General features: G+C 38.1%; 102 protein-coding genes, 16 tRNA genes, 3 rRNA genes and 1 riboswitch (2 of these 122 running past the window's edge). Of the genes, 69 read left to right on the top strand and 52 right to left on the bottom strand.

Annotation, left to right across the window (positions count from 1 at the left end):
* Nucleotides 1–34 carry the final stretch of a metal ABC transporter solute-binding protein gene (locus FGL89_RS05190; RefSeq protein WP_014975009.1) on the top strand. The gene continues 848 nt to the left of window position 1, outside the view, so the window shows 34 of its 882 coding nt (coding positions 849–882); its start codon lies off the left edge, out of view; it ends in the stop codon at nucleotides 32–34.
* Between the two features lie 127 nt (nucleotides 35–161).
* A complete protein-coding gene (locus FGL89_RS05185) occupies nucleotides 162–1,022 on the top strand; it encodes an aldo/keto reductase (protein ID WP_014975010.1) in 861 nt (286 codons plus the stop codon).
* Nucleotides 1,023–1,104: 82 nt separating this feature from the next.
* Here FGL89_RS05185 and FGL89_RS05180 read toward each other — a convergent pair whose 3' ends face one another.
* Genes FGL89_RS05180 through FGL89_RS05160 form a run of 5 tightly spaced genes read right to left on the bottom strand, consistent with a single transcriptional unit; the run spans nucleotide 1,105 to nucleotide 4,968 of the window.
* The gene (locus FGL89_RS05180; RefSeq protein WP_014975011.1) at nucleotides 1,105–1,872 is read right to left on the bottom strand and encodes a DUF2705 family protein; all 768 of its coding nucleotides are present in this window, start codon (nucleotides 1,870–1,872) and stop codon (nucleotides 1,105–1,107) included.
* Nucleotides 1,873–1,875: 3 nt separating this feature from the next.
* Nucleotides 1,876–2,781, bottom strand: coding sequence for an ABC transporter ATP-binding protein (locus FGL89_RS05175; RefSeq protein ID WP_014975012.1), 906 nt, complete (start codon nucleotides 2,779–2,781; stop codon nucleotides 1,876–1,878).
* Nucleotides 2,782–2,810: 29 nt separating this feature from the next.
* Nucleotides 2,811–3,677, bottom strand: coding sequence for a hypothetical protein (locus FGL89_RS05170; RefSeq protein WP_147000487.1), 867 nt, complete (start codon nucleotides 3,675–3,677; stop codon nucleotides 2,811–2,813).
* Nucleotides 3,674–4,579, bottom strand: a complete 906-nt coding sequence (locus tag FGL89_RS05165; RefSeq protein ID WP_014975014.1) for an ATP-binding cassette domain-containing protein — start codon at nucleotides 4,577–4,579, stop codon at nucleotides 3,674–3,676. The genes FGL89_RS05170 and FGL89_RS05165 overlap by 4 nt, the downstream gene beginning before the upstream one ends.
* Nucleotides 4,576–4,968: a GntR family transcriptional regulator gene (locus FGL89_RS05160; RefSeq protein WP_014975015.1), complete on the bottom strand. Its 393-nt coding sequence runs from the start codon at nucleotides 4,966–4,968 to the stop codon at nucleotides 4,576–4,578. Before FGL89_RS05160 ends, FGL89_RS05165 begins: the two co-directional genes overlap by 4 nt.
* Nucleotides 4,969–5,273: 305 nt before the next feature.
* Here FGL89_RS05160 and FGL89_RS05155 point away from each other — a divergent pair, with 305 nt between their 5' ends.
* The gene (locus tag FGL89_RS05155; protein ID WP_014975016.1) at nucleotides 5,274–5,834 is read left to right on the top strand and encodes an ECF transporter S component; all 561 of its coding nucleotides are present in this window, start codon (nucleotides 5,274–5,276) and stop codon (nucleotides 5,832–5,834) included.
* A gap of 362 nt (nucleotides 5,835–6,196) precedes the next feature.
* Here FGL89_RS05155 and FGL89_RS05150 read toward each other — a convergent pair whose 3' ends face one another.
* A complete protein-coding gene (locus tag FGL89_RS05150; RefSeq protein WP_147000442.1) occupies nucleotides 6,197–7,258 on the bottom strand; it encodes a BMP family lipoprotein in 1,062 nt (353 codons plus the stop codon).
* Between the two features lie 347 nt (nucleotides 7,259–7,605).
* Here FGL89_RS05150 and FGL89_RS05145 point away from each other — a divergent pair, with 347 nt between their 5' ends.
* The gene (locus FGL89_RS05145) at nucleotides 7,606–8,145 is read left to right on the top strand and encodes a YagU family protein (protein WP_014975018.1); all 540 of its coding nucleotides are present in this window, start codon (nucleotides 7,606–7,608) and stop codon (nucleotides 8,143–8,145) included.
* Nucleotides 8,146–8,215: 70 nt separating this feature from the next.
* The gene (locus FGL89_RS05140) at nucleotides 8,216–9,121 is read left to right on the top strand and encodes an alpha/beta hydrolase (protein WP_014975019.1); all 906 of its coding nucleotides are present in this window, start codon (nucleotides 8,216–8,218) and stop codon (nucleotides 9,119–9,121) included.
* Nucleotides 9,122–9,135: 14 nt separating this feature from the next.
* Here FGL89_RS05140 and FGL89_RS05135 read toward each other — a convergent pair whose 3' ends face one another.
* The 4 genes from FGL89_RS05135 to FGL89_RS05120 form a co-directional block, all read right to left on the bottom strand.
* Entirely contained in the window at nucleotides 9,136–9,942 is an 807-nt protein-coding gene (locus FGL89_RS05135) for a Cof-type HAD-IIB family hydrolase (protein ID WP_014975020.1), read from the bottom strand.
* A gap of 93 nt (nucleotides 9,943–10,035) precedes the next feature.
* Entirely contained in the window at nucleotides 10,036–11,892 is a 1,857-nt protein-coding gene (locus FGL89_RS05130; RefSeq protein ID WP_014975021.1) for an FAD/NAD(P)-binding protein, read from the bottom strand.
* A gap of 108 nt (nucleotides 11,893–12,000) precedes the next feature.
* Nucleotides 12,001–12,705: a LytR/AlgR family response regulator transcription factor gene (locus FGL89_RS05125; protein WP_014975022.1), complete on the bottom strand. Its 705-nt coding sequence runs from the start codon at nucleotides 12,703–12,705 to the stop codon at nucleotides 12,001–12,003.
* 15 nt (nucleotides 12,706–12,720) lie between these two features.
* On the bottom strand, nucleotides 12,721–14,019 hold the full coding sequence (locus FGL89_RS05120) for a GHKL domain-containing protein (RefSeq protein ID WP_014975023.1): 1,299 nt from the start codon (nucleotides 14,017–14,019) through the stop codon (nucleotides 12,721–12,723).
* A gap of 581 nt (nucleotides 14,020–14,600) precedes the next feature.
* Between FGL89_RS05120 and FGL89_RS05115 the strand changes: the two genes are divergently transcribed.
* Entirely contained in the window at nucleotides 14,601–15,824 is a 1,224-nt protein-coding gene (locus FGL89_RS05115) for a NupC/NupG family nucleoside CNT transporter (protein ID WP_014975024.1), read from the top strand.
* A gap of 29 nt (nucleotides 15,825–15,853) precedes the next feature.
* Nucleotides 15,854–16,786, top strand: coding sequence for a ribonucleoside hydrolase RihC (rihC, locus tag FGL89_RS05110; protein ID WP_014975025.1), 933 nt, complete (start codon nucleotides 15,854–15,856; stop codon nucleotides 16,784–16,786).
* Nucleotides 16,787–16,945: 159 nt separating this feature from the next.
* Here the strand turns inward: rihC and FGL89_RS05105 are convergent, their stop codons facing one another.
* Nucleotides 16,946–17,623, bottom strand: a complete 678-nt coding sequence (locus tag FGL89_RS05105; RefSeq protein WP_014975026.1) for a CPBP family intramembrane glutamic endopeptidase — start codon at nucleotides 17,621–17,623, stop codon at nucleotides 16,946–16,948.
* Nucleotides 17,624–18,598: 975 nt separating this feature from the next.
* On the opposite strand from FGL89_RS05105, the gene FGL89_RS05095 reads away from it, so the two are divergent.
* Both FGL89_RS05095 and FGL89_RS08810 read left to right on the top strand, forming a co-directional pair.
* Nucleotides 18,599–19,668, top strand: a protein-coding gene (locus FGL89_RS05095) for an IS3-like element IS1163 family transposase (RefSeq protein WP_105451717.1) whose coding sequence is annotated in 2 segments (ribosomal slippage) — nucleotides 18,599–18,827 and nucleotides 18,827–19,668 — 1,071 coding nt in all. Because the reading frame shifts where the segments join, the coding sequence is not laid out codon by codon here.
* A gap of 267 nt (nucleotides 19,669–19,935) precedes the next feature.
* Nucleotides 19,936–20,013: a hypothetical protein gene (locus FGL89_RS08810; protein ID WP_420844350.1), complete on the top strand. Its 78-nt coding sequence runs from the start codon at nucleotides 19,936–19,938 to the stop codon at nucleotides 20,011–20,013.
* Nucleotides 20,014–20,368: 355 nt separating this feature from the next.
* Here the strand turns inward: FGL89_RS08810 and FGL89_RS05085 are convergent, their stop codons facing one another.
* The 8 genes from FGL89_RS05085 to FGL89_RS05050 are packed head-to-tail and all read right to left on the bottom strand — an operon-like array spanning nucleotide 20,369 to nucleotide 27,719.
* Nucleotides 20,369–21,598 carry an MFS transporter gene (locus tag FGL89_RS05085; protein ID WP_014975052.1) on the bottom strand — a complete coding sequence of 410 codons (1,230 nt, stop codon included), beginning with the start codon at nucleotides 21,596–21,598 and terminating at the stop codon, nucleotides 20,369–20,371.
* Nucleotides 21,598–22,371 (bottom strand): amino acid ABC transporter ATP-binding protein, encoded by a 774-nt coding sequence (locus FGL89_RS05080; RefSeq protein ID WP_014975053.1) that lies wholly within the window; start codon nucleotides 22,369–22,371, stop codon nucleotides 21,598–21,600. The genes FGL89_RS05085 and FGL89_RS05080 overlap by 1 nt, the downstream gene beginning before the upstream one ends.
* A gap of 10 nt (nucleotides 22,372–22,381) precedes the next feature.
* The gene (locus FGL89_RS05075; protein WP_014975054.1) at nucleotides 22,382–23,353 is read right to left on the bottom strand and encodes an NAD(P)-dependent oxidoreductase; all 972 of its coding nucleotides are present in this window, start codon (nucleotides 23,351–23,353) and stop codon (nucleotides 22,382–22,384) included.
* 18 nt (nucleotides 23,354–23,371) lie between these two features.
* Nucleotides 23,372–24,607: an aminotransferase-like domain-containing protein gene (locus FGL89_RS05070; RefSeq protein WP_014975055.1), complete on the bottom strand. Its 1,236-nt coding sequence runs from the start codon at nucleotides 24,605–24,607 to the stop codon at nucleotides 23,372–23,374.
* Nucleotides 24,608–24,634: 27 nt separating this feature from the next.
* A complete protein-coding gene (locus tag FGL89_RS05065; RefSeq protein ID WP_014975056.1) occupies nucleotides 24,635–25,372 on the bottom strand; it encodes an amino acid ABC transporter ATP-binding protein in 738 nt (245 codons plus the stop codon).
* 2 nt (nucleotides 25,373–25,374) lie between these two features.
* On the bottom strand, nucleotides 25,375–26,079 hold the full coding sequence (locus FGL89_RS05060) for an amino acid ABC transporter permease (protein WP_014975057.1): 705 nt from the start codon (nucleotides 26,077–26,079) through the stop codon (nucleotides 25,375–25,377).
* Nucleotides 26,080–26,091: 12 nt separating this feature from the next.
* Nucleotides 26,092–26,919 carry a transporter substrate-binding domain-containing protein gene (locus tag FGL89_RS05055; RefSeq protein WP_135197942.1) on the bottom strand — a complete coding sequence of 276 codons (828 nt, stop codon included), beginning with the start codon at nucleotides 26,917–26,919 and terminating at the stop codon, nucleotides 26,092–26,094.
* A gap of 53 nt (nucleotides 26,920–26,972) precedes the next feature.
* Nucleotides 26,973–27,719: an amino acid ABC transporter permease gene (locus tag FGL89_RS05050; RefSeq protein ID WP_014975059.1), complete on the bottom strand. Its 747-nt coding sequence runs from the start codon at nucleotides 27,717–27,719 to the stop codon at nucleotides 26,973–26,975.
* Between the two features lie 406 nt (nucleotides 27,720–28,125).
* Here FGL89_RS05050 and FGL89_RS05045 point away from each other — a divergent pair, with 406 nt between their 5' ends.
* A complete protein-coding gene (locus FGL89_RS05045) occupies nucleotides 28,126–29,562 on the top strand; it encodes a glutamate--cysteine ligase (protein ID WP_014975060.1) in 1,437 nt (478 codons plus the stop codon).
* Nucleotides 29,563–29,677: 115 nt separating this feature from the next.
* Here FGL89_RS05045 and FGL89_RS05040 read toward each other — a convergent pair whose 3' ends face one another.
* From FGL89_RS05040 to FGL89_RS04960, 17 genes are all read right to left on the bottom strand, one after another.
* Entirely contained in the window at nucleotides 29,678–30,508 is an 831-nt protein-coding gene (locus tag FGL89_RS05040; protein WP_014975061.1) for a CHAP domain-containing protein, read from the bottom strand.
* A 199-nt stretch (nucleotides 30,509–30,707) separates the two neighbouring features.
* Nucleotides 30,708–30,956, bottom strand: a complete 249-nt coding sequence (locus FGL89_RS05035; protein ID WP_014975062.1) for a GlsB/YeaQ/YmgE family stress response membrane protein — start codon at nucleotides 30,954–30,956, stop codon at nucleotides 30,708–30,710.
* A 125-nt stretch (nucleotides 30,957–31,081) separates the two neighbouring features.
* On the bottom strand, nucleotides 31,082–31,765 hold the full coding sequence (gene rpiA / locus FGL89_RS05030; RefSeq protein WP_014975063.1) for a ribose-5-phosphate isomerase RpiA: 684 nt from the start codon (nucleotides 31,763–31,765) through the stop codon (nucleotides 31,082–31,084).
* Complete coding sequence (rbsK, locus tag FGL89_RS05025) at nucleotides 31,762–32,709, bottom strand: ribokinase (RefSeq protein WP_014975064.1); 948 nt, start codon at nucleotides 32,707–32,709, stop codon at nucleotides 31,762–31,764. Before rbsK ends, rpiA begins: the two co-directional genes overlap by 4 nt.
* Before the next feature lie 43 nt (nucleotides 32,710–32,752).
* Nucleotides 32,753–33,709, bottom strand: coding sequence for a D-ribose ABC transporter substrate-binding protein (locus FGL89_RS05020; RefSeq protein WP_014975065.1), 957 nt, complete (start codon nucleotides 33,707–33,709; stop codon nucleotides 32,753–32,755).
* 17 nt (nucleotides 33,710–33,726) lie between these two features.
* Entirely contained in the window at nucleotides 33,727–34,713 is a 987-nt protein-coding gene (locus tag FGL89_RS05015) for an ABC transporter permease (RefSeq protein WP_014975066.1), read from the bottom strand.
* Nucleotides 34,710–36,200 (bottom strand): sugar ABC transporter ATP-binding protein, encoded by a 1,491-nt coding sequence (locus FGL89_RS05010; RefSeq protein ID WP_014975067.1) that lies wholly within the window; start codon nucleotides 36,198–36,200, stop codon nucleotides 34,710–34,712. The genes FGL89_RS05015 and FGL89_RS05010 overlap by 4 nt, the downstream gene beginning before the upstream one ends.
* A gap of 26 nt (nucleotides 36,201–36,226) precedes the next feature.
* Nucleotides 36,227–36,625, bottom strand: a complete 399-nt coding sequence (rbsD, locus tag FGL89_RS05005) for a D-ribose pyranase (protein WP_014975068.1) — start codon at nucleotides 36,623–36,625, stop codon at nucleotides 36,227–36,229.
* 220 nt (nucleotides 36,626–36,845) lie between these two features.
* On the bottom strand, nucleotides 36,846–37,835 hold the full coding sequence (gene rbsR, locus FGL89_RS05000; RefSeq protein WP_041773248.1) for a ribose utilization transcriptional repressor RbsR: 990 nt from the start codon (nucleotides 37,833–37,835) through the stop codon (nucleotides 36,846–36,848).
* A gap of 137 nt (nucleotides 37,836–37,972) precedes the next feature.
* A complete protein-coding gene (locus FGL89_RS04995; RefSeq protein ID WP_014975070.1) occupies nucleotides 37,973–38,542 on the bottom strand; it encodes a xanthine phosphoribosyltransferase in 570 nt (189 codons plus the stop codon).
* A gap of 63 nt (nucleotides 38,543–38,605) precedes the next feature.
* Complete coding sequence (locus tag FGL89_RS04990) at nucleotides 38,606–39,529, bottom strand: magnesium transporter CorA family protein (RefSeq protein ID WP_014975071.1); 924 nt, start codon at nucleotides 39,527–39,529, stop codon at nucleotides 38,606–38,608.
* Complete coding sequence (locus tag FGL89_RS04985; RefSeq protein WP_014975072.1) at nucleotides 39,513–39,971, bottom strand: GNAT family N-acetyltransferase; 459 nt, start codon at nucleotides 39,969–39,971, stop codon at nucleotides 39,513–39,515. Before FGL89_RS04985 ends, FGL89_RS04990 begins: the two co-directional genes overlap by 17 nt.
* A 377-nt stretch (nucleotides 39,972–40,348) precedes the next feature.
* On the bottom strand, nucleotides 40,349–41,188 hold the full coding sequence (locus FGL89_RS04980; protein WP_014975073.1) for a membrane protein insertase YidC: 840 nt from the start codon (nucleotides 41,186–41,188) through the stop codon (nucleotides 40,349–40,351).
* A gap of 3 nt (nucleotides 41,189–41,191) precedes the next feature.
* Nucleotides 41,192–41,539: a ribonuclease P protein component gene (rnpA, locus tag FGL89_RS04975; protein WP_014975074.1), complete on the bottom strand. Its 348-nt coding sequence runs from the start codon at nucleotides 41,537–41,539 to the stop codon at nucleotides 41,192–41,194.
* A gap of 95 nt (nucleotides 41,540–41,634) precedes the next feature.
* Nucleotides 41,635–41,769, bottom strand: a complete 135-nt coding sequence (gene rpmH / locus FGL89_RS04970; protein ID WP_002816117.1) for a 50S ribosomal protein L34 — start codon at nucleotides 41,767–41,769, stop codon at nucleotides 41,635–41,637.
* A 192-nt stretch (nucleotides 41,770–41,961) separates the two neighbouring features.
* Nucleotides 41,962–42,681 carry a YebC/PmpR family DNA-binding transcriptional regulator gene (locus FGL89_RS04965; protein WP_014975075.1) on the bottom strand — a complete coding sequence of 240 codons (720 nt, stop codon included), beginning with the start codon at nucleotides 42,679–42,681 and terminating at the stop codon, nucleotides 41,962–41,964.
* A gap of 69 nt (nucleotides 42,682–42,750) precedes the next feature.
* On the bottom strand, nucleotides 42,751–43,284 hold the full coding sequence (locus tag FGL89_RS04960) for an rRNA large subunit pseudouridine synthase E (RefSeq protein WP_014975076.1): 534 nt from the start codon (nucleotides 43,282–43,284) through the stop codon (nucleotides 42,751–42,753).
* A 499-nt stretch (nucleotides 43,285–43,783) separates the two neighbouring features.
* On the opposite strand from FGL89_RS04960, the gene dnaA reads away from it, so the two are divergent.
* From dnaA to gyrA, 6 genes are all read left to right on the top strand, one after another.
* Nucleotides 43,784–45,130 (top strand): chromosomal replication initiator protein DnaA, encoded by a 1,347-nt coding sequence (dnaA, locus tag FGL89_RS04955; RefSeq protein ID WP_014973539.1) that lies wholly within the window; start codon nucleotides 43,784–43,786, stop codon nucleotides 45,128–45,130.
* A 193-nt stretch (nucleotides 45,131–45,323) separates the two neighbouring features.
* Nucleotides 45,324–46,457, top strand: a complete 1,134-nt coding sequence (gene dnaN / locus FGL89_RS04950) for a DNA polymerase III subunit beta (protein WP_014973540.1) — start codon at nucleotides 45,324–45,326, stop codon at nucleotides 46,455–46,457.
* A 157-nt stretch (nucleotides 46,458–46,614) separates the two neighbouring features.
* A complete protein-coding gene (gene yaaA, locus FGL89_RS04945) occupies nucleotides 46,615–47,070 on the top strand; it encodes a S4 domain-containing protein YaaA (RefSeq protein ID WP_014973541.1) in 456 nt (151 codons plus the stop codon).
* The gene (gene recF / locus FGL89_RS04940; protein ID WP_014973542.1) at nucleotides 47,052–48,182 is read left to right on the top strand and encodes a DNA replication/repair protein RecF; all 1,131 of its coding nucleotides are present in this window, start codon (nucleotides 47,052–47,054) and stop codon (nucleotides 48,180–48,182) included. Before yaaA ends, recF begins: the two co-directional genes overlap by 19 nt.
* A 64-nt stretch (nucleotides 48,183–48,246) precedes the next feature.
* Nucleotides 48,247–50,256 carry a DNA topoisomerase (ATP-hydrolyzing) subunit B gene (gene gyrB, locus FGL89_RS04935; RefSeq protein WP_014973543.1) on the top strand — a complete coding sequence of 670 codons (2,010 nt, stop codon included), beginning with the start codon at nucleotides 48,247–48,249 and terminating at the stop codon, nucleotides 50,254–50,256.
* Nucleotides 50,257–50,347: 91 nt separating this feature from the next.
* Complete coding sequence (gyrA, locus tag FGL89_RS04930; protein WP_014973544.1) at nucleotides 50,348–52,906, top strand: DNA gyrase subunit A; 2,559 nt, start codon at nucleotides 50,348–50,350, stop codon at nucleotides 52,904–52,906.
* A gap of 191 nt (nucleotides 52,907–53,097) precedes the next feature.
* Here gyrA and FGL89_RS04925 read toward each other — a convergent pair whose 3' ends face one another.
* The 5 genes from FGL89_RS04925 to FGL89_RS04905 form a co-directional block, all read right to left on the bottom strand.
* The gene (locus FGL89_RS04925) at nucleotides 53,098–53,349 is read right to left on the bottom strand and encodes a PspC domain-containing protein (protein WP_147000441.1); all 252 of its coding nucleotides are present in this window, start codon (nucleotides 53,347–53,349) and stop codon (nucleotides 53,098–53,100) included.
* 32 nt (nucleotides 53,350–53,381) lie between these two features.
* Entirely contained in the window at nucleotides 53,382–54,719 is a 1,338-nt protein-coding gene (locus tag FGL89_RS04920) for a DUF4097 family beta strand repeat-containing protein (RefSeq protein ID WP_014973546.1), read from the bottom strand.
* Nucleotides 54,716–55,066, bottom strand: coding sequence for a PadR family transcriptional regulator (locus FGL89_RS04915; protein WP_014973547.1), 351 nt, complete (start codon nucleotides 55,064–55,066; stop codon nucleotides 54,716–54,718). Before FGL89_RS04915 ends, FGL89_RS04920 begins: the two co-directional genes overlap by 4 nt.
* 254 nt (nucleotides 55,067–55,320) lie before the next feature.
* A complete protein-coding gene (locus tag FGL89_RS04910; protein WP_014973548.1) occupies nucleotides 55,321–56,058 on the bottom strand; it encodes a helix-turn-helix domain-containing protein in 738 nt (245 codons plus the stop codon).
* Between the two features lie 436 nt (nucleotides 56,059–56,494).
* Nucleotides 56,495–57,109: a TetR/AcrR family transcriptional regulator gene (locus tag FGL89_RS04905; protein WP_014973549.1), complete on the bottom strand. Its 615-nt coding sequence runs from the start codon at nucleotides 57,107–57,109 to the stop codon at nucleotides 56,495–56,497.
* 126 nt (nucleotides 57,110–57,235) lie between these two features.
* On the opposite strand from FGL89_RS04905, the gene FGL89_RS04900 reads away from it, so the two are divergent.
* The 4 genes from FGL89_RS04900 to FGL89_RS04885 all read left to right on the top strand — a co-directional run bounded on the left by FGL89_RS04900 (nucleotide 57,236) and on the right by FGL89_RS04885 (nucleotide 62,197).
* Entirely contained in the window at nucleotides 57,236–59,986 is a 2,751-nt protein-coding gene (locus tag FGL89_RS04900) for a YhgE/Pip domain-containing protein (RefSeq protein WP_014973550.1), read from the top strand.
* A gap of 175 nt (nucleotides 59,987–60,161) precedes the next feature.
* A complete protein-coding gene (locus FGL89_RS04895; RefSeq protein WP_014973551.1) occupies nucleotides 60,162–61,370 on the top strand; it encodes an MFS transporter in 1,209 nt (402 codons plus the stop codon).
* A 31-nt stretch (nucleotides 61,371–61,401) separates the two neighbouring features.
* Nucleotides 61,402–61,806, top strand: a complete 405-nt coding sequence (locus FGL89_RS04890; protein ID WP_014973552.1) for a GtrA family protein — start codon at nucleotides 61,402–61,404, stop codon at nucleotides 61,804–61,806.
* Between the two features lie 127 nt (nucleotides 61,807–61,933).
* Complete coding sequence (locus FGL89_RS04885) at nucleotides 61,934–62,197, top strand: bacteriocin immunity family protein (protein WP_014973553.1); 264 nt, start codon at nucleotides 61,934–61,936, stop codon at nucleotides 62,195–62,197.
* A gap of 108 nt (nucleotides 62,198–62,305) precedes the next feature.
* Here FGL89_RS04885 and FGL89_RS04880 read toward each other — a convergent pair whose 3' ends face one another.
* Nucleotides 62,306–62,983 carry a DUF975 family protein gene (locus tag FGL89_RS04880; protein ID WP_243129491.1) on the bottom strand — a complete coding sequence of 226 codons (678 nt, stop codon included), beginning with the start codon at nucleotides 62,981–62,983 and terminating at the stop codon, nucleotides 62,306–62,308.
* A gap of 471 nt (nucleotides 62,984–63,454) precedes the next feature.
* On the opposite strand from FGL89_RS04880, the gene tyrS reads away from it, so the two are divergent.
* From tyrS to asp3, 6 genes are all read left to right on the top strand, one after another.
* Entirely contained in the window at nucleotides 63,455–64,702 is a 1,248-nt protein-coding gene (gene tyrS / locus FGL89_RS04875) for a tyrosine--tRNA ligase (protein ID WP_014973555.1), read from the top strand.
* Nucleotides 64,703–64,762: 60 nt separating this feature from the next.
* Nucleotides 64,763–65,752 carry a D-2-hydroxyacid dehydrogenase gene (locus tag FGL89_RS04870; RefSeq protein WP_014973556.1) on the top strand — a complete coding sequence of 330 codons (990 nt, stop codon included), beginning with the start codon at nucleotides 64,763–64,765 and terminating at the stop codon, nucleotides 65,750–65,752.
* A gap of 8 nt (nucleotides 65,753–65,760) precedes the next feature.
* Entirely contained in the window at nucleotides 65,761–66,624 is an 864-nt protein-coding gene (locus FGL89_RS04865) for an NAD(P)-dependent oxidoreductase (RefSeq protein ID WP_014973557.1), read from the top strand.
* Between the two features lie 180 nt (nucleotides 66,625–66,804).
* Complete coding sequence (gene asp1 / locus FGL89_RS04860; protein ID WP_014973558.1) at nucleotides 66,805–68,298, top strand: accessory Sec system protein Asp1; 1,494 nt, start codon at nucleotides 66,805–66,807, stop codon at nucleotides 68,296–68,298.
* Nucleotides 68,299–69,825 carry an accessory Sec system protein Asp2 gene (gene asp2 / locus FGL89_RS04855; RefSeq protein WP_014973559.1) on the top strand — a complete coding sequence of 509 codons (1,527 nt, stop codon included), beginning with the start codon at nucleotides 68,299–68,301 and terminating at the stop codon, nucleotides 69,823–69,825. It begins immediately after the preceding gene.
* A gap of 5 nt (nucleotides 69,826–69,830) precedes the next feature.
* Nucleotides 69,831–70,868 carry an accessory Sec system protein Asp3 gene (asp3, locus tag FGL89_RS04850; protein WP_014973560.1) on the top strand — a complete coding sequence of 346 codons (1,038 nt, stop codon included), beginning with the start codon at nucleotides 69,831–69,833 and terminating at the stop codon, nucleotides 70,866–70,868.
* Here the strand turns inward: asp3 and FGL89_RS04845 are convergent.
* Entirely contained in the window at nucleotides 70,865–71,233 is a 369-nt protein-coding gene (locus tag FGL89_RS04845) for a PaaI family thioesterase (RefSeq protein WP_014973561.1), read from the bottom strand. The two genes, asp3 and FGL89_RS04845, sit on opposite strands and share 4 nt — an antisense overlap.
* A gap of 37 nt (nucleotides 71,234–71,270) precedes the next feature.
* Here FGL89_RS04845 and menB point away from each other — a divergent pair, with 37 nt between their 5' ends.
* From menB to FGL89_RS04730, 23 genes are all read left to right on the top strand, one after another.
* Nucleotides 71,271–72,104 carry a 1,4-dihydroxy-2-naphthoyl-CoA synthase gene (gene menB, locus FGL89_RS04840; protein WP_014973562.1) on the top strand — a complete coding sequence of 278 codons (834 nt, stop codon included), beginning with the start codon at nucleotides 71,271–71,273 and terminating at the stop codon, nucleotides 72,102–72,104.
* Between the two features lie 101 nt (nucleotides 72,105–72,205).
* Complete coding sequence (locus FGL89_RS04835; protein ID WP_014973563.1) at nucleotides 72,206–72,994, top strand: carbon-nitrogen family hydrolase; 789 nt, start codon at nucleotides 72,206–72,208, stop codon at nucleotides 72,992–72,994.
* 8 nt (nucleotides 72,995–73,002) lie between these two features.
* Nucleotides 73,003–74,184: a pyridoxal phosphate-dependent aminotransferase gene (locus FGL89_RS04830; RefSeq protein WP_014973564.1), complete on the top strand. Its 1,182-nt coding sequence runs from the start codon at nucleotides 73,003–73,005 to the stop codon at nucleotides 74,182–74,184.
* Between the two features lie 537 nt (nucleotides 74,185–74,721).
* Nucleotides 74,722–76,271, top strand: a 16S ribosomal RNA gene (locus FGL89_RS04825).
* Nucleotides 76,272–76,385: 114 nt separating this feature from the next.
* Nucleotides 76,386–76,458, top strand: a tRNA-Ala gene (locus FGL89_RS04820).
* Nucleotides 76,459–76,643: 185 nt separating this feature from the next.
* A 23S ribosomal RNA gene (locus tag FGL89_RS04815) occupies nucleotides 76,644–79,558 on the top strand.
* A gap of 97 nt (nucleotides 79,559–79,655) precedes the next feature.
* Nucleotides 79,656–79,772: ribosomal RNA gene (gene rrf, locus FGL89_RS04810) — 5S ribosomal RNA — on the top strand.
* Together the 16S, 23S and 5S rRNA genes with 16 tRNA genes alongside form the textbook arrangement of a ribosomal RNA operon.
* 52 nt (nucleotides 79,773–79,824) lie before the next feature.
* Nucleotides 79,825–79,913: transfer RNA gene (locus FGL89_RS04805), tRNA-Ser, on the top strand.
* Nucleotides 79,914–79,917: 4 nt separating this feature from the next.
* Nucleotides 79,918–79,990 (top strand) — tRNA-Val (locus tag FGL89_RS04800).
* A 39-nt stretch (nucleotides 79,991–80,029) separates the two neighbouring features.
* Nucleotides 80,030–80,102, top strand: a tRNA-Thr gene (locus FGL89_RS04795).
* Between the two features lie 8 nt (nucleotides 80,103–80,110).
* Nucleotides 80,111–80,182 (top strand) — tRNA-Gly (locus FGL89_RS04790).
* Between the two features lie 5 nt (nucleotides 80,183–80,187).
* Nucleotides 80,188–80,271: transfer RNA gene (locus tag FGL89_RS04785), tRNA-Leu, on the top strand.
* 5 nt (nucleotides 80,272–80,276) lie between these two features.
* Nucleotides 80,277–80,350: transfer RNA gene (locus tag FGL89_RS04780), tRNA-Arg, on the top strand.
* Nucleotides 80,351–80,415: 65 nt separating this feature from the next.
* Nucleotides 80,416–80,489 (top strand) — tRNA-Pro (locus tag FGL89_RS04775).
* Between the two features lie 27 nt (nucleotides 80,490–80,516).
* Nucleotides 80,517–80,590: transfer RNA gene (locus tag FGL89_RS04770), tRNA-Met, on the top strand.
* A gap of 13 nt (nucleotides 80,591–80,603) precedes the next feature.
* Nucleotides 80,604–80,677 (top strand) — tRNA-Ile (locus FGL89_RS04765).
* A gap of 25 nt (nucleotides 80,678–80,702) precedes the next feature.
* Nucleotides 80,703–80,792, top strand: a tRNA-Ser gene (locus tag FGL89_RS04760).
* A 26-nt stretch (nucleotides 80,793–80,818) separates the two neighbouring features.
* Nucleotides 80,819–80,892: transfer RNA gene (locus FGL89_RS04755), tRNA-Met, on the top strand.
* Nucleotides 80,893–80,894: 2 nt separating this feature from the next.
* Nucleotides 80,895–80,968: transfer RNA gene (locus tag FGL89_RS04750), tRNA-Asp, on the top strand.
* A gap of 23 nt (nucleotides 80,969–80,991) precedes the next feature.
* Nucleotides 80,992–81,064 (top strand) — tRNA-Phe (locus FGL89_RS04745).
* 32 nt (nucleotides 81,065–81,096) lie between these two features.
* Nucleotides 81,097–81,167: transfer RNA gene (locus FGL89_RS04740), tRNA-Gly, on the top strand.
* A 23-nt stretch (nucleotides 81,168–81,190) separates the two neighbouring features.
* Nucleotides 81,191–81,264 (top strand) — tRNA-Ile (locus tag FGL89_RS04735).
* Nucleotides 81,265–81,603: 339 nt separating this feature from the next.
* On the top strand, nucleotides 81,604–82,797 hold the full coding sequence (locus tag FGL89_RS04730) for an MFS transporter (RefSeq protein WP_014973565.1): 1,194 nt from the start codon (nucleotides 81,604–81,606) through the stop codon (nucleotides 82,795–82,797).
* A 77-nt stretch (nucleotides 82,798–82,874) separates the two neighbouring features.
* On the opposite strand, the gene FGL89_RS04725 is transcribed toward FGL89_RS04730, so the two are convergent.
* Nucleotides 82,875–83,648 (bottom strand): TIGR01457 family HAD-type hydrolase, encoded by a 774-nt coding sequence (locus FGL89_RS04725; RefSeq protein WP_014973566.1) that lies wholly within the window; start codon nucleotides 83,646–83,648, stop codon nucleotides 82,875–82,877.
* Nucleotides 83,649–83,920: 272 nt separating this feature from the next.
* Between FGL89_RS04725 and FGL89_RS04720 the strand changes: the two genes are divergently transcribed.
* Nucleotides 83,921–84,349 (top strand): hypothetical protein, encoded by a 429-nt coding sequence (locus tag FGL89_RS04720; protein ID WP_147000439.1) that lies wholly within the window; start codon nucleotides 83,921–83,923, stop codon nucleotides 84,347–84,349.
* Complete coding sequence (locus tag FGL89_RS04715; RefSeq protein WP_014973568.1) at nucleotides 84,349–85,140, top strand: DUF6681 family protein; 792 nt, start codon at nucleotides 84,349–84,351, stop codon at nucleotides 85,138–85,140. Before FGL89_RS04720 ends, FGL89_RS04715 begins: the two co-directional genes overlap by 1 nt.
* A 62-nt stretch (nucleotides 85,141–85,202) precedes the next feature.
* Here FGL89_RS04715 and FGL89_RS04710 read toward each other — a convergent pair whose 3' ends face one another.
* Complete coding sequence (locus tag FGL89_RS04710; protein WP_014973569.1) at nucleotides 85,203–85,643, bottom strand: GNAT family N-acetyltransferase; 441 nt, start codon at nucleotides 85,641–85,643, stop codon at nucleotides 85,203–85,205.
* A gap of 49 nt (nucleotides 85,644–85,692) precedes the next feature.
* Here FGL89_RS04710 and FGL89_RS04705 point away from each other — a divergent pair, with 49 nt between their 5' ends.
* The 4 genes from FGL89_RS04705 to FGL89_RS04690 all read left to right on the top strand — a co-directional run bounded on the left by FGL89_RS04705 (nucleotide 85,693) and on the right by FGL89_RS04690 (nucleotide 90,486).
* Complete coding sequence (locus tag FGL89_RS04705; protein WP_014973570.1) at nucleotides 85,693–87,903, top strand: LTA synthase family protein; 2,211 nt, start codon at nucleotides 85,693–85,695, stop codon at nucleotides 87,901–87,903.
* Nucleotides 87,904–88,003: 100 nt separating this feature from the next.
* The gene (locus FGL89_RS04700; RefSeq protein ID WP_014973571.1) at nucleotides 88,004–89,065 is read left to right on the top strand and encodes a glycosyltransferase; all 1,062 of its coding nucleotides are present in this window, start codon (nucleotides 88,004–88,006) and stop codon (nucleotides 89,063–89,065) included.
* A 45-nt stretch (nucleotides 89,066–89,110) separates the two neighbouring features.
* Entirely contained in the window at nucleotides 89,111–89,569 is a 459-nt protein-coding gene (locus FGL89_RS04695; RefSeq protein ID WP_014973572.1) for a MerR family transcriptional regulator, read from the top strand.
* Nucleotides 89,569–90,486, top strand: coding sequence for an RluA family pseudouridine synthase (locus FGL89_RS04690; protein WP_014973573.1), 918 nt, complete (start codon nucleotides 89,569–89,571; stop codon nucleotides 90,484–90,486). The genes FGL89_RS04695 and FGL89_RS04690 overlap by 1 nt, the downstream gene beginning before the upstream one ends.
* A gap of 64 nt (nucleotides 90,487–90,550) precedes the next feature.
* Here the strand turns inward: FGL89_RS04690 and FGL89_RS04685 are convergent, their stop codons facing one another.
* From FGL89_RS04685 to FGL89_RS04675, 3 genes are all read right to left on the bottom strand, one after another.
* Nucleotides 90,551–91,279 carry an MIP/aquaporin family protein gene (locus FGL89_RS04685; protein WP_014973574.1) on the bottom strand — a complete coding sequence of 243 codons (729 nt, stop codon included), beginning with the start codon at nucleotides 91,277–91,279 and terminating at the stop codon, nucleotides 90,551–90,553.
* A 139-nt stretch (nucleotides 91,280–91,418) separates the two neighbouring features.
* Nucleotides 91,419–93,479, bottom strand: a complete 2,061-nt coding sequence (locus FGL89_RS04680; protein WP_014973575.1) for a copper-translocating P-type ATPase — start codon at nucleotides 93,477–93,479, stop codon at nucleotides 91,419–91,421.
* Nucleotides 93,469–93,909, bottom strand: a complete 441-nt coding sequence (locus FGL89_RS04675) for a CopY/TcrY family copper transport repressor (protein WP_014973576.1) — start codon at nucleotides 93,907–93,909, stop codon at nucleotides 93,469–93,471. Before FGL89_RS04675 ends, FGL89_RS04680 begins: the two co-directional genes overlap by 11 nt.
* Before the next feature lie 89 nt (nucleotides 93,910–93,998).
* On the opposite strand from FGL89_RS04675, the gene FGL89_RS04670 reads away from it, so the two are divergent.
* The 4 genes from FGL89_RS04670 to FGL89_RS04655 all read left to right on the top strand — a co-directional run bounded on the left by FGL89_RS04670 (nucleotide 93,999) and on the right by FGL89_RS04655 (nucleotide 97,552).
* The gene (locus tag FGL89_RS04670; RefSeq protein ID WP_014973577.1) at nucleotides 93,999–95,438 is read left to right on the top strand and encodes an o-succinylbenzoate--CoA ligase; all 1,440 of its coding nucleotides are present in this window, start codon (nucleotides 93,999–94,001) and stop codon (nucleotides 95,436–95,438) included.
* Nucleotides 95,439–95,486: 48 nt separating this feature from the next.
* The gene (ubiE, locus tag FGL89_RS04665; RefSeq protein WP_014973578.1) at nucleotides 95,487–96,197 is read left to right on the top strand and encodes a bifunctional demethylmenaquinone methyltransferase/2-methoxy-6-polyprenyl-1,4-benzoquinol methylase UbiE; all 711 of its coding nucleotides are present in this window, start codon (nucleotides 95,487–95,489) and stop codon (nucleotides 96,195–96,197) included.
* A gap of 67 nt (nucleotides 96,198–96,264) precedes the next feature.
* Nucleotides 96,265–96,369: riboswitch (THF riboswitch) on the top strand.
* A gap of 43 nt (nucleotides 96,370–96,412) precedes the next feature.
* Nucleotides 96,413–96,991: a folate family ECF transporter S component gene (locus tag FGL89_RS04660; RefSeq protein WP_014973579.1), complete on the top strand. Its 579-nt coding sequence runs from the start codon at nucleotides 96,413–96,415 to the stop codon at nucleotides 96,989–96,991.
* A gap of 84 nt (nucleotides 96,992–97,075) precedes the next feature.
* Nucleotides 97,076–97,552, top strand: coding sequence for a DUF805 domain-containing protein (locus FGL89_RS04655; protein WP_014973580.1), 477 nt, complete (start codon nucleotides 97,076–97,078; stop codon nucleotides 97,550–97,552).
* A 53-nt stretch (nucleotides 97,553–97,605) separates the two neighbouring features.
* On the opposite strand, the gene FGL89_RS04650 is transcribed toward FGL89_RS04655, so the two are convergent.
* Together FGL89_RS04650 and FGL89_RS08625 are read right to left on the bottom strand one after the other, a co-directional pair.
* Nucleotides 97,606–98,289, bottom strand: a complete 684-nt coding sequence (locus tag FGL89_RS04650) for a DUF6198 family protein (RefSeq protein WP_014973581.1) — start codon at nucleotides 98,287–98,289, stop codon at nucleotides 97,606–97,608.
* A gap of 191 nt (nucleotides 98,290–98,480) precedes the next feature.
* The gene (locus FGL89_RS08625; RefSeq protein WP_167317321.1) at nucleotides 98,481–98,657 is read right to left on the bottom strand and encodes a hypothetical protein; all 177 of its coding nucleotides are present in this window, start codon (nucleotides 98,655–98,657) and stop codon (nucleotides 98,481–98,483) included.
* A gap of 311 nt (nucleotides 98,658–98,968) precedes the next feature.
* On the opposite strand from FGL89_RS08625, the gene adhE reads away from it, so the two are divergent.
* The 4 genes from adhE to FGL89_RS04630 all read left to right on the top strand — a co-directional run bounded on the left by adhE (nucleotide 98,969) and on the right by FGL89_RS04630 (nucleotide 106,271).
* Nucleotides 98,969–101,671, top strand: a complete 2,703-nt coding sequence (adhE, locus tag FGL89_RS04645; protein WP_014973582.1) for a bifunctional acetaldehyde-CoA/alcohol dehydrogenase — start codon at nucleotides 98,969–98,971, stop codon at nucleotides 101,669–101,671.
* A 114-nt stretch (nucleotides 101,672–101,785) separates the two neighbouring features.
* A complete protein-coding gene (locus tag FGL89_RS04640) occupies nucleotides 101,786–104,200 on the top strand; it encodes a YhgE/Pip domain-containing protein (protein ID WP_014973583.1) in 2,415 nt (804 codons plus the stop codon).
* A gap of 76 nt (nucleotides 104,201–104,276) precedes the next feature.
* Complete coding sequence (locus FGL89_RS04635; RefSeq protein WP_014973584.1) at nucleotides 104,277–104,777, top strand: Rrf2 family transcriptional regulator; 501 nt, start codon at nucleotides 104,277–104,279, stop codon at nucleotides 104,775–104,777.
* A 210-nt stretch (nucleotides 104,778–104,987) separates the two neighbouring features.
* On the top strand, nucleotides 104,988–106,271 hold the full coding sequence (locus FGL89_RS04630; RefSeq protein WP_014973585.1) for a chloride channel protein: 1,284 nt from the start codon (nucleotides 104,988–104,990) through the stop codon (nucleotides 106,269–106,271).
* 101 nt (nucleotides 106,272–106,372) lie between these two features.
* On the opposite strand, the gene FGL89_RS04625 is transcribed toward FGL89_RS04630, so the two are convergent.
* Nucleotides 106,373–106,705: a VOC family protein gene (locus tag FGL89_RS04625; protein ID WP_014973586.1), complete on the bottom strand. Its 333-nt coding sequence runs from the start codon at nucleotides 106,703–106,705 to the stop codon at nucleotides 106,373–106,375.
* A gap of 192 nt (nucleotides 106,706–106,897) precedes the next feature.
* Between FGL89_RS04625 and FGL89_RS04620 the strand changes: the two genes are divergently transcribed.
* From FGL89_RS04620 to FGL89_RS04595, 6 genes are all read left to right on the top strand, one after another.
* The gene (locus FGL89_RS04620) at nucleotides 106,898–108,454 is read left to right on the top strand and encodes an ABC-F family ATP-binding cassette domain-containing protein (RefSeq protein WP_147000437.1); all 1,557 of its coding nucleotides are present in this window, start codon (nucleotides 106,898–106,900) and stop codon (nucleotides 108,452–108,454) included.
* Nucleotides 108,455–108,457: 3 nt separating this feature from the next.
* Entirely contained in the window at nucleotides 108,458–108,913 is a 456-nt protein-coding gene (locus tag FGL89_RS04615; RefSeq protein WP_014973588.1) for a DUF6314 family protein, read from the top strand.
* A 151-nt stretch (nucleotides 108,914–109,064) separates the two neighbouring features.
* Nucleotides 109,065–110,786 carry a glycoside hydrolase family 13 protein gene (locus FGL89_RS04610; RefSeq protein ID WP_014973589.1) on the top strand — a complete coding sequence of 574 codons (1,722 nt, stop codon included), beginning with the start codon at nucleotides 109,065–109,067 and terminating at the stop codon, nucleotides 110,784–110,786.
* A 4-nt stretch (nucleotides 110,787–110,790) separates the two neighbouring features.
* Nucleotides 110,791–112,191 carry a glycoside-pentoside-hexuronide (GPH):cation symporter gene (locus tag FGL89_RS04605; RefSeq protein WP_014973590.1) on the top strand — a complete coding sequence of 467 codons (1,401 nt, stop codon included), beginning with the start codon at nucleotides 110,791–110,793 and terminating at the stop codon, nucleotides 112,189–112,191.
* 27 nt (nucleotides 112,192–112,218) lie between these two features.
* Complete coding sequence (locus FGL89_RS04600; protein ID WP_014973591.1) at nucleotides 112,219–112,461, top strand: hypothetical protein; 243 nt, start codon at nucleotides 112,219–112,221, stop codon at nucleotides 112,459–112,461.
* A gap of 75 nt (nucleotides 112,462–112,536) precedes the next feature.
* On the top strand, nucleotides 112,537–113,523 hold the full coding sequence (locus FGL89_RS04595) for a LacI family DNA-binding transcriptional regulator (protein ID WP_014973592.1): 987 nt from the start codon (nucleotides 112,537–112,539) through the stop codon (nucleotides 113,521–113,523).
* Between the two features lie 225 nt (nucleotides 113,524–113,748).
* Here FGL89_RS04595 and FGL89_RS04590 read toward each other — a convergent pair whose 3' ends face one another.
* A protein-coding gene (locus FGL89_RS04590) for a mucin-binding protein (RefSeq protein WP_147000486.1) crosses the window boundary here: on the bottom strand, nucleotides 113,749–115,343 show its 3' portion. 2,140 nt of this gene lie beyond the right edge of the window; 1,595 of the gene's 3,735 nt are visible here — the last part of the coding sequence; its start codon lies beyond the right edge, outside the window — the gene reads right to left on this strand; its stop codon occupies nucleotides 113,749–113,751.

The raw sequence follows: 115,343 nt of genomic DNA, 5'->3' as shown, positions 1-115,343 counted from the left end.
AGAACTCAAGCAAGTTCAAAAAGCGGTTCAGTAATATTTAGTGTGAGCACCAGACAAAAATTAAACTTTCAAAAGTGATATACTAATCCCAAGAGTAAGATATCAGTGCAACAATTTCTTACTCGATACAATTTGTTTAATCTTATTTGGAGGTACAATTTATGTCTTTAACAGACACTTACACACTCAACAATGGTGTTAAAATTCCAGTTATTGGTTTTGGAACTTGGCAATCTGCTGATGGTGATGTTGCTTATCAGGCAGTCAAGTGGGCACTAGAAGCAGGTTATCGACATATCGATACGGCAGCAATATACGGCAACGAGCAGTCCGTTGGTCGTGCCATTAAAGATTCTGGTATTGCGCGTGAAGATTTATTTATTACAACTAAATTATGGAACGACTCTCACAGCTATGATGCAACCAACAAAGCGCTAGAGACGTCATTAAATAAACTCGGTATTGACTATGTTGATCTTTACTTGATTCACTGGCCAAATCCGCATGACGTTCGTCAAAAGGATGAAGAGGCTTGGCAGGCGGCTAATGCTGACACATGGCGTGCCTTTGAAGCAGCTTACCAGGCAGGTAAAGCCAAAGCAATTGGTGTTTCTAATTTCCAGATTCATCATCTAGAAGCCTTAGCAAAAACACAAAAAATTGCGCCCATGGTTAACCAAAACTTTCTTAACCCTTCAGACGGTCAAGCTGAATTGGTAGCTTACAATACAGCACATGGCATGTTGAACGAAGCCTATTCACCACTAGGCACAGGTAAGTTAATCAATTTGCCACAAGTCAATGCTTTATCTGAAAAATACGGCAAATCTGTCCCACAAATTTTAATTCGCTGGTCCTTGGAAAAAGGTTTCTTGCCTCTACCAAAATCAACGCATAAAGAATTTATCGAAGCTAATGCTAACGTATTCGACTTTTCACTAACAACAGAGGAAGTTGATCAGCTTGATAAACTATCTGGTGTAAATGATGTGCATACCGATGCAGACAAAATACAATTTTAACCATGTTTCACGTGAAACATATTAACTAAAAAAGCACTCAGAAAGCTTAGTAACTTTCTGAGTGCTTTTTGGATCATTGTAATTAAACTGAGCGCTTCTTGAAAATAAGATATGCAATACCATATAAAAGTACAATGTATACTAGATAAGCAATAATGACTTCATTAGAAGACAGTTTGATCATCTCTTTAATGGCTGATGAACTTATACTACCATACATATTCATACCCAAGTAGACGTTGAATGGATTCCATTTCAATATTGGTGCTGATTGGATCAAAACAGCTGAAATACTACTAATAATGGGTGTCCCGATTGTCATAACAACGCCCATGCCAATGGCAGCGCCTGAACTTTTAACCAAGTTAGTCACTAACAATACCAACCCAGCCACAAAGATCATACCCGCAAGTATATTAAATACTTGCATGCCCATCATTTGCCAACCGTTACCAGCATAACCTGCCTTATCAGCAAAATTAAACTTCGGTACAAAAATTATTTTACTGATCATCGTACCAATAAATGCAGCTACAATCAACATGATATAGATGCTAAAATTCAAAACTAACTTACTGGCAAATACCATGCCACGACTAAACCGCCGTGATAATAATGGTCTAATTGTTCCAAAGGCAAACTCTTGTGAAACTGTAAGTGCCGTGATAATGATACCAGCCATATAAATGTAAATAGCACCTTGACCAAAAGCTAAGATTGTATCACCATTACGTTGAGACTTAAACACACCCATTATAATTAATGGAAATAGAAAACTTATGACCAACCATATAGCTAAGCGATTCTGTTTAAAAACCTTATAATATTCTTGTTTCATCAAAGTCAACATAACTTATTCCCCCTTATCGTCACTAGCTAATACATCAAGTAATGACTTTTCCAAATTCCCAGTTACAGTGTTAAGTGATTGAATTTGAATATCTGCACCATTGATTGCTGTGATAACTTGCTGTAAATTTTCTGCGCCAGATACTTGTACATGTCCCTCATCAAGCGTAGCATCCCAGCCATTGCTTTTTGACAATTGAACCGCCGCATCATTATTGGAAGTTGCTAATGTCCAGCGTACTTTATCATGGCTGAAAAATTCAGTCATTGTGGCAGTCTCAATAATTTTACCATGGTTAATAATAACAACGTCATCAACTAATTTTTGTAACTCATCAAGTAAATGACTTGAAATTAAGAATGCCACACCTTCATCAGCCAAACTACGAATTAATCCACGTAAATCATGCACAGATTGTGGATCCAATCCATTCATTGGTTCATCCAAAATAACTAATTTTGGATTACGAATCAACGCAATAGCAATGCCCAATCGTTGTTTCATTCCCAATGAAAAGTTTTTAGCCTTTCTCTTGCCAAAGTTGTCACCATCAATTTGTGTCTTTTGCATGAGCTCTTTAAAATCAGCCGGTTGTTTTGTATCCATGGCATATAGCTTAAGATGTTCTAAAGCTGTTAAATTAGGATAAATTGATGGGTATTCAATTAAATTCCCCATTCTGTCTAACGCTTGATGGTTATTGAAAGTGACTGATTGCCCATCAAAATTGATACTACCTGATGAGTAGCTCATTAATCCTGTTACTGCTCGCATTGTTGTGGATTTTCCAGCACCGTTAGGCCCGATTAAGCCCACAATATGACCAGCATTAACAGTAAAGCTAATGTTGTCCATCGCCTTCTTCTTACCAAAATTTTTATCAATATTTTTAACTTCTAATAAAGCCATTGCTTTCACCCCTTTTTCTTACTCTTCAATTACTTATCCCAGGTTAATTTAAACGTTGGTTTAAAGACAAATGCAAATGTAATCACCGCCATAATAGCTGGTATAATCATATTTTTAAATATGATGCCAGAATTAATGGGTGATCGTGTCTCCAACATCAATGTAAGATACATTGACACAAATACAAAAATGATAACTGGCCATCTCAGGTGACGAATTCTAACTGCTTCATCAACTGTGTCCACGCTAATCTTTGTTGATAAATAGCCACCTATCATAAATATAATGATTGCACCAGCCAGTATGATTAAATTGGCTGATAAAATTTGTAAATTATCATTATGCTCAAATAGTTTAACACCGAATATATTGTCAATCTTTTCAAACTGTGTAACTGGTGATATTGGAACAATTAGCATAAAGATAGCCCCAGTTATTTTCATCCAGATAGGACCAAATAATGTGTAGACAAAAGCCATTATACTTGCTATAAAGAAAAATTGCACACCATCTGTCGCATCACTACTAATAATATCAATCATCTTTTTAGGTTCTGTTAACAAAGTTAACACAATGTCCATTAGCGAAGATATCAAGATAGGCGCCACAATTAATAATATCACACGTGTTAGGAAGAGCTGCAGACGAGAAATGTTTTGTGTGAATAGCCAAGTGTCTAAATGTTTTAACTGGTCATTTAATACCGATGTTGCACCAACAAAAATCCAAATGCCAAAAACAACTGGTCCAAATTGTTCGCTAAAATGTTTCATTGTAATATTTTTCCACAATAAATTGGAAGTGACAGACACTACTGCCAACAAAACACCTAATGCTAATGCCAAAATAAACTGATTCTTTTTGATGGTTGTATATAAACGTATTGCTTGCTTCATGCCTCCTCCTCCAACTCTTGCTGCCATGCGTGTGCCTCTTTAGCAAAACTTGCGCGGAAAATGTCTTCACTACTAATCGGTAATTCTTCTACAAACTTAAAATCTGGACCTGCAAGCTTGATTCCGATAGCTTCTACAAAATCATTAAAAACAATAGTCACAATATGACCAGTTTGTGCAATGATTGTCCCACTACCACGTAAAAACTCTGGTAATTTATCGCCGACAAAAGCCAACTGATATTTCTTAATATTCTTATTACCTTCAATTGAAAAAGTACGGTCAATCGTTTGATTTTTCAATAGTAAAATACGATCAACTAATGTATCTAACTCCACTAGATTATGCGATGCAATCAGCACTGTGGTATTATGTTCGATGACCTGATTGACTATCATTTGCTTAACTTGATCTCTAATCAGCACGTCTAATCCATCTAGTGGTTCATCTAACAGAATATATGGCGCTCGACTCGCAAAACTCACAATAATCATAAATAACGCACGCATGCCCTTGGAATAATTTCGAATCCGTTTGCCATTATTTAAGTCAAAGCGCGTAATTTCTAAATCATACCAATCTTCATCAAAATCTTTATAAGCTATTTTCAAAATTTCTTTGATTTTTTGAGGTGAATAATATTTCAACCAATTATCTGGCATATCAACATAAAACAACTGATCATGTAAAGTAGTCGTATTGATATAATCCAACTCATTCAAGCCAATGCGACCAAAATCAGGTAATAACTCACCAGCAATTGTACCAAATAATGTTGTTTTCCCGGCACCATTACGGCCGACTAAACCAACAATTTCTCCCTCATTTAATTCAAAATTAATATTATGTAATACCGTTTTATTTTGAATTTTTTTAGAAATATTTTCAATTACAAGTGTCATGCGTTCTCCCTCGCAGGCTTTTTAGTGGAAGTACCATAAGCTTCAGCAATCCAGTCATTTAATTGCTGAGCGGAAATGGCGGCTCGTTTAGCTTCGATCACAACTTCCCCAAGCTGCTCACGTAGTTCTTCAATCAGGCGTTGGTCTGCTACTTGATCATCATTAGCACTCACAAACGTCCCTTTGCCCGTTACTGTCTCAATAACATGCTGTACTTCCAATGCCTTGTAGGCTTTAGCCACAGTATTTGGATTTAATCCCTCAATTAAAGCCATCTCTCTGACAGACGGTAACTTTTCTCCCTTAATTAGCACACCATCAGCAACCTGTGCCTTAATGCGCCACATTAATTGCTCGTACAATGGTTGATTCCGTTGAATTTGTGCCATTCATGTACTTCCTTTTTAAATTTTTGCTAGTTGCTTAGCCAAGTAACCAATACGACCAACAAATGTTAACTGTGTTTCATTAATTCCCCCTGTTACTACAGTGTCCCCTTCATAAGTAGACACTGTACTACGTGTACTATATTACGTGGTACAGATAATATTGTCAATAAAATGCCCGAATTTATTATATTTTTATATAAGAATTGCCAATTTATTTTAGTTTGTAAGTTTTTCTTTGCAAACATAATTACAATATTATGATAAAATAAATCTAATTATTAATTTAGGAAATCACGAGGCAAACTATGAAAGAAGATCGTGTGACGTTAACAATTGTTTTGGTTGCTTTTTTTGCAGCTATTACTTTTGTGGCTACAAGTATTCAAGTACCAATGCCATCATTAATTGGTAAGCCCTTTGTTCACCTCGGCAACGCTGCAGCCTTACTCTCTGTCTTATTATTAGGTTATAAACGCGGTGCTTTGGCCGGTGGGATGGGGTTAGCAATTTTTGATTTGACACATAATTATGTATTAGATGCACCTTATTACTTTTTTGAAGTGTTTGTTGTTGGTGGTGCGGCTATTCTTGTTGCCCGTACACTCCGATATCAGCGTAACCGACAAACCGTCAACCTTGTACTCATTATTTTCAGTGCAATCATTACTAAATTTATCACCTCAACATTGCATAATTTCGTGATGGCACTTGTTAAAGGATTAACTGTGCAACCAGCAATTGCTGCAACAATTACCTCAATCATCCCGACAATTGTTAATTGCATCATCACAATGATTGTCGTATTAATTGTTTTCCCTATATTAGACCATCAACTTCATGGTAAACTCATGATGTCATATAATTAGTAGCACGAGTAAAAGCAAAAAGCGCCGACAATAACTGTCAGCGCTTTTTGCTTTTAAATAAACGAAACCCCATATCAACTAAATAATACGGGGGAAAGAAAATATATTTGAGAATGAGAAGATAGGGAGAGAGAATGAGATGAGAAAATTTCTTATATTATTTAACGAGGTTTCGTTGTTTGATAAGTTAAGTATTCTTATCAATACATATATGATAACGAGTCAACATTAAACACACCTTAAATATGATTATATTTATTATTCACACAATCAATCTAAAACATCAAATTAAAAATCATCTAAAAACACGCTATTTTGACATATTTGTCTGTCAAAATAGCGTGTTTTTCCAAAATGATTAATTATTTGATAGCACTCAACTTTGTTGGTACGGTAATCTTACCATCCAAAATTTGTTGCTTGGCTTTTTGTGTTGCTTGCCATGCGGATTCTGACATTGAATCACGAGCAATATCAACACCTTGTTCTTTTAGACCGTAGGTAACTGTTTTACCACCAGGAAATTGATTATCTTTTCCTTGTTTAGCGACACGCTCAATGGCATTATCAACACGCTTAATTGCAGAGGCTAAAGTGAAGTTAGCTTTTTTGCCATCTTTAGTTGTGTAGTTCCCGTCTTGCTTTTGGTCCATATCAACACCGACAACCCAAACTTTTTTATCTGCTGTTGTGTTTTGATTCTCGGCCTTTGCTTCAGCAAAGACACCATTTCCTGTGGCACCTGCTGCCTGGAATATCACATCAACGCCACTAGCATACATTGCTGCGGCAATTGTTTTACCTTTAGCGGCATCAGTAAATGTATTCGCATATTGTGATACAAAAGTTGCTTTAGGATTTGTTGCCAAGACCCCGGCTTTAAATCCAGCTTCAAATTGTTCAATCACTTCACCTTTAACACCACCGACAAACCCAATTTTCCCAGTCTTTGAAGATTCAGCGGCGGCGACACCTGCCAAATATGATGACTGTTCCGAATGGAACATAATCGAAGCCGCATTTTTATAAGGTACTTGCGCCTCAACCATGGCAAATTGCGTATTAGGATTAGCCTTAGCCACCTGCTTCATTGCTGGGCCACCCATGAATGAAATACCAACTACTAACTTATACTGCGCTTTAACTGCTTGCTGTAAATTAGATTTAATTTCTGAACCATCATTGGAAACCAAGTAAGAAAAACCATTCTCCCCTTGTTTCATATGATTCTTCTCGCCAAATCGCTTAATACCAGCCCATGCAGACTGGTTAAATGACTTGTCATCAACACCACCAGTACTTGTAACCAATGCTACTGAGTAATTATCACTTTTGCTTGAACCTGAATTCATAGCAATAGTTACTCCGATACCAATAACAGCCGCAGCACCAATAATGGTACCAATCAATGTTGAACGTTTCATAATTATTATCCTCCGACCACCCGTCTCTCTGTACGGTATGGAAATTTGTCGATTAGTTATAAAGCACATTGACATTAATAATACCAGCTATGATTAACCAAAGCAAGGCCCTCCCTACTACTGTTAATATTATTTTCACAATATAAATTTTATTCCATTTTTAATACTTTCATAAAATATTGGAAATGGCTGTTTAACCAACATTATTAACGAAATATAAAATATTTTTCTAGTTGTTTGACAATTCACAAATAAACGTTTATACTAACTAATTGTAATAGATTAAATTGCTGTTAACTATTATGGTTATCACAATTTAATTTCTTTAATGGAGAAGGGAAGTTCTTATGTTAACATTAGAAAAGCCACAAGCAGGCTTGAAAGAAATCATCATCAAAAGCATCTGGTATGGTATTATTGCTGGCATGATATCTGGGATGGTTAAAATTGGTTGGGAAGCCATATTTCCACCACGTACGATTGCACGTAATTTAATTAACCCACCACAGCACATGGCACAACAAATTGGTATTCCAGACCATTTGATTCAATCATTTGTGTATTACTCAACAGATCAAAAAGTATTCTGGTTCACTCTTGTATTGCATTTCTCATTTGCAATTGCATTTTCAGTACTGTATGTTTTCGTCTCACAGTATTGGAAGCAAATTGGTTTGTGGCAAGGTGCTGCTTATGGTCTTGTGCTTTGGGTTGTATGGCATGTCATTTTGATGCCTGCATTTGGTACAGTTCCAGCACCATGGAACCAACCATTTAGCGAACACTTCTCAGAATTCTTTGGACATGCTGTTTGGGGCTGGGCAATTGCTGCAACAGTTTACTACTTGATTGCCAAAGACAAAAAAGGTCATTTAACAAATCTCTAATCATACTTACAAAAAAGCATCCTTTTGGGGTGCTTTTTTGTATAATAATATGTAGAGGTATATTTATATTATGCTATTTAAAGACAAACCCGACACTTTTGTACCTGCCACCATCCCTTCTACGGCTAGGCAACGTTACTTAAATATTGCATATGCTTTCGATGAGCACCATACTTTAGATATCTATTTACCAACAGGCGAAACAACTTTCCCAGTAATCCTTGATATTTATGGTGGTGGTCTCCTACGTGGCCGAAAATCATCCGTCAAGCTTAATCCCAGCCTCCGATTTTTAGCTGATGGTTTCGCAGTAATTAGTCTAAACTACCGATTGAACACACCCGCCAAAAATTATTTTCCAAATCAAATTGCTGATATTCGCGTTGCCCTTGATTTTCTCAGACAGCATGCTAATGGTTATCAGCTTGACATGAATAACGTCACACTAATCGGTGAATCTAGTGGTGCTCAACTAGCAGCGTTATCGGCTGCCAGCTTTTCAGCTCAAGTTTCGTTAGGTACTCCGCAAACTGATAATTCTTTCCCGATAATTAACAGTATTATTGGTTTATACGGTCCATATCAAGTTGATCAATTTCAAGAACAATTTTTGAAGCTCAATATCACACCGAAGTTTCAGGAAACTGGACAGGCAAATGCTTTTGAAGCGATTATGTTGAACAACACCCCACCAAAATTGGCACCTGATTTAGTCATTCAAGCTAATCCAGCAACATATTTTACCTCAAAAATGCCACCACTAATGTTAATTGCTGGTACTAAAGATTCTGTTGTGCCTTATTTACAAAGTGTCTCATTAGCTGAAGCGTACTACAAAACAACAGGTAAACACGCCATCACACACTGGGTTTCTGGTGGTGGTCATGGTCCAAAAGATTATGATACTGATGTCATTTACCAGAAAAAATTAAGTTTTATACGTCGACACAAAAAAACAACACCAATCACTAAGTGATTGGTGTTGTTTTTTTAAATAATATCTAAAATTGTTTTTAGTACACCAGCATGGTTATTATCTATTTCAATATGGTTAAAATCACCTTGTAGCGTTGCGTTGGGCATAACATATGGATGCCCAACACTACTTAACATTTCAAGATCATTACCGCCATCCCCAAAAGCCGCAACATTTGCCATATCAATACCTAAATGATCAGCCAACTTCTTGAGTCCGACGGCTTTATTCACTGTTGCTGGTACAATATCAATTGCTCCAGTTCCGGTCTCAGTAACATGTATCGCATGATCCAAAGTTAATTTCGCTGCCTCATAAAATTTAGTTTCATTAAAGTGCTCCCAATTCATAGTGACCTTCAAAATTGGCGCTTTAATTTCTGAAACATCATCAAATATTTTAATATGCTGAAAAAAGCGAGCCTTGTATGCCGTCATTGTACCTGAATACTGTCGCGGAACATAGGCTGTATCATCTGTTGAATAAACCAGACCTCGGTCCGGCTTCACTGGAAAATCTATTAATAATTGCTGTACTTGTCTTAATATTGCAGCAGAAATTGTGCGTTCATAAATCACTTCACCCGCCGACGTCAAAACGCGTGCGCCATTATTATTGACAAAGGCTAGACCTGAATCTAAAAAGTTCGCTAATAATACGTTAATCCGTTCTTGATGGACCCCTGTAGTTATCACAAATGGTATATTTTTAATTTTAAGTTTTTGTAACACAGACTTAAACAGCACTTCATCAAAGGTTTTATCATCTCTCAAAAAAGTGCCATCTAAGTCAGTTGCAATTAACTGAATGTCTGCTGTCATGTTCTACCTATCAATCATTTTTACCACAAAACGACCTAGCGTTCTGTTATTAGTTTAACATGATAAAATATCAAACGTTATCTTTTTATGGAACTATGCATGCGCTAAAATACGTTCTGCTATCCAAGCACCTTCCCGCAAAATGATGGTATTCACACCAGGTCTTGGAATCACTGTGCTAAACCATTTTAGTCCCTCCAGCGGAATACCATAAATATATAAATTATTTACTAGTTCCCCATCACGATTAATCACTTCAAATGTTTGATGATCAACATTGGCAGCATCTAGTTTGTAGGTTGACCCATTACGACGTGTCCGTACTGGTTGTACCAAAATACCATTATCACGCAAATGTACAATCAGCGGGTTACGTGCGACAGCGATACTTGTTGTCCCCAAACGTGCCTCAATTAGGGCATTACCTTTAAACTCTTGATGGCGCCTATCACGGGCAACAAAAGCACCATTTTCTGTTGTAACTTTAATGCCTGGTGCTGTCACTTCAAAAATACCAGCTTTCATCAAAGCATATAGTTCTTCTGTACGTTCTAATGATGGCCCAACAGACACGAGTGAATCAAATGGTTTAAAACGGCTCAAAAACTTCTCATAATCATCTGCTGAAAAGTAATCATGTTCCACCACATGTCGTACCCAATTACGTAGATCACGTAAAATATCGAACGTTCCTGCCAATGGTGCCAGTTTATTACCAAGACGTGCATCATCAATAGTTGCCTTCAAATAGTCAAGAAACCATGTCTTATAATCTGCATCAGCATCTAGTTGGCGTGATGGATGACAAATATCCTCAACATCAAATATTGGATAATCTGTTAAACCAAATGATCTTGCCGTTTCAATTAAATCAGCACTTGTTAGCAAAGCCTGCTTTAATGCTTCAGTTTGATTATATGTCAAGGTCTGTTGATCGCTACTTAGAATATTATAAATATATTTATAAGTTAATTCTTTAATCATCAGTTTTTCAAAATCATCATAAGCCATATAACCGCCACCCTTAGCGCGTAATGCATCCAAAGCGGGCAATGTTAAAAATGTTGGTTGATATAATTCACTTGTTGATTTTTGATTCACACCGCGGGCACGTAATGGCAAGCCACCACGCGATCCAGCAATGACATGTGGCTCATTACCTGACGCTTGATACACTAATTTCCCATCATCAGCACGCACAAATTGACCACCTCTGCCAATTGAAAAATAAGCAAGATAATCAAAAAAACTCAGTCCGAGCCCCCGCATAATAATTGTATCTTTGTCACTAAACTTTGATAAATCTGCTTCAGCGGGATGAGTTGGGCCCACATACTGTAAGCCATGTTGCGTGGCAAAATTATCGAACTGCCTTTCTTCTTCAGTTAACTCGACATCAGAATGACCTAAAGCCATTACAACATGGTCAGCTAACATTTGTGTGCCATCAGTTAAATTCAATTCGAACTTTGTGCCAATTTTTTTTAGGTTGTTTACCGCTTGTTGCGTAAAGGTAAGCGTATGATTACTACGCACACGACTTTTTAACCAATTAAAATACCAAGCAGCATAAACGCCAAGCATACCCCGCGATGAAAAATCACCAGGTTGTGTCAAATAACGTAATTCATCACTATATCGTCTATCATATTCTGAATGACTCGCTAAGAATGCTTGTGCTTCGGTTTCAATCCATTGTCGCATGTTCGGTCCCGGAAATGGTGTGCCACCATTCTCAATTGAGTCATCATTAAATAAGGTCACCTGATCAATCACGGTGTTCATCAAAAAAAGTTTGTTGTTAACAATAAATGGATCCCAAACACGACCACCTATAGTATATGGATCATAAATTTGAACATCGAGTTGTGTCTTGTCATCCGCCAAATTAATAAGGCGCTCGGCAATAGCGAGTCCTCTTGGTCCAGCACCAATAATCGCAACTTGCATATATTTTCTCCCGGGTGCATAATTATGAACACCTATTCTAATTCTAAACTATTTACAATTATAATAGTTTTCAATGAGGTTTTCAAAAACCATTTTTGACGATACATTTCATATTGCTAGTAGCACTTTTAACATTTTAAGATACTTTCTCGAGCAGGGCAAGGTAACTTGATGTTTTAATGTAACTGTATGCGCCTTAGTATCTAAAGATTCGATCATGTCCCGATTGATAATATATGCTGCATGAATTCTAATTAACTTGGGATGTATTTCAGCTAGTGTTTTAACAGTACCACGAATTTGAATTGTTTGTTGAGAACAATATATCGTTAATAAGTGGCTATTTGCACCATTATGCGCAATATAAATCATGTCTTCTAATGCAATGTTCTCTCCAGTTGGTAGTAAAACCATTTCAAGTTGCTTTGTCTCATGATTATTATTGAAATATTGCTTAGCAGCATCCTGCAGTGCTGATTCAATACGTTGCACAAATTGTTGTTCGGGTAACGACTTATCTATAAAATCAATTGCGCCAATATGGTATTCATAGCTGGTAGCAACCATTTCGGAATGTGTCGTGACTACAATAATTGGCGATAAGGTATCAACTCGACGAATCGCTTTGGCAACATTAAAACCGGCTTCAGTCACTGTCTTAATTTCTAAATCTAATAAAATAGTCTTAGGCTGTTCATCTGCCATTAATGCCGCCAAAAAGGCCGTTGGGTTATCGAATATACGACATGTATCGATAATATTTCGGATGCGTTTTTGCTGTATTAATGTGTCTTCTAACAAATAATAATGCATCTTGTTCCTCTTTTTCTAAAACAACAATTTTTGTGTAAATATTTCTGAATTAACTGTTGTTGTCAATGATATATGATCATGTTGCGCAATATATTGATTAACAAAATATAATCCAAAACCACTATGATCAGATTTTGAAGAATATCCCATCGTCGCAATGTTCTCAACATTAATATGACCCATATAACTATTCCTGATGACAATCTGTTTAGAATCAATGAATAAAATGGTAACTACCTTTTTTTCCGATGGCACTGCCGCCTCGATTGCATTATCTATTAAAATGTTAAACAGTCGATAAAAATTCAGGTCATTTTCAAATCTTGAAACTTGAAATGGTTGATTTATCTCAACGCTGAAGTTAACACCGAGATCCTTAGCATATTGATATTTAACTAAAATAGCACTTTTTAAATTATTATCTACTATTAGATGCAAATGCAAGTCACGCGTCTCTGCCAAACCAGTTTCACTAGTTTTAATAACCGAATAATAGGTGGTCTTGATATCGCTCAAGTTACCGAGTTGAATACCATATTCTAAACTGGATACAATATTTTTATAATCATGTTTAAATGATAGGTACTCTGCATAGTGCGATTCAAGTGTGTGTGTATAATTATGCGTTGCCTCAAGTTCATCGCCATGTTGCTTGAGTTTGCTCAATAGCATCTCTCGATAGCTTAATCCAGCAGGTAATATTACCAGTATCACTACCACAACTAACAAGAAAAAATCTAACCAGATTGAACCAAAGAATGCGTCTGTTGCAAATAAATACGCACAAAAATCGTTAATAATACGCAGACACAAACTAATCCAAAGCAGTCCTTTAAGTAGCTTAGGATGCCCTAATAAGAACGCCTCAGTCAGCCATTGATACTTAAATTTTCTGACTATAATGGCTACACCAAGGGAAAAAACGTTCGCCAAAAAATCTAAACTAACTTCAATCACTGGTTCGACATCAAAAAATGCTACCACTGTTTTTTCTAAATTCGGTATCCAATAAGCAAAAAAACTACTAACAATCGCATAGAGGAGGATTATTGATTGATTACTAGCAAGGCGCTGTTGTCTTCCCAAAATATAAAGTATTGCGATCGCAGAAGTTGAGCTAAAAATTGCCCGCAGTATCGCCGAATCAAAACCATTACCTATAATATTAACAACGTATAATAATGGCAATACCCTCACTAAAATACGCCAAGAATAATGTCGCTGACTTAGGAAAGTACTAAACCAAGTCAACATAACAACACCCTCAAACAACGGCCAAGTCACGCTATTTAAAATATTTAAGATTTGAAACATATGAAGGGCTCTCCGTAGTCTGCTCTTTAAAAACAACTGCATGAATTAATAAAAATGTGCCCCAATATAGTCAGGCCTGCCCAATGGTTACAATAAAAAATCGTTCCAATCAGGGCCGATTGGAGCGAATTTCTTAACTGTTTAGCTGAATTGCTATTTATCTTTTTATATAATAAAGTAATTTTATACAAAAATCAACTTTGATTTCATTATATTATACTAAAAATATGCTTTAAAATTAGTGGCATTTTTAGACAATTTAGATACCTTAATATCATAATAAAATTACCCGGCAACTCTCTTAAACAAACTGTCTCATGCTTATTAGTGTTCCAATCATAAAAACTCCGGAATCATTTCGAAATTTAATAACAAGACATCATGTTTTTAGATAACGTTACAGTTATAATGATATTAGAAGTTAACAAAAGTGATATTGTCAATTAACCTGTTATGTCAACTTTATAAAGCTACCTGAAAATTTAGTTTGGAAGCGCTTTCAAGACTAAATAAACTATGTTATACTGGTTTCGGTTAAACGTTTTACTTCATTATATTTACTTTCACAGGAGGAAAAAACAATGTTTTTATTTGCTAATGTATTTGGTATCTTTGTTTTCATTGCCATTGCTGCTTTGTTTTCACGAGATAAAAAGAATATTCAATGGCGATCTGTTGGCATTGTATTAATCATTGAGATAGCCTTAGCTTGGTTTTTTACACAATTCAAGGCAGGGCAAATTGCGGTTCAATCTGCATCTGACGCCTTCAATTGGTTGGTTTCCGTTGCATCAGAAGGTATTGCATTTGCTTTACCTGAATGGTTAACATCAAACAACGGTGGTCCCAATTTTGTGACATCAGCTTTACTACCGATTTTACTCGTTGTCCCACTATTTGATATTTTGACATATATTGGGATATTACCTTGGTTTATTAAATGGGTTGGTAAAGGTCTTGCTTTCATTACTGGACAACCAAAATTTGAAGCCTTCTTTTCTATTGAAATGATGTTTCTGGGTAACACTGAGGTGCTAGCTGTTTCAAAGTCACAATTAGACAGCATGTCGGCAAAGCGTAATTTGACATTAGCCATGATGTCAATGAGCTGTGTCACATCAGCAATTATCGGATCATATACACAAATGGTACCCGGAAAATATGTTTTAACAGCTATCCCACTTAACATCTTAGGTGCCATTATCATTACCTCCATCTTAAACCCTAATAAAGTTGCCTCAAAAGATGATGTCATTGTTACTATCCATGAAAAAGGTACTAAAAAGGAACCATTCTTCTCATTTTTGGGGGATTCTATTCTTGGTGCCGGTAAATTAATCTTAATTATCACTGCAACCGTTATTGCTTTCGTTTCGTTAGCAGCCCTAATTAACCAACTATTTAGTTTAACCGGGTTGTATTGGTTAACACTTGAAAATATCTTTGGTGTGATCATGTTCCCGTTTGCTTGGTTGTTAGGCTTCAACGTCGACGATGCTTTCAAGTTAGCGCAATTCATGGGCACCAAGTTGGTTACAAATGAATTCGTAGTTATGGGTCAAGTGTCAAAATCAATCATGGCTAGTAAGGGTTTGTTCGCCAACGAACATGCACGGATTGTCCTAACTGTCTTCTTAACAAGTTTTGCTAATTTTGGCACGCTTGGTATGATTATTGGTGCATTTAAGGGATTAGTTGACAAAGAAAAGAACGATTATATTAGCTCCCACGTGCCATACATGCTATTATCAGGTATCTTAGTTTCATTGTTATCAGCAGCAACTGCTGGTCTGTTCGTATGGTAAACAAGGCAATAATTTAGAAAGGACTCGAAATGACACCTATTATTTTAGATATGGACCCAGGCATAGATGACGCTGTGGCATTGTCAATTGCACTCACGAATCCAGCAATTGATATTAAATTACTGACAAGTGTTGCCGGTAACGTTTCTGTAGATAAAACCACAATTAATCTTTTAAAACTCACAACATTTTTTAAGCAAACCCAGGTACCTGTAGCACGTGGTGCCGCATCACCACTGCAAAAAGAATTCGTTGATGCCTCATATATTCATGGCGTATCAGGCATGCCTGGCTATGAATTTCCAACTGTCACGACACAAGCTTTAACCATCGATGCAGTCAGCGCCATGGCAAAAGTATTGTCAGAAGCGCCTGAACCAATGACAATTGTCGCTACTGGTTCTTATACAAATATCGCTTTGTTAATCCAAAAACACCCCGATCTATTAAACAAAATAAAACAATTTGTTTTGATGGGTGGCTCATTATCTGGTGGAAATGTCTCATCAGTAGCAGAATTTAATATTTTCACTGATCCAGATGCTGCTAAAATTGTCTTCAAAAGTGGTGTGCCCATTGTGATGATCGGCTTAGATGTGACCTTAAAAGCTTTGCTATCTCTCCATACCATTGATGCTGTTGCCAGCCTTGGCGAAGCAGGAAAAATGTTACATCAACTCATGACCGCCTATGGTGACAGTGAACCCGGTGGCAAACCAATGCATGATGTTAACACCATTTGTTATTTATTAAAACCAGAATTTTATACAATAAAAGATTATTGGGTTGACATTATTACAGAAGGTCCAGCAGCTGGGGCCACGATTGCCGATACACAAAACCGCTGGTCAGATGGTAAAATCAATGCCAAAGTGGCAGTTGATATTGACACGGAAACTTTTGAAAAGTGGTTCATTGAACAAATACCAGTGATGAACCAGTATCTAGAAAGCACAGTATAAAATGGCATAAAAAAAACTGTTGATTTGAAAAAACAACAGTTTTTTTGCTACCTCAATAAACTCAGATTGTATAATTTTGACGTGCTTACTTCTCATTTCTTCCATAATTAAAAAATCGTAAAAATATGGGAATGTCAGCCAGCGAATTTAAGTAAAAATTTATGACAACAATGCTACTAAATTATGTAGACTATGGAACATGATCGAATACTGCAACTTTTTAGTCACAACTCTAACAATCATCAATACACCACCAGCCGTTAAGTAATTTGTCCACTGTTCCAATGTCGATGGTGAATGTACCAACGCAAACATCAGTGTTGGCCACAATATTTGAACAATTCTCCCAAGCGGTTTGGCCTCTTCAAACATAATGCCACGAAAATACACTTCTTCAACAATTGGCCCAATCACAACAATATTAAAACTAAATAATAACAGTGTCCACCAATTCGTTAAATGATTGAATATAGTATCAATGGCATGTTGATTACTGCCCGTTAACGGATTATGCTCAAATAGCGCAGGTAACCCAAAAGTTAGAAACAGCCATGTTATAACAAATATAATGACGGACATGCCAACTTTTTTACTATTCAGACGTTCAAAAACAACATCCGCTTGCTTCACTAAATAACGATATCCAAAATAAGCAACTAATCCACCGCCAATGATATTCAATACTAACCGTATCCAAGTATATTGATTTAAATTACCTGTAAAAAGAAAAACATCTGGTATGAGTAGAATCATATAAATTAATATTGTGACTAAAATGAGTTCAAAGAATTGCCTTACTTTTTTGAAAATAGATAATATAATATTTTTTAATGACATAATTTTAGTTTCCTTTTACGCAATATATTTAATTCCAAATTTGTTTTTAACATATTAAAATATCAGTGATATCTCTTATTTAACAGTACCAAAGTATGATTTATGCTAAGTGTTGTAGCGTCTTAATAACCAGCGTTAAAATATTTAAGTCTAAATTCATTTTTTTATTTCTCTATTATTATATTTGCTGTAAAATAGCATGCCACTACCAATTGAAAGTAACGCGTATAGAAAGTAACTGAAATTACTCATATTTGAACAAAAATGATTAACTATTGCTCCAATTGTCAAAAAATAAATCATGACAATCCCTAATGCTTTTTTGTTTATACCTTTTACCATTTTTATATCCTTCTACAATTTAATCTGAATAACTGTACCTGATTCAGTTTCCAACTAAAAACTATAAATCACACTTTACTTACTCCTGATTTATAGTTTATCAAATTGTAACCCCTAATTTTTCGCATATGGATCACTTATTTTTGCTTAAATATGTTAGTGACTTTTATTACTTGTTGTGGTAATAATTAGTTACACAAAAAATTGTTATTAATAACGATACTGACGACAATGATAACAAATATCAAAACTAGGAGACTCAGTGACGGTTGCAGAACAGACATGGACAGGATGAGTATAGTAGTAACAAATCTACAAGATCAATTTATTTAATCAAAACGCTATGTAAACACTCAATCGACCTTTATTTTTTATCAATACTCACAAAATAAAACCTCATCATGGTTATCCATTCACTAAACTCATGTACTTATTATTAATATATCTAATTTATTGGTAACACGTGTTCAGTATATTACTTCCCATCATATGATACATTGGTCCATAACCTGTCAGTAAAATTGATCAAAATATTAAAATCAGAGTAACACAACGTGCTCCTATCCTAGTATTTGGTACATAAATTTCTGAACAGTTGTGCCATAATTAATAAAACAAGATAGGAGCATTCCAATGAAACGATATCAAGATGATTTTAAAGCCAGCATTGTGAAGATGCATCGTGAAGAGAAAAGATCTATTCGCTCGCTTTCCGAGGAATACGGTGTTTCTCCAGCCGCAATTCATAACTGGGTTAAAGACGCTAAATCAGTTGAGCTAGAAGACGGTACTGAAGTAACGTCCAAAGAATTCAAACAACTTCAAAAGGAAAATCAGCGATTAAAGGAGGAACTTGAAATTTTAAAAGCTGCGGCGGTGTTACTGGGAAAGCATTAGGACGAATTAATTGCCTTGTCTTCATAGAAGATCAGTTATTACGACACCGCTTATCAATTATTCTTTCGGCACTGAAATTACCGCGCAGCACCTATTACCATTGGAAAAGATATCAACCTAGTCAACACGAACGTGTTGATAATCAGCTCAAAGAAAAAATTAAATTGATTTGGGAAAATAATTATCGTGCCTATGGTTATCCACGAATAACGATGGTGCTTCGCAAGTCAGGCATCTGTGTTGGGTCAAAACGAATTTTACGATTAATGAGGGAAATGGAGATTCACTCTTTAATGAATCGGCGATTTAAAAAACCTGGCACTCATGTGGATCATTCGCAACGCCCCAATTTAATCAAGCACCAGCCCAATGCAAGGATATGGCGTGCTGACATTACTTATTTGGAATTACGTCCAGGAACCTGGGTTTATCTCAGTTCTATTTACGAACCAAAGGTTCATCAAGTTCTTGCTTTCAAGATTGGTCGTCAGATGGAGGCGACGTTAGTTGTAGAAACGATTAATCAGGCGCTTGAATGTCATCAAAAGCCACAATATTTTCACTCTGACATGGGTTCACAGTACACCAGCAACGAAGTTGAAACTTTACTTGAACGGCATCAGATTAGCCACTCATACTCAAAACAAGGTTATCCTTATGATAATGGGCCAATTGAAGCTTTTCACTCATTGTTGAAGAGAGAGTTTGCCTTTCAAACAACTTTTTCCAATTTTGAGGACTTGGTAATCCGAACCTCAAATTACATCAGTTGGTTTAATTCCGACAGAATTAGAACGAGTGTTTAGAAAAAGATGTGCCATTTATTGACATAGGAGCATATGAAATTATAAAATATATAAATGATCCTTGTACCCTACATGTTTTTGACCGCATACGCTCTTATTATTTTTTAAAATAATTATACAATTAGAGTCAAAATAATTAATCTATCCATGATGTTTCAAATCATTATTAATAGTTACTATCTAGACTTAAATATCTAAAAAATTGAGAATTATCAAATTATTTTAAAGTACTGGCAAGAAATACAAAATAACACTAAATATCACAGTGTGTTTAGTTATAAAAACTTTAGTCCTTCGTCAGACGATAATTTAGCACACTCCCATATTGTAAATTGTTGCGTATGAACCATGAAACGCTCATCAACATATAGCTCACAAATATATACCAGGGTACTTAAATAAGATAGGATATCAAGAAAATATGTCTGTTAATCTTTCCGCATTTTCAATCATAGAGATTACTGAAATAACGATCATAATTAAATAATATCAATAGTGCCAATATTGTAGCAGATAGTCTAATAGAAGTCTTATTTTAATCAACCATGGCCTAGGATGCCCAGATAATTCAAACATTTTGAAGAGGAAAGATAAAGTTGCATGAATGTCATGGAATGCCAAACCCAAGCAAATCAACAGTAAAAAGTCTCAACATTATTATATCTAATAATGTTGAGGCTTTTTACTACCATATCAACTTCTAACGCAACAGCTGACGATGTGCCAAAACAAGTCCTAACGTAGCTAAAACAACTATCGTTGTGCAGAGATACATCCCCTGAAAACCAATTAAGCTCACAACAATTCCCCACACCAAAGCACCTAAACCATATGCCACGTCTGTCCCAGATGAAAAAATAGCTGTTGCACGTCCACGCTGTTCTGAAGTCACATCACGTAAAACAACCGCGTTCATCAATGGCATTAACAAGGCAAAACCAAACCCATCTAGTGCCCCAGCTAACAATAATAGTTCAATCGTGTCACCAAAAGCAATACATATGTAAGCTAAGGCAATCATGATGATTCCAGCTAAAATCAACACAAAAGATTTGAAATATAAATACATCCTACCAAACCAAATTCTAGCTAATGCACCTATAACGGCCTGCGCAGTAAAACTCAAACCAACAATAGCTGGCGATAAGTTTTTTTGCTCACCGAATTGAATCAAAAATGCTGCCACAGCAGCATTTGCAAAAGAAACAACAAAAATTAACAAACTAGGCACCCAAATACTTTGTAATCGGATCAATGCCTTAAACCCGGTTCTGACTTGTGTTGTTTCCTGAACTTGCGTATCACTATCATAGCTATCTTTGATGAATAAAGTGAGTAGAAATGCTAGGCTAACAAGTAATAAACTAAAATAAAAAAGCGACTGAAAACCTAAATTTTCAACAATCATTAACCCAATTGCTGGCCCAATTGCCGCTGGTAAAGTTTGTGAAATACTGAAATATCCTAGTCCAATCGACAGCTTTTCTTTTGGTATTTTATCAGCCACCAATGTCGCTACTGCAGTTGATTGCGTCCCATTACCTAAGCCTTGCACCGCACGTAATATAATTAAACTCACAATGGTGCTCACAAAAATCAACGTTGAAAAATCAATGACTAATATGCCTAGTCCAATCAACACAAGTTGCTTGCGCCCGTAACTATCAATTAACTTGCCAACAGGTATCCGCGCAGCTAACGCTGCCAATCCCCAAATACCAACAACTAGTCCTGACATTACAGCATTCCCACCTAATCGTGTGACATATAGAGGTAAAGTTCCCATCTGCGTTGTCACAGCTGTCATAACCAAAAAGTTAATGACCATTAGCAACACCATATCCTTAGAAAAAAGCTGTTTTTCATGACTTTCTGCTAATATTTTCTCCGTGCCAGTTGATTTACTAACACGTCCTTGCTTAAATTGCATCATACTTCTACCAGTTCAACATCATCAAAATTTTTACCAGATAAACGTGCCAAAAACTTCTTTGTCCGCTCATCTTGTGGGGTATTAAATATAGCTTGTGGCGTCCCTTCTTCAACCACTATCCCGCCTTCCATGTAGAGCACACGATCTGCTACTTCGTAAGCAAATTGCATTTCATGTGTGACAACAATCATGGTATGACCCTCTTGTGCCAATTCTTTCATAGCAGATAGAACTTCACCAACCAACTCTGGATCTAATGCACTAGTTGGTTCATCAAATAATAACAATTCCGGTTTCATAGCCATGGCACGAGCAATCCCTGCACGCTGTTGTTGGCCTCCAGATAATTGGACTGGATAGTAATCGGCACGATCAGATAGACCCACTTTTTCTAACATGGCTAACCCAATGTTAGAGGCTTCATCACGAGGTTTCTTTTTTACGCGAACTAATCCTTCTATTACATTCTGCAATACCGTCATATTATTGAACAGGGCATGTCCTTGAAAAACCATTGCCGTTTTCAAAATCAGATCACGCGTGTTACGCCGATCTTTTTGCGTGAAATCCTTGGTCACATCGTTAATTTTAATTTGACCTTTATCAGCTTGTTCCAAGGTGTTCAAACATCTTAAAAAGGTGGTTTTACCCGAACCTGACGGTCCTAGAATAACAATTACCTCACCCTTATGAACCGTAAGATCAATACCCTTTAAAATTTCTTTTTGATAAAAAGATTTATGCACGTCCTTAATTTCAATAAAACTCATGGCTAGCCTCCTAGTTCAAAACTATGTTTTCTGACTCGCCGTTCGTCACAATATCACGTGCATTGTCTAAAGCAGTAATTGCGATATCACGTACGGCTGCTTGTGTAAAATAAGCAATGTGTGGCGTTACCAAGACATTATCAAATGCCATAAGTGCTTGATAATATGGATTATCTGTTACCTCAAAGAATTCTTCATCCTCCAAAGCATCAAGTGCCACCCCTTTGAATTTTCCTTGCTGAAGATGCTTGATTAATGCCTTTGTATCAATGATACTACCACGTGCCGTATTGACTAACATGGCCTCTTGTTTCATCAAATCTAAATTGTCGAAGTCAAACAAATGGTGTGTTTGTTCATTAAGTGGCACATGGATACTAATCACATCACTGACTGTTAATAATGTTTTAAAATCAACACTTTCAATGCCTAACTGTTCGAGTTCTGGTTTGCTTGTACGTGAATTAATCAGTACGCGAGCCCCCATGTATTTTAATGTTTTCGCAACTAAGCTGCCTAATCGCCCTGCACCATATATACCAATGGTTAAATCAGTCAATTCTTGTCCAATAAAATCTTTTCTGTGAGTTGTCGCCTGTTTATGTAAATAAATTGGCATATGACGTAACAACATAATGATTGACATAACGGTAAAGTGCGCCACTGATTCAGGTGAATAGTTAGGGACATTAGTAATACTGAGCTGGTATTTTTCAGCAAAAGTAAAATTAATATTATCATAACCTGTTGATTTAACTGAAATTTGTCTCATCCCATTTTGAGCCAACTGAGCATACAACTTTTCATCGGTTAGAAAAGCTTCCCCTGGATAAAACACAACAGCATCATAATCACGTGTTAATTCAATATTGTTAGAATCAATTGCTACCGACAGTGTTTTGACAGTTATGTTATTGTTTTTAGCCCAATCATTAATGAAGCTTTTTTCTATATCTGCTACATTATAGAAAAGTATTTTCATATGCACTTTCTCCCTACCTCAAAATACCATTTGCTGTTTTATTTTAGCGACTGTTGCGGCTTGCGCAATACGTTTAATACCAGTTTCAATTTCTTCTACCGATGGTAGTGTGAAATTCAATCTAAAATAACGTTCATAACCCTGACCAGCTGCACTCATAATATTTCCAGGAATGACACCCACATGGTGCTGATCTAATGCATCATAGAATGTACTAGGATCAATATCATCGTTGAGCTTAACAGAAATGAAGTAACCACCGTCAGGTACAACAAAAGTCATATTTTGTGTGGCATAGTCCCGTAATGCGCCAACCATTGCATCTGCCTTCACCTTGTATAATTGGCGTAAATAATCAATATGTTCGTTAAAATCATAATCATCCATTAATTGACTAGCAAGATACTGCCAGTACAAGTTAGCAAACGAATCTGCCACCTGCTTGACCAATACTAATTTATCAAATACTGATTTTGGTGCTAATAAGTAACCTAACCGTGAACCAGGCGCTAAAATTTTTGAAAAAGAACCCGCATAAATCACATTGCCTGTTGTGTCCAATGACTTAATTTTAGGAATTGATTCGATTTCTGAATAAAGTAAATCACCATATGGATCATCTTCATAAATCATAATCTGATGTTTCTGACAAATATCATAAACTTCTTGTCGCTTCTCAAAAGACATTGATGTCCCAATTGGATTTTGAAAAGTTGGAATCAAATAAAGTAGCTTAATATGATGTGCCGTGTCAGCAGCTAATGTTGCTTCTAACGCCCCAGTATCAATGCAACCGCTAACCATATCAAATGGTAATCCCTGTGCGTGACCACCATAAGACTTAATTGAATTGACAGCCCCAATAAATGTTTGTTCTTCGGTGAGTACTGTATCACCCTCATTAACAAATATTTTAAATACCAAATCCATCCCCTGAGTTGATCCAGAGGTAATCAAGACATCATTAGCCATAACATCTAAATCTTGATATTGATGTAACCGTGCTTTAATTTGCTCTCGGAGTTTTGGAATACCTTCAGTTTCTCCATATTGCATAAATTCAACAGCATGTTGACGATAAATTTTATCAGAAAGCCTGGCTAACTTTTCGATTGGGAAAGCCTCATTACTCGGATAACCATAGGTTAATTTAATATAATCGTCGGCCCTTTGAACATGCTTAGCTTGTTCACGTAAAGGGTTGGGGATCAAACTAGACACACGTGATGCAAACTGATAACGCAATTCTGACATATAGCAAATCTCCTTCTAAATAATCAATCAATGTACAGTAAAACGGTTCAAAAATGATTTGGTACGCGCTTCTTGTGGGGTCTCGAATATCTGTTGTGGGGTGCCTTCTTCAACAATGACCCCATCAGCCATGAAAATAACACGATTACTCACCTCATAAGCAAACTGCATTTCATGTGTCACGACAATCATGGCAACACCAGCGTCTTTGACTGCTTTCATAACTTTAAGCACTTCGCCAACTAATTCTGGATCAAGCGCTGCGGTTGGTTCATCGAATAATAATACTGTCGGATGAACCGCTAAAGCACGGGCAATCCCTATCCGCTGCTTTTGACCACCAGAAAGTTGCGAGGGGTAATAATCACCGTGATCTGGCAAACCAATAACTGCTAGTAACTCTTCTGCACGTGCTGCGGCTTGCTGAGTACTATACCCATGGACAATGACCATCGGCTCCATGATATTTTGTTTTGCTGTTTTATTTAAGAATAAGGCATAATTCTGAAAAACCATGCCCATGCTCCGACGCAACTGTAAAACATCATTTGCACTCGCTTGTCCAAAAATCACTTCGTGATCATTAACCGTAATAGAACCTGAATCCGCTTCTTCTAAAAAATTCAAGCACCGTAGAAAAGTTGTTTTTCCTGAACCTGAAGGTCCTAAAATTGTAACCACTTCTCCCTCCTTGAGGGATAAACTGACGCCTTTAATAACTTCATTGTCGTTAAAACTTTTGTGAACATTTTTGACTTCAATCATGATCAAGACCTCTTTATTTTCTTATCCATACGTAATTCTAGGAAGACAGCGCCACGCTCAATCACAATGGTCATCATCCAATAAATCAGGGCTGCAGCGATGTAAGCTTCAAAATACTTATAATTTGAACTGGCAGTTTGTGTAGCTGCCGAAAAAAGTTCAACAACTGATACTAACGATGCAATAGCCGTCCCTTTAATTAAATTAATAAGCATATTAATGATCATGGGTAATGCCACAGGCATCGTCTGGGGTATCAAAACACGACGAATCGTTTGCATTTTAGTCATACCTAGGGAACGCGCAGCATCAAATTGTACTTGCTTAACTGATTCAAATGCCCCTCGGAATGCTTCACTCAATCCAACTGTAGCCATTAAAGATAAACCAATAATAGCTAAAACACTCATTGGTAAATCACCATATCGTATATGCCAACCAACCGCTTTAGCAAAACGGTTAAAATTTTGAGATGTTATCAAAAAGATAATTAAGAATATTAAGATGAGCGGGACACCCTTCAATATCGTAATCATAATTGATAACAGTTGTGACAACCCAGGTATTTTATAATACCTGACCAGTGCCACAACTAAGCCTAATGCACCACCAATAATCAAGCTGACCACTGCCATGTATATTGTGACTGGTACGTAACGAATAATTTGGCCCATAACTTGAAATATAAATCCAATATCAAAGTTCATCTGAAACCTCCATTAATCTTTAGGTACATAGTCACCCTTAAGCCATTGATTACTTAACTTTTTAAGTGTACCATCTTCTTTCATCTCTGCCATTGCCTTGTTAACAGCCTTAACGAACTTAGGATCTGCTTTTTTATTAAACATTGGGTAAGCATTAGAATGGTTAACTGACTTACCATAAACCAAATTTGTTTTAAATTGACGATTTAATAAATCAATCGAGTATTTAGGTGCAGGGTACACATTAAATTGTTCTGAATTTAATCCTTGTGCGACCTGTTCCATCGTATAAGTACCACGAACAACAGAGTATGCATTAGCATTTTTCTTTAAATAAGCATCAGTTAAAGTCGCTTGGTTAGTTGAATTAGTGACATATAACTTTTTACCCTTAGCATCGGCAAAAGAATCCAATACACCGGTAGATTTTTTAGTAGCTAACAACGTATCCCAAACTGTATAACCAACTGTTCCAAATTTAAAATTCTCCTTACGTTCAGCATTCTGTTCAATCTGATACATAGCAATCGTTGTCTTACCACTTTTTAAATTAGTAATCATTGTTGGAAAATCCGACAATGTCAGCTTAAATTTATACTGTGGCAATTTTTTATCAATTGCTTGAAGTAGTGCAATATCCATACCAGCGGGTTTACCATCTTTATCCAAGTAGGCAAAGGGCTGTCCATCATTTCCAGAACCAACCTTAATTGTTTCTACCTTAGAAGATGATTCACTACTTTGCCCTGTGTTATGTAAAAACATAACGGCAATAATAGCAACAATAACAACCCCTAGGCCAATCCATAATCCCTTACTACTTCGTGTTTTACTTTGCATAATCGTTCTCCTATGATAAATTTCTTCCCAAACATAATTAACGTGTGTCTTGTTTAACTTGTTTTTGGTGTCTCAATAACAGGTATAACAGGGTTAGTAGCTACAATTGGCATCTGACGAGAGGAATAATTACTCCGTTTCTCAATCCAACGGAACAGTCTTTCAAGAATGAAGCTTAAGATGACAAATATAATCATGGCACTTAGGTAAGCTTCGACGGTATGAAATGTTGCTGTTCCCAATGCCTTAGCTTTACCCACAACATCAAGTACGCCAATTGTGAATGCCAGTGATGTATCTTGCAGTAAGGATATGACCATTGTTGCAAAACTAGGCATGGCAATAATCACTGCTTGAGGGAAAATAATTTTAAAATACATTTGCCTCTTGGTATAGCCTGAAGTTAAAGCAGCTTCACGTTGTGTTGCGGGGACACTTTCTAATGCTGCACGAATAATTTCTGATAAAAACGCTGCCATATTTAATCCATAAGTAATAAATAGATATACCAGTGCATTGACACCGTCCGTATCAATACCAACATAACCTAAGAAAAGTGGTAAGCCGTAGTAAACTAAAAACATTTGTATCAAAATGGGTGTCCCACGAATAAATGAAGTAAAGACTGCCGCTATTTGCTTAAAAACTGGTGTATCTTCCATTCTGACATATGCAATTCCAGCACCAACAATCACACCAATTATTGTTGATACTAGTGTTAGTAGTAGTGTTACCGGCAAAGCCGATAATACATCAGGGAAGTATTGCCAGATAAGGTGTGGTTGAAAAAAATTATTCATAAAACGCCTCCTACTGTTCCGATGAAGATATTATGATAAATGACTAATCAATTCTAATTTTACTAATGATGTTTATATAGCCATTAACTGGTTAAATAACAATACAACAATCAAAACATCAACTAGAGATTAAAAATAATCATACACGTAATAAACTAAATAAACAATATTTTTGTTAAATTTGTTCACATTGCACAATTACAATAGTCGGCACTTGGTCAGCTTTTTAAGAAATGATCACCATCATGATTGCCATGTCAGAACCAGTTAATTACTGTTTTTAGTGTTTCACGTGGAACATCTTGCAAATAAATACTTTCAAAATAAAGAAATAATAAGCTGATATTCTACCAATTTTTTTCAGAATACGGTAAAATATAGAAAAAGATTTGAGTGAGGAAAAGCCATGACAGATCAACTCATGAATCCAACCAACCACATGCTATATGACGGGCTTTTTGGTCTGGAAATTGAAGAACACCGTGTCAACCGCAATAGTCACTCACTCTCTCAACATCCTCATCCAACGACACTTGGTGACCGCAGAACACAACCATACTTCCAAACTGATTTTTCTGAAAGCCAAGAAGAAGTTGTTACTGCACCAAAGCCATCGTCAAAAGAGGCATTGCAACACTTACACGAATTACAGCGTATGCTATCTGACGAGTTAGCTGATGATGAGATTATTTGGCCATTATCGATGCCACCACACCTGACATCATCTGATATTAAATTTTTACAAACACATTTTGAACGTTCATGGTATCAACAATATCGCAACAAATTATTTGAACGTTACGGTAACTATCAACATATTCTAACAGGTGTCCACGTTAATTTTTCACCTAGTGAGGATTTGATACAATTCTTTGCTAAACAACATCCCAAACTGCCTTATGCCACAGCTAAAAATTATCTATTTTTCCAAATTGTCCAACAAGTCGCAAATTATCGGTGGCTCATAACCTATTTATTTGGTGCATCACCACTAACCGAAAATAGCAATGATGATATTTCAACACATTACGATAACTGGCATCCCGTTCGTTCCTGGCGTTCAAGCCACCATGGTTTTGCTAATTTACCAGAAATCAACGTTGATTATACGAATTTTGAAACTTATATCCAACAAATTCAACAGTATATTCAGAACGGTGATTTCTATGACCAAAGTGAATTTTATGGGCCAGTACGACTAAAAGGCGCTGATAACCTCTCAGATATTGTCAAAAATGGTGCTGCGTATATTGAATTTAGAATGTTTGATATCGATCCATTCACTCAAGATGGTATTTCACAAACAGCTTTAAGCTTCCTACATTTACTCATCATAGATGCTATTATAAATCCTAATCAATGGCCACATATTGATGGCGGCGCCGCTAATTTTAATCATGTGGTGGCGACACAAACACCTAGCGAGACATTGCCTGAATTTGCACAAGTTTTTGCACAAACACTATTCCTGCGCTTAGAAAAAATTGTAGCTCATGCACCGGAAACACAAAAATCAGATTTTCAAAAAGCTTTATCGTTTGCTAAATCAGCAGTAACTACCCCCGACAAAACGCTTGCTGCTAAACTAGCAACTTTTATCAACAATCGCTCTCTCGTTGATTTTGCTCTCAAACAAGGAAAAGTTCTGTCATCGGAACGTCGTCAAGAATCTATTGATGAGATTTTTGCTAGCATACCTGAACAACTAAGAAATACTTACATTCAAGCACATAAATTAGGCTTTAAAACAATGCTTGATTTAAAAAGCACTTCATTACATTTAACTTATGGGGATAGAACTTGGACTGTTACCCAACCCGTCGATTTATCCGAATACATTTAATCACCATGGCTTAACCGACTCCTACTGCGGTAGCAAAAAAAGCATTTTCAGATACAATTGTCATCTTGTCTGAAAATGCTTTTTTATGTAAAATTTTGAGCCAATTGGCAAACAATTATGCAACAGTGGCTTGGCGTATATCTAACCATGTTTCATAGGACCCAATTTTAACTTTAATACCGTTAGAAGCAGGATCTACTGCTAGTACTTTGTATCTGCCGTTGACTTTAAAATATTCACCAACAGCTAAAACCTGATTTCCTGATTTAGCACCTGAAGATGTTGTTTCATCTAATGGTACAGCATCAATTAAGTTCAATGTCGTTGATTTACCACCAGATAGGCGGTCGCTCGCCACACTATTTTTTACTGAATTAACCATATTAACTTGGTATACGCCAGTAAACTTCACTGTTGTACCCACCTTAATTGTTGTGTTATTTGTGTGCGGTTTCGGTGTCGTATTCGCAGTGACCGCATTGTTCGTGGATAAATCTTTAAAATGGATATAACCTGACACATCTCGCTTATTAATTGTACGTTGGTGATAATTATGATTGTAATTATAATTATATTCCTCAATAACAACGTTGTCCCCTTTGACATCCGCTACCCAAGCCACATGTCCTGCAGCAAACCACGCCACACTTCCAATTTTTGGTGTTGCATTTACCTGATACCCTTTAGCACGAGCTTGTGCACCCCAACTCACTGCGCTACCAAAACCGATGGGCAATTCAAATTTATTAATTGCATGTAGACGCCAGGCCACAAATGAGACGCATTCACGATTATACATCGTCCAATTATCTACCAATGTATCCGGTGCCGCCTTTTTCAACTGTGCCGGATAATCATCCCCAATTACTGCCGCATTAACTGTATTCACAACTAATCCACTAACTAGGCTAACCGTCAATAAACTTGTTACTAATTTATTCTTCATATCCTAAATCCTTTTGTGTGATAAATCATCATACGTCAAAAGACTAGCATAATCTTATTGTGAAGCACGGCACTATTTTGCTATCGTATATGATTTAATTCACATAGCAGTTTAGCCATATCTCAATGAAAAACACAGTAGTCCCGATTTTAAGATCGATACTACTGTGTTTTCAATTCATATTGTTTTTTATTTTCAATTAGGTGCGTTGTTTGCCAACAATCCAAGATACAATAACAACTAGTATCACCGCACCAATAATAGATGGAATCAAAGCCATACCGGCAAGCGATGGCCCCCAAGATCCCAAAAGGCTTTCTCCAAGCCATGAACCAATAAGACCAGCAATAATATTACTAATCCACCCCATTGCTGCACCCCTACTGGTAATTGCGCCAGCAACAGCACCGATAATAGCGCCAACAATTAATGTCCATAATAGTCCCATAATAATTCTCCTTTCAGTAACCTATTACATGAAAAATATTATTACATTTTCATTATATCATTTTCCTCTTTCTTTTTCTAATTGCAGGTCAACCTTGTTAGCTTATTGATCTCATGCCGCAAAATTTATTTAAGTTGCGTTTGTCTTTCCTTGAGGGTAACCGAGTCACCTCCGATAATGATGATATCGACAATATCGACAAACAGACCATGCTCAACGATACCAACCTGATTTTCAAGGTAATCTGCTAAAGTTTGGGGATTGATAATATCTCCTAAATGTAAATCAATAATATAATGACCACTATCTGTTATGATTGGCTGATGATTTTGATCAACTCGGAGTACTGGATTAAAATCATTAGCCTCAAATTTACGTAGTAATCTGCCACTACCATAAGGGATGACTTCTACCGGTAAGGGGAAAGTGCCTAGCGTATCATGTACTTTACTATCATCTACAATCCAAATGTTCTTGTTAGAATTTTTGGCTACAATTTTTTCCATTAACAGTGCCGCACCTCCTCCCTTGATACCATTCATGTAAGTATCAACTTCATCAGCACCATCAATCGTCACATCAATATGATCTACATCATCAATATCAGTAACTTTAATACCTAACTGTTGGCATATTACTGTGGTTTTTTTTGATGTTGTTACTCCCAGAATGTTGATCTTACTTGCCGCAATTGCTTGTAATAAATACAACACAGTTGTGCCAGTTCCTAAACCAACGACCATGCCATCTTCAATATATCTCAGCGCTGCGTTGGCAGCTCGCTTTTTCTTATTATCTTGTACTGTCATTGCGAAACCTCGTAATCTACCAGAGAAACTAGTCCCTGATCAACTTCTGATCGGTATGGAATAGATGTAATTGCACCAGCTTTACTAACTGCTAAAGCACTTGCCTTAGAGCTACGTCGCAAGACATCACGCAAATTTGACATATCTTCTTGTAAATAGGCTACTAACGTACCAATGAAGGTATCTCCAGCAGCCGTGGTATCAACAACAGCTACTTTAAATATAGGCAACACACCTTTATTTTCTGCGGCATGATAATAGACACCTTTGTCACCTAAAGTGATAATGACATTTTTCAATCCTTTATGACGTAATTCTGGATCAATTGTTTCCTCTATCACCGCAATGTCTGTACTTGGTGTACTACCAACCAAAGCCGCTGCTTCTGATTCATTTGGCACAATAATGTCAGTATAGTTAATCAATTCATCGCTTAAATGACTGGTAACTGGCGCCGGATTTAGAACGGTGATTGCCCCATTATTTTTAGCAATTTTAAATCCAGCAATAATTGCCTCAGTTGGGACTTCAAGTTGTGCCACAACAATATCTGCAGCTGCAATAGCTTGATTTGCCTGTTTAACATCAGATGCATTTAAATCCAGATTAGCAGCCCCATTAACTAGTATCGTATTATGACCATTTGATTCTAATAAAATAGTAGCCATTCCAGTTGGTTTTTCTTTAGTCACAATGTAATCTGTCACTATGCTTTCTTCCTGAAGTAATGTTTTAAATGAGAGACCATAGTCATCATTACCAACAGCACCAATAAATGTAACGTCAGCGCCTTGCCTTGCAGCAGCAACAGCTTGATTAGCACCTTTACCACCAAAGTTGGTTGTTTGTTCGATAACAGACACTGTTTCGCCTTGTGCCGGTAGTCGCTTGATTTTAGTGACTAAATCTGTATTTAAACTTCCGATGACAACAACTTTATTCATGATCCTAATCCTTTCATAAAACGTTTTACTTAACAACTAAAGTCTACTTGTACTTATCTGCCACAACCAATTCCAACGGTGATTTAATATTAGGAGATACTTTTTTACCTTGGAAATAGTCATAGGTTGCTTGAACAGCCAACTTTCCCATTTCTTTTGGTTTTTGTGCAACAGTTGCTGCCATCTGGCCTCTTCTGACGGCATTAATACCATCTTCTGATCCATCAAAACCAACGATAACAATATCCTCTTGTGATTTCAAAGCTTGGACAGCGCCTAATGCCATCTCATCATTTTGAGAGAATAGACCTTTAATATCAGGATGTGCCTGCGCGATGTTTTCTGAAGTGTTGAGACCTTGCGTACGGTCAAAATTTGCAGTCTGTTTGGTTACAATATTTAAATGACCTTCAGCGGTTTCATCAAATCCAGCACCACGTTCCCTTGTTGCAGAGGCGCCCGGCGTCCCTTGTAATTGCGCAATTTTAGCATTTTGACCTAACGCATCGATCATAAATGTAGCTGCCATTTTTCCACCTTCACGTGAATCAGAAGCTACTAAACTCAGTACTTTCCCACCTTCTGATGATCGATCAATCGTAATCACTGGAATACCCGCTTCATTTGCTGATTTAACTTCAGGCGTAATAGCTGAAGAATCAACTGGATTAATAATCAAAACATCAACCTTTTTTTGAATTAAATCTTCAACATCGTTGTTTTGTTTGTTCGTACTATTTTGTCCATCGTACAATTGTACATCTGTGCCCTCTTTTTTAGCCGCTTCATTGACACCATCTTTGATAGAAATGAAGAACGGGTTATTTAACGTCGATAATGACACGCCGATTTTTAAATCACCTGGTTTTTTACGTTCTTGTAGCCTATTGACTTGAAATGGGTTAGTAATTGAAAAAATTGGTCGTCCCGAAACAATAAAGAAGATGCCATATGCTAATACAATAAGCCCTGCAATTATGCCAATAATTTTCTTAGTCATGATAATCAACTCCTCTTTTATGCGCTCTTGCGACGATCGAGTAGAACTGCAATAATAATTACAATTCCTTTCACAATTTGTTGGTAAAAGCTCGAAATACCAATTAAATTCATACCATTATTAAGCGTACCAATAATCAATGCACCAATGAATGTACCAAAGATGCGACCACGCCCACCAGCCAGAGAGGTACCTCCTAGGACAACAGCCGCAATTGCATCCATCTCAAACCCAGTACCGGCATCTGGCTGTGCTGAACTCAAACGTGAAATCAAAACCATGCCAGCAGCTGAACTCATAATACCGGAAATGACATAAATCCATGTCTTAGTCATCTTTACTTTAATACCAGAAACAAATGCTGCTTTCTCATTACCGCCCAATGCATAAGTCTTACGACCAAAAGTCATCTTATGGAGTAGAATATATAAAATTATAAAGGCAACAATCATAATAATAACTGGCACTGGTATACCAAAAAAATATCCGCGACCGATAAATTGAAAAGCAAAACTATCATTCATCACTTTGCCAGTAATCGGATTACCATCTGTAAATACATATGTTGCGCCACGAAAGATAGTCATTGTTGCCAAGGAAGCAATGAACGGTGCTGCGCCACCTTTAGTAATAATTAAGCCATTAATACCGCCTAATACGCCACCGATTAAAATACCAATCAGCATCGCCAACAGTGTTGGTACACCACTGGTAATCATCATAGCCGTTAACGCTGATGTTAGAGCTAACATTGCACCAACGGATAAATCAATACCACCAGTTAAAATCACAAACGTCATGCCAAAGGCAATCAAGCCATTGATTGATACTTGTCGTAATAAATTCAGTAAATTGTTAACGTCCAAAAAGCTTGAATTCATCATTGTTGTAATGATTACCAAAACAACTAAAGCTAGCACTGGTCCTAATCCAGCTAACTGACTAAAAAATTTTTTCTGGTTCACTGATTCAGATGATTTTTGTTCTACTTTTGCACGAGTCATAATTTTTTTCCTCCCGTTGCGAGTGTCATAATATCTGCTTCTGTTAATTTGTCATCGCTATCAACAATAGCCATTAAGGTACCTTCATACATCACGGCAATACGGTCGCTCATAGCTAGAACTTCAGGTAAGTCACTTGAAACCATGATGATAGCAACACCACGATCTGTTAGCTCATTCATCAAATTATAAATTTCTCTTTTAGCGCCAACGTCAACACCTCTCGTCGGTTCATCTAAAATCAGTATTTTACTTCCCGCACCAATCCACTTAGCCAATACCGTTTTTTGCTGATTCCCGCCTGATAAACTACCAACACTAATGTTTTGTCCATCTGTTTTAACAGTTAATCGCTGAATCAATAAATCAACAAAATCTACTTTTGTTTTTTCATCTAATATATGATGCTTAACGAGATCATTTAAACTAGGAAGAATGATGTTTTCAGCCACGGAAAAATCAAGAATCAATCCTTCATCTTTACGATTTTCTGTCACAAATCCTATACCCTGTTTAATAGCTTGTGAGGGCTCTTTAATCTGAACTATTTTACCATCAATAGACACATCCCCAGACGTTTTAGCATCAACACCAAAAATTGCCCGCATAATTTCTGTTCGTCCAGAACCCATTAAACCTGAAAAACCTAATATTTCCCCCTCTTGGACAGAGAAACTAATATCATGAAATGTATTTTTACTATTCAGATTTGAAACAGACAACACTGTTTTGCCAACATGGACTTGACGTGTTGGGAAAAAATCACCAATATCACGACCAACCATCTTTGTCACAATCTGTTCGACACTTGTATCAGAAATAAAAGATTCATCAACAGTATGCCCATCACGCATCACAGTGATACGGTCTGCTATTTGCATAATTTCTTCAATACGGTGGCTAATATAAATGAAACTCACACCTTGCTTTTTTAGGTGTCTGACAATTTCAAATAGAGATCGTATTTCAGAACTGGTCAAAGCAGCAGTTGGCTCATCCATAATAATGACCTTCGCATCCGTCATCATTGCTTTAGATATTTCAATCATCTGCTGTGAACCAATACTCAATTCACCAATTGGTCTATCCAAATCATAATTAATATGTAACGTTTTAAAAATACGATTAGCTTGTTGCCGCATCGTATAGTCATCAACCAAACCAAATTTATTTTTTATTTCTTTATTTAAAAATAAGTTTTCCAACACAGACATTTCACCAAAATTATTCATTTCTTGGTGAATGAAACTAATACCTGCCTCCTCTGCTTCTTTCGGGCCATTGAAATGAACCTGCTGACCATCCACTAAAATATCACCATCATTAGCACTAAGTAGACCAGTCATAATATTCATCAATGTAGACTTTCCAGCACCATTTTCCCCCATCAAAGCATGTACTTCTGCATCTTTTAAATGAAAATCTACGTCACGTAGGACATGATTTTTACCAAATGATTTTGAAATACCGATCATATCAACTTTCATTTTTTCTCCTTTGTGCTGCTACCAGCTTAAAAAATGACACCACTTTCTAATATAATATTGGCAAAAGGCGTTTCCTCTCCTGTTCGAATAAATGCCTTACTTTGCTTCAAATTTTGTTTTAACGCTATGTGTGAAATAAATACAACCGTCACGCTTTCACCAAATCGTTGCGTCAACTGCTCCAACATAGCCGGATTTTGTTGCCTAATTTCTTCAGCAAGATATATTTTTTCAACAGCCAATTCATCTAGCACCGCATCTAAAACAGCTAGTAAGCTAGGCAATCCTTTTTTGATACTTAGATCTATCTTCTCTGTTTCTCGAGGTACAGGTGTCCCAGCATCACCAATCGCTAACCAGTCCATATGTCCCATATCAGCAACGACACGTGAAATATCTGAATTTAATATACCTTTCTTTTTCATGGCTTTTCTTCTCCATTTTATTTTTAGTAAAACGTTTTACTTTAAGCGGAAAAAAATACAGCAAACAGAATAGTTTTTATTCTGTAAGCGCTTCCACAAGTCAAATTTAACGTGCTATATGATATTTGTCAACTCATTAAACTCACAGCATGTCACTTAGACACAATAAAAAGCTTATTTCAAAACTCTCCTCAAGTTAAAATAAGCTTTTTATCATACTTTATATTTTTCTAGTTGACTCACGTGTTACTAATTTTAGTTGAAATTTTTGTATTTGTGGCGGTGATTGTGGAAACTTAAGCCGATTTAAAATGAGACTTAATACAGCTGAACCTATCTCAAAAACTGGTTGTGTTACTGTCGTTAAAGTTGGAATAAAAAACTCAGCATAATCAGCATCATCATAGCCAGCTATTGAAATATCTCCTGGAATTGTCATACCTAAATTCACCAATCCACGCATCAACCCCATTGCCATTTCGTCATTAAATGCAAAAACAGCTGTTACTTGACTGTCAATCACGCTCTGACTCATACGAAAACCACCATGCTTAGATAATTTTTCAGCTGTTAGTATAATAGGATTAACATCATATTTTTGTAAGGTAGCTAAAAAACCATCTTGGCGCTCAAGCATATTTTGTGTCAACATTTCAGGCAATACCATAGCAATCTTTTGATGACCTAGCGTCACAAAGTGATCAGCCACTAAACTACCGCCTTGAAATTCATCTACAATAATTTTATCACGAGCTGCTTCATCGTTATTTTGGTCTAAAACAAGGTATGGAATATTTTGTTTACTTAAAAGTTGAGCTATGGCTTTATCATTTGGAAACTGTCGCCCAAAAATAAGCGCATCAACGCCTCTTTCAACAAGTGAGTGAATAGTATTTTCAAGATGATTATCTGGTGACGATAAAAATACCATTCTAACCGATGATGGCGCATGTGTTTCCATACTCTGAATTAAATCAGCAAAAAAAGGTAATCGAAAAGATGGCACAATCACACCAATCAGTATCGTTGTTTTACTTTTCAACGATCGCGCTGCATGATTTGGCACATAACCAAGTTCATCACGTGCTTGCAGTACTTTGTCGATTGTTGCCTTAGAAAATCGGTGTCCTTTACCATTAATGATTTGCGAAACAGTTGTAATTGACACACCAGACAAAAGTGCAACATCTTTTATAGATGCTTTTTTCACCATTTTCTGTTCCCCTGACTTAATTAAATTTCCTTTGTCCATAAGCGCTTTTTACTATAAATTATATCGCCATCAACAACTTGCGTTAATTGATATGATATCACTTATTACAGTGTTTCACGTGGAACATAATATCATTACAAAAATGCTACTTGCCCATCCACAAATGCTTTTACTCGAGCTAAACTTTCGACACGAATACCTTGTTCATCTAAAATTTGACGCCCTTTTTGAAAGGTTTTTTCAATAACAATACCTGCACCAACAACGTGTGCATCAGCTTGACTAGCAATTTTCAATAACCCATTAACAGCCTGACCGTTAGCTAAAAAATCATCAATAATGAGCACTTTTTCACCACTTTTTAAAAATTGCTGATCAATCATAATTTGATTTGTGGTTTGTTTTGTAAATGAATAAACATCTGCTGCCCAAACGGTGGTTGGTAAAGTCAAAGATTTATTTTTACGTGCAAATACAACTGGTACATGTAATGATAAACCAGCAAAAACTGCTGGCGCGATACCAGATGATTCAACTGTTAAAATTTTATCAATCTTATCATTGGCAAACAACCGTGAAAATTCTTCACCCATAGCAGCCATAAGTTCTGGATCAATTTGATGGTTTAAAAAAGCATCTACCTTCAGTATCTCATCTCCCAAAATACGGCCGTCTTGTTGAATACGTTCCTCTAATAGTTTCATGATCATTCCTTTTTCTAGGGTTTAAGCTTGTTATTTTTCACCAATAAACATGTTGTTTATGGCCTATTTTCTAAAGAATCCATTGATAGCCAATAATAAACTAACAGCTGCCATTAACAAGACCGTTATGACAATGGTAACCCACCAACCACTAATCGCGTCAGCAAATGGTAGCCATTTAACATTTTCACCGTAAAAACCACTAACAATTGTAGGCACTGTCAAAACAATCGAATAGACAGTTAATACCTTCATTGTCCAGTTCAAATCACGGTTACTGAGATTACCATAAGCATCAGAAATAGAATTAATCACCGTGAGAGCTAGGTTAGCCATATGTTCAGCCTGACCAACTTCCACACGTACATCATCAATATGCTCTATTTCAAATGTTAACAGCGTTTTTTGAAAGTCTTTTTTAAAAACATCAAGCATCACATGATTGTTAGCTAATGAATTTTGAATATAAATCATCTGTGTTTGCAGCCGTAATAGTTCATTCATTTGCTTTGTTGTTCGTTTTTGCTGACCAAATTGCGCTTGAATAATGCGCCGTTTACGATTAATCTCTGTCACTTGTTCAACATAACGCGTCATTAAAGAATATAAACCCGTCATAACAAAGTCAACCGCACTAATTTCCGTATCATCATGACGCTTCTGGCGATTTTGAGGGTCCAATAAAACAGCTTGAATATAATCCGTCACATCGTGTGAGAACGTATATAAATTACCGTGAGCAAATAAGATACCAACGGGTCGTGTTTCAACAGCTTCATCATGGTATGAGATAACATCGATGACCATTAGCGATTCATCGGCAGAATTATCATATTCCATACGAACTGCCTCGTTATTATCAACCGCATAACCTATCATTTCACTGGTCAAATGATGAGTAATCACTAACTCTTCCCTATCATCTGAAGTCATGTTTGGCACATGATACCATGTAAATTTTTTAAATACTTTAACTGTTTCGATCATCTCTATACGTCACATTCGCTGGATTTGCTAAAATTGAGGTCGCTATTATTTTAAAACCTTCACGTTTATAAAACTGTTGTGCTCGCTTATTAATACGTACAACTTTAAGTTCCAAAGGTCGTCGTACTTCTTGGCGCGCCCACGTCAATAATTGCTGGCCAATCCCTTGATTTTGCCACCCTTCCTTAATAAAAAGTAAATGTAAAAAGCTGTCTTCTTCTGAAATTGATGCAAAACCGACAATTTCTTCTTCAATGATCGCTACCTGCACATGTTCACCTTGCGTGACTGTCACAAAATCTTCTAGACGTGGGTTTTTTACCCAAGGGAAACTAGCTAAACGTGTGTCTAAGTAGATGCGCGCAAGCGCAGTCGCATCGTCTGGTCGCATTGCACGTAATTTTAAATGATTATTGGCTAAAGTCTTTTTTTGCTTAATCATTAATCTTAATGTGTCTTTCTTAATCTGATTGTCCAGGCATATTTAACTTATCACACCATAGCCATTTTCTATTAACTTAGAAACGGTCATAAATGCCATAAGAATGCCTAAAACCTATGGTTTATATTATAACAGTTTTTGTTACGTTGAGTGAGTTAGGACTTGTTGAATATAATCCTGTTTTAACAATCAACTATTATCAGAAAAAGCGGACAACTCTTTGTTCACTTCAATGCCAAACTCACATTTTACAGCACAGCGATTGGCAATATTATTTCCGATAGGTACAGTAATTGTCATTAGCCCGACCACGAATTTGAATTGTTCTGCAAAAAAAAAGCAAACCAGGTACGGTTTACAGTAAATATTTATATTAATTAACGCTTATTACCACGCTTAGCTTTTCTAATTTTACGCTGAATCTCACGCTCTTTTTCCGCTTTTAATTCACGTTGACGGCGAATTTTAAATGGATTTTGTAAGAAAAATGTCTGAATCGTTTGGAACAAGTTTCCAACAACCCAATACAGCGACAAAGCGCTTGGTACGGCTATTGCGGAAAAGAAGATAACAACAGGGAAAATATACGGCATTGCTTTTGTTATCCCCGTTTGCTCTGGGTTAGACTGCATTGATAACCAAGATGAAGCAAATGTGAAAATTGCAGCTAAGATGGGTAATACAAAGTACGGGTCACGATTCCCGAGTTGTAACCACAAAAATTGACCTGATCTTAAAACTGGCGAATTATAAATACCTTGATACAAAGCAATCAAAATTGGCATTTGTACAATCAAAGGCAACATTGAAGCAAAGGGATTGACCCCTGCGTCCTTATACAGCGCCTGCTGTTCTGCCATCATCAATTGACGACTCTCAGTGTCTTTACCTGGATACTTGGCTTGTAACGCCTTTAAAGCCGGTTGAACGACTTGCATTTTCATCATTGATTGAATTTGATAAACCATCAACGGTAAAATCAAAAAACGAATCAAAACTGTGAAAATAATAATACCAATACCATAACTATTGCCAAACCATGCTGATGTCCCTAAGATAGCTGATGTAAAAGCCGCAACAATCGCACTCCAAAAGCTGTGCGATGCAATATGTCCTTCAAAGGTTACACTAGCAATAACAATAATAACCAGCGCTACAACAGCCAATATAAGTGGTAATGGTCCAATTCTCTTTAAAATATTTTCAAAACGTTTCATCGATTATTTTTCTACTTTCAGTATTTGAGCTAATTGTAGCACATGGATCATCTGTTCTTTAATGAATTTTTGACTCTTGTGAGCCACTGCTGGACGTGCAATTACCAATAAATCTAGCTCATTTGGTAATTGCGGTTTTAATTCCAAAATACTTTGCCGAATACGGCGTTTCACCCAAACACGATCGTGTGCCTTACCTACCTTTTTACTGACAGAAAGTCCTAGTCGAAAATGTTTTTGCTCTGATTTATGCAATTGATAAACAATAAAGTATTTATTGGCAACAGATTGGTGTTTATTAAAAACAACCTGAAAATCTGCTGGTTTTTTAATTCGAAAAGTTTTTCTCATTAGATTTAATCTCACTTGAGGTGCTCACATGGCCGTTAACCATACTGCTCACAATTTTTAATAAATAAAAAAGCCACTGCATAGCAGCGACCTTGTTAGGCAGATAGAACCTTGCGGCCCTTTGCACGACGGCGAGCCAAAACTTTACGACCGTTGCTCGTGCTCATACGCTTACGGAATCCGTGTACGCGTTCACGATGACGCTTCTTTGGTTGGTATGTACGCTTCATGTGTGTTCACCTCCATTCGCGATTTTTACCTGCAAAAACTTTGCAATTCGACATTAATCATAACATGGATCAACTTCATTAGCAACCTTATGCTACCAATTAAATATAATCGAAATTTAGCTTCTCAATACTATCATGTTTACGTCTGACCACTTCATACATTCACTATGATATAACTACGTCAATATCTGACTATGATAAGGCTACATTATGATGAACAGTTTGTACATCTTCATCAGATTCAAGGACATCAACTAATTTTTCAAATACGGCTAAATCATCCCCACTTAAAGTCATCTCAGATTGTGGTAGCATGCTAATTTCTGTCGTCGTAAATTCAGTTACCCCACTTTGGCGCAAAGTTTCGATAGCTTTATGCAAATCACTGGGTTCAGTATAAACAACAATCTGATCATCTTGTTGTTCAGCATCACGTACGTCTACTTCTGCATCTAACAGGTTCTCCAACACAGTATCAGCATCATTACCCTCAAAAACAATGACACCAGTTTCATCAAACAGGTAGCTGACCGATCCTGCTGCGCCGAAATTACCACCATTCTTGTTGAATGCTGTCCGTACATTTGTTGCAGTACGGTTAACGTTAGATGTTAGTGTGTCCACAATAATCAGCGAACCATTAGGTCCGAAACCTTCATAACGACCTTGAATAAATGTCTCGTCACCTGAACCACTTGCTTTTTCAAGTGCACGTTCAATCACATGTTTTGGTACTTGTGCTTGCTTAGCACGTTCAATCACAAACTTTAATGTCGAATTGGCTTCTGGATCAGCACTGTTCCCTTGTTTGGCAGCAGCATAAATTTCAATACCATACTTACTATTAGTTTTTGCAGCGGCGCCATCTGTCTGCGCCTTTTTCATCTTAATGTTTTCCCATTTGCGTCCCATGTTCTACCTCATGACATTTATATCTTTTACTATTATAACGGTTTCTAATCACTTTGCAGCAATCATTCTCTATTTTATGATGCGATATTGTCCTGGTTTTAAATCAGCAATGTGATAATCACCAATATGAGTACGAATCAACCGTAAAGTTGGTATCCCTACTGCCGCTGTCATACGTCGCACCTGACGATTACGACCCTCTTTAATTTTAAGTTGAATAAAGCTCGTTGGCTGATTCTGACGTACACGAATTGGTTTATCGCGCTCCCACAACCATTTTGGATACGGTATGCGTTTAACCTTGGCTGGTAAAGTTAGTCCATCTTTTAAGTCAACACCCTGCTCTAACTGTTTTAACTGTTGTTTTGTTGGTATCCCTTCAACTTGAACAACATAAGTTTTATAAGCTTTGTTGTCCGGATCAGTTAGTTGATGGTTGAGCTTACCATTATCTGTTAACAATAATAACCCTTCACTATCCATGTCTAAGCGGCCAGCAGCATAAACTCGTGGTATATCAATGTAGCTAGCTAGTGTTGCGCGCCCCTCATTGTCGGTGAATTTAGTTAGAACGTTATATGGTTTGTTAAATAGTACAATCATAGCATTAATTATAACATAGCTTAAAAGGCGAACAGATGTCTACTCGTTTTTTTAGGTCTTAACCTTTTCTTTACTATTCACAAGGTTATAAAAAACAAGTCACAACCTTGTGTACGAGTAGCTTTTTAACTTTGATTAACCACAAGGGTGTTCACAAGTTATCCACATATCCACAGCTTGTGATTGTCAAATTGTGGATAATGTTCATAACGAATCTCAAATAGTGTCCTTACCCACTTTTAAATGTGGACAACGTTGTTCGTTTGTGGATAACTCGCACATTTGTTCGTTTTTGTATCCACAAAGTGTTTACTATTTTGTCCACAGCTGTTGATATTCTCTAAAGTTGTCTCTCAGCTGTGGAAAACTTATTTCCTTACTGTTATAATAAATCTTGCTACTTCTTTAAATAGATAAGTGAGTCGATCGGTCGTCATGTTAATTCGAATTGATTTACCGTCAATTTCGCACAGCGACCGATATATTAGGAGATATTTTTGTGACAAAACCCATAACAAAAGAAGAATTGTGGAATCAAATCAAAGCCAAATTCTATCAAGAAATTGGCCCGGTTTCGTTCGACACGTACATAGAACCACTTTCGCCGGTTACCTTAACAGAGTCTAGCATTATCCTAGAGGTACCAGCTGATGAGAGTACGGATATTATTGATAATTGGAATAAATCCTACGCGATGAGTTTTGTACAATATGCCATGGAAATTGCAGAAGGGTTTATTAAGCCGGAATTACGGGTAGCACAAACACTCACGAAACCCGCACAAGTTCTCAATGACAATTTATCATTTACACGTGAATCTGACTTAAATGAGAACTTTACGTTTGACAAATTCGTTGTTGGCACAGGTAATGAAAATGCCTATGCCATTGCACGTGCAGTTGCTGAAGATCCTGGTCGTGTCTACAATCCATATTTAATTTATGGTGGTGTCGGCCTAGGGAAAACACATCTGATGCAAGCAATTGGCAATGCGTATTCGAAAACCACACCCAGTGCACGTATCAAATACGCCACAGCCGAAGATTTTCTAAACGATTTTACCGAATCTCTGCGAGCAGGAGAGGGCGCAACTGCAGCGTTTAAAAAAGAATATCGCACTGTTGACTTGCTACTTATTGATGATATTCAGTTTTGGTCGGGCAAAGAAAAAGTTCAAGAAGAATTTTTCAATACATTTAATGTCCTAACCAAAACTGGTAAACAAATTATCATGACTTCAGATAAGTTACCAACCGAGATTGTTGATTTACAATCTCGTCTAACTTCTCGCTTTGAAGCAGGGATATCAATGGACATTCAAAAGCCTGATTTGCCAACGCGTGTTGCTATTTTGAAAAATTTGGCCGAAACAGACAATTTAACAATTCCAAATGATGTATTAGAGCTGATTGCTGATAAAATCGATTCTAATATTCGTACGTTGGAAGGTACTTTCCACCGATTTGAAGCGATGTTAAGGTTTAGAAATAAACCCGCCACAAAAGAAACGGCACAACAAATATTAGGTGATCTAAATATTAACCAAGGTTTTAAAATCACAGTTGAACGCATTCAACAAGTTGTGGCTGACTATTACATGCAGACAATCGCCGATCTCAAAAGCACCAGCCGGAAAAAAGATCTCGTGACAGCTCGTCACGTTGCCATGTATTTGACACGAACTTTGACAAATGAAAGCTTACCAGATATTGGCAGAGCTTTTGGTGGCAGAGATCATTCCTCGGTGTTACATGCAACCAACAAAATTACCGAAAAAGCTGAATCTGATGCCCGAACAAAAGAAATGCTCGATGCATTGACTGACGAGATCAAAAACGGTAAATAACTGATTGTGGATAAAGAAGAACAACTATAACATTTTTCCCACAGCATTGTGCACAACTAAAAGTTATAGCCTTATTATACACAATCCGCTTTTCCCCAACTTTCACAGCCCTTATTATTACTACTAGATTTTTAATTAACTTATTTAAAACAATTAATCCGCTGGATTGCTCACATAAAAAGGAGAATACCTGATGCAATTTTCAATTAATCGTCAAGCTTTTATCAAAGCATTAAATGATGTCTCACGTGCTATTTCATCTCGAACAACAATTCCTATTTTGACAAATATCAAAATTCTCTTAAACGATGAAGAATTAGTATTAACCGGATCAAATGCAGATATTTCTATTGAAACGCGAATTGACCAGTCAGATACAGCGGCACAGCTCGTTATTAAAAAAACTGGTGGCATTACACTACCCGCAACGTTTTTTTCTAATATTGTCAAAAATTTGCCAGCAGATGATCTGACATTAGCCGTTGAAGGCGTTCGTGCAAGTATCACTTCAGGCGCATCAGATTTTACAATTAATGGTCAAGATGTCCGTAACTATCCACAATTACCAGAAATGGATGATGTGCAGAGTTTAAGTGTTTCAGCAGCGCAATTAATTGATATTATTTCACAAACAAAAATTTCAGCATCCACACAAGAAAGTCGACCTATCTTAACGGGGATTCATTTGGCATTAGATGGTACAGATGTTAAGGCAGTAACCACAGATTCACACCGTTTATCACAACGGATTGTGACATTAACTGGCACAGATGCGCATATTCAGGCTGATGTGATTATTCCAGCTAAGTCATTTAATGAATTACAGAGCCTACTTGAAGGACAAGACCGTGTGGACATCAAACTAGCTACAAATCAAGCGATGTTTGATTTAGGACATACATCATTTTATTCACGCTTATTAGAGGGGAACTACCCAGAAACTGATCGATTAATTCCGACTGAAAGTACAACACAATTAACAATTGAGGCTAGTACATTACTTGGTGCCATTGGCCGAGCAAGTTTGTTAAGTCATGAAAGTCGAAATAACGTCGTACAGCTAACTTTAACTAGCGGTGTTGTGACTTTAAAAGGGACATCACAAGAGGTTGGTGAAGTTCAGGAAGAGCTGGTAGCTCAGTCAGTTGACGGTGCTGATTTAGAAATTTCATTTAACCCAGACTATGTTCGAGATGCATTACGTATATTTAGTGGTAAGTCTGTTGATGTGAAATTTACCAGTAACTTACGTCCATTTACAATTACACCAGCTGGTGAAACAGATAATAAGCAATTACAGTTAATTACACCAGTACGCACATTTTAAGCAATAGTCGCTAGAATAGACTGATTTACGTTCTCAATAAATTTAATCGAAAATAAACAAAAATCCTTAAAACGTTCTAAAATCGCTTAAAAACGATTTTAGGACGTTTTTTAAAGAACTTAAGATGAAAAAATGGTATAATACTTAAGTAACTAATATGACGAAAAATGTAAAAATCACAACTGAATACATCACACTCACTCAATTGCTCAAAGAAGAAAATATTATTTCTTCTGGTGGACAAGCTAAATACTATCTCATGGATTTTCCGGTGATGCTTAATGGCGAGGAAGAAAACCGTCGTGGTAAAAAATTGTACGACCATGATCAGATTATCATTGACGGTGAAACGTACGTTATCGAATTAGCGGAAAATGTTGATGAGCTAATCGCAGCGACACAACAAGAAAAAGATGAGCGTGCTGCCGCTGCCAAAAAGACCATTCGTAATGATCGCATCAAAGCACAAAAGGCCGCTGTCGCTAAAGAACGTAAAGAAGCACGTTTTGCAGAATTACGTCGTAAAAATGGCACACGCGCTGGTGGATTTGGGAGATCAAAGCAAGGTACTAGAGGACCAAAGGGGCCGGGTTCTTGGAACTCAAATCGTTAAAGCTCACAAATTATCGTAATTATGCTGATTTAGCGTTGGATTTTAGTGAGGGCATTAATGTGTTTTTGGGTGAGAATGCGCAAGGAAAGACGAATTTGTTGGAGAGCATTTACGTTTTAGCTTTAGCGCGTTCGCATCGTACGAGTAGTGATAAAGATTTAATTCGTTGGCAAGAAAAAGAAGCGACCATTAGTGGTCGTGTAAAGAAAAATATTAGTGAAACACCATTATCTTTGCATTTTTCTAACAAAGGCAAGCGCGCACGTGTTAACCATTTGGAACAATCCAAGTTATCTCAATATATTGGTCAATTGAATGTTATTTTATTTGCACCAGAAGACCTCGAGTTGGTTAAAGGGGCACCTAGTGTTCGCCGACGATTTATTGATATGGAATTTGGACAAATGAATCCATTGTATTTATACAACACAACACAGTATCGCCGTATATTAAAGGATCGCAATGCTTACTTAAAACGATTGCAACTCAAGCAAACGACAGATACCATGTTTTTGGACGTCTTAACATCACAATTAGTTGATGTGGGCGCCCAAGTACTATTAGCGAGGCAGGGCTTTTTAGAAAAATTACAAAAGGCAGCACAGCCAATTCATGCAACGATTTCTAATCAGCAAGAGACGCTAACACTCAAGTATCAAAGTGCTGTTGAAGTTAATCAAGGCATAGACTTAGAAACAATAAAATCAGCCTTTGAATCAGCTTTAATGCGGCAGCGACCACGCGAAATTATGCAAGGGTCAACACTTGTTGGGCCACATCGTGATGATATTCAATTCATTGTTAATGAGAATGATGTGGCAGTCTTTGGCTCGCAGGGCCAACAAAGAACAACAGCTTTAGCCATTAAATTAGCTGAAATAGATTTGATGCAGCAAGAAACGGGAGAATATCCGGTTTTGCTACTAGATGATGTTTTAAGTGAATTAGATGCTAATCGTCAGACACACTTACTGTTGGCGATTCAAGATAAAGTTCAAACATTTATAACGGCGCCATCATTAAGTGATGTTGCACGGCAGTTGATTCATGAACCTAAAGTGTTTCACGTCCAGCAAGGTCGTATTGATGTCGAAGAAGAGGCGCAATTATGAGTAAGTTGCGTGATTAACCTGTTGCAAATCAGGTTTTATTATATTCAACTATCTGGAGAAAAATATGTCTGAAGAAAATAATAAAGCAGTAGAAAATATTGATGGCATCGTTACGGATGATGAAGAAATTCGTCAATCTAGTACGGTTGATGCCAGCGCTGGTGATTATAATGCAGACCAAATTCAAGTACTAGAAGGTCTTGAAGCGGTACGTAAGCGACCAGGAATGTATATTGGTACGACAACAGCACAAGGTTTACACCACTTGGTCTGGGAAATTGTTGATAATGGTATTGATGAAGCCTTAGCTGGTTTTGCAACACATATCACGGTAGCCATCGAAAAAGATAATTCAATTACGGTTACAGACGATGGTCGTGGTATCCCAGTTGATATCCAAAACAAAACTGGAAAACCAGCGCTTGAGACAGTGTTTACTATTTTACACGCTGGTGGTAAGTTTGGCGGTGGTGGTTATAAAGTTTCTGGTGGTCTTCATGGTGTTGGTGCATCAGTTGTTAACGCGTTATCAACTGACCTAGATGTTAGAGTTATTCGTGATGGGCAAGTCTATTATATGGATTTCAAGACCGGTCGCGTGAACACCAAAATGGTTAAGTTAGATGAAAAGCCAACGATTAGTCGTGGGACAATTGTCCACTTTAAACCAGATACAGATATTTTTCGTGAAACAATAGAATTTAGCTACAATACTTTGTTGACTCGTGTCCGAGAATTAGCTTTTTTGAATAAAGGATTACGTATTTCAATTACTGATAATCGACCAGAGCAGTCAGTGACTGAAAGTTTTCACTTTGAGGGTGGGATTAAAGAATATGTAGCTTATTTAAATGCTGACAAAACAGCTGTATTCCCAGATCCAGTGTATGTTGAAGGTGAAGAAAATGGCATCGTTGTTGAAGCGGCACTGCAGTATACCACTGATATTAAAGATAGTTTACGAACATTTACTAATAATATTAATACCTATGAAGGTGGTACCCATGAAACAGGCTTTAAGACAGCCTTGACACGTGTTATCAACGATTATGCCCGTAAACATGGGCAACTTAAAGATAATGCGGAAAGTTTGACAGGTGAAGATGTACGAGAGGGGATGACAGCAATTGTCTCAATCAAGCATCCAGATCCACAATTTGAAGGGCAAACGAAGACCAAGCTAGGTAATTCAGATGCGCGTCAAGCGACTGATCGTATGTTTTCAGAGACTTTTAGTCGTTTCATGATGGAAAATCCACCAATTGCTAAGCAAATTGTTGAAAAGGGTATTTTGGCACAAAAGGCCCGTCTGGCAGCTAAGCGTGCACGTGAAATGACGCGTAAGCAGTCTGGCTTGGAAATTAGTAATTTACCTGGAAAACTAGCCGATAATACCTCTAATGATCCATCTATTTCGGAATTGTTCATCGTCGAGGGAGACTCGGCCGGTGGTTCAGCTAAACAAGGGCGTAACCGTTTGACTCAAGCTATCTTACCAATTCGTGGTAAGATTTTAAATGTTGAGAAGGCGACTTTGGATAAGGTACTAGCTAACGAAGAAATCCGTTCATTATTCACAGCAATGGGTACAGGATTTGGTGAAGATTTTAACGCTGGAAAAGCGAATTATCACAAAGTGATTATTATGACCGATGCCGACGTTGATGGTGCACATATTAGGACGTTGCTGTTAACATTGTTTTATCGCTACATGCGACCATTAGTTGATGCTGGGTATATTTATATTGCACAACCACCTTTGTATGGTGTGGCGCTTGGTAATTCTAAAACACGAGAATACTTAGATTCTGATGAAGAACTTGAGGCATATTTAGCGCAATTACCATCAAATATTAAGCCAAAGGTACAACGTTATAAGGGATTAGGAGAGATGGATTTTGATCAGCTTGCTGATACAACAATGGATCCTTTAAATCGTCGTTTATTGCGTGTTGACCCTGCAGATGCTGAGGCAGCCGATAGTATCTTTGATATGTTAATGGGGGACGATGTTGCCCCACGTCGTGAATTTATTGAAGAAAATGCGGTGTTTGTTGAGAATTTAGATATTTGATATATACCGTATTGATTTAATGTTAAGTTTGAATGATATCATTCAAGCGGGTACATAGTAAGAGTTCAAAAAATTGACCAAGGAGTAACAAATGTCTGAACAAAATGACACGCGCATTCGCAATGCGAATTTGTCTGAACAAATGAAAACATCATTTCTATCGTATGCAATGTCAGTTATTGTGGCGCGTGCTTTACCTGATGTTCGTGATGGTATGAAGCCTGTTCATCGTCGTATTTTGTATTCGATGATTGAACAAGGGAATACACCCGACAAACCGCATAAAAAATCAGCACGTATCGTTGGAGACGTTATGGGTAAATATCATCCACATGGTGATTCAGCGATTTATGAATCAATGGTGCGTATGGCGCAACCATTTTCATACCGTCACATGTTAGTGGATGGTCATGGTAACTTTGGTTCGGTCGATGGTGACAGTGCTGCGGCTATGCGTTATACTGAAGCGCGTTTATCTAAAGTTGCTATGGAAATGGTCCGTGACTTGAATAAAGACACGGTTAATTTTGTGCCCAACTATGATGGTGAAGAGCGAGAACCTGAAGTACTACCTGCACGTTTTCCAAATTTGTTAGTCAATGGTGCGACTGGGATTGCCGTTGGTATGGCAACAAATATTCCAACACATAACTTAGGTGAGGTTATTTCAGCCATTCATATTCTGATGAATAACCCAGAAGCAACAACAACTGATTTAATGGAGGCATTGCCGGGACCTGATTTTCCAACAGGTGGTATTGTCATGGGTAAGTCAGGCATTCGACGTGCTTATGAGACAGGACGTGGTCGTGTAACAGTACGTGCCAAGGTTGATATTGAACAAACCAAGACAGGTAAAGAACAAATTATTGTTACTGAGTTGCCTTACGCTGTTAATAAGGCACGTTTGATTGAGCGTATTTCTGAGCTTGCGCGTGATAAGCGTATTGAAGGTATTACTGCAATTCGTGATGAATCAGATCGTGACGGTTTGCGTGTATCTATTGATGTACGTCGTGATGCGTCAGCTAGTGTAATTTTAAATAATTTATATAAAGAAACTTTATTGCAAACAAACTTCAGTTTTAATATGTTAGCAATTAATGGTGGAAAGCCTCAAACAATGGGCCTCAAAGAAATTTTAGAGGCTTATCTGGTACACCAGCGAGAAGTTATTCGTCGTCGTACGGCCTTTGATTTGCAGAAGGCACAGGCGCGTGCACATATTCTTGAAGGCTTGCGGATAGCGTTGGACCATATTGATGCCATCATTGGTATTATTCGTTCATCTAAAACATCTGAAGAAGCTAAGAGACATTTGATTGATGGTTACGCACTGAGCGATAAACAAGCACAAGCGATTTTAGACATGCGTTTGGTGCGCTTAACGGGCTTAGAACGTGATAAAATCGAAGATGAGTATCAGAAATTAGTTGAATTAATTACTGATTTGAAAGATATTTTGGCACATGAGCATCGTGTTGATGATATTATTTATAATGAATTACTTGAAATTCAAACAAAATTTGGAGATCCACGTCGCACAGAACTACAAGTTGGTGATGTGACAAATATTGAAGATGAAGATTTGATTGAAGAAGAAGCAGTCATCGTTACATTAACACGTAATGGTTACATTAAACGTGTACCACAGGCGGAATTTAAAGCCCAAAATCGTGGTGGTCGTGGTGTTCAGGGGATGAACGTTAATGATGAGGACTTCGTCGATCAGATGATCGCCACATCAACACATGATACGCTACTCTTTTTCACAAATAAGGGCAAAGTCTATCGGATGAAAGGCTATGAAGTACCTGAATATGGCCGTCAAGCCAAGGGTATTCCAGTTGTTAACTTACTGAATTTTGAAGGTGACGAAAAAATTCAGACTGTAATCACTGTGAAAGGTGAGGCGAGTGAAAGCCAAGATTATCTATTCTTTGTGACACGACAAGGTGTCGTTAAGCGTACTGCCGTGAGTGAATTCTCAAATATTCGAACAAATGGGCTAAAGGCTTTGACGTTGCGTGATAATGATGAAGTTTTATCTGTTCAAATTACTGATGGAACACAGAGTATTATTATTGCCACAAAAGATGGGTATTCTGTTCGTTTTTCTGAAGGAGATGTCCGTATTATGGGCCGTGCTGCTGCTGGTGTCCGAGGTATTCGCTTACGTGAGGGAGATCTAGTTATTGGTTCTGATGTTTTGAGCCAACAAGATAATGTATTGATCATCACCGAGAATGGTTACGGGAAACAAACACCTGCTACAGAGTACCCAATTAAAGGGCGTGGTGGTAAAGGTATAAAAACAGCTAATATCACTGAGAAAAACGGCTCATTAGCTGGTATGATTATTATTAATGTTAATAAAGATATTATGGTAACAACGACTCAAGGCGTAATGATTCGCTTTGCTGCATCAACTGTGAGCCAAACAGGACGAGCAACAATGGGTGTTCGCTTGATTCGCTTAGAAGATGGCGCACAAGTGGCTACCCTAGCTAAAGTCGATCATGAAGATGAACCACTTGATGAAGTGACTGAAGATGTTCCACGTGAAACACCATTAGATAGTAATCAACTTGATCAGGTTACTGATTTATTAGATCGTGCTTCAACAGATGATACCTCAACCGAAGAATAGTAAATGTTTGAGTAACATCATTACAATAAAAAACCGATGACTGTTAATGTCATCGGTTTTTTATTATGAACGTCCTTTTTTTATTGTAAAAAGACTAAATACGTAATCTACCATATAACCTCCATTGTCAGTGAGATAAATTATGATACGAAAAAAATGGTTATCTCGCTTGACGAGGAGGCTAACTTTATTTAATTATCATCTGGTGTAATGTCTTTACGGCTCCCATGAGTGTAGCGATGTGTCCGGCGTGGTGAATCTGGAATAATAATCCACGCCAAAATATAAAGTGCAATACCAGGAATAACTGGGAAGATAGAGAGAATAACATATATTACACGAACAATTGTTGCATCCCAACCAAAATATTCCGAAATGCCACCGATAACACCACCTACCATGCGGTTATTACGTGATCGCGTTAATTGCTTTTTATGAGTCATAATTAATCTCCTTTTAATTGAAATAATTGGTATTAATACACCTTAATTGTACCAGAATTAGTTGTTGCGTCAATTGTAAAGCGCGGGTCATCTCCAAAGAATCCACGTTTATAATTGCTTGTATCTTTATCAAGATGACTACTATCTGTGCGTTCAATTTTAATACTGCCAGAATTGGAGTTTAAGTCAAAGTAGAAATCTTGCGTTTCTGGTGTTGTTATGCGAACACGCCCACTACTAGTTTTCAATTTAAGATCACTAGTTAGTTTATTGATTCGTAAACGAACAGAACCAGAATTGACCTTTATTTTGCCACCACCGGCAAAGTGATTAATGTCCGTTGATCCAGAGGATAGGTCGATTTGAGCTTGATTAATTGTGGTGTGGTCAAGTTTAGTATGACCTGAGCGACTATCAATTTTTGCGGTTTCAAAGAGTATGTGATCAGCTTGAATATTACCAGAGTGCGCTTGCCAGTCAGCATGTTTAGCTTGAATATGCTGGGCTTTAAAGTTACCAGATTCGATATTAACATTGAAGTTGGCTAAAGTAATATCTTGTACTAATATATTGCCATTACGATTAATAATGGTAAGATCACTGTTTGTTATAGATTTTGGTAGACCAATATTAATTAATTTACGTACATGGAAAATGAGTGGGGAATCACCTTGAGTTACTGAAATATGATCATCTGTCTCATGTATAGTGGCAAAATATCGGCTGTTATCACGACTGAAATACTCATCTAAAGTGATCAAATCAAGTTTATCATTTGTATAAAAATGGACGGTTGCATCTTTATAGTCAAAAATTAGTGATTGCGTGCTGATTGGAATTTGGGCGTTATGATGAGCTGCAGCCCAGGATGGCATTTTAAAATTTCCAGAGTTGAACATGCTCTCTTCGTTGTTGTCGCTATCATCAAACTTATAATATTTTCTACCAATACGGGCACCATCATGATCAACATGTAACCAGTCGCCAAGGTTTACTTTATCATTTTTACCATCAATAACAATATCATCACCTAATCTAACACCTTTACCGTTGATGTGTAAATTACCAATATGCACGCCGTCATCAGAAAAGTCTACAAAAGGTTTTTTGTTTTGATTGGATTTGGATTGATGCTCATCGCTTGTATGTTGTTGACTTATATCGCTGAGGACGCTCTTTATATCACCCAATTGATCAAAGGCATCATCGAGTGCTTCATCGTGCGAGCGATCCTGTTTGGCAAAGTCTTGATAAGCTTCAAGCAAATCAGCGACAAGCTCTTCTTTGAATTCAGTTAATTGGTTATTTGGTGTGTATTGTGAGAAAAGGACATCCAAACGCGTGCGTATTTCCATTTCTATACTTGTCATAGATTGTCTCCTTCAGTTATTTCGCCACTGATTAGGTGACTAATAATGTTTTTGGCGAATTGCCACTCGTTCAAAGCAGCTGCGAGATGTTGCCGACCTGAACTAGTAATTTTATAATACTTACGGCGTGCACCCTGTGTTTCATCGCCCCAATAGCTCTCAATTTCACCAATTTTTTCTAAACGACGAAATGCAGTATAAAGCGTGGCTTCATTAAGGCTGTATTGATTATCACTTAGGCTACGAATAGATTTTGATACTTGATAGCCATAGGAATCACCTTGGCTGAGAATGTTTAATATAATCGTATCTGTGTGACCACGAATAAGATCTTTAGAAATATCCATTTTGCCACCTTCTTTTAACTTGTAAGTATAGCATAAAACAAATTACTGTGTTTGTCAAAGTAATTTGTTTTATGAGGCTATTAAGTTGAATCAATATGGTGTTAACAAAGTATCATGTGGCAGCTGGCATAGTAAATCAAAACTAATTGATGTTATTTACAGGGATTTTTGCTATTGTAGATTTAATATAAGCATGTCATATAAAAGCGCATATGTAGTTAGACTGAATCTGACTACATATGCGCTTTTTAAATTTAATATTGCCAAGAGGACAGATTATTGTTTGCCAGATACTTAATTCGGTTTTGAAACTGTTCTAAAGATTCTGGTTCAGTTTGGCTCATCCATACTGAGATAAAGCCCATAAGTGTTTCAATAAGATATTCAGTCGCTAGATTATCATTGTATGACGACTCATTTGACGTATGTTGAAGGAGGATTGATTTATATTTTGACTTAATAAATTGCATCCACACACCTTTAATGTAAGGACGTGTGTATAAAATATGTAGTTCATTTTTTTTACTGTAAAGTAAAGGGGCCATATCATCTATAAAAACTGCCATAACGTCATCATTAGTCGCCAGCCTGTCTGCCACTCTCATTTTAATATTTTGATCAACTTGGTGTATGATAGCATAAACTAAATCATCATAGGATGGGAAATATGACGTAATCTGTTCTGCTGATAGGCCAGATAAAGCTTGAATATTTTCAAGACTTGGCGCCTCATCTCTACTATGATACATGCTTTTTACAAAGGATGATAAAATGAGTTTTTCTTCTTTACTATCAAAGGGTTCATCGATAAAAAAAGCCATTGGTAGTTGAAATTTTTCAATAATATGTAACATCATTTCAGTTGTTGGATGGGCTACACCGCGCTCCCAATTAGATACAGATTGAAATGAAATATATAACTTTTCAGCAAATTCTTGTTGTGTTAGTTCGTTTGTTTTTCGAAGTTGCTTGATTTTTTCGCCAATACTCATTAATACCTCTATTAGTTAGTTTAATGTTTACATTATACAGCAAAATAAAGAAAACACCTACTATTCGTGATTTAATGAACAATAAGTATTTATTATAAATTTATGTAGCATAGATTAACTCATTAAAAAACAACATTATATCACAAAAACTATAAAAATCAATAATATATATTGGGCCAAATTAGCAGTAATTAATTGAAATTTTTGCTGGGTTATTTTGCTACAATTTAATTGGGAGCATATCAAATTGTAGCAAAAAGATACGCTGGGGAACCCTATTCTAAAAAATAGTGAGCGATGTTTTGATTAGCGCTTGATTCACTATCTTTCGGGATAGGTTTTTTTATTTAAATTTTTAATTGTAGCCAGTAATAAGAGAGTAAAAGAAAGACATCATGAACAAAACGTATATCATACGTTTTGTTCATGATGTCTTTCACTTTAGTTGATACGAAGCAAGTAGACGACTATTAATTAAAATTTCAGCAATTTCAGTAGGTGACTCAGGTGATTCTTTTTGGAGCCAATGACCAATAATGCTCATCAAGCTAGTGATTAATAGATCATGCTTGTAATCAATTGGTATAACATTTTTCTCATCTTTAAAAATTAATTGATAATGCTCCTTGATTTGTTTATCAATCAGAGTTTTCAGTTGGTAAAGAAATTGTGAATCACCATTTTGTGATAATAAAGATTTGATGATAGTACGATTTTGATGAAGATAATCAAAAGATTGAATAAAACTACGGTAAGGTGAGTCAGTTAAGTTTTCGGTAGTTTTTTTTGTTTCTGAGTGATCTAACCAAGAAATTGTGCAGTCAATATTTGTTTGCATTAACCTTGTTAAGTTGCTGATCAGATTTTGTTCAACTTTTTCTAATAAGTCATATTTATCTAAATAGTAAACATAAAATGTGCCACGACTGAGTTCAGCAACACGCGCAATGTCTGAAACAGTGAGGTTAGTAAATCCTTTCTCGTTAATTAAAACAATTAACGCTGATATAATTCGCTGTTGTGTAATTTCGTTTTTCCTTTGTCTGTTCATGAGATACTCCGATAATTATTAGACATTTTTCAAAAAATTGTATATTGATTTTGTGCCTTTTAATGACTAATATAAACTATAGTTTAAAATAAATCAACACGTTGTTCAAAAAAGGGGAATAAAATCATGCTTGGAATAGAGTGGCAAAAGATTTGGCGGAATAAATTTATGGTGATTGTTTTAATTGCTGTTATGTTGGTTCCGTCACTCTACGCTTTAGGATTTTTAAAATCAATGTGGGATCCGTATGGTGAAATTAAAAATTTACCTGTTGCAGTGATTAATGAGGATCAATCAGTCAAGTATAACGGCAAGACCCTAGCTGTTGGTGAACAATTAAAACACAATTTAGAAAATTCGAATACAATGAAATTTAGTTTTCCAAGTCAAAAAGTTGCCAACAAAGGACTTTCAGACGGCAAGTATTATATGGTTTTAACCATTCCTAAAAGTTTTTCTGAAAATGCCACAACTTTGTTAGATGAACATCCGAAAAAAATGTCTCTACACTATAGTACTAGTTTAGGACATAGTTTTATTGCGGGTCAGCTCTCTAAAACTGGAGCTGAAAGTATTGCTCGAACTATTTCTAAACAAATAACTCAAAATTATGCTGAAGCTATGTTTCAACAAATGCAGGCGTTAGGCGGTGGATTTTCAACTGCGGCCAAAGGAAACCAACAATTAGCCGCGGGTAGTCAAAAAATACAAAATGGAAATGATAAAATTGCAACGAATTTACAAGTTCTAGCTACCAGTAGTCTGAAATTTAGTGATGGTTCTAATACATTAACCCAAGGGTTGGGCCAGTATTTTAGTGGCGTGTCTCAGGCACAAAAGGGCAGTGCTAAGATTGCAACAGGGCTAAACAAACTGTCAGAAAAAATGCCTAGTCTTAATACTGGTGTGTCACAATTGTATACAGGCTCAACTAATCTTGAATCAGGACTCAATCAATATACTACTGGTATTGATAAAGTCAATAATGGTGCTAGTGCTCTAAATCAGGGCGCGCAGAAGTTAGTTACTGGTAGTACAGCAGTTAATTCTAGCGTTGAGAAATTATCTCATGGTTCAAATGATTTAAATACTGGCGTCATTCAATATACAGATGGGACAACAACTGCATTTAAAGCGAGTGAAAAAATTTCTAGTGGTTTGACACAGATGAATAGTGCATTAAACGATGCTGGTTCAAAAAATAAAATCCAGCAGTTACAAGCAGGATTAACAAGTTTTAAGACAGGATTAGACCAACTAAAAGCAGCTGTGAATAGCAGTAGTAATAATCAGCATGCTGGTGAAATTAATCAGCTCACCAGTAGTATGGCCAATTTGGCGGGCAATATCACGACAATTAACCAATATATGACTGGGACGCAAGCAAAATTAAATACTGTAGCCAAAGAACAACATCTCAGTGATCAACAGACTACAGCGATATCAAATGCGATATTGCCGACTGGGGTAGTTACCAGCGCACTTAAAGAGGCTACAAATAATCTAAGTACTTTGCAAACGCGTTTACAAACATTAGGAACAGCTGATGAAAACTCAAAGCAAGTTCAAAATGGAGTAAACCGTCTGGTTGACAGCTACGGTACTGGTGCAGAAACGACAACAGTTTATGGCGGTATCAACAGTCTTATTGGTTCAGTTCAGCAAGCAGGAGATCGCACGAATAAATTAGCAACTGGGGCAACACAGTTAACGACAGGACTTTCACAGCTTGATCAGAAGTCAAATCAGCTGGTTAATGGTGCGACACAGTTAACGAATGGTTTGACACAACTTAATGCGAATATGCCAACGTTAACCAATGGTATTAATGCTTTGGCAACAGGGAGTTCACAACTCAATACAGGAACCAGGGTATTATCTTCTAATGGCAAGCAGCTGAATACTGGTTCACAAAAGCTGACCAATGGTCTATCATCACTTAATACAAACATGCCGGTTATGCATTCAGCAATATCACAGTTGGCTAGTGGTAGCAATCAAGCAACAGCTGGGTTAGGTCAATTGACGAACCATAGTAACCAGCTATTGAGTGGTTCTCAGAAATTAACTCAGGGTGCCACGCAATTGTCTGATGGGTCAAATAAATTAGCATCAGGCTCTCAGAAACTAGGAGATGGTATTTCTCAAGTAGCCGATGGCAATAGTTTATTAGCTAATAAGCTCAGACAAGCAGGTGGTAAGGTCAGTGCAACTAAGGCAACACCACAGACTTATGAGCAATTAGCAAATCCCACTACCACAAAACATAGCGAAAAGGATACTGTACCGAATAACGGGACAGGCATGGCACCTTATATATTATCGTTATCGTTATTCATTGGTGCAGTCTCGTTTAACTTGATGTATGATTTGGTGACACCACTTAAGTATCCTAAAAAGGTTATGAGTTGGTGGGCAAGTAAAATGGCAGTTGTATATCCGTTTGCTTTTCTTCAAGGCGCGCTGATGTACTTGGTATCAGTTGTCATTGTTGGATTGAAACCCGTAAATTATGCTACGACTTTTGGCATAATCATTATGACATCCTTTGCGTTTGTTACCATCGTTACGGCTCTTAATTTGTGGTTTGGAAAAGTAGGTTCCTTCTTGACAATGCTCTTGATGATAGTGCAATTAGGTGGGTCAGCTGGAACTTATCCGATTGAATTATCAAATCATTTCTTTGAAGTTGTCCATCCGTACTTACCTATGACGTATTCTGTGAGTGCATTACGTCAGTCGTTGATGATTGGTCATTCGGCAACAGCAGATGTACTCGTCTTATTGGGAATGTTTGTGGTATTTACATTAATCATCATTAGCTTCTACATGATGAAAAAACGTAAACTCAAAAAAATTAATTATGCACACAGTTAATGAAATAATAAAAACAGTCTACTAAATGAGTAGGCTGTTTTTATTATTAAGCCTTAAGAAATTGTCGGGTATTTCATAATATTTGTGTTAAAATGAAATGATTTCTAAAATATGTATTTTTAAAGATTAATACTATTATTTAATCACATTGTAGTTTAATTTAGGAGAGTTTAAGATGACTGGAATTATAAAAAATAGTCAGAATAGTAGCCGTAATTTGCGATTGCGGCTTGTAGTTTATTTAAATTACATCGTCCAAGGGTTTGCGTTAATTATTTTGGCACAAACTGTGCAACAATTGAGTACATTGTGGCAGGCTTCTATTGCTAGTACCACTGCTGTTGTTTCGGCAATTGGGATTGGAAAATTGATAGCTTATCCAATTTTAGGTGAGTTATCTGACCACTTAAATCGCAAAAAATTACTGATGGTTGCGGCTGTCCTGTATTTGCTGTTTTTTACGATATTACCACTAACACATACTGTCTTTTTTGCCATTATCATAACAACATTAGCTGGATTAGGTAATGCCGCTTTAGATGCTGTGGCATATCCAACATTGTTAGAAATTAACCACGGTAATTCAAGTGGTAACGTGCTGATTAAAGCAATGATTTCATTGGGTGAAGGTATATTGCCGATTGTGTTAGTAGCCATTATGAATCGTGATATGTGGTTTGGTTGGTTATATTGGTTAGCCACAGCGATACTACTCGTGAATCTTATCCTCATGGCAACCATCAGTTCTGATAATTTCTATGTTGCAAAACCAAGTAAAAAAGTGGCGGTTAACACAAAGGACGCTACTTGGCAGTGGGATACAACAAAAATATTGTTTTTGATTTATGGTTTTAGTTCGATGTGGTTAATGATTCACTTTACTCAGTGGATTACTCGTTATTTTCATGTTGTACAATCATTTTCAACTGTTAATGCACATTTGCTGATGAGTTTCTACAGTGTGGGGTCATTAGTCGGTGTCGGCTTGCTCTTTTTAATTACAAATCGAAGCTGGATTAAAGAAGCGAACTTACTGATAGTGACAGCTTTAGGGACACTATTAGGACTGAGTGTTGTGGTGTTGAGTCATGATATGAGGAGTGCTAGTATTGGTTGTTTCATTTTTGGTATATCTGCTGCGGGTGGTTCCTTGCAATTAGGATTGAGTCAGTTAATCACACGTTATCCTAAATTTTCTGGGCGCCTTACAGGACTTTATTTCTTTTTTGGTAGTATTGCGTTCTTCGTGATGCCAATTGTAACTGGCTTCTTTGCTACGAACCATCTACCAAGCATCATGTCAAGTTTGTTAGCCGTTGCTGGTTTGAATTTGGGTATTGTCCTATTTAATTTTTACCACTCACGCCGACAAAATTTGAAGTAGCACCAGTCTTTGTAGAGAATAGGGGAACAACATGCAAAGAATAAACCGATACCGTACTGTGATGTTATACCTTATATTTGGTGTGTTGACCACCATTATTAATATTCTTTCTTATTACATGTTATTAGAATGGCATGCTAATATTCAAGTGGCTGTTGTGATTTCTTGGTTATTATCAATACTATTTGCTTATAGCACTAACAAAATTTGGTTTTTTCAATCATCGTCACAATCATTTCGTGGCATTATTCGAGAAATGAGTCTGTTTTTTTCAGCGCGCGTTATCACATTACTAGTTGAGATGATTATTATTTGGTTTGGTGTACAGTTACTACGACAAAATCCAATTGTGTGGAAAGTAATTGATAATATTGTCGTTGTATTAGTTAATTATATATTCAGTCAACGCGTTATTTTTCAGACTAAAACATCTTAGTTTTTAGCTTGAGATGTGACAATGTATGCTTTACGGCAAAATAAAACAAGTGTACAATATATGCCAATAGTGCTGGATAACTCACTTGAATGTGAGTGACAGGAAAGTTACTTGAGGGGGAATCATAATGAATTCAAAAAAGAGACAAGGTAAAGAGCAGCTATTGTTAAATGAGGCATATGACCTGATTTTAAATCCTAAGACATTAGAGAAAGAACGTATTGCGTTATTGTCATTTAAAAATGCGATTGAATCAGGTAAGAATTTTGAGAGTGCGTTGATGCATTTGGTAAAGACGGTAAAAGAATTAGCAGTTTCGCAGCTAGACCATCGTTCAAAATTGAGTCCAGCTGTCAATAAATTTTACATAGCTATTGCCACTACGGGATAAATAGAGAACTGAGGTAGTGTGTTTTTAGATAGCGAGCTGATGAATGATATTAAAAAGGCGCAACGTTATTAGTTTAGTTACTAATAACGTTGCGCCTTTTTATAATACCTATAAAATTGTTGTTTTGGTTGGTTCTGGTGTGGTGGCGCGTAGTGCAATATAAAATTCTGAACGTAAGACAAGAATATAAGGTAAAGTAAATAAATTAGCGATACCAAAAGTGATCAAATTTAATATATACCAGCCAATCAGACTAATGTACATGACAAAGAGTTGACCTTTGTAACCGTAGATTAATGATTGAGATGATTTGATGTAGGCGTTAGCACTTTTAATTGGGCGACCAGCACGTAAATCGTCACGGTATAGGTACAGGGCTTGAGAATAAGAAAAGCTTTTGATGATACCTGGGACAATTAGTAAGAAAGACCATAGTGTAATATATAAGGCACGCAACAACACAATGCGGAAAGCAACACCAGTCAGCAACTGAAGACCGGCTCTAATTGGATCATGAGGTAATCTATCATCATCGCGCCAATCTATTAAGCCACTAATTGCACTTTCAGTGAAGAAATCACTAATAGCTGTTAATATGATACCGATCAATAAAGTAATAAATAGAACAAGCAAGCCAATGATTAAGATGACAAACCAATTATCATTTAAAAAATGGACTAATTCGTTTGATGAAATATTATAGTTGGCACCATTTGGTAAGGTACCTTTGGTGTCAATAATAGTTGTTTGATGATTTATAGTCACACCAAATACTGTAAAAATCATAGGGATGAGTGATATTAAAAAAACGGTTTTAAAATGTTTAGTTACGCGTAGCCATGCGTGGCGTTTAATATAATGGGTGGTTATCATAATTAGTCGTCATTCTCCTTAAGTTAATGACATCATAACAACAAAAGAGAGCTGGTGCAAGGACTGGTACTGGTATTTTTTGGCTAGGCAATCGAAAATATATTTTTTAAAATTACCGCTCAAACTATTTATCTGCTATAATAAAACCATCATTAGTTGATAAAGATATATCAGGCGCGAAATCAAGAGAGTTAGTGGTTGCTGTAAACTAATCCGCGGATATTATCGAGTTACGCAACATAAAAAACACATGACGTATGCCGCGATAAGGCGATTTAAGTGGTGAGTCCGATGACTTACAATTTAGGTGGTACCACGGTTAAAGCCGTCCTATTTTATTGATGAATAAAATAGGACGGCTTTTTCGTGAATAAGGAGATAGATATGAATTTTATTGAAGATTTAAAATGGCGCGGTGCGCTTAATCAAGTGACTGATGAAACTGGTTTGTTAGAAGCCATGCAATCAGGACAAATCGGGGCTTATGTTGGCACAGACCCAACAGCTGATTCTTTGCATTTGGGACATTTAATTCCTTTTATGGTACTTAAACGTTTTCAGAATGCTGGTGGTAAAGCAGTGATTATTGTTGGTGGCGCTACTGGTTCTATTGGTGATCCGCGCCCAACAACTGAGCGCCAGTTATTGAGTCAAGAACAGTTGTTAATCAATGAAAAAGGTATTACAACACAAGTTACGAAGTTATTTGGGGACGATAATACGACCATTGTTAATAACAACGACTGGCTAGGTAAATTAACATTAACTGACTTTTTACGTGATTATGGTAAGTTATTTTCTATCAATGTCATGTTGAAAAAAGATGTTGTTGCTTCACGTTTGGAGTCAGGTATTTCTTTCACAGAATTCACTTACCAAATTTTGCAAGCAATTGACTTTCATGAATTATGGCGTCGTGAGAATGTGCAATTGCAAATTGGTGGTTCGGATCAATGGGGAAATATCACATCAGGTGTTGATTTAATTCATTCACTTGAAGGTAGTGACGCCAATGCGTACGGGTTAACAATTCCTTTGATGACAGATGCAACAGGTAAAAAATTTGGTAAGTCAGAAGGTAACGCCATCTGGTTAAATCCTGAGAAGACATCGCCATACACTTTCTATCAATTCTGGTTGAATCAAAGTGACGAAGACGTTGTGAAATATCTGAAATACTTTACTTTTTTGGCACCAGATGAAATTGAAACCTTAGCACAAACTGTTAAAACCGATCCTGGTGCGCGTGAAGCACAACGTCGTTTGGCGCAAGAAGTGACACGATTTGTTCATGGTCAAGCAGCAGTTGAGGAAGCAGAAGCATTATCAAAGGCGTTGTTTAATGGGGATGTAGCTGAGTTATCAGCAGCACAAATTGCTGATGCCTTTGGTGGGGTACCTAGTTTTGATACAGCGGCTGAAGTTAAGAATGTTGTTGATTTCTTGGTGGCTGGTGGTGTGGAAAAATCAAAACGCCAAGCACGTGAAGATGTCATGAATGGCGCAATTACTGTCAATGGTGATAAGATGACAGACGTCACAGCAGACATTGATCCTTCGACACATTATGATGGTCAATTTGTACTAGTCCGTCGAGGTAAGAAAAAGTATTTCTTAGGTAAAGTGAAGTAAGAAGGCGTACACTTTAGGCGAGCGTTTTTGGATATATTGTGGATGAAAAGGAGCTTGAATATGAAAATTTTAATGTATAATGCCGTTGAAGAAGAAGTACCTTTTATGACAGCTTGGTCAACTAAAACTGGGCATGAAGTTGTGAGAGAAGTTGGCCCATTATCTGAAGATAATGTTGATTTAGCAAAAGATTTTGATGCGGTTTCTAGTCAACAAACTACAGCGATTCCGGCAATAGTTTACAAAAAATTAAATGAATACGGTATCAAGCAAATTGCCTTGCGTCAAGTAGGGTATGATGTTTTTGATTTACCAGCTGCTTTTGAAAACCATATTCGTTTGTCTAATGTTGCGGCTTATTCTCCCCGTGCGATTGCTGAATATACTTTGACACAACTTTTTAATGTATTGCGTCACAACAAAAAGTTTGACCGAGCCATGGCAACTGGTGATTATACTTGGGCTGCTGGTGGTCAAGCGCGTGAAATTTATCAGTTAACAGTTGCAGTAATTGGTGTTGGTCGTATTGGTACGGCTTTTGCCCAAATGCTGCATGCATTGGGAGCCAAAGTATTAGGAGTGGATCCAGTGTATCATGCACAAAATGAGGCATTTGTTGAGTACACGACATTGGACGATGCTTTATCACGTGCCAATGTTATTAGTTTTCATACACCATTAAATGATGAAACACGTGGGTTAGCTGATCAAAACTTTTTTGACAAAATTCAACCTGGTACAATTATGTTGAATATGTCACGAGGCGAAGTAGTTGATATGACTGCTTTAGAAAATGCTTTATTATCAGGTCAATTATATGGTGCGGCGTTTGATGTAACACCAAACGAAAATGAATTTATGGATCAAAAGCAGTCACTATCCGACCTACCTGAAAACATTCAACGGTTGACCGCGTTGGACAATTTCTATTTATCACCACATATTGCTTTTTATACCAATACAGCCATTAAGAACATGGTGGAAATAGCCTTAAACGATGCGGTTACCCTAGCAAATGATGGTTACACGGAAAATGAAATTTTGAGGTGAAAAAGCTTATGCATATTGGATTTATTGGGACAGGCGTTATGGGTACTGGCATCATCAATAATTTATTGCAGGCGGGGCACCAGGTAACTGTTTATAATCGTACGCCAGCCAAAGCTGAGCCAGTTCTTGCTCATGGTGCCGTATGGGCAGAAACACCGAAAGCGGTTGCCCAGCAGTCGCAGATTACTTTTACGATGGTTGGTTATCCACGTGATGTTGAAGAAGTTTGGCTGAGTAAAAATGGTGTCTTTGCGGGTGCGAGTCGAGGGGATATTTTAGTTGATATGACGACTTCTACCCCAAAATTAGCTGAACAATTGGCCCAAAAAGGTGAATCATTAGGTTTTCAAGTCTTAGATTCCCCAGTTTCTGGTGGTGATATTGGGGCTAAAAATGGCACGTTATCGATTATGGTCGGTGGTAAGACAGCAACATTCGAGGCATTGCGCCCTGTGCTGAAAGACATTGGCCAGCAAATTGTACATGCAGGTTCAGCTGGTAAAGGCCAGCATATGAAAATGAGTAACAATATCGGTGTAGCGGCGACTGTGATTACAATGGCTGAATCGATGGTATATGCCAAAGCTGCTGGCTTGGATATGACATCAGCTTACAATGTCTGGCGTGCTGGTGCTGCCGGTTCTTGGTCAGTGGATAATTATATGCCCCGTGTTATGACAGGTGATTATGCTGCGGGATTTTATGCGAAGCATTTGCTTAAAGATCTACGCATCGCTTTGGATTCAGCAGCCGAAATGCACATTGAGTTACCTGGCACCAAGTTAGCCGAAAGCTTATTTGAGAAACTGAGTCAGGATCACGGTGATGAAGGTGTGCAAGCCATCGTTAAATTATGGCAGCAGTTCCAGTAAACGAGTGGTTTTTGTCTATCATGTTTCACGTGAAACATATTTTATTATGACTCATTTCAAAAATTATAAGAATAATTGGTATAATAGTTTTATATCGATAGGTTTGATGGTAAGCAAAGTCGAACAACTTTGCTGCTGATTTTAAAAGGCGCGTATGCGCCGTACATAAAGAGGTTATACATGACAATGACATTGCATATTATTCCCGATTGGCATGATTACAGCATGATATTGCCAGAATTTAATGATTCCATTCACCAAGCACAGCTTTTTCTATCACAAAATCAACAGGTAGAACTAATTTTAGTTGATTTTTTACCTAATTTACGTGGTATTCTAGCGGAAAAAAATATTGAAGCTGTATCGACATGGTCCGTATATGATTTTTTGCAGCAAGTACGGTTGCAGGCGGTCAAACCTGTAGCTTTAATGGATTTTTCTTGGCCTGCTGGTGCGCAGTTTATTGATTTGCCAGATCGTGTTATTGTTCGCGTAGCGGATGCACATTATGCCACTGTCTGGTTAGATATGTTAACACGTTCTCGTTTTGAACGTATTGATTTAATGAGTGATAATCAACGTATACAAGAATTAATGATTGATGATCGCGGGTTTGTGTCGCGTGTGACAAGTTTTGATAAAGAGAATCACAGCGCTACAAAAGTGGATTATTTGACACCGAGCGGACAAGTAGCAATGCAACAAGATCTTGAAACAGGTCACGTGGTAACAAAACAACTTTGGACAATGCAAACACATTTTGATAATTTATCACAAGTATTAGCTGCTGCATTAAATGATCACTTGCAGCATGTGCCCGAGACAGATTATCTCATTTTTGCTCAGAGCCAACTTACTCAGTTTTTGGTTAAACATGTGTCACCCCAACAACCGACTATTTTCAGTTATCAAGCACAACGTACTAGGGCACAATTAGAACGTCATGTCTTGCTGGAAAAACCCGAACAAGTTGACTTCTCTGTTGTAGATACATTAAAACAATCAGAAATTATTGTAAAGCATGGCTATCAGTCTGATGATATGATGGTTATTCCACCTTATGTTACGGACATAAAAGCGAGTTCTCAGGCAACAATGCCAATCGTTCCGATTTATTGGTCAGCGAAAGAATTAACAGTGGCAGTATTTTCAATAGTAAGTCAGATAGTGGCGCATTATTCAAATGTCATATTATTGGTTGAGACGTCCCAAAACCATGAAGTATATGATGATATGATTGAGGCAGCAAGTTTGTCAGCAGCTAATGAGCATGGTCTTATTGATGAAAATAGTCAGCAGTCTTACAAAGCTCGCTTTCAATTTTTACCACCACAAAATGAAGCTAGCCGTCAGCGTTATATGAGCAATGTACGACTATTGATTGATCTTGACGACATACCAGATCATCATTTGCAGGCAACAGCATTAACTTATGGCATACCACAAATTAACCGCGTTCAAACAGACTATATGGTGCCCGGAGGAAACGGTCAGTTAGTCACAAACGACGAACAAATACCAACAGCATTACATTTTTATCTTGATGACTATGCTAACGTTGATAAATCCAGAGTAGTTGCAATTGAAATGAGTCAGGCGTCAAATGAGGAAATGCTTTGGATTAAATGGCAGCAAGTTTTCAATAAAATCAAACAAGGGGGTCACCAGAAGTAAATGTCAAATATTTCAGTTCTTCAAATTGGATCCGATGATTGGACCCCTAAAATGCAGTCAAAAGATATTGACTGGCAATATACATCTATTTTAGATTTACCGACGATGTTAGCCTTTCAAAAAGACCCTTATGTCTTGGAACAAAGCTATGTTGTGCTGACAGACGACGTGTTAGACAGTACATTATTATCTAGCCAGCTCGATGCTTGGCCACCATTACGAACCCTATATTTCGCGCACGAAGTCACACCTGAATTTCAAGCTGTTTTGGATGAACGACGTGCCTTCTTTATCCAAGAGAATACACCTGAAGCAATTAATAAATGTATCCAAAACGACCTATCTTCCGAACAAATTGGTTTTTCAACGCGTTTTAGTGAAGCACAATTTTTACCACTGCCATCAGAAGGCATTCATTTTAAACGTGAAGGTCGTTTTTCAGCACAATATAGTGGTAACTTTGGTTTGGAATGGCAACAGATTGGAACGCTTCAAACTTATGAGACTGATTTTACCTCAACACAAGCAAATTTAGTTTGGTTAGACTACAGTCAAACAGGGTCAGTTGAAGTACAAGTGCAATTTGTTTTTTATAAAAATAATGATATTCAAACGATACAGGTTATCGAAGGTGCAGCCTTGCGTGAACTGACAACAGTGGGGGGGTTGCAGGATTATCAAGCTTATCAAATTCTTGTTTTTGCACGAGGAGAGGGATTAATTGACTTGCATGCCCTACATCAACGACGGTCAAGACATGGATTGGGGATGCTGTTACCGGGGGATGATTGGCATTTAACCACTGAAAATGAAGAAATATTAAGTTACTTTAATCCAGGTGACCGTCAGGCACCGCTTATTGTCAATTTCTCTGGTTTACGTTTACATGGCGATGCTTTTGAAATGAAAACATCTCTAGATGAATTAGGGACACCCTACTTACTATTTACCGATTCAAGAATACAAGGTGGCGCCTTTGATATTGGGACACCCGTTTATCAACAAGCAGTGATTGACATGATTAAAAAGGCGATGGCAACATTAAATTTGAAGCCAGAAGATGTCATTCTAACAGGCGGTTCCATGGGGAGTTTTCCGGCACTGTATTATGCTGCTGATATTAAACCTAGAGCCGTTATGATAGCCAAACCAATCCTGAATTTAGGAACATTTACTAGTCAGGCAGAATTTGCACAACTTTTCAACCAAGATTGGATATTGGATGTACGACGTTACTTAGTTGGGCGTATGAATCCAGAGGATACAGAAGAATTGGATCAACGACTCTGGCAACATATTCAAAATATTGATTGGTCAAAGATCAAAATATCATTATTCACGATGTCGCAAGATGAATATGATGGTAATAGTTTGTTGCAATTAAATGATTTTTTTACAGCACAACAAGCTACAGTAACTCATGTGACAGCAGTCGGTAGTCACACCGATAAAATCCCAGAAATGATCAGTTTTTTTATGACAGAACTTAAAAAGGCAAGAGATAATATGCGTCAGGAGGACCAGTAATATTTATGCAATATCACATGTATTGGACACCGCAAACGCAACTACATCAGTTACAAGGTGCGACGGTAGATTTTAAGTCTGTCAACGACGTTTATTACGAACATTACTTTTTACCAAGTGGTCAAATTATTGCAACTTGGCATTCTCAACAATATTATGTTGGTGAAAAACGCATATCGGATCTACCACGGTTATTAAAGGGACAAACTTATACCATTGCGCGTCATATTGATAATAGTGAGCGCATGTTTGCTTATTTAGTGGTTACTTTTTTTGACAAAGACCATCAACCATTGCTAACAAATAGTCAAAATAGTGACGAAGTAACGATTACAGTGCCAAATGAGTATGCTTTTTACACAATTGATTTAGTTTCTGCAGGTAATGGTAGTTTTGTTTTCCATGATTTCGTGATACGCCCACACAAAAAAGGCATTCTGCGTGATGATGATGAGACATTGGCACCAAGATTGTACAGTTACTTGCAACAACCGAAAAAAATCATGACAAAAACTTTGCGTGTGATTTTTTCTGAACCAGAGCGATATGTGACTGATTATATGTCTGATTGGGTTAAACTCACGCATCAAGCGGTACAGTATATCGCTAGTAGTGAAATTGATGCTGGCTTCTATCGAGCAAACGAAAATGCCATTATGACAGCAATTAAAAAAGCACGTAAGCAAGCTCACGCACATCAAGTCGAATTTATTGGCTATGGTCCGATATCTAGTTATGCTGCTTTGTATTATCAAAGTCAATTCAAGGGTAGCTTTGCTGTTATTAGTGAAGATGTGGATCTAGCACCAACGCCAACATTAGCTATCACACGGTCAGTCGAGGGCGTTAACTATCTTCGTAATCCAATGATGCCTAACGATACGGTTAAACTACTGATTAAACAGCCACAGGCTGAACGATTAGCTACGTTAGACTATGACACACCAACACCTGAAGAATTACAAAGACAAAATGAATTGAAAGCAATGCAGTCAAAAAACAAGCCACTACGCAATTTTTTCAAAAAAGATAGTCATAACTAACGTGTTTTGTTCATCAGCGTCACAGTACTAATGCTTGTTTGCTGTTTGTGCTGACTTTCAATAACAGTCACCGACCAAATTTGTAGCGTATGGCCGATATTGATCGGCGTCGCAGTAGCGATTAGATGTCCAGATTTGACGGCTTTTAAATGGTGTGTGTGTATATCAACACCGACAGGTATCTGATGCTCATCTGTTGCTTCATTTGCACCTAGTGATGCAGCTGTTTCAGCAATGAGGGCATTAACACCACCGTGCACAATGCCAAATGGTTGCATCAATTTATCACTGACGTCAACTTCGACAATTGTTTTTTCTGCTGATAATAAGGTAGTTTTTAATCCCAAAAGTTCTATAATATTCATAAGAACAAAATTCCCCTTTCTGAATGGAGTATAACACATGACAACTTGGAACGCCGTAAAACAATATGATGAAATTTTATTTGAAACAAATGCTGATGGTGAAAATCCTGGTAAAATTGCTCAAATCACAATGAATGATGTCGCAACTCACAATGCGTTTACCCCAGGTATGGTAACTGAAATGATCGAAGCTTTTACGATTGCGCGTGATGATAATAATATCGGTGTCATTATTTTGACGGGTGCCGGTGATCAAGCGTTTTCATCAGGTGGCAACCAAAAAGTCCGTGGTAATGGGGGTTACGTTGGATCCGATGGCATTCCACGCTTGAATGTGTTAGATTTACAACGTCTGATGCGTATCATCCCAAAGCCAATTATTGCGATGGTTAAAGGTTGGTCAGTTGGTGGTGGTAATATTTTGCAGCTTGTGGCAGATTTAACGGTTGCTGCTGATAACGCTAAATTTGGGCAAACAGGGCCAATGGTTGGTTCGTTTGATGCAGGCTATGGATCAGGTTACTTAGCCCGTGTCATCGGACATAAGCGTGCCAAGGAAGTTTGGTTCTTAAATCATTTTTATACAGCCCAAGAAGCCTATCAAATGAATTGGATTAACAAGGTTGTCCCACTAGCAGAAGTTGAAAAAGCAACAATAGAATGGGCAGATGAGATGTTAACTAAGTCACCAACGGCATTGCGCTTTATTAAGGCAGCTATGAATGCCGATACAGACGGGTTAGCTGGGTTGCAACAATTTGCTGGTGATGCGACGATGCTATATTATACAAGTGATGAAGCCAAAGAAGGCCGTGACGCATTCAAAGAAAAGCGCGACCCTAACTTTGATCAATTTCCCAAGTTTCCTTAAAACGCCGTTGGCGTTTTTTATTTGATTAAAATGAATAAAAAATCATTTAATTTGACAAAACGTCTCATTTAATGCAGAATAACACACAAGAGGTAACATTCATGAAATTAAAAATTGCGATTGCGCAGATTGATATTGCGTTAGGACAGCCCCAAATTAACCAAAAAACAATCACAGATTATGCCAAAAAAGCTGCAGACGCGGGTGCTGATGTTTTAATTTATCCTGAAATGTGGAATACAGGTTATGCATTGACTGCATTGGATACTTTGGCGGATGTGGATGGTGTTAATAGTCAACAGGTGTTAAGTCAATTAGCCAAAACTTATCAACTTAATATTATTGGCGGATCTGTTGCTATTTTGCGTGATGGTGATTTCTATAACACGATGTATATTTTTGACAAGAATGGCCAAAAAGTTCAAGAATATGATAAATTACATTTATTTGGATTAATGAATGAAGGCCAGTATATAACTTCGGGCACTAAAACTAATAGCTTTAAGCTTGCTGGTGTCCCTTCAGCTGGTGCCATTTGTTATGATATCCGATTTCCTGAGTGGTTACGAACAATTATGGCGCCAGGTCCACAAGAAATTTTGTATATTGCGGCACAATGGCCAATTCAACGTATTAATCAATGGCAAATTTTATTACAAGCTCGTGCTATTGAAAACCAAGCATTTGTTGTGGCAGCTAATCGTGTCGGATATGATGATCATAATGTTTTCGGTGGAAGTTCGCTCATTATTGATCCGTTGGGGCGTATCGTACAACAGGCTGGTGAAGAGGAAACGCTACTAGTGGCAGAGATTAATACTAATGACGAACAAGATGTTCGCGGTGAAATACCAGTATTTTCAGATCGTCGTCCAGAGTTATATCAATAGGTGAAAATATGCATTTTGAAAAATCAGAGTTACTTAAAACATTGCCAAAGCAGTTTTTTGCATCATTAGTTGCTAAAGTGAATGCCAAAATTTCAGCAGGCGCTGATGTGATTAATCTTGGCCAGGGGAACCCTGACCAACCGACACCTGAATACATTGTCCGAGCAATGCAAGAAGCAACAGCCAATAGTGGGGATCATAAGTATTCTCTTTTTCGTGGTGAACATCGGTTGAAACAAGCTATTGTTGATTTTTATAAAGAAGAATATGGCGTAATGTTAGACCCTGAAACAGAAGTAGCCATTCTAGCTGGGAGTAAGATTGGTTTAGTGGAATTACCATGGGCGCTGATGAATCCGGGTGAAACGTTATTATTACCTAATCCTGGGTACCCGGATTATTTATCAGGTGCTGCTTTAGGGCAAGTGCATTGTGATTTCTTGCCATTGACGCGTGAAAACGATTTCCTTGTTGATTACACAGCAATTGATTCGGAAACTGCGAAAAAAGCAAAATTCTTATACCTGAATTATCCTAATAATCCAACTGGTGCAGTAGCGACAGATCATTTTTATGAAGAAACAGTCAATTTTGCGGTTAATAATGAAGTAGGTATCGTATCAGATTTTGCATATGGTGCCATCGGATTTGATGGATACAAACCACTATCTTTTTTGCAAACAGCCGGTGCCAAGGATGTTGGTATTGAAACCTATACCTTTTCAAAGACTTTTAATATGGCAGGATGGCGAATAGGTTTTGCTGTTGGTAATGCAGATATGATCGAGGCAATTAATGTCATACAAGATCACTTGTTTGTTTCATTATTTCCAGCTATTCAAGATGCAGCAGTCGAAGCATTGACAAATATATCTGAACGTCAAAAAGCTATTGCAAAGTTGAATACTGTCTATCAAAAACGACGTGATGCTTTTGTGAACGCAGTGAGAGCATATGGGTGGGAACCCTATGTACCTAAAGGTGCATTTTATGTTTTAATGCCAGTACCCAAAGGGTATAGTTCTGCAGAATTTGCAGAACTCTTGTTGGAAGAGGCAAACGTGGCGGTAGCCGATGCCTCTGGATTTGGGGATGCTGGAGAAGGTTATATAAGAGTTGGGTTAACAATTGACGAGGCCAGATTAATTGAAGCAGCTGAACGCATTGGTAAACTGCAAATTTTCAAATAGATAAAACATGAACGAGAGTAAGTAGTAATGAGGAAAACCGGGAGAAAAAGCGAACGGAAGAGGGGGGTTAGGGAGAAAGAGTAAGGGAAAGAAAAAGAGTGAGAGAAAGAGATTGACGGAGGGGGAGAAAGTTGGTATATTAGAAGATGTCTTAAGGGCAAGTCAGTGGCAGGTGAGTGCGAAAGAAGCGCTAACAAAAGTGTTGACAAGTGAAACAAGACGCAGTAAGATAGTATAGTTGTCAAATAGCGAAAGCGGTGCAGGGCGTCAGAGCGAGCGTAGCGAGGAGGAAACTTCTCAAAACAAAGGTGTTGACAAACGAAACCGAGCGTGGTATGATAATATAGTTGTCACAGCGACAACAAGTAGCACATTGAAAACTGAACAAAACTTTGAACAAACGAATCTGTTGTTGTTATTAGAAGTAATAACGAAACAAATTTGCGAAGTCAATTCGTAACAAACAATAAACGGATTACGTTATAGAGATATAGCGAAATATAGTCAGTTTAATCGAAGAGCAATCTTCAAATTTTCTAAATTGAGAGTTTGATCCTGGCTCAGGATGAACGCTGGCGGCGTGCCTAATACATGCAAGTCGAACGCACAGCGAAAGGTGCTTGCACCTTTCAAGTGAGTGGCGAACGGGTGAGTAACACGTGGACAACCTGCCTCAAGGCTGGGGATAACATTTGGAAACAGATGCTAATACCGAATAAAACTTAGTATCGCATGATACCAGGTTAAAAGGCGCTACGGCGTCACCTAGAGATGGATCCGCGGTGCATTAGTTAGTTGGTGGGGTAAAGGCCTACCAAGACAATGATGCATAGCCGAGTTGAGAGACTGATCGGCCACATTGGGACTGAGACACGGCCCAAACTCCTACGGGAGGCTGCAGTAGGGAATCTTCCACAATGGGCGAAAGCCTGATGGAGCAACGCCGCGTGTGTGATGAAGGCTTTCGGGTCGTAAAGCACTGTTGTATGGGAAGAAAAGTTAAGGTAGGGAATGACCTTAGCCTGACGGTACCATACCAGAAAGGGACGGCTAAATACGTGCCAGCAGCCGCGGTAATACGTATGTCCCGAGCGTTATCCGGATTTATTGGGCGTAAAGCGAGCGCAGACGGTTGGTTAAGTCTGATGTGAAAGCCCGGAGCTCAACTCCGGAAAGGCATTGGAAACTGGTTAACTTGAGTGCAGTAGAGGTAAGTGGAACTCCATGTGTAGCGGTGGAATGCGTAGATATATGGAAGAACACCAGCGGCGAAGGCGGCTTACTGGACTGTAACTGACGTTGAGGCTCGAAAGTGTGGGTAGCAAACAGGATTAGATACCCTGGTAGTCCACACCGTAAACGATGAACACTAGGTGTTAGGAGGTTTCCGCCTCTTAGTGCCGAAGCTAACGCATTAAGTGTTCCGCCTGGGGAGTACGACCGCAAGGTTGAAACTCAAAGGAATTGACGGGGACCCGCACAAGCGGTGGAGCATGTGGTTTAATTCGAAGCAACGCGAAGAACCTTACCAGGTCTTGACATCCTTTGAAGCTTTTAGAAATAGAAGTGTTCTCTTCGGAGACAAAGTGACAGGTGGTGCATGGTCGTCGTCAGCTCGTGTCGTGAGATGTTGGGTTAAGTCCCGCAACGAGCGCAACCCTTATTGTTAGTTGCCAGCATTCAGATGGGCACTCTAGCGAGACTGCCGGTGACAAACCGGAGGAAGGCGGGGACGACGTCAGATCATCATGCCCCTTATGACCTGGGCTACACACGTGCTACAATGGCGTATACAACGAGTTGCCAACCTGCGAAGGTGAGCTAATCTCTTAAAGTACGTCTCAGTTCGGACTGCAGTCTGCAACTCGACTGCACGAAGTCGGAATCGCTAGTAATCGCGGATCAGCACGCCGCGGTGAATACGTTCCCGGGTCTTGTACACACCGCCCGTCACACCATGGAAGTTTGTAATGCCCAAAGCCGGTGGCCTAACCGTAAGGAGGGAACCGTCTAAGGCAGGACAGATGACTGGGGTGAAGTCGTAACAAGGTAGCCGTAGGAGAACCTGCGGCTGGATCACCTCCTTTCTAAGGATAATCGGAAAACGACAGTGACTTCAGTGTCAAGTTCGTAACGTTCAAAGTTTTGTTTAGTTTTGAGTGTGGTACTGTTATAGGTATCATGGTCAAAGATGAACCTATGGGGAATTAGCTCAGCTGGGAGAGCACCTGCTTTGCAAGCAGGGGGTCAGCGGTTCGATCCCGCTATTCTCCATAGGCAACTGGCAGCAGTTGTCGTGGTTGTACATTGAAAACTGAATAGTAACAAATTCTTTTAATAATTTTTAATTATAAATTGAACCGAGAAACAACACAAAAAAGTTCTTTAAAAAGAACGGTTTAATCGCAGGTCTGAAAAACGACCAACTCATAAACTTGAACCACAACTTCGGTTGTATAGGTTAAGTTAATAAGGGCGCGTGGTGGATGCCTTGGCACTAGGAGCCGATGAAGGACGTAACTAACTACGATAAGCTTTGGTGAGCGGTAAGTACGCTATGACCCAGAGATTTCCGAATGGGGAAACCCAACTCGCAAAGAGTTGTCCATATCTGAATATATAGGATATGAGACGGAATACGCTGTGAACTGAAACATCTCATTAGCAGCAGGAGCAGAAAGAAAAATCGATTCCCTAAGTAGCGGCGAGCGAACGGGGAAGAGCCCAAACCAGAGTGCTTGCATTCTGGGGTTGTAGGACTGATATATAAGAGTTACAAAAGTGTTTTATAGCAGAACAAGTTGGGAAGCTTGGCTATAGAGGGTGATAGCCCCGTAAGCGAAATAAAGCACACTCTTTTCAGGATCCTGAGTACGGCCGGACACGTGAAATCCGGTCGGAATCTGCGGGGACCATCCCGTAAGGCTAAATACTCCCTAGTGACCGATAGTGAACCAGTACCGTGAGGGAAAGGTGAAAAGCACCCCGGAAGGGGAGTGAAATAGTTCCTGAAACCACGACGCCTACAAGAAGTCAGAGCCCGTTAATGGGTGATGGCGTGCCTTTTGTAGAATGAACCGGCGAGTTACGATATCGTGCAAGGTTAAGGAGAAAAGACCGGAGCCGTAGCGAAAGCGAGTGTGAATAGCGCGAATAGTACGATGTTGTAGACCCGAAACCAGGTGACCTACCCATGGTCAGGATGAAGGTGAGGTAAAACTTACTGGAGGTCCGAACCGGTGCATGTTAAAAAATGCTCGGATGAACTGTGGGTAGCGGTGAAATTCCAAACGAACTTGGAGATAGCTGGTTCTCTCCGAAATAGCTTTAGGGCTAGCCTCATTATAAGCATACTGGAGGTAGAGCACTGTTAAGCCTAGGGGCCCATCTCGGGTTACCAAAGTTTGATAAACTCCGAATGCCAGATATGTATGAATGGGAGTCAGACGATGAGTGATAAGATCCACCGTCGAAAGGGGAACAGCCCAGATCGCCAGTTAAGGTCCCTAAATATATGTTAAGTGGAAAACGATGTGATAGTGCATAGACAACTAGGATGTTGGCTTAGAAGCAGCCAACATTTAAAGAGTGCGTAATAGCTCACTAGTCGAGTGCCATTGCGCGGAAAATGTACCGGGGCTAAACATATTACCGAAACTGCGGGTGTGCGTAAGCACGCGATAGGAGAGCGTTGTAAGGGCAATGAAGGTAGACTGTAAGGACTACTGGAGCGCTTACAAGTGAGAATGCCGGTATGAGTAGCGAAAGACAGGTGAGAATCCTGTCCACCGAATGACTAAGGTTTCCTGGGGAAGGCTCGTCCTCCCAGGGTTAGTCGGGACCTAAGGCGAGGCTGAGAAGCGTAGTCGATGGATAACAGGTTGAGATTCCTGTACCAGTAGTAATGCGTTTGACCGATGGAGGGACGCAGGAGGCTATCAGAAGCGTACTGATGGATATGTACGTGCAAGCAGTAAGTTTTGATAAGAGTGAAATGCTTTTATCTACAAGAACAAGCTGTGATGCGGATCGAAATAAAGTAGAGAAGTCTGAGATGTCACACTGCCGAGAAAAGCTTCTAGGAAGTATTACACTGCCCGTACCGCAAACCGACACAGGTAGTCGAGTGGAGAACACTAAGGTGAGCGAGAGAACCCTCGTTAAGGAACTCGGCAAAATGACCCCGTAACTTCGGGAGAAGGGGTGCTCATGGTAAAACATGAGCCGCAGTGAATAGGCCCAGGCGACTGTTTATCAAAAACACAGGTTTCTGCAAAATCGTAAGATGAAGTATAGGGGCTGACGCCTGCCCGGTGCTGGAAGGTTAAAAGGAGTGCTTAGCTTCGGCGAAGGTACGAATTGAAGCCCCAGTAAACGGCGGCCGTAACTATAACGGTCCTAAGGTAGCGAAATTCCTTGTCGGGTAAGTTCCGACCCGCACGAAAGGCGTAACGATCTGGGCACTGTCTCAACGAGGGACTCGGTGAAATTTAAATACCCGTGAAGATGCGGGTTACCCGCGACAGGACGGAAAGACCCCATGGAGCTTTACTGTAGCTTGATATTGAATGTTTGTGCTGCTTGTACAGAATAGGTAGGAGACGTAGAAAATTGGACGCCAGTCTAGTTGGAGTCGAACGGTGGGATACTACCCTCGTTGTATGAACATTCTAACACTGGTCACTTAACGTGATCGTGGACAGTGTCTGGCGGGCAGTTTGACTGGGGCGGTCGCCTCCTAAAAGGTAACGGAGGCGCTCAAAGGTTTGCTCAGAATGGTTGGAAATCATTCGTAGCGTGTAAAGGCATAAGCAAGCTTGACTGTGAGAGCTACAACTCGAGCAGGTACGAAAGTAGGACTTAGTGATCCGGTGGTTCCGCATGGAAGGGCCATCGCTCAACGGATAAAAGCTACCCTGGGGATAACAGGCTCATCTCCCCCAAGAGTCCACATCGACGGGGAGGTTTGGCACCTCGATGTCGGCTCATCGCATCCTGGGGCTGTAGTCGGTCCCAAGGGTTGGGCTGTTCGCCCATTAAAGCGGTACGCGAGCTGGGTTCAGAACGTCGTGAGACAGTTCGGTCCCTATCCGTCGCGGGCGCAGGAAATTTGAGAGGAGTTGCCCTTAGTACGAGAGGACCGGGGTGAACAAACCGCTGGTGTACCAGTTGTTCCGCCAGGAGCATTGCTGGGTAGCTATGTTTGGATGAGATAAACGCTGAAAGCATCTAAGTGTGAAACTCGCCTCGAGATGAGATTTCCCATCTATTTATAGAGTAAGACCCCTTAGAGATGATGAGGTAGATAGGCTAGAAGTGGACGTACAGTGATGTATGAAGCGGACTAGTACTAATCGGTCGAGGACTTAACCAAAGTCTAGTTTACAGGAATGTAGACACAAAGCAATTATGAGTGGTTTAATTAAAGGAAGAATTTGATACTATTTAGTTTTGAGTGAATAACTCAAAGGTGTCGTATTGATAGCATAGAGGACACACCTGTTCCCATCCCGAACACAGAAGTTAAGCTCTATCACGCCGAAAGTAGTTGCCGGATCGCTGGCTGCGAGGATAGGAAGATGCGGTGCCGTACATAGGTAGCGAAAGTTACAACAGAGAAGTAGAGAGTTAGGAAGATTTGGAGAGGTGTCCGAGTCTGGCCGAAGGAGCATGGTTGGAAACCATGTAAACAAGGAATTGTTTCGAGGGTTCGAATCCCTTCCTCTCCATTATGGACGCTTAGCTCAGCTGGGAGAGCACCTGCCTTACAAGCAGGGGGTCACAGGTTCGATCCCTGTAGCGTCCATTGGCGAAAGTCAAGACCGGCACGCCGGGATAAAAGGATGCCGACTTAGCTCAGTTGGTAGAGCACCGCTCTTGTAAAGCGGGGGTCGAAGGTTCGAGTCCTTTAGTCGGCATGATTTCTGCGGAAGTAGTTCAGTGGTAGAACATCACCTTGCCATGGTGGGGGTCGCGGGTTCGAATCCCGTCTTCCGCTTCTATGCCGGCGTGGCGGAATAGGCAGACGCACAGGACTTAAAATCCTGCGATAGAGATATCGTACCGGTTCGATCCCGGTCGCCGGCATATATGCACCTATAGCGCAATTGGATAGAGCGTCTGACTACGAATCAGGAGGTTGCAGGTTCGACTCCTGCTAGGTGCATAGAGGTTGAAGGAATTCAAACTCTTTTTTAAGTTTAAAGGGGCAAAAGCTCTCGTAGAACTTTTCGGGACGTAGCTCAGCTTGGTAGAGCACCTGGTTTGGGACCAGGGGGTCGCAGGTTCGAATCCTGTCGTCCCGATTGGCAATAAAAGTTGTCAAAGAAGATCGCGGTGTAGCTCAGCTGGCTAGAGCGTCCGGTTCATACCCGGGAGGTCGAGGGTTCGATCCCCCCTGCCGCGATAGGCTCGATATAGGACCTTTAGCTCAGTTGGTTAGAGCAGACGGCTCATAACCGTCCGGTCGTTGGTTCGAGTCCAACAAGGTCCATGCAGGACTACTGTATTGAAACAATGGAGAATTACCCAAGTCTGGCTGAAGGGAACGGTCTTGAAAACCGTCAGGTCGAGAAATCGGCGCGTGGGTTCGAATCCCACATTCTCCTTAGGTAGAGATACCGATTAAAATTATCGCGGGATGGAGCAGTCTGGTAGCTCGTCGGGCCCATAACCCGAAGGTCGTAGGTTCAAATCCTGCTCCCGCAATTGGTCGCATGGTCTAGCTGGTTAGGACGCCTGCCTGTCACGCAGGAGATCGCGGGTTCGAGCCCCGCTGTGACCGTTTAGTATGAGCAGTACTAAGATGGCGCTGTAGCTCAGTTGGTAGAGCATACGATTGAAGCTCGTAGTGTCGGCGGTTCGATTCCGTCCAGCGCCATAGATACACAGAGTGTATCCGACAAAGGATCTGCGAATGTAGTTCAATGGTAGAATTCCAGCCTTCCAAGCTGGCTATGCGGGTTCGATTCCCGTCATTCGCTTTTATGCGGTATGCATAGAAAGAGGGCCTGTAGCTCAGTTGGTTAGAGCACTGTGTTGATAACGCAGGGGTCACAGGTTCGAGTCCTGTCAGGCCCATCAGATGAAGCAAGTCACGTGAGTGCCTTGCTTTTTTTGTCTTTGAAAATAATATTTCACTAACTATTTATTTAATTGTCTATTGATTAACTCCTAGTTGTCAACGTACTTTACAATTAAATGAGATTGTGAAATTTTTTTGCGCTGCTTGTGAAAAAGTGGTACTCTAAGAACAGCCGTTTTTTATTTACAATTGTTTGTGTAAAGAATAGTGCAAAAATGAATGAAGGTTTCTGAAAATGGATAGCGTAAAGACCGTATTAAGATTGTCCCCATCACCCACGTAGCAATATTTTCTTGAAAAAAATGTTGTGTCGGTGAAAAATTGAGAATGGACTTATGGAAGACAAATTATTTAATAAAGGTTTTATTACAATTACGATTATTAACTTTATTGTGTATCTTGTGTATTATCTAATGATGGTTATTATTGCGGTCATTGCACACAATGAATTACATGCGAGTTTTGGACAAGCTGGAATGGCATCAGGAATTTACATTATTGGTACCCTGCTAGCACGATTAATTATGGGAAAAGAACTAGAATTAATCGGACGAAAACGCGTAGCACGTTGGGGAGTGATTTTTTATTTAATTACTACAATTGCTTACTTAACAATACCAACTATAGGTACCTTAGATATTGTTCGTTTATTAAACGGATTTGCGTATGGAATGACATCAACAGCATTAAATGCTATTGTTACCGAATTTATTCCTGAAAATCGTAAAGGTGAAGGTATTAACTATTACGGATTAAGTACGAGTTTAGCTGCAGCTATCGGACCGTTTATTGGTTTGCTGTTGTTAAATATGACGAGTTTCCACTTTATTGTGTTGCTATCAGTTGCTATGATTGCTTTGTCAATGATTGCGCTGTTTGCTATTCAAATTAATAATGTGAAATTAACTGCAGAACATTTAGCAGAATTAAAGTCTTGGAAAGTTTCAAGTTTTATTGAATATAAAGTATTATTGATTGCTTTCATTGGATTTTTGATGGGGCTCTCGTATTCAAGTGTGCTATCTTTCTTAGCATCATATGCACAAAGCATAAATCTTGTATCGATTAGTTCATTCTTCTTCGTAGTTTATGCTGGTATAGTGACGGTAACACGTCCTATGTCTGGTCGTATCTTTGATCGCTATGGTGAAAACTATGTGATGTATCCGAGTTACATTTTCTTGACACTTGGTTTAATCGTGCTAGGATTGACCACGAATGGATTAATGTTATTAGTATCAGGTGCATTTATTGGTTTGGGATATGGTACATTTATGTCCAATGGACAGGCAGTTACTTTGAAATTGGTATCTAGTCATCGAATTGGTATTGCGCTGTCAACCTACTTCATCGGTTTGGATCTTGGTTTAGGTGTAGGACCATATGTCTTTGGTGCATTGCACGGACAAGTTTCATTTAGAGGATTATACTTTATTGCAGCAGCAATTCCAGTAGTATCTGCAATTCTTTATCTTCTTTTCTATAAGTCAGGTAAAAAGAGTTCACAACCTGCTAAAAAATTAGCCTAAATGTCTGTCATTTAAAATAAAAAAATAGCAAAAACCCATTGGTGGTATAAAAATACAACCAATGGGTTTTTGCTATTTTATAATTGCCAATCATCAAGTGTTTCTACTTCGTGGGTAGGTTTAACAGAGGTATTTTGAATTTGTTCGTGTGTTGAGACACCAGAATAAACCAATAGCGTGTCAATATCATTATTAATGCCTGCCAGAATATCTGTATTATAATTGTCGCCAACCATGATAACGTCTAATTTTTGCAAATTCATACGTTTTAAGGCACCAGTCATAATAGGAGATTCGGGTTTTGCAATGACTATTGGGGTAGTTTGTGTCGCTGTTTGAACGGCAGCAATTAAGGCGCCAGCTCCAGGAGTCATACCACGTTCTGTTGGCAAATTTGTATCACGGTTTGTGGCGATAAATTTTGCACCGGCATTAATCGCTAATGTGGCGACTGTTAGTTTTTCGTAGTTAATATCACGATCTAAACCAACAATGACTGCTTGTACATCTGTATCAGATGATAAATTAAAGCCTGCGTTTAATAAGGCTTCGCATAATCCAGGCTCACCAATGACATATATTTTAGCATGTGGTGGTAGGATAGTTATCAAATAATCAGCTGTTGCCAGCGCACTAGTGTATATTTGATCTGGAGTAGTGGTGATATCATGATTAGTAGTTAAATTGGCCGCGACATCAGCAGGGCTTTTAGTAGAATTATTCGTAACAAATAGGTAAGGTATATTTTCTTTTTTTAAACGATCAATAAATCGTTTGCCACTAGGGTATTTTGTTTTACCACGATAAATTGTACCATCTAAATCAATGAAATAAGCTTTGTATTTTTTCATATTTTGTATTTAATCTCCATTTAATTTCAATTAATTATATTATATACATCAACAAGTGTTGATATCAAACAACGAATCAACGGACTTCTCTCCAATCTCAATCTCCCTAAAATAAAATCTCCTAAAACATTTTATAAAATGTCCGCCCACAAGTAATTGTGGGTTTTCGTTTTCTAAAGACATTTTTATACAGATATAATATCAAACGAGTAAAATAGAATTATGCAATTCGGGCTGTATCATGTATGGCCGAATAATCTTTTGGAGAAATCATGGCAAAAAAAAATCGAACACCCCCATTTTTAATACCTTCAGCAATTGTCTCATTTATTATTGCCATTAGTGCGGCTAATTTAGCCGTTAATGTTGCGACAGGAACTAATGAAGGTGGTAAAAGACCACCACAACAAAGTAGTGTGATGCCTTCAGAAAGCGATTCTCAAACAAGTAGTTCAAAGATGGTGGATAAGTCGAGTAGTAGTAATAGTACATCAGATGCGTCTTCAGAATCAACGTCAGAGTCATCAGCGGCAACAACAACGAGTGCCAGTGATGCATCATCTTCTTCTGTAAGTTCATCAGATGCGTCTGATACTAGCAGTGGACAACAAGAAAATAAAGATAGCAGTACATCAAGCGCTAATACATCCTCAGCTGTTTCACAAAATAGTGCCACCAGTAGTTCGGAGGAAACACAATAATGTTAACAATTCTTGATCTGATAAACCATTATCTTGGTTATTTTACCACTAATTCAAAGACAAAAGGGCGTATTTATACAGTTGTTAGCGCCATAGGTGTGTGGTACCTATTGTATTTGGCATATCGCTTCTTCGCCAACGGGCGTTGGTTACGTGGCACGTTGATTGCTGGCGTGTTTATACTGTTATTATATTTTGTCTTTTTAAATATTTTGTATTATTTTACAAAATCAGTTACAAAGTGGGATGTGTCACCGTATATTGAAAAATTATTAGGAGGCCCTCATGTTGAAGAAGAAACACAGCAGCAGACAGTTATTATGCCAGCTAATGGGCTTTATGAGCGTCAAGATGTTATGCCAGGTTTAGTCGATACCAACGCTACACAGCAGGCTAATATGGACCTTTTAGCAACTGAATTAGAGCAATTAGGATTGATGAGCACTAATTATGGACATCTTGGAACGCAAGCACAGCGTCATATTATAGCACAGCATGATATTATTTTTGCTAACCATCCGGGCACGTTATTACCTTATTTTGATATGGTGACAACAGATAATACGGTAAAAATAATGGGGGGTGTTAACCAATTGCAAGCACGTGAGTTAGCGACATTGAGCATGGTTGGCATGGTACCAGCTCGACAGGCGATGGAGAAATATCATCTTGCACTAGCATCAGTTGTCCTCAATGGAGGCATTGGTCATACAGCAACACGGACAGAGTTGATTGAAACTGAGGGGCCATACAGTCTGAAAGTTGAAGTCGCTTATGAAAAAAGACGTTAGGGTAATATAAAACCTCGACATCAGTTAGTATGTCGAGGTTTTATATACATAGCGAGTGGTAATTAACAGGATTTTTTCATGTGAACATGCCAGATGCCAGCATCCAAAAATTCATCACCATAAGCACTAAAACCAAGGCGTTCATAAAATCCTTTGGCTTGAATTTGAGCACCTAAATATAGTGTGTGAATATCATAATTGGTTGCAGTATTTTCTATGAAAGCTATCAAATTAGCGCCAAAACCCTTACCACGTAAGGGGTATAATGTCGCGACACGTTGAATATGCCAGACACCAGATTTTTCTTCTAACGCACGTGCAGTAGCCGCAAGGGTACCATCAACATAGGCTACAAAATGGCGTGCAGATTCTTCATTGCTGGGTGTGTCTATTTCATCAACGAGACTAACGCCTTGTTCGGCAACAAAGACGGCTTGACGGATTTTAAGTGCATCATCATGAACTTTTCCTAATCCAACTTGGTGTATGATTTTTATTGTCATGCTGTTATTATAACAAGATTTTATACAAGATGCATAGGTTATTGGTATAATGGAAATTATGAAAAAACGAGCAAAAAAAAGTTTAAATAATTTTTGGGATCATATTTTATCACCTAAAAATTGGTTAAATCAATTAAATACCCGCATAGGTTTTTTTATGTGGACAATTGTTTTCTTAACGCTTAAAACTATTCTAGCTTATGGCGCCGATTTTCAGTGGTTACATGTTCAAGACTTGTTTCAAATTATTTTAATGTTAGTGAATCCAATTGGATTCACTGTGATGCTCTTTAGTTTAATCTTGTTTATTAAATCAAAGCCGATTTATTATGGGGCATTAATTATCTTAAATGGGTTAATGTCATTATTGTTATATCTGAATGTCATTTATTTTCGTGAGTTCTCGGATTTTATGTCAATTAATACGATACTTGGCTATAAAACAGTGAATCAGGGTGGAAAAGCAGCTGGTGCGATAGCTTTTAATATTCATGACATTTTATTTTGGGTGGATATTATCATATTAATTGTCTTGCTTGTGTTGCGAAAAATTAAGTTTGATAATCAATTATTACCACGTTTTAAGCCATTTAAAATATTTACAGTTGGTGTATTTATCTTCATGGCTAACCTATTATTTTCCGATATTGATCGACCACAACTACTCACACGTCAATTCGATCGAGAATATATGGTTAAATATCTGGGTCTCGGACCATTTACGATATTTGATGCTTTTAATACATACCAAACAGAACAGGTACGTAAAAGTGCAACACCAAAGGAATTAACTCAGGTAAAAGATTATGTTTCCAAGCACTATGCGGGAATTAACCCTGAGTTTTATGGTAAGGCAAAGGGTAAAAACGTTATTGTACTTCATTTGGAAAGTTTCCAACAAATGTCAATTGATCGGCGCATTAATGGACAAGAAGTGACACCGTTTTTGAATAGCATTTATCATGATCAAGGAACAATTGCTTTTGATAATTTCTTTAATCAGGTGGGGCAGGGTAAAACTTCGGACGCTGAAAACATGCTAGAAACTTCTACCTTTGGTTTGCCACAAGGATCGCTGTTTTCCAAATTAGGCAACGATCAAACCTTTCAGGCCATGCCAGGTATTTTGCAACAACGTGCTGGCTATTCAAGTGCTGTGTTCCATGGGAATCAAGGTACATTTTGGAATCGTAATAATGTTTATAAACATATGGGATATCAAAATTGGATATCTAGTGATTATTTTGACTCTACTGGTAAAAAAGCCACAACATGGGGCTTAAAAGATAAGTTATTATTCCGTGATTCGGTACCTTATTTAGAATTATTGCAACAGCCATTCTATGCGAAATATCTGACTGTGACAAACCATACGCCATTTACCTTAGATCGAGCAGACTTAGACCCAGAGTTTGTAACATCAGATACAGGATCGACATTGGTCGATAATTATTTTGTGACTAATCATTACTTAGATGAAGCTGTTAAAGAATTCTTTACTTATTTGAAAAAATCTGGTCTATATGACAATACAATGGTAGTCATGTATGGCGATCATTATGGTATTCCAAATACAGATGCGAAGTATTTAGCCTCTGTTTTAGGCAAAGATAGTGATAAATGGGGGGATTTGGATAACGCGAATCTACAACGTGTGCCGTTCATAGTACATATTCCTGGTATGAAAAAGGGATATATTGATCACCAGTTTGGTGGTGAAATTGATGTGGCCCCAACAATTGAGCATTTGTTAGGCATAAGTACTAAATCTTATATTCAACTTGGACAAGATCTATTGAGCAAAGATCGTTCCAATGTTGTTGCTTTCCGTAATAAGGACTGGATTACACCAACTTATGCGAGTTTATCTGGGCGCTATTGGTCTGTTAAAACAAACGAGATCATTGTGAAACCAAGCGCGAGTTTGCAGAAAAAATTTGATGATATTCAGAGTAGTGTTAACAAGAAACTGGCAATGTCAGATAATTTGAATCAAAAGAACTTATTACGTTTTTACACACCTAAAAAGTTTAAACCAATTGATGCTGATAAATTTAACTATAGTAAGATAGCAACTCAAAATCGTTTAACAAAGCAAAATAAATCACTCGGGCAATATTCAAAGAGTTTATTGGCAAAAAATGGCAATAAATCGACTCTGAGTCAGTATGTCACTGACGCGCCTGAGGCAAATGATGAAACAACTGATTCAACACGTTTGATGCCAAGGAACGCAGATGACTGGAGTCAAAGTGAGTAAGTCAACAATACCAATTGCTGGTGGTATAAATAGTCAGCAGTTGGTTTTTTTGTTGACTTTTTTGGTACAATAGAGGCAATGTCACATGGGAGAGATGCACATGACAAAAATATTGATTGCTTTAGAAAACATTGGTTTAGGCGGTTTGAAGCGTGCGACAACTGTTGTTGGTAACGCTTTGGTTGAAAATCATGAGGTGTCATATTATAGCTTTTCCGATTTAGAACCATTTTATAATTTAGAAGCGCCGCTGATTTTCGGTAAAACACCAGTAACACTGGATAATGGCGCAAAGCCTTTTGAGCGGTTTGCTACCCAAATTTCAGAATTTAATCAAGTAGCAAGTGATTTTGATGTCGTTATTTTGTCAGGTGGTCTATTGTCAAGTTTTGCGGCACGTTTAACGTTACCTCATACACAGCTCATTGGTTGGATGCATAATAATGTCGTGACTTATTTAAAACAGTATTATGCTGACCTCGAAGACGAGTTTATTGCTGGTTTGCGTGCCCTAGATGTTATTGTATCGTTGACGGAATCTGATTTATCTGGGTTTTCTCAATATAATAGAACCGTTAAAATATGGAATCCATTAACAATTACGCCCAGTGGTCACTCAGATTTATCGCAACATCTGATTGCTTTTACAGCTCGAATTGCCATTCAACATAAGGGAATTGATTTTGCAGTACAGTTAGCGGCTAAGCTACCCGATGATTGGCAACTAGCTATGGCAGGTGGTGGTAGCGATGAAGATATGGCAATATTTAAGTCATTGATTGAAAAATATCATGCTGAGAACAAAATTATTTATAGAGGTTCTTTGAAGGATGATGCGTTAAGATCACATTATCAAAATGCTAGTTTATTTGTACAAACTTCACGTTGGGAAGGGCTGCCTTTAGTTTTAGCTGAAGCAATGAGCTTTGGTTTGCCAATTGCGGCTATGCGTAATACAGGCGCAGCGGAAGTGTTAAATGAAGGGCAATATGGTATTTTAACTGATAATGGCGATGTTAATGCATTCTATGAGGCAATTGCACCATTATTGCATGATAAGAAGTTACGACAGACGTATGCTGATCAAAGTTTAGCACGTGTTGAGGATTTTAAAATAGCACCTATTTTAACGCAATGGGAAACGATTTTTAGTGAAAAATGAACAAATAACTCATCGCATATATCAAATTATTAGAGGCTTTCGAATATGAATCAAGAATCAGATTTAAAACAATTTAAAAAACCGACGTTTGAGAATATGAGATTTCGAATTGGTGAATTAGCACGAATGACAGGTGTATCGACACGTCAGTTACGGTACTGGGAGAAGCAAGGTTATGTATTAGCTATTGACCGCGGTGGTGACAATGAGTCACGTTTGTATGGTTTACACGCATATGTTAAGGTATCTATCATCAAACAACATTTAGATGATGGCGAATCACTGCATGACGCGGTTATTGCTGCTGAAAAACAGTTCGAAAATTTTATGATTATTAAACAAATCGTGAAAGTAGCTTTTCAAGGGCTAGAAATAGATGGCGATAAGTCCAAAATTAATCTAGGATACTTTGATGATACAGAAACACAGTGGTTATATGCCTATCTTGAGGACGATAAAATTAAATATCGTTTGGTCGATACGGCAAATAATGAATGCACATGATGACAAGTTGGCATTATCAAATCACTGTTTCCGATGGGCAGGTTGGCAAAACAATTAAAGCGCTATTTATTAGTTGGCTTATTCCACAACGTATTCGCGGTGCACTACGAATGAAACAACATTTTCGTGTTAATGATCATGAGGTACCAACGAATTATGTATTAAAAACAGGTGATGTGCTGACGCTTTTGTTTGAAAATGATGATTTTCGAACGAGTGAATCGCATTATTTACCAAACGATAAACAACAAGTAGCGATTGTTTTTGAAAATGATGATCTTGTTATCGTTGATAAACCAGCTGGTATGAAGATGCACCCACATTCAATAACAGAAACAGATACCTTATTGAACTATTTAGCCGCTAATTTTCAGATGCGGCAACTGCTGAGTGCGAGTGCGCAGGCCAAGCCTTATATGGTCCATCGTATTGATCGTGAAACGTCAGGTCTAGTTATCGTGGCAAAGAATCCGGTGGTTGTGCCAATTTTAAATCGATTATTATCTGAAAAAAAAATTAAGCGTACGTATTTAGCCTGGGTCACAGGTGCAATGGGCGAGCGAAATGGGAGCATTAATGTGCCGATCGGTGTTGATTTCTTGAATGATCGCAAACGGTGGATTAATGGTATAGATGCGCAAACAGCAATAACGCATTGGACGTGTATTCATACTGTTTATCAAAATTCACTTCTTCGTTTACAGTTGGAAACTGGTCGTATGCATCAAATTCGAGTGCATCTCGCTAGCGTTGGGCACCCTATTATTGGTGACTCACTGTATGGTTCACAGAGTGAAGCAACGCGTATGATGTTACACTCTGTCAGTATTGAGTTACCATTGCCTTTTGATGGTGGTCATAAAATCATTACTGGCGCGTTGCCTGTTGATTTTCCGAGACAGCTGATGATTGATTAGGTATTGATAAATAAAAAGAACATCTCATATGAGATGTTCTTTTTGTTTATCAATAAACGTTGAATTAATCTTGGGTAGCAGGTGCTTCAGATTTTGAATTAAAGAAGTTAGCTACGAATGCTGCTAAGACACCACCAAGTAAGTCGGCAACAATGTATACCCAAACATTGGTCAAAGCCTTACCTTGCACGAAGATGGCTGGTGACAAAGCACGAGCCGGGTTGAATGCACCGCCAGTAATTGGCAATGCAACAATGATTAAGACAGCTAAGAATAAACCGATCGCAACTGGTGCAGGCACGTTGGCAAGCTTAGTCACAATAGAAATAACAAGAACAAACAAGAATGTCAAACCAAATTCAAATGCAAAAGCTGAAATACCTTGACCATCAGTGAAGTTTGTTTGACCCATACCAGCTAAGTCAATGAATTGTTTAACTGACATTTTTTGACCAGATAAAGCTTGAGTCACTGTTGATGTTTTTAAGTAACTGGCAACACCACCTAGAACAGCTGCTGAAGCCACAATAGCACCCAATAATTGCGCCACAACATACCAAGCGAAATCAAGCCAAGATAGGCGTTTTTGGATGGCCATTGATAATGACACAGCTGGGTTGAAGTGACCACCAGAAATATGACCGAAGGCATAAATGGCCACCATCAGAGCCAAACCAAAGGCTAAACCAATGGTCAAGGGTGATTGTGCAGTAGCGGATGAATAAACGACACTACCAGTTCCGACGAACACTAAAATAAATGTTCCTAAAAATTCTGCGATGTATTTACGCATGAATATCTTTCTCCTTAATATATCTAAAATTACCAATATATTTAATTATACACGTCCAGATTAAGTAATTGTTAAATGACTTAGAAAAATTAATATAACATAAAGAATAGCTAAGTCATAATTTTTTGTGTTAATCATTTTAATATTTTAGTGTTAATGCATTTAAGGCAACAATAACAGTAGATATTGACATGGCAATGGCACCAAACATTGGATTGATCATTAAACCAATCCATGCAAATACGCCGGCCGCCAATGGAATGGCAATGATATTGTAACCTGTTGCCCACCATAGATTTTGGATTTGTTTTGCATTGGCATGTTTGATGAGTGAAAGGAAAGTAATGATTTTAGGCAATTGGTCAGCAATTAAAATAGCATCGGCAGATGCTTGAGCAACTTCGGTACCAGCACCAATGGCAATGGATAGGTTTGCTTGTGCTAGAGCAGGCGCGTCATTAATGCCATCCCCAATCATCAAAACATCACCGCGAGCCTGGTATTGTGTGATGAGATCAATTTTTTCTTGAGGCGAAACTTGTGAATGAACATCTGTAATACCGAGTGCTTCGGCTGCAGCTGAAGCAGCTTTTGTGTTATCACCAGTAACTAACACGGGTTGAATACCTTGTGCTACGAGATGACCGACGAAATCTTTTGCAGTATCTTTAATAGTGTCACCTTGAACGACTGCAGCAATGACTTGGTTATGACGCAAGAGATACGAAATTGAACCGTCATCTGTCAGTGGTGTAAATGCTACCTGGTTTTCTTTTAAATAACGTGCCGAAACTAATAAGTAGTGCATGTCATCGATCATACCAGAGACACCGTACCCTGCAATATTTTCTACGTGCTGGGCATGCTGATGCGGTGCGTTAGTACTTTTAGCATAGTTAACAATTGATTTGGCGAGTGGATGCGTTGATTGTCTATCAAGGGCAGCCATGATAGATATAGCTTTCATTTTGTCGAAGTCATATGTGACAATGCGTGTGATGGTAAATTGACCGGTTGTCAGGGTGCCTGTTTTATCCATTAAAGCATATCGTAAATGATTACCAGCTGTCAGTGCTTTGCGGTTTTTAATTAGAATACCTTGTGATGCGGCAATTGACTTTGTACGTTGAATAACTAGCGGTACGGCCAAACCCAATGCGTGGGGGCAAGCGATGACCAGAACGGTCACTGCGATATTGGTTGCTGCACTGACACCGCGTAAATAAGTCCAAATAACGAACGCAGTGATGGCAAAAGCCAGAGCAATCCAGAAAAGGTAAGATGCAACGCGATCGGCGAGTGTTTCTGCACGCGATTTTTTGTCTTGTGAATCTGATAAGATCGTTTGTAGTTGACCAATAAAAGACTTCGAACCGACATTGGTCACGCGAACGTCTAATGTACCATTACCATTTATTGTGCCACTTATAATAGGGCTATTTTTAGTTTTGTCGATGAGTTGGCTTTCGCCAGTCATTAGCGATTCATCAACTTGGCTATACCCACTTAGTACGGTGCCATCAGCTGGAAAAGCTTCGCCGGCCAATACCTGTATCACCATGTCATTTTTAAGCGTAGCAATGGGGATATCCATGATTTCATTACCATGTTTGACATGAGCAATATTGGGCAAGAGTGCCCGAAGTTTGGATGTCGCGTCGCCGGCTTGCATTGTGGCGGTCATTTCAATACGATGGCCTAATAACATGATGACGGTCAAAGTCGCGAATTCCCAAAAAAAATCCATGATATGTTCCACGTGAAACAGTTGGTTTACAATTAGGGCATATATGGAATACCAAAAAGTAACGAATAGCCCCATAGTAATTAAACTCATCATGGCTGGTTTTCTGGCTTTGATTTCATTTTTGGCACCCTCAAAAAAAGGTTTGGAACCAATGATATAAAGGATGAGTGATAGTATAGCTGTTAACCAAATACTACCGGGAAATGTTAGAGTGAATGGCAGTGTGATGCCCATAAAAGGTGTGATGATAATGATTGGTATCATTAAAGCAAATGACCACCAGAAACGACGCTTCATATCATGCATGTCCATTGATGCCATACCCGGACTAGTCATAGACATATGAGCCATGTCATGTGACATATGTGATGTCTCATCATGCTGTGAATGATTATGGGACATGTGATTTTCTTGTTCGTGATTCATTTGATGATTGTGTGGATTAGTGGACATGGTGAGTGATCCTTTCTTTTGGTAAACAATCGCAGGCAACTGTGGTTGGTGCTTGTGTTAATTTCTTTTGTAATATACTTTGTAATTGGGTAATGTCATCGCGAGACAGTGTGATATCAGACAGCACCTCTGCTAGTGACTGACCAACGCACATCGCACACATCGCGCCAATTGTGTGTGCTAGTGTATGATGCATGGCTTCTTGTTCGCTGATAATCGGTAAATAGAGACGGTCGCGTGGCGCACCATTATCAGTTAAGTAGCCTTTTTTTTGTAGACGGGTAATGAGCGTTTTGACAGTGGAAGGGGCCCAGTTCTTTTTGAGGCGCATAAAATGAATAATTTGTTTACTGGTGGCCTCATTTAATGTCCATATGATGCGCATTACTTCCCATTCACTTGTTGTCATTGTTTGTTCATGTGTTATCATATCTTTAGTTTACAACTGTAGATTAATAAATGCAAGGTTAAATTTGTCAGTAATGGTATGATAGTATAGTTATTAAAGAGGTTAACATCATGGAAAACTGGCTGACAAAACGTTCACGTCTAACACCGAATCGTGTGGCCGTAACTTATCAAGACAAAGAATTAACATTTTTAGAAGTGAATCAACAAGCACTCCGAGTAGCTGGTAGAATTGCAGCCATCGGTGACAAAAATGACAAAATTGCAGTGATTATGACGAATAACTTGAGTGGTTATTTAGTAATTATGGCATTGCAACAATTAGGTCAAACAATTGTATTTATCAATCGTCGGTTATCCGTTGATGAAGTTAATTATCAGCTACAGGATGCAGGTGTCACGTTATTATTAACGGATGATGCCTATGATGGGGTATTGGCTGTTAATCGTCAATTAAAATTTTCATCCCTACCTGAAGGGAAAAAGATACAGCCAATGGCCGAGTTTCCTGATGAATTTGTCACGAGCATCATGTATACTTCAGGTACATCAAATCGACCAAAGGGTGTGATGCAAACTTTTCATAATCATTTTATGTCAGCAGTGGGCAGTGCTTTGAACCTTGGTGTGACAGCTGAAGATAGTTGGCTGGCGGTTGTACCAATTTTTCATATTAGCGGCTTTTCCATTTTAATGCGTAGTTTGATTTATGGTATGCACGTGATATTAATAGATAAATTTGATGCAGAAAAAATCAACCATATGTTAGTTCATGATACAATTACAACAATGTCTGTTGTACCGGTAATGCTCCAACAATTAGTGGGTCAGTTATCTGAGCATGCCAATTATAATCGGCAGTTTAGAGCCATGCTTTTAGGTGGTGGGCCGACAAACCGAATAACGTTAGAAAAGGCACAATCACATCAAATTCCAATTATTCAGTCCTATGGTATGACAGAAACAGCATCACAAGTTGTGGCACTTGATGCCGCTAGTATAACAACTAAACTAGGATCTGTTGGCAAACCACTATTCCCAGTGTCAGTTGAAATACGTAATACTCAAGGTCAGCCAGCGACTACCGGTAATATTTGGATCAAAACGCCAACCTTGACGGTAGGGTATTTAAATAATTCCCAGCAATTATCTAATAATATAGTAGATGGTTGGTTTAATACAGAAGATTTTGGTTATTTTGATGCGGATGGCTTTTTATATATTCAAGGGCGTGAAGGGGATATGATTAGCTCTGGTGGTGAAAATATTTTTCCAGATGAAGTAGAGTCAGCATACGCCAACATGCCGGGATTGGATGCGATAGTTGTTTTTGGCGTGGCTGATGATAAGTGGGGTTCAGTCCCAGTTGCAGTCGTTTCAGATACGCATGTATCTGCGCGTCAATTAAGGCAATTTGGTCGAGAAAAATTAGCGCATTATAAAGTACCACAGCATTTTTACGTTGCTAAACAATGGTATCGTACGGCTAGCGGGAAAGTGCAAAGACGTTATTTCGCAGCAGACGTACCTGAATTAGAGGAATTACAATAACAGAGGAGGAAAGCTTGAGAACATGTCACAGTATCAAGCTTAAATAATATGGCTTTATCACCCAAAAATACAGATGTAAAGGCATTGTTTAATACAATTGCGCCTGAATATGACAAAATGAATAATATTATTTCTTTCGGTACACACAAAAAATGGCGTCAAAAGGTTATGTCTAAGATGACAATACCTATGGGCGCACAAATTCTTGATTTAGCGACAGGTACGGCCGATTGGGCTTTGGCTTTGGCTGATAGTAGTGATGAAACGACTCACGTCACTGGTCTTGATTTTAGTGAAGAAATGTTGGCTATTGGTCAAAAAAAGGTGGACTTGAGTGATTACCCTGATAGAATTACCCTTGTACAAGGGGATGCAATGGCTTTGCCTTTTGATGATCATACATTTGACATTGTAACAATTGGTTTTGGCTTGCGAAATTTACCAGATCCAACACTAGGTTTGCAAGAAATGTTTCGTATTTTAAAACCAGGTGGTCAATTAGTTGTACTGGAAACATCACAACCTGATAATCGTATAATCAAACCATTTTGGAAATTATATTTTGGTAAAGTGATGCCTGTTTTCGGTAAAATATTTGCTAATGGAAAATATACTGAATATCAATATTTAGATCAAACAACTGAAAATTTTATGGACTATATGACGCTTGGTAAGCTGATGTTAAACACGGGCTTTAAAAAAGTAACCATTTCACGCTTTAATTTAGGCGCGGCTGCAGCACATTATGCCACAAAGTAATTAATAATTGTTTTGTCATTGTTCGTGTTGAAAGATGTTATAATATGGAAGTCAATATGACAAAATAAACGGGGTAGATATCTGCGCGTTAAGTGTGAAGGAAACGGAATGTGGGCCTTCAACGAAGTAAATGGTAAAACATTTATGCGGTGCGGATATCACATTCACCAAAATGTACCTTTTTCGGTGAACACTCCACTCGGAGGTTCAGAACTATGTCAGTTCAAAATTCTACAAGTGTTAGGGACACTTGGACTTTACCCAAATTAGACATTCGTCAATTTGTGGTACTTGCTTTGCTTATGGGGCTTGATTTAGCTCTTGGGAAACTAACTGTTGGAACGAATGTTCTTAAAGTGAGTTTTGTGTTTGTTGCGATGTCACTGATTGCTAAATGGTATGGTCCTATATGGACAATGTTTATTGCGGCTATATTGGATGTCGTTAATGCTACCATTGTGAATCCAAGTGGTACATTTTTTCTTGGTTTTACATTGAGTGCTATTGTTGCGGCGTTCATTTATGCACTGTTTTATTATGAACAGTTACATGTCAGTTGGCTGAGAATATTAATGGCAGTTGGGTTAATTACACTAGTTGTGAATGTTGGGTTAAATACAGTATGGCTATTTATTATGTATTCCCATGTGCACACGGTTGATTCATTTATTACATTATTAATACCACGTGCGATTAAGTCTGCCATGATGTATCCTATTCAAGTTATCATTACCTATGCTTTCTTGAATAATACAGCAGTGAAACAGGCAACAAAACAGATTTTTCATAAATAATTGTCAAACAGCTTAGGCTGTTTTTTTTATTGTGATAAAAATCAAACAATGTTATGATAATATTTGATTTTAGGGGGAGTATATATGTCGGCTTGGGAATCATTAGTTGATTTTTTTAAGAAGTACCATACATTTCGAGGCTCAAGTTCGCGTAGTGCTTACAATTGGATGGCTTGGTTTTGGGGATTAATTTACATCAGTTTAGCGATAGTGATTGTGCTTATTGCAGGACTAGGTACTTTTTTTGGTCAACATGGTCATTTTCAGAATAATTCATCATCTTTTTTAGAAACAGTAGTTGTGGTATTAGTGATTTCTGTTTGTATGTCAGTAGTGGTTATTTTGCCTAATCTAGCTTTAAAAACTAGGCGACTGCATGATATGGGTTATTCAGGTTGGTGGCAACTATTACCAATCATTATAGCTTGTATTGCGGCAGGAATTTTACTCGCGTTAGGCCTAGACATAGTGCCTTACGAATCTTTCTTGATGGTACCAAATTTACTATTTACACTGTGGCTTACGTTTACTAAAACGAATAAACGTTCTAAATACCAATAAAAAAGCGTAGACGAGAAGTCGGCGCTTTTTTATTGATAAAATATAAGGTTAGATTACGAATTACCGTGAATATCACCATGTACGAGGTGTTTGAAAATGTGGCGGTCTGTCCAAGCAATATTACGACCTTGGAATAGAAAAGCAAATAATGTGCCAATACCTAAGGCGACAACACTGTGTTTAACAGCTAAAGCTATGAGTGATATTGCAATGGCAATAATGAAATTGCTCATTTGTGCTTTTGATGCATTACCATGAAAGTAATCAAAGCGTAAAATATTGGTTAAATCATCTAAAGGATGTAAAATCCAGTTGGTTCGTTGATAAATTGAAATTGCGACGCCAATTGTCCAAATTGAGAAGAAATTTAGTGGTAAACGCCACCACCAGGCTAGAGAATCGACACCTAAACTGACAAAAAAGTTAGCGAAAACACTGACCAAAAAACTAAAAGACAGGCCGAAAAAAACATTTCCAATCAAACGTGGCCAATTAATGCTCATGGCTAACCACATATTTAGAAAAGCAACAACCGTTGCAAAGATAGCTAGGAAAATACCAATTTGCCACCCTGTAATGTGAGCCAAGTTTGCTGCACCAGCAGTCCAAGGTGCTGATCCCATTGCAGTTGCAACACTTAAACCATTGCCAAATGAATTAATGACTAGTGAGATAGTGAAAAAACTTATTTTTTGTTTTAATCCTAGTGGATAAAATTGTCCGTCGATATAGTACATAGTATTCTCCCAGAGATGATACTAATTAATTATAGCAGTAATGGCAAAGTAAGTAATGCATTTTATGCTTTGAAACGCATTAATGACGTTAAATATTACTACCTAGGATAGGTATTCAATAAAAATACAAGCTAAAAGTCCTTAGAATTGATTAATTCTAAGGACTTTTAAAATGATGTTTCGAACAATTGTCAGTGAGCCTTATCAGCTGTCTTTTTCCCAGCACGATAGCCACGAATAAATTCTGATATTTCTATGGCTTTATTATTGGATAACGTATTCAATAATATCATTGAGAAATAAGGATAATTATGATTATACAGATAATTAATCGTAGGGGAATGCTTTTTCAAATATAGCTGTAACATATTGTTTGCGTAGGGTGTAACCTAAGGTTGCGAGTTGAAAAATAACTGGTCTAGATAATTTTTTGTTTGAATTCACGAATGCATGTTGATTTGTGGTAAATAAATCTCTGATATGACTTTATAAGCTAGTAAGCGCTTAAAAACAAGTGATTTGTAAATGAATGCACAAGATTGAATTAGGCGATGTAATCGCTTACAAACGCTATTTTATATGCGTTTTAAAATGTTTTATGATAGATTGTTGCTTTTTTAACAAAGGTGTTATATACTTATATTGTTAATAAATGAGCAAACAAAAAGGAGTACATACGATGGCAAATGCAACTGAAAAGAAACCTGAAAAAAAGGTTTTAACACCAGAAGAAAAGGCAAATTTACAAGCACAAGCTGAAAAAATGACTGCCGAGTTAGTTAAAAAATCACAACAGGCGTTAGCAGAATTTTCAACTTTCACACAAGAACAAGTTGATACAATTGTGGCGGCTATGGCGTTAGCTGGTTCGCAAAATTCATTGGTATTGGCTCACGAAGCACATGATGAAACTGGTCGTGGTGTGGTTGAAGATAAAGATACTAAAAATCGTTTTGCATCTGAATCAGTTTATAATGCGATTAAGTTTGATAAGACAGTTGGTGTCATTAATGAAGATAAAATTCAAGGGAAGGTTGAATTGGCTGCACCACTTGGCGTGTTAGCTGGTATCGTACCAACCACGAATCCAACATCAACAACAATCTTTAAGTCAATGTTAACAGCAAAGACACGTAATACAATTATCTTTGCTTTCCACCCACAAGCGCAGAAATCATCAGCACATGCAGCCCAGATCGTTTATGAAGCTGCAGTTAAGGCTGGCGCACCAAAGAACTTTATCCAATGGATTGAGAAGCCCTCAATTTATGGTACAAGTGCTTTAATCCAAAATACAGGCATCGCCTCAATTTTGGCTACCGGTGGTCCTTCAATGGTCAATGCAGCGTTGAAATCAGGAAACCCATCAATGGGTGTTGGTGCAGGAAACGGCGCAATTTATCTTGATGCAACTGTGGATACAGATCGTGCAGTTTCTGACTTACTATTATCAAAACGTTTTGATAATGGTATGATCTGTGCCACAGAAAACTCAGCAGTCATTCAATCACCAATTTATGATGAAGTACTAAAAAAGTTGCAAGATCAAGGCGCTTACTTAGTTCCTAAGAAAGATTACAAGAAAATTGCTGACTATGTCTTCAAAGCAAATGCCGAAGGTTACGGTGTTGCTGGACCGGTTGCTGGTATGTCAGGACGCTGGATTGCTGAGCAAGCTGGTGTTAAAGTACCCGAAGGCAAAGATGTTTTGCTGTTTGAATTAGATCAAAAAAATATTGGTGAAGCATTGTCTTCAGAAAAGTTATCACCATTGCTTTCTATTTATAAAGTCGAAAAGCGCCAAGAAGCTATTGATACAGTGCAATCTTTGTTAAATTATCAAGGTGCTGGTCACAATGCGGCTATTCAAATTGGTTCACAAGATGATCCATTTATTAAAGAATATGCTGATGCTATTGGGGCATCACGTATCTTGGTTAACCAACCTGACTCAATTGGTGGCGTTGGCGATATTTATACAGATGCTATGCGCCCATCATTGACGCTTGGTACCGGATCATGGGGGAAAAATTCATTGTCTCATAACTTATCAACATATGATTTGCTTAACATTAAAACAGTAGCTCGCCGTCGTAACCGCCCACAGTGGGTACGACTACCAAAAGAAGTTTACTATGAATCAAATGCGATTACTTATTTACAAGATTTACCTTCAATCAATCGTGCTTTCATTGTAGCTGATCCTGGTATGGTACAATTTGGATTCGTTGGTAAAGTTCTGAGTCAGTTAGAACTCCGTCAAGAACAAGTTGAAACAAATATTTACGGTTCAGTTAAACCAGATCCAACCTTGTCACAAGCTGTGGATATTGCTCGCCAAATGGCTGCTTTCAAGCCTGATACAGTTATCCTACTAGGTGGTGGTTCAGCACTTGACGCCGGTAAGATTGGTCGCTTCTTGTACGAGTATTCAACACGTAACGAAGGTATTTTGGAGGATGAAGAGCAAATCAAAGCGTTATTCATGGAATTGCAACAGAAGTTCATGGATATTCGTAAGCGTATTGTAAAATTCTATCATGCACGTTTGACACAAATGGTGGCCATTCCAACTACCTCAGGTACAGGTTCTGAAGTAACACCATTTGCTGTGATTACTGATGATACAACTCATGTGAAGTACCCATTGGCCGACTACGAATTGACACCTGAAGTTGCGATTGTTGACCCTGAGTTTGTTATGACAGTGCCAAAGCGTACCGTTGCTTTCTCTGGACTAGATGCCTTGTCTCATGCTTTGGAGTCATACGTGTCAGTGATGGCATCAGAATTCACACGCCCTTGGGCTTTGCAAGCTATTAAGTTGATTTTTGATAACTTAGCAGAATCATACCGTTACGATCCAAAGAACCCGACTAAAGAAGGTCAAACAGCACGTACAAAGATGCACTACGCCTCAACATTGGCTGGTATGTCATTTGCCAATGCCTTCTTAGGTATTAATCATTCTTTGGCACATAAAGTTGGTGGTGAATTTGAATTACCACACGGATTGGCTATTGCTATTGCGATGCCACATGTTATTAAGTTTAATGCGGTCACAGGTAACGTTAAGCGTACGCCTTACCCACGTTATGAAACTTACACAGCGCAAAAAGATTACGCCGATATTGCACGTCATATTGGTTTGAAGGGCAGCACGGATGCTGAATTAGTTGATGCTTTGATTACAGCCATTAAGAAGTTGGCTAAGTCAGTTGAAGTTGATCAGACACTAACTGGTAACGGCGTTAAAAAGGCAGATTTGGAACGTAACATTGATGCGTTGACAGATCTTGTCTATAATGACCAGTGCACACCTGGTAACCCACGCCAACCAAGTTTGGATGAAATTAAGCAATTATTGAGAGATCAATTATAAAAGGTCCACAAAACATCAAAAGAAATTTTGGTGTTTTTGTTTACAATTATCCCTAACCGTGTATATAATATATCCATAGATATTTAAAGTACACGAAAATAAAGGGGTGGCGTTATGAAATTTTGGCGAAGCGCGGAATGGCAGCGCATTAGTAAATTACGTGGTTTAAAATTATTATTAGTAGGAATCACGTTAATTCCTAGTATTTATGCGGTTATTTTTTTATCATCGTTGTGGGATGCGTATGGTAAAGTAGATAATCTGCCTGTGGCTATTGTTAATCAAGATAAAGCAGCCAAAATAAACGGTAAAACACAACATTTGGGTACAGATTTAACGGATAAACTGATGAAAGATCAACCGTTGAAATTGCGCGAAGTGTCTGCTCAAAAAGCAAAAGATGGTTTAAAACAAGGTCATTATTACATGACAATTACCATTCCTAGCGATTTTACAAAAAATGCTGGTTCGTTATTAGATAAGAAACCAACGACTTCAAAAATTGCTATCGCCCATAATGCCGGACAAAGTTTCATCGCTGAAAAAATGACGAGTTCTGCTGCCGATAAGATACAAGCTAGTGTGACAAAATCACTACAGAAAGTTTATAATGAAACGATTTTGTCAGCCACTAATTCTTCACAAAAGGGTTTCCAATCTGGATCCAATGGCGCAAATCAGTTGAATAATGGGCTGGGTCAGCTTGCTGATGGCAGTGCTAAGTTGCATGATGGTGCGCAGACTTTGACCTCTGGCACATCAACATTGGCTAATGGGTTATCGCAATATACTAACGGTGTATCGCAAGCTAATGGTGGTTCTAATAAACTTGTAAACGGTGCTGCTTCAGCGGCTTCAGGGGCCAATAAATTAGCATCCGGAACCTCTCAGTTAGCTAAAAGTGCACCTCAACTAGAATCAGGGAGTCAACAATTAGCCACTGGTGCTCAGCAATTAGCTGATCAATTGAGAGCGGTCAGTGATCAAATTGATACGCAACAGAAAGCTAAAGCAAGGGGTTTAAAGACACTCGATAATGGGCTACAACAATTGACAGGTGGATTGAATGATTTGAAGTCCACTTTGAATAATATCCCTACAACAACTGTTAATGTTGATAATGGCGCAATTACGGCAGCCTCAAATCAATTGAACACTAGTCTAACAGGTTCAGCGGTAGCTGGAAACAAGATGAAAGCACAATTCGGACAATTAATGAAAGATCCGGCCTTTGCCGCATTTCTCGCCAAAAACCCTTCTGCTGCTAAACAATTTCAAGATATTTCTCAAACATCAGATCAATTGAACACGGGGTTAGTTGCTAGTGGTGCAGCAGCTAAAAACTTACAATCATCGTTAGAACCGCTTCAAAAAGCCTTACCAGCTTTAAAAAATTTGCAAAGTCAACTAACTACTGTACTACCTAAACTACAACAACTAAGTCAAGGGGCACAAGCAACTTCAGATGCGCAACAAGCCATCAAGACTTTGAACGGTAGTTTAATAACTATCAGTAGTGGTTTATCACAACAAGCTGTACCTGGCGCTCAAAAACTAGCTACTGGAGCAGCTACTCTGAATGCTGGTCAGAAACAAGTAACTGCCGCTTCATCACAACTCAATACTGGTGCGAATCAACTCGCTAGTGGCAACTCACAGTTAGCCGCAGGTACGAGTCAATTGAATAGTGGGTTGGGCCAGTTATCAGCTAAAAATGCGCAACTTAATAGTGGCGCTGGTCAGCTCAATAGTGGTGCTCAGCAATTGACAACTGGCACAGCACAAGCAACTTCGGCCTTGAATGAAGCACAATCTGGTACGAAAACATTGGCTGAAAAACTTGCTACAGGTGCGATTCAATTAGAAGCAGTTCATAACGATAAAAGTAATGTTGATGCATTAACTCAACCCACTAAAAGTGCGAACACAAATCTTTCCAATGTTGCAAATAATGGGACAGGCATGGCACCATATATGATGTCAGTTGGTTTGTTTGTTGGTATGATTACGTTAAGTACAATTTATGACTTTATGACTGTTGCCAAGAAACCAAGAAGTGGTTTTGCTTGGTGGGCAGATAAACAAACCGTTAATTTTCCAGTATGGATTGGGCAAGCTGTAGTGATGACGACGCTATTAGTATTGGTTGATGGATTAAATGCTGCGCGTCCAGTGATGGTATTTGTTGTAGCACTGGTGGCAGCGTTCTCCTTTAATCAACTTGTCTTGTTATTCAATGTATTATTTGGTAAGCTTGGATCGGGTATTATGCTGGTCTTGATGGTCCTTCAGCTGAGTGCCAGTGCAGGATCATATCCAATTGAATTATCAAATGGTTTCTTTCAAGCTATCCATCCTTGGGTACCGATGACCTATTCTGTACACGCTTTCCGTGAAACAATTTCTATCGGTGGCAGTGTAGCTAATGATTTGACAATCTTGCTAACTATAGGTGTTGTGTCAATGGTATTAACCTGGGGTGTTTATCATTGGAAACTGCGACATAATCAGTTGATTTGGGCAGAATAAGCCGAAGTAGAATGATATGAGTGATGCTGTTTTATACTTCATTAAGTGGTGGTAGAGTGAGACACTGGAGAATATTATGAAAATGTCAAGTGCAGTTGAACAAAGTTTGGTTGTTTTGGTGATGTTATCGTTGCAAAAAGATGATCTACCGGTTAAAAGCTATTTGCTCAGTGATCGTCTAGAGGTTTCGGAATCTTATTTGAAGAAAACAATGCGGAAATTGGTTGTTTCTGGTATCGTGGAAGCGATTGCTAGTAAAGAAGGTGGCTTCAAGTTAGCGCGACCAATTGCTGAAATTACTTTGCTTGATGTCTACCAAGCAATAGAAGGTGCCGGAAGTTTTATTCATTCAACACAATTAGCAGATCGTATTTTCTTGAGTCAAGAGTCCGATAATCGCGTGGAAGATGTGCAACAGGCATTGGAAGTTGCAACAGATGATGTACTATCTGTATTTAATGAAGCAGAGCAAGATTTCAAAAACAAATTACAAAATTATACAATTGCCAAATTATTACAACATATTAATGTTGATGAATTTGGTAAAATTGATTGGCGACAGTCAGCGGTAAATTAACAATATTTACCGCTTTTTTATTTTAATGAGATAGTGCAGTATTGTGGTGGTGGTGTTTTAGCAATATAATATTGATATTGATTAGTGAACATTTTAATACAAAGCTTAAGATAACATGGTAACTTAGTTATTTTCGCTTCATGTAAGAAGTCATGATTTAATATTTTGAAAGAATGGTGTGAGCAAATGGTACAAGGTGGCTCCAAAAATATGGACGGTACGGCCTCTTTTTATTCTAAGCAACAAGTGATAATTACCTTAGCGGCGTCAACTATTGTTCTCGGTATTTTGGTTGGATTAAGTTCTCTATTTTTGGGATTGTTTCTTGAATGGGTGGAACAGTTTTTTTTGCATTATGAAGAAACTGCGAAAATACCATCACCAATTAGTACGGCACCGAGGACGCGATTACTATCAGTGACCATTGGTGGGGTTATAGCTGCCATTATATGGTGGTTGCTACGCACTAAGAGTCAACCAATGGTTAGTATTAAGCAGACGTTGGCTGGTGAACAGATGCCTTGGTGGCAAACAGTGATACATGTTATCACACAGATTTTTTATGTTGGTGTTGGTGGCTCGATAGGTCGTGAATTAGCCCCTCGGGAGGCAGGTGCTTTGTTAGCACAACGATGGCAGAGCCTGTTAGCCAAAACACGACTATCACCGTTATCGACAGCAGATCGACAGTTATTAATTGCAGCCGCTGCTGGTGCTGGATTTGCGGGTATATATATTGCGCCAATTACGGGGATGCTGTTCTGCGTTGAGGTGTTGTTGAAAAAATTATCTTTACGGACTGTTACGGTCAGTTTAACAATGTCGACAATTGCAATGTTTGTTGGGTCAACAGCTAAGGGATTTAAGCCGTATTATTTGATTGGTGATGCTAAATTTTCGTTAGCTAGTTTAGTATTTGTTTTACTTTTAGCGCCGATATGTGGATTGATTGGTGGCTTATGTCGGCAGCTCTTTCAATGGGCAGAAAAAAGACAAACAAAAAATTCACATATATTGTGGCAGCTACCATTAATAGCAGTAATTACTGGTTTGGTGTCTCTTAAATTACCAGAAATTATGGGGAATGGTCGTTCATTAGCTCAGCTAGCAATAAATAGTAAGCAAGAACATTTTTTGATCATATTATTATTGGGTGCCATTGGTAAAATTATTATAACAACATTAACTATTCGCTTCGGTGCTGCAGGTGGAACATTAACACCTGCTATTGCCATTGGTGCTGTTGTTGGTGCTGCGATTGGATTGGCTTTATTGCCTATGTTTCCTGCGTTAGTGATCTGGCAATGTGCAGTCATTGGTGCTTGTACATTACTTGCTGCATCACAACAAGCGCCATTTATGGCATTGTTTATGATTATTGAAATATGTCATCTCGATTATTCTGCATTTTTGCCATTAGCCATAGGCACCTTGCTATCTATTGCTGTCTCGAAACAAGTCATTCAGCGATTGACTAATAAAAGGTCATATTAGCATGCTAAAATAGCTCACAGTCTCTCGTATGAGGAAGCTGTGAGCTATTTTTATGAATTGAAAAATATTTAACTTGGTGCAAAGTGAGAATTTAAAATTGTTTATTTGTTAGATTCTATCGTGATTAGATTACCTTCAGAATCTGATATTTGGAAAGCAATTTTGTTACCAAAACGTTCTTTGGGTTCACCAACAATTGGTACAAAATTATTGCGTAAATGCTTTTTCAAATTATCTTGATGATCTCGAACCAAGAGTTCGAGTTTATCTGTAGGTTGGCCCGGCACAAAAATAATATCTTCGCCATCTAGCATGAGATGGCGACCACTTTGGTGCCCGGATTGGGGGAGATCAAATACGTCACGCCAAAAACGATAGGCGCGGTTTGTATCACTAGCTGGCACTGTTTTGATGTTGAGTTTACGTGGTTTCATAATACTTATAAGTATAACGGAATGAGGTTAATTTTCAACTTTTTCTAAATCCTGTTTGTTTGTCATTATTATATGTTGATATTTTTGGTGCATCAGAAATGTTGCTACTAAAGATGCTATTATCGCAGGAAAACCAAATAAAATACCACATATTTATGCACTGTTGATTTAAAGTATGTTAAACTTATAGTTATGGCATTATTAGAAGTAAGCGGCCTATCGATGGCCTACGCAGAAAAAACTTTATACGAAGACGCTGAATTCGAGCTACAAAAAGGCGAACACATGGGAATTGTAGGCCAGAACGGTGCCGGTAAGTCAACGCTTATCAAAATCGTGACAGGTCAAGAGTTACCATTGTCTGGTAAGATCGAATGGCAAAATGGCTTAAAAATCGGTTATTTGGATCAGTATGCTGAAATTCCAGAAGGTATGAATCTGGTTGATTTTTTGCATACAGCTTATCAAGATTTATACGATAAACAAGATCGCATTACTGATTTATATAATGAGTACGCAGAGTCAATGAATGATAAGCTGCTCGAACGCGCTGGCCGTATGCAAGAAGAGCTTGATGCAGATGGATTTTACGACATTGACACAAAGATTGAGCGTGTTATTTCAGGATTAGGACTGGAATCTATTGGACGTGATCGGGAATTAGATGCGATGTCTGGTGGGCAACGTGCTAAAGTCATTTTAGCAAAGTTGTTGCTCGAAAATGATGATGTGATTATTCTCGATGAACCAACAAACTATCTGGATGTTGCTCATATTGAATGGTTGGAAGATTTTTTGCAGACCTTTGAAGGTTCAGCAATGATTATTTCCCATGATTTTGATTTTTTGGACAAAGTAACTAACGCAATTATTGATGTTTCTTTTGGCAAAATTACTAAATTTCGTGGTTCATTTAAAAAAGCTATGCGACAAAAAGAAGAGCGCAGTGAACAGCAGCTTCGTCAATATGAAAAGCAACAAGGTGAAATTGAGAAAGCACAAAAGTTTATTGCAAAAAATAAGGCGCGTGCTTCCACTTCTAAACAGGCTAAGTCGCGTGAAAAGATGTTGGCCAGAATGGATCGTGTTGATCCACCGGCTGATGCTTTGCAAGCAAAGTTTAGTTTTCCGTATGTTAATTCACAGTCTACTAACGCACTAACAGTTAATAAGTTATCTGTTGGATATGTGACACCAGTTTTGGAACCAGTGACATTTTCAATTACAACAGGACAAAAAATTGTATTTAAAGGGTTCAACGGCGCTGGAAAATCCACGTTAATTAAATCAATTTTGGGCGTGATTCCAGCGTTACATGGGGAATCAGAGTTTTCGCCATCTGCTATTGTTAACTATTTTGACCAAGACTTAGAGTGGGAAAATGATAGTAAGACACCTTTACAAGAAATGCAAGACCGTTTTCCAACCTTGGAACCTAAAGCGCTACGGACAAGATTAGCTGCAGCTGGTATCAATTCAGAAAATGCTCAAAAACCGTTACAACAACTTTCAGGTGGTGAACAAACGAAAGTTAAGTTAGCCATTATGGAAATGAAACCAAGTAACTTTTTGGTTTTAGATGAGCCAACTAACCACTTAGATGAGGGCACTAAAAATGCCTTACGTAAGGCAATTGATCAATTCCCAGGTAATGTTATTATTGTTTCCCACGAGGTAAGCTTTACAAATGGGTTCGGTGATCAGGAGTTAAACGTGGCCGCTTTATCATTTAAACAAGAGTCAGAATAGGTAATGATGAATTTGAAACAGTTTTTTTCTGGGCAATGGGATATTACGAGAACAATAACTGATTCTGATAAGCGATTGTACGCGACAGTTCGTGGCACAGCCAATTTTTGTCACCATACTCAGAATGCCTTAATTTTGGAAGAAAAAGGGCAAGTGAGTTTAGTTGATACAGGAAGAAATTTAGATTTTACGCGTCAATATATCTATGTTTTTGACCAACAAGGGATGTCAATTTATTTTCATGATGATATAACTGCAAACAATGGTTTGTATCAAGCCTATGATTGGGATGATAAATCAAAACAGTTACAGCCACGTGATAAGTATTTATGTTCGTTAGATGTTTATGATGCACAATTTCATCTTGAAAATGCGAAAACTTTTTGGCAAAATACTGACGTTGTTGGTCCGCACAAAGATTATCATGTTAAAACTATTTTTACTAGAAAAAACGCCTGATGGCGTTTTTTTGTTGGGTTAGTAAAGCGCTTCAAGATTTGAAAGGATAAGAATAATGATAGCGGTTAATGTAAGCGCTTGCATAAATTGGAACATTGAGTTAAAATTATCTTGTATAAATGGAACGTTCCATTTTAAGAAAGGAAATAACATGACAAAAGAATTGTGGTGGCAGAATTCAGTTGTTTATCAAGTTTATCCTAAAAGTTTCCAGGATAGTGATAACGATGGTATAGGTGATTTGAGAGGAATAATTAATCGATTAGATTATATTAAAAAGTTAGGTATCGACATCATTTGGCTAAATCCAATCTATAAAACATCTAATATTGATGGTGGCTATGATATTTCGGATTATCAAAGCATTAATCCTACTTTTGGAAATATGTCTGATTTTCAGGAGTTGTTAGACAAAGCACACCAACTCGGATTAAAAATTATGATGGATTTGGTTGTTAACCACAGTTCTTTTGAACATGAGTGGTTTCAGAAGAGCATTGCAGATTATAGTAAAAACAATCATTATCGCGATTATTATATTTGGCGTGATCCGGTCGATAACCATGAACCAAATAATTGGGGTTCTTTCTTTTCAGGACCTGCTTGGACTTATGATGAAGATTCTGGTCAATATTATTTACATTTATTTGCTAAAGAGCAGCCTGATTTGAATTGGGATAATCAAGAAGTTAGACATTCAATTTTTGATATGATGAATTGGTGGGCTAGTAAAGGTATTGACGGTTTTCGAATGGATGTTATTTCTCTGATTTCAAAACCCACAGGATTACCAAATGCGCCGGTTGAAGAGGATTCCTTGTATGGTAATGCTGGTGACGCCTGCGCAAATGGTCCGCATGTTCATGAGTATCTTAGAGAGATGAATGAACAAGTGTTACAGAAACATGATTGGATCACTGTTGGTGAAACAGCGGGTGTAACAACAAGTGAAGCAGAAAAATATGCCAATTTGAACGGCACCGAGTTGAACATGGTGTTCCAATTTGAACATGTTAGTTTAGATGGTAATAGTAATTCAGCACTTGGTAAGTGGTCTGATAAAAAAGTTTCATTAATGGATCTTCGTGAGAATTTGGTGAAATGGCAGAAGGCATTAGCTGGGAAAGCATGGAATAGTTTGTATTGGAATAATCATGACCAACCTCGTGCCGTATCTCGGTTCGGCAATGATAGCGTTGAATATCGTGAAGTTTCTGCAAAAATGCTTGCAGCTTTATTGCATTTCATGCAGGGGACACCTTATATTTACCAAGGTGAAGAACTCGGTATGACGAATGCAAATTTTCAGAAGTTATCACAATACAGTGATTTAGAATCGATTAATGCTTATCATGAGTTAGTGGAACAAGCGCATTTACTTAATTCAGATGACATGATGCGTTATTTACGCGCACGGTCACGGGATAATTCACGAACACCGATGCAGTGGGATAACACAAATCATGCAGGATTCAGTGATGCAGAACCTTGGTTAGCGGTTAATAATAATTATCAATCAATCAATGCAGCATCTGAGTTAAAAAATCCAAATTCCATATTTTATTTCTATCAAAAATTGATTGAATTACGGCATACAAAACCGATCATCACACATGGTATTTTTGATTTAGTTGAAGGTAATGAAAATGATGAAGAAGTGTTTGCCTATACACGGAAAAGTGAGGGTGAAACGCTACTTGTGGTTGCCAACTTTACATCGCATGATGTTAATCGTCAATATAATATTCCTACAAACAGTGAATTATTGATTCAAAACTATAAAAGTATTCAAGATGATATATTACGCCCTTATGAAGTAAGAGCCTATCTTTTCCTTGATACCAGTAAAATAACCACAACAAAAGAAGGTTAATAAAATGGCTGATAATATAAAAACTACTATAAATAAAAATGATAGAAGATTGCCTTGGAATGAGCGCCTAAGTTATGGTGCAAGTGACTTTGCTTGCAGTTTTACATTTAGTTTAATTGGAACGTATTTAATGTATTTTTATACGGACGTTTTTGGTATCACAGCAGCAGCAGTTGGAACATTAATGTTAGTTGCACGTGTTATTGATGCATTAGACGGACCCTTCTGGGGTATTATGATTGATCATACACATACTAAGTGGGGTCGTAGTCGGCCATACTTACTGTGGTTTAACGCACCTTTTACGATTTTCACTATTCTATGTTTTACGACACCAGACTTACCAATGACTTGGAAAATCGTTTGGGCTTATGTCACATACATTGGAATTGATGTGTTGTATTCGGCTGTGAATATCCCCTTAACATCTATTCTACCAAGTATGACAACTAATTCTAATGAGCGTGTATTACTATCGACTATTCGTTCACTGTTTTCAAACTTTGGTGGAACATTAATATCTGTTATTGCTTTACCTCTTGTAACCTTATTTGGTGGTCCGAATAATCCTCGGCAAGGTTTCTTCTGGGTAGCTGTCATGGCAGCCTCAGTATTCTTTGTGATTTATCTGGTTGTCTTTTTCAATTTACGTGAGCACGTACAAACAAGACAATCTAAGAAAGCTTTACCTATTAAGACATCTCTAAAAGCACTGAAAAATAATTGGCCATGGGTGATTGTAGTTGGTTTAAACTTTATTTATTGGTTAGGTATGCAAACGAAAGGACAAGTTACTTTATATTTCTTTAAGTATAATTTGGATCGCCCTGGATTAGCTTCTCTTGCGCTATTTTTTAACGCGGTGGGATTAATATCGGTATTTTTAACACCAAAAGTTGTCACAGAATTTGGGAAGAAGAAAACGATACTGTTTGGCCTAGGGCTTAGTATTGCTGGACAATTGATATTAGGTGTTGGTGCACAATTTTTGAATATAACCACGGTAATTATTGGCACAATTGTTGGTAATTTTGGTAATGGTTTTGTTGGCGCCCTGATTGCGGTCCTTCTAGCAGATTCTGTTGACTATGGTGAGTGGAAAAATGGTGTTCGAGCTGAGGGTATTGTGACTTCTGCTTCTAGTTTCACAGCAAAGTTTGGTATGGGTATTGGTGGCGCGATTACTGGTTTGTTTCTATCATTAGGACATTATATGCCTAATAAAACACAAACACCAGCAGCTCTATTTAGTATCGAAGCGAACTATGTTTGGGTACCGCTGGTCGCATTAGTTATTTCCTTTATATTGATATTGTTTTACCGTTTGACACCTGAAAAGGAAACTGAAATGACCCGGTATATCAATGCCAAGCATGCTAGGGAAGATTTGGAAGATAGTATTTGAAGTATAAATAATTAGGAAGGTGGAAACATGGCTGAAGAAAAAATGAATATTGATCCTAATGAATTTGCAATGGCATTAGTAAGTAATGCCCAGCAAGCGGAAGATATATCGAATCAAAAGTTTATTAAGACGCAGTTGACGTTATATTTGGAAGCGTACTATATGATAGAAGATTTTAATCATTTAGAAGTGAATCAAGTAGAAAATATGAAACAACAGCAAATGTCTGACTTATTTGATAAAATGTTATCAGGAAGGTTTACGCCATAATAATTGTAAAAGTGCCGATTAGGCATTTTTTTTATGACATCATTAATTTAAAGAAGGTAATGGGAATTGGTGAATATGAATGATGTCGCTAGCTTAGCTGGTGTCTCTAGAGGATCTGTATCAAATTACATCAACGGTAAGAAAATCAAATTAGATACACAAGAAAAAATTAAAGAAGCAATTGCCGCGTTGAATTATATTCCCAATGCAACTGCGCGATCGTTGAAAACAAGCAAATCAAATTTTGTGGTATTTATTTTGCCAACTGTTAATTCGCCATTTTTCTCTGCATTAAGTTATCATATGCAGCAAGAATTACAGCGGTATGGTTATAAAATGATTTTATGTAATTCTAATAATCGGTCAGAAGAAGAAATCGAATATATACAAATGGCTAATACGCAAAAGGTGGCTGGGTTAATTACTATGTCATATGCTGAGGTGTCTAATTTGATTGCTACTGATATTCCACTTGTGTCCATAGAAAAACGAGTTTCAGATAAAGTGCCATTGGTTATAGCAGATAACTATGCTGGTGGTCAACTTGCTGCACATACTTTAAGTCAATCAGGAGCAAAACATTTGTTATTTGTATCCAAAAATCCTGTCAAAAATATTTCAACAATCCGAGAAAAAAGTTTTTTTGATTATTGCAACACACATGGTATGATTGCAGATCGCTTTATAGCGCGTGATATTCCAAATTTTGTTGATGATTTCCAGGAATTTATTTTGGCACATATCCAAGATCATCAGTTTGATTATGATGGTATTTTTTCAGACTCAGATGAATATGCTAGTGATTTTTATAATATACTTATCCGTGAAGGAATTAAAATTCCTAATCAAGTGCAAATCATCGGTTTTGATGGTGCGCGTGTTTACGCTAGACAGAAAATTAACCTGTCGTCTATTAAACAGCCTACTGATAAAATTGCAGAAAAAGCTGTTGAGAAACTATTATTACAATTTAATGGCGACAATAAAAATATATCCTTAGATGATCAAACATTTTTACCAGTATCTTTTGAACAAGGGATGACTACCCGAGTAATATTTTAGCGAAATGCTATCTCATTTTATTGATATAAACGGGGCACTTGTCAATCGATATTTAGATGGTAGGAGTATTTCGTTACCTATTGCGTAATTTAAAATGATAATTCTTAGTTACTATAAAAAGCCCGACCGTTTAGACACGTTATTATGTGTCTAAGCGGTCGGGCTTTTTGAATCAGTATCTTACGCTCAATTTAATGAAGGTAATCATCTGATTGGTTTACTATTTTAATGCTTTCTTCTTTTCAATGAAACTAATCCTAACGTAGCAATAGATACTATACCAGCAAGAATAGTGCTTGCTGAATTAGTACTTTGTCCCGTTTTAGGAAGAGCTTCTTTGTCTTGATTAGCATTACTATGAGTAACATGTTGCTTAGAAACAACTTGACCGGTTTGCTTATCCAGGTAGTTGATGGTACGAGTGATTGTTTGTGTCAAAGAATCCTTATCCGTACCTTCAGGCCACTTAGGACCATCAGGATTGTTCGGATCGATAGGGTCACCAGGGACTTGAGGTGTGTCAGGGGTTACCGGCACAGTCGAGTGATCGTAGTAGACATTGACATTGGCATTCTTATCACCAGGGTTAACAGTTTGTTCGTCAACGGTTGGGATAGAAGGGGCAGCATAACCTTGACCAGACAAGTCCGGAGAAGTGGTAGCAGCCCAGCTGTTGCCATCAGCATCACGCCAAGCAGCAGTAGCATCTTGTGTATCAGGGGTGCCATCAGCATTGGTGTCGTAACCGAGTAATTCACCAGATACCTTATCGATAATAGCGGTGCGGTTGTAAGTGACGTCTTGAGTGACTTGCTTAGAAACAACTTGACCGGTTTGCTTATCCAGGTAGTTGATGGTACGAGTGATTGTTTGTGTCAAAGAATCCTTATCCGTACCTTCAGGCCACTTAGGACCATCAGGATTGTTCGGATCGATAGGGTCACCAGGGACTTGAGGTGTGTCAGGGGTTACCGGCACAGTCGAGTGATCGTAGTAGACATTGACATTGGCATTCTTATCACCAGGGTTAACAGTTTGTTCGTCAACGGTTGGGATAGAAGGGGCAGCATAACCTTGACCAGACAAGTCCGGAGAAGTGGTAGCAGCCCAGCTGTTGCCATCAGCATCACGCCAAGCAGCAGTAGCATCTTGTGTATCAGGGGTGCCATCAGCATTGGTGTCGTAACCGAGTAATTCACCAGATACCTTATCGATAATAGCGGTGCGGTTGTAAGTGACGTCTTGAGTGACTTGCTTAGAAACAACTTGACCGGTTTGCTTATCCAGGTAGTTGATGGTACGAGTGATTGTTTGTGTCAAAGAATCCTTATCCGTACCTTCAGGCCACTTAGGACCATCAGGATTGTTCGGATCGATAGGGTCACCAGGGACTTGAGGTGTGTCAGGGGTTACCGGCACAGTCGAGTGTGTTAGATGAACTTCAAAGTGTTGTTCCACACCATCTTGGTCGTAAACAACACCATTGGTTGGATAATCATCTGAAACTAACTTATAGCCCTTACTTTCGTAATTACTAATAGTATCGGTAGTTCGGTAACTATCAGTTGAGTTGTAGTCGCCGGATAGGTCTTTAGATTCCAGAGTTTTACCGGTTATGTCGTCAATATAGGTAACATTAGCTGACTCTTTATTAACAGCATAAACGACTGTGTAGTCCAAATCACCAGAAGTTGAATCAACTGTTTTAGCAGTGGTTTGAGTCAAATCATTAGCTGGATCATCAGTTGAGATAACTGTGTGGTTGGTTACATCAGGGTTGGTAATAGCTGGAATTTCAGTCCAATCACCCTTAGTCCAAT

Origin of the sequence: Leuconostoc carnosum, assembly GCF_007954525.1 — a bacterium.
GTDB lineage: Bacteria > Bacillota > Bacilli > Lactobacillales > Lactobacillaceae > Leuconostoc > Leuconostoc carnosum.
Note: the sequence above shows the minus strand (reverse complement) of the source record. Positions and strands in the feature narration are given on the sequence as shown.

Bases quoted from the DNA above. Each gene is read 5' to 3' on its own strand.
- FGL89_RS05185 (WP_014975010.1), top strand. From the start codon at position 162: ATGTCTTTAACAGACACTTACACACTCAACAATGGTGTTAAAATTCCA.
- FGL89_RS05180 (WP_014975011.1), bottom strand. From the start codon at position 1,872: ATGTTGACTTTGATGAAACAAGAATATTATAAGGTTTTTAAACAGAAT.
- FGL89_RS05175 (WP_014975012.1), bottom strand. From the start codon at position 2,781: ATGGCTTTATTAGAAGTTAAAAATATTGATAAAAATTTTGGTAAGAAG.
- FGL89_RS05170 (WP_147000487.1), bottom strand. From the start codon at position 3,677: ATGAAGCAAGCAATACGTTTATATACAACCATCAAAAAGAATCAGTTT.
- FGL89_RS05165 (WP_014975014.1), bottom strand. From the start codon at position 4,579: ATGACACTTGTAATTGAAAATATTTCTAAAAAAATTCAAAATAAAACG.
- FGL89_RS05160 (WP_014975015.1), bottom strand. From the start codon at position 4,968: ATGGCACAAATTCAACGGAATCAACCATTGTACGAGCAATTAATGTGG.
- FGL89_RS05155 (WP_014975016.1), top strand. From the start codon at position 5,274: ATGAAAGAAGATCGTGTGACGTTAACAATTGTTTTGGTTGCTTTTTTT.
- FGL89_RS05150 (WP_147000442.1), bottom strand. From the start codon at position 7,258: ATGAAACGTTCAACATTGATTGGTACCATTATTGGTGCTGCGGCTGTT.
- FGL89_RS05145 (WP_014975018.1), top strand. From the start codon at position 7,606: ATGTTAACATTAGAAAAGCCACAAGCAGGCTTGAAAGAAATCATCATC.
- FGL89_RS05140 (WP_014975019.1), top strand. From the start codon at position 8,216: ATGCTATTTAAAGACAAACCCGACACTTTTGTACCTGCCACCATCCCT.
- FGL89_RS05135 (WP_014975020.1), bottom strand. From the start codon at position 9,942: ATGACAGCAGACATTCAGTTAATTGCAACTGACTTAGATGGCACTTTT.
- FGL89_RS05130 (WP_014975021.1), bottom strand. From the start codon at position 11,892: ATGCAAGTTGCGATTATTGGTGCTGGACCAAGAGGACTCGCTATTGCC.
- FGL89_RS05125 (WP_014975022.1), bottom strand. From the start codon at position 12,705: ATGCATTATTATTTGTTAGAAGACACATTAATACAGCAAAAACGCATC.
- FGL89_RS05120 (WP_014975023.1), bottom strand. From the start codon at position 14,019: ATGTTTCAAATCTTAAATATTTTAAATAGCGTGACTTGGCCGTTGTTT.
- FGL89_RS05115 (WP_014975024.1), top strand. From the start codon at position 14,601: ATGTTTTTATTTGCTAATGTATTTGGTATCTTTGTTTTCATTGCCATT.
- rihC (WP_014975025.1), top strand. From the start codon at position 15,854: ATGACACCTATTATTTTAGATATGGACCCAGGCATAGATGACGCTGTG.
- FGL89_RS05105 (WP_014975026.1), bottom strand. From the start codon at position 17,623: ATGTCATTAAAAAATATTATATTATCTATTTTCAAAAAAGTAAGGCAA.
- FGL89_RS05085 (WP_014975052.1), bottom strand. From the start codon at position 21,598: ATGCAATTTAAGCAAGGACGTGTTAGTAAATCAACTGGCACGGAGAAA.
- FGL89_RS05080 (WP_014975053.1), bottom strand. From the start codon at position 22,371: ATGAGTTTTATTGAAATTAAGGACGTGCATAAATCTTTTTATCAAAAA.
- FGL89_RS05075 (WP_014975054.1), bottom strand. From the start codon at position 23,353: ATGAAAATACTTTTCTATAATGTAGCAGATATAGAAAAAAGCTTCATT.
- FGL89_RS05070 (WP_014975055.1), bottom strand. From the start codon at position 24,607: ATGTCAGAATTGCGTTATCAGTTTGCATCACGTGTGTCTAGTTTGATC.
- FGL89_RS05065 (WP_014975056.1), bottom strand. From the start codon at position 25,372: ATGATTGAAGTCAAAAATGTTCACAAAAGTTTTAACGACAATGAAGTT.
- FGL89_RS05060 (WP_014975057.1), bottom strand. From the start codon at position 26,079: ATGAACTTTGATATTGGATTTATATTTCAAGTTATGGGCCAAATTATT.
- FGL89_RS05055 (WP_135197942.1), bottom strand. From the start codon at position 26,919: ATGCAAAGTAAAACACGAAGTAGTAAGGGATTATGGATTGGCCTAGGG.
- FGL89_RS05050 (WP_014975059.1), bottom strand. From the start codon at position 27,719: ATGAATAATTTTTTTCAACCACACCTTATCTGGCAATACTTCCCTGAT.
- FGL89_RS05045 (WP_014975060.1), top strand. From the start codon at position 28,126: ATGACAGATCAACTCATGAATCCAACCAACCACATGCTATATGACGGG.
- FGL89_RS05040 (WP_014975061.1), bottom strand. From the start codon at position 30,508: ATGAAGAATAAATTAGTAACAAGTTTATTGACGGTTAGCCTAGTTAGT.
- FGL89_RS05035 (WP_014975062.1), bottom strand. From the start codon at position 30,956: ATGGGACTATTATGGACATTAATTGTTGGCGCTATTATCGGTGCTGTT.
- rpiA (WP_014975063.1), bottom strand. From the start codon at position 31,765: ATGACAGTACAAGATAATAAGAAAAAGCGAGCTGCCAACGCAGCGCTG.
- rbsK (WP_014975064.1), bottom strand. From the start codon at position 32,709: ATGAATAAAGTTGTTGTCATCGGAAGTTTAAATACAGATTTAGTCACT.
- FGL89_RS05020 (WP_014975065.1), bottom strand. From the start codon at position 33,709: ATGACTAAGAAAATTATTGGCATAATTGCAGGGCTTATTGTATTAGCA.
- FGL89_RS05015 (WP_014975066.1), bottom strand. From the start codon at position 34,713: ATGACTCGTGCAAAAGTAGAACAAAAATCATCTGAATCAGTGAACCAG.
- FGL89_RS05010 (WP_014975067.1), bottom strand. From the start codon at position 36,200: ATGAAAGTTGATATGATCGGTATTTCAAAATCATTTGGTAAAAATCAT.
- rbsD (WP_014975068.1), bottom strand. From the start codon at position 36,625: ATGAAAAAGAAAGGTATATTAAATTCAGATATTTCACGTGTCGTTGCT.
- FGL89_RS04995 (WP_014975070.1), bottom strand. From the start codon at position 38,542: ATGAAACTATTAGAGGAACGTATTCAACAAGACGGCCGTATTTTGGGA.
- FGL89_RS04990 (WP_014975071.1), bottom strand. From the start codon at position 39,529: ATGATCGAAACAGTTAAAGTATTTAAAAAATTTACATGGTATCATGTG.
- FGL89_RS04985 (WP_014975072.1), bottom strand. From the start codon at position 39,971: ATGATTAAGCAAAAAAAGACTTTAGCCAATAATCATTTAAAATTACGT.
- FGL89_RS04980 (WP_014975073.1), bottom strand. From the start codon at position 41,188: ATGAAACGTTTTGAAAATATTTTAAAGAGAATTGGACCATTACCACTT.
- rnpA (WP_014975074.1), bottom strand. From the start codon at position 41,539: ATGAGAAAAACTTTTCGAATTAAAAAACCAGCAGATTTTCAGGTTGTT.
- rpmH (WP_002816117.1), bottom strand. From the start codon at position 41,769: ATGAAGCGTACATACCAACCAAAGAAGCGTCATCGTGAACGCGTACAC.
- FGL89_RS04965 (WP_014975075.1), bottom strand. From the start codon at position 42,681: ATGGGACGCAAATGGGAAAACATTAAGATGAAAAAGGCGCAGACAGAT.
- FGL89_RS04960 (WP_014975076.1), bottom strand. From the start codon at position 43,284: ATGATTGTACTATTTAACAAACCATATAACGTTCTAACTAAATTCACC.
- dnaN (WP_014973540.1), top strand. From the start codon at position 45,324: ATGCAATTTTCAATTAATCGTCAAGCTTTTATCAAAGCATTAAATGAT.
- yaaA (WP_014973541.1), top strand. From the start codon at position 46,615: ATGACGAAAAATGTAAAAATCACAACTGAATACATCACACTCACTCAA.
- gyrB (WP_014973543.1), top strand. From the start codon at position 48,247: ATGTCTGAAGAAAATAATAAAGCAGTAGAAAATATTGATGGCATCGTT.
- gyrA (WP_014973544.1), top strand. From the start codon at position 50,348: ATGTCTGAACAAAATGACACGCGCATTCGCAATGCGAATTTGTCTGAA.
- FGL89_RS04925 (WP_147000441.1), bottom strand. From the start codon at position 53,349: ATGACTCATAAAAAGCAATTAACGCGATCACGTAATAACCGCATGGTA.
- FGL89_RS04920 (WP_014973546.1), bottom strand. From the start codon at position 54,719: ATGACAAGTATAGAAATGGAAATACGCACGCGTTTGGATGTCCTTTTC.
- FGL89_RS04915 (WP_014973547.1), bottom strand. From the start codon at position 55,066: ATGGATATTTCTAAAGATCTTATTCGTGGTCACACAGATACGATTATA.
- FGL89_RS04910 (WP_014973548.1), bottom strand. From the start codon at position 56,058: ATGAGTATTGGCGAAAAAATCAAGCAACTTCGAAAAACAAACGAACTA.
- FGL89_RS04905 (WP_014973549.1), bottom strand. From the start codon at position 57,109: ATGAACAGACAAAGGAAAAACGAAATTACACAACAGCGAATTATATCA.
- FGL89_RS04900 (WP_014973550.1), top strand. From the start codon at position 57,236: ATGCTTGGAATAGAGTGGCAAAAGATTTGGCGGAATAAATTTATGGTG.
- FGL89_RS04895 (WP_014973551.1), top strand. From the start codon at position 60,162: ATGACTGGAATTATAAAAAATAGTCAGAATAGTAGCCGTAATTTGCGA.
- FGL89_RS04890 (WP_014973552.1), top strand. From the start codon at position 61,402: ATGCAAAGAATAAACCGATACCGTACTGTGATGTTATACCTTATATTT.
- FGL89_RS04885 (WP_014973553.1), top strand. From the start codon at position 61,934: ATGAATTCAAAAAAGAGACAAGGTAAAGAGCAGCTATTGTTAAATGAG.
- FGL89_RS04880 (WP_243129491.1), bottom strand. From the start codon at position 62,983: ATGATTTTTACAGTATTTGGTGTGACTATAAATCATCAAACAACTATT.
- tyrS (WP_014973555.1), top strand. From the start codon at position 63,455: ATGAATTTTATTGAAGATTTAAAATGGCGCGGTGCGCTTAATCAAGTG.
- FGL89_RS04870 (WP_014973556.1), top strand. From the start codon at position 64,763: ATGAAAATTTTAATGTATAATGCCGTTGAAGAAGAAGTACCTTTTATG.
- FGL89_RS04865 (WP_014973557.1), top strand. From the start codon at position 65,761: ATGCATATTGGATTTATTGGGACAGGCGTTATGGGTACTGGCATCATC.
- asp1 (WP_014973558.1), top strand. From the start codon at position 66,805: ATGACAATGACATTGCATATTATTCCCGATTGGCATGATTACAGCATG.
- asp2 (WP_014973559.1), top strand. From the start codon at position 68,299: ATGTCAAATATTTCAGTTCTTCAAATTGGATCCGATGATTGGACCCCT.
- asp3 (WP_014973560.1), top strand. From the start codon at position 69,831: ATGCAATATCACATGTATTGGACACCGCAAACGCAACTACATCAGTTA.
- FGL89_RS04845 (WP_014973561.1), bottom strand. From the start codon at position 71,233: ATGAATATTATAGAACTTTTGGGATTAAAAACTACCTTATTATCAGCA.
- menB (WP_014973562.1), top strand. From the start codon at position 71,271: ATGACAACTTGGAACGCCGTAAAACAATATGATGAAATTTTATTTGAA.
- FGL89_RS04835 (WP_014973563.1), top strand. From the start codon at position 72,206: ATGAAATTAAAAATTGCGATTGCGCAGATTGATATTGCGTTAGGACAG.
- FGL89_RS04830 (WP_014973564.1), top strand. From the start codon at position 73,003: ATGCATTTTGAAAAATCAGAGTTACTTAAAACATTGCCAAAGCAGTTT.
- FGL89_RS04730 (WP_014973565.1), top strand. From the start codon at position 81,604: ATGGAAGACAAATTATTTAATAAAGGTTTTATTACAATTACGATTATT.
- FGL89_RS04725 (WP_014973566.1), bottom strand. From the start codon at position 83,648: ATGAAAAAATACAAAGCTTATTTCATTGATTTAGATGGTACAATTTAT.
- FGL89_RS04720 (WP_147000439.1), top strand. From the start codon at position 83,921: ATGGCAAAAAAAAATCGAACACCCCCATTTTTAATACCTTCAGCAATT.
- FGL89_RS04715 (WP_014973568.1), top strand. From the start codon at position 84,349: ATGTTAACAATTCTTGATCTGATAAACCATTATCTTGGTTATTTTACC.
- FGL89_RS04710 (WP_014973569.1), bottom strand. From the start codon at position 85,643: ATGACAATAAAAATCATACACCAAGTTGGATTAGGAAAAGTTCATGAT.
- FGL89_RS04705 (WP_014973570.1), top strand. From the start codon at position 85,693: ATGGAAATTATGAAAAAACGAGCAAAAAAAAGTTTAAATAATTTTTGG.
- FGL89_RS04700 (WP_014973571.1), top strand. From the start codon at position 88,004: ATGACAAAAATATTGATTGCTTTAGAAAACATTGGTTTAGGCGGTTTG.
- FGL89_RS04695 (WP_014973572.1), top strand. From the start codon at position 89,111: ATGAATCAAGAATCAGATTTAAAACAATTTAAAAAACCGACGTTTGAG.
- FGL89_RS04690 (WP_014973573.1), top strand. From the start codon at position 89,569: ATGACAAGTTGGCATTATCAAATCACTGTTTCCGATGGGCAGGTTGGC.
- FGL89_RS04685 (WP_014973574.1), bottom strand. From the start codon at position 91,279: ATGCGTAAATACATCGCAGAATTTTTAGGAACATTTATTTTAGTGTTC.
- FGL89_RS04680 (WP_014973575.1), bottom strand. From the start codon at position 93,479: ATGTCCACTAATCCACACAATCATCAAATGAATCACGAACAAGAAAAT.
- FGL89_RS04675 (WP_014973576.1), bottom strand. From the start codon at position 93,909: ATGATAACACATGAACAAACAATGACAACAAGTGAATGGGAAGTAATG.
- FGL89_RS04670 (WP_014973577.1), top strand. From the start codon at position 93,999: ATGGAAAACTGGCTGACAAAACGTTCACGTCTAACACCGAATCGTGTG.
- ubiE (WP_014973578.1), top strand. From the start codon at position 95,487: ATGGCTTTATCACCCAAAAATACAGATGTAAAGGCATTGTTTAATACA.
- FGL89_RS04660 (WP_014973579.1), top strand. From the start codon at position 96,413: ATGTCAGTTCAAAATTCTACAAGTGTTAGGGACACTTGGACTTTACCC.
- FGL89_RS04655 (WP_014973580.1), top strand. From the start codon at position 97,076: ATGTCGGCTTGGGAATCATTAGTTGATTTTTTTAAGAAGTACCATACA.
- FGL89_RS04650 (WP_014973581.1), bottom strand. From the start codon at position 98,289: ATGTACTATATCGACGGACAATTTTATCCACTAGGATTAAAACAAAAA.
- FGL89_RS08625 (WP_167317321.1), bottom strand. From the start codon at position 98,657: ATGTTACAGCTATATTTGAAAAAGCATTCCCCTACGATTAATTATCTG.
- adhE (WP_014973582.1), top strand. From the start codon at position 98,969: ATGGCAAATGCAACTGAAAAGAAACCTGAAAAAAAGGTTTTAACACCA.
- FGL89_RS04640 (WP_014973583.1), top strand. From the start codon at position 101,786: ATGAAATTTTGGCGAAGCGCGGAATGGCAGCGCATTAGTAAATTACGT.
- FGL89_RS04635 (WP_014973584.1), top strand. From the start codon at position 104,277: ATGAAAATGTCAAGTGCAGTTGAACAAAGTTTGGTTGTTTTGGTGATG.
- FGL89_RS04630 (WP_014973585.1), top strand. From the start codon at position 104,988: ATGGACGGTACGGCCTCTTTTTATTCTAAGCAACAAGTGATAATTACC.
- FGL89_RS04625 (WP_014973586.1), bottom strand. From the start codon at position 106,705: ATGAAACCACGTAAACTCAACATCAAAACAGTGCCAGCTAGTGATACA.
- FGL89_RS04620 (WP_147000437.1), top strand. From the start codon at position 106,898: ATGGCATTATTAGAAGTAAGCGGCCTATCGATGGCCTACGCAGAAAAA.
- FGL89_RS04615 (WP_014973588.1), top strand. From the start codon at position 108,458: ATGATGAATTTGAAACAGTTTTTTTCTGGGCAATGGGATATTACGAGA.
- FGL89_RS04610 (WP_014973589.1), top strand. From the start codon at position 109,065: ATGACAAAAGAATTGTGGTGGCAGAATTCAGTTGTTTATCAAGTTTAT.
- FGL89_RS04605 (WP_014973590.1), top strand. From the start codon at position 110,791: ATGGCTGATAATATAAAAACTACTATAAATAAAAATGATAGAAGATTG.
- FGL89_RS04600 (WP_014973591.1), top strand. From the start codon at position 112,219: ATGGCTGAAGAAAAAATGAATATTGATCCTAATGAATTTGCAATGGCA.
- FGL89_RS04595 (WP_014973592.1), top strand. From the start codon at position 112,537: ATGAATGATGTCGCTAGCTTAGCTGGTGTCTCTAGAGGATCTGTATCA.